Source organism: Allomesorhizobium aridi, assembly GCF_043769475.1.
In the GTDB taxonomy this organism is placed as follows: domain Bacteria; phylum Pseudomonadota; class Alphaproteobacteria; order Rhizobiales; family Rhizobiaceae; genus Allomesorhizobium.
On the sequence record NZ_CP171729.1, the window covers coordinates 2,613,443 to 2,723,010 of the forward strand.

Annotated in this window: 115 protein-coding genes, 1 tRNA gene, 1 other RNA gene, 4 pseudogenes and 1 riboswitch (2 of these 122 running past the window's edge); of the genes and pseudogenes, 50 read left to right on the forward strand and 71 right to left on the reverse strand. The window is 63.6% G+C overall.

From position 1 onward, the window contains the following. From proS to ACG873_RS14995, 22 genes are all read right to left on the reverse strand, one after another. On the reverse strand, positions 1-375 hold the beginning of the coding sequence (gene proS / locus ACG873_RS14890) for a proline--tRNA ligase (protein ID WP_394892693.1). 951 nt of this gene lie to the left of the window's left edge; 375 of the gene's 1,326 nt are visible here — the first part of the coding sequence; the start codon lies at positions 373-375; its stop codon lies off the left edge, out of view. A 533-nt stretch (positions 376-908) separates the two neighbouring features. Continuing rightward, the gene (locus tag ACG873_RS14895) at positions 909-1,178 is read right to left on the reverse strand and encodes a DUF1467 family protein (RefSeq protein WP_394892695.1); all 270 of its coding nucleotides are present in this window, start codon (positions 1,176-1,178) and stop codon (positions 909-911) included. After that, positions 1,175-1,579: a methylmalonyl-CoA epimerase gene (mce, locus tag ACG873_RS14900; RefSeq protein WP_394892697.1), complete on the reverse strand. Its 405-nt coding sequence runs from the start codon at positions 1,577-1,579 to the stop codon at positions 1,175-1,177. The genes ACG873_RS14895 and mce overlap by 4 nt, the downstream gene beginning before the upstream one ends. 134 nt (positions 1,580-1,713) lie before the next feature. Next, a complete protein-coding gene (locus ACG873_RS14905) occupies positions 1,714-3,384 on the reverse strand; it encodes a ribonuclease J (RefSeq protein WP_394892699.1) in 1,671 nt (556 codons plus the stop codon). 19 nt (positions 3,385-3,403) lie between these two features. After that, complete coding sequence (locus ACG873_RS14910) at positions 3,404-4,231, reverse strand: biotin--[acetyl-CoA-carboxylase] ligase (RefSeq protein WP_394892701.1); 828 nt, start codon at positions 4,229-4,231, stop codon at positions 3,404-3,406. Next, positions 4,232-5,668 (reverse strand): NADH-quinone oxidoreductase subunit NuoN, encoded by a 1,437-nt coding sequence (gene nuoN, locus ACG873_RS14915; RefSeq protein ID WP_394892703.1) that lies wholly within the window; start codon positions 5,666-5,668, stop codon positions 4,232-4,234. Between the two features lie 13 nt (positions 5,669-5,681). Next, complete coding sequence (locus tag ACG873_RS14920) at positions 5,682-7,226, reverse strand: NADH-quinone oxidoreductase subunit M (protein WP_394892705.1); 1,545 nt, start codon at positions 7,224-7,226, stop codon at positions 5,682-5,684. Next, positions 7,226-9,214, reverse strand: a complete 1,989-nt coding sequence (gene nuoL, locus ACG873_RS14925) for an NADH-quinone oxidoreductase subunit L (RefSeq protein ID WP_394892706.1) — start codon at positions 9,212-9,214, stop codon at positions 7,226-7,228. The genes ACG873_RS14920 and nuoL overlap by 1 nt, the downstream gene beginning before the upstream one ends. A 10-nt stretch (positions 9,215-9,224) precedes the next feature. Beyond that, entirely contained in the window at positions 9,225-9,533 is a 309-nt protein-coding gene (gene nuoK / locus ACG873_RS14930; protein WP_008836435.1) for an NADH-quinone oxidoreductase subunit NuoK, read from the reverse strand. Positions 9,534-9,535: 2 nt separating this feature from the next. Beyond that, a complete protein-coding gene (locus ACG873_RS14935; RefSeq protein ID WP_394892708.1) occupies positions 9,536-10,156 on the reverse strand; it encodes an NADH-quinone oxidoreductase subunit J in 621 nt (206 codons plus the stop codon). Positions 10,157-10,379: 223 nt separating this feature from the next. After that, a complete protein-coding gene (nuoI, locus tag ACG873_RS14940) occupies positions 10,380-10,871 on the reverse strand; it encodes an NADH-quinone oxidoreductase subunit NuoI (RefSeq protein ID WP_394892710.1) in 492 nt (163 codons plus the stop codon). Between the two features lie 2 nt (positions 10,872-10,873). Continuing rightward, complete coding sequence (locus ACG873_RS14945) at positions 10,874-11,065, reverse strand: hypothetical protein (protein ID WP_394892712.1); 192 nt, start codon at positions 11,063-11,065, stop codon at positions 10,874-10,876. After that, positions 11,065-12,108 (reverse strand): NADH-quinone oxidoreductase subunit NuoH, encoded by a 1,044-nt coding sequence (gene nuoH / locus ACG873_RS14950; protein ID WP_394892713.1) that lies wholly within the window; start codon positions 12,106-12,108, stop codon positions 11,065-11,067. Before nuoH ends, ACG873_RS14945 begins: the two co-directional genes overlap by 1 nt. Before the next feature lie 8 nt (positions 12,109-12,116). Continuing rightward, positions 12,117-14,198 carry an NADH-quinone oxidoreductase subunit NuoG gene (nuoG, locus tag ACG873_RS14955; RefSeq protein WP_394892715.1) on the reverse strand — a complete coding sequence of 694 codons (2,082 nt, stop codon included), beginning with the start codon at positions 14,196-14,198 and terminating at the stop codon, positions 12,117-12,119. Then, positions 14,199-14,510 carry a pentapeptide repeat-containing protein gene (locus ACG873_RS14960; protein WP_394892716.1) on the reverse strand — a complete coding sequence of 104 codons (312 nt, stop codon included), beginning with the start codon at positions 14,508-14,510 and terminating at the stop codon, positions 14,199-14,201. A 24-nt stretch (positions 14,511-14,534) separates the two neighbouring features. After that, on the reverse strand, positions 14,535-15,254 hold the full coding sequence (locus ACG873_RS14965; protein ID WP_394892717.1) for an NADH-ubiquinone dehydrogenase: 720 nt from the start codon (positions 15,252-15,254) through the stop codon (positions 14,535-14,537). A gap of 87 nt (positions 15,255-15,341) precedes the next feature. Further along, the gene (gene nuoF / locus ACG873_RS14970) at positions 15,342-16,646 is read right to left on the reverse strand and encodes an NADH-quinone oxidoreductase subunit NuoF (protein ID WP_394892719.1); all 1,305 of its coding nucleotides are present in this window, start codon (positions 16,644-16,646) and stop codon (positions 15,342-15,344) included. Positions 16,647-16,657: 11 nt separating this feature from the next. Next, positions 16,658-17,944 (reverse strand): NADH-quinone oxidoreductase subunit E, encoded by a 1,287-nt coding sequence (locus tag ACG873_RS14975; RefSeq protein ID WP_394892720.1) that lies wholly within the window; start codon positions 17,942-17,944, stop codon positions 16,658-16,660. After that, a complete protein-coding gene (locus ACG873_RS14980; protein ID WP_394892721.1) occupies positions 17,945-19,135 on the reverse strand; it encodes an NADH-quinone oxidoreductase subunit D in 1,191 nt (396 codons plus the stop codon). It lies immediately after the preceding gene. A gap of 6 nt (positions 19,136-19,141) precedes the next feature. After that, entirely contained in the window at positions 19,142-19,744 is a 603-nt protein-coding gene (locus ACG873_RS14985; protein ID WP_394892723.1) for an NADH-quinone oxidoreductase subunit C, read from the reverse strand. A 6-nt stretch (positions 19,745-19,750) separates the two neighbouring features. After that, on the reverse strand, positions 19,751-20,329 hold the full coding sequence (locus tag ACG873_RS14990) for a NuoB/complex I 20 kDa subunit family protein (RefSeq protein WP_394892725.1): 579 nt from the start codon (positions 20,327-20,329) through the stop codon (positions 19,751-19,753). After that, positions 20,320-20,685 carry an NADH-quinone oxidoreductase subunit A gene (locus ACG873_RS14995; protein WP_394892727.1) on the reverse strand — a complete coding sequence of 122 codons (366 nt, stop codon included), beginning with the start codon at positions 20,683-20,685 and terminating at the stop codon, positions 20,320-20,322. The genes ACG873_RS14990 and ACG873_RS14995 overlap by 10 nt, the downstream gene beginning before the upstream one ends. Positions 20,686-21,053: 368 nt before the next feature. Here ACG873_RS14995 and ACG873_RS15000 point away from each other — a divergent pair, with 368 nt between their 5' ends. Next, entirely contained in the window at positions 21,054-22,256 is a 1,203-nt protein-coding gene (locus tag ACG873_RS15000) for a winged helix-turn-helix domain-containing protein (protein WP_394892729.1), read from the forward strand. On the opposite strand, the gene ACG873_RS15005 is transcribed toward ACG873_RS15000, so the two are convergent. Further along, the gene (locus ACG873_RS15005) at positions 22,253-22,684 is read right to left on the reverse strand and encodes a hypothetical protein (RefSeq protein ID WP_394892730.1); all 432 of its coding nucleotides are present in this window, start codon (positions 22,682-22,684) and stop codon (positions 22,253-22,255) included. The two genes, ACG873_RS15000 and ACG873_RS15005, sit on opposite strands and share 4 nt — an antisense overlap. A gap of 186 nt (positions 22,685-22,870) precedes the next feature. Next, positions 22,871-23,074: riboswitch (cobalamin riboswitch) on the forward strand. 37 nt (positions 23,075-23,111) lie between these two features. Here ACG873_RS15005 and ACG873_RS15010 point away from each other — a divergent pair. The 8 genes and pseudogenes from ACG873_RS15010 to ACG873_RS15045 all read left to right on the forward strand — a co-directional run bounded on the left by ACG873_RS15010 (position 23,112) and on the right by ACG873_RS15045 (position 32,018). Then, a complete protein-coding gene (locus ACG873_RS15010; RefSeq protein ID WP_394892731.1) occupies positions 23,112-23,537 on the forward strand; it encodes a DUF1636 family protein in 426 nt (141 codons plus the stop codon). Further along, positions 23,534-24,571 (forward strand): cobalamin biosynthesis protein CobW, encoded by a 1,038-nt coding sequence (gene cobW / locus ACG873_RS15015; protein WP_394892732.1) that lies wholly within the window; start codon positions 23,534-23,536, stop codon positions 24,569-24,571. The genes ACG873_RS15010 and cobW overlap by 4 nt, the downstream gene beginning before the upstream one ends. A 10-nt stretch (positions 24,572-24,581) precedes the next feature. Beyond that, positions 24,582-25,142, forward strand: a pseudogene (locus tag ACG873_RS15020) (cobaltochelatase subunit CobN); the annotation flags it as partial. Between the two features lie 190 nt (positions 25,143-25,332). Beyond that, a complete protein-coding gene (locus ACG873_RS15025; protein WP_394892734.1) occupies positions 25,333-28,350 on the forward strand; it encodes a cobaltochelatase subunit CobN in 3,018 nt (1,005 codons plus the stop codon). Then, entirely contained in the window at positions 28,347-29,888 is a 1,542-nt protein-coding gene (gene cobG, locus ACG873_RS15030; RefSeq protein WP_394892736.1) for a precorrin-3B synthase, read from the forward strand. The genes ACG873_RS15025 and cobG overlap by 4 nt, the downstream gene beginning before the upstream one ends. Positions 29,889-29,890: 2 nt before the next feature. Then, complete coding sequence (locus ACG873_RS15035) at positions 29,891-30,523, forward strand: precorrin-8X methylmutase (RefSeq protein ID WP_394892738.1); 633 nt, start codon at positions 29,891-29,893, stop codon at positions 30,521-30,523. A 2-nt stretch (positions 30,524-30,525) separates the two neighbouring features. After that, on the forward strand, positions 30,526-31,257 hold the full coding sequence (locus ACG873_RS15040) for a precorrin-2 C(20)-methyltransferase (RefSeq protein WP_394892740.1): 732 nt from the start codon (positions 30,526-30,528) through the stop codon (positions 31,255-31,257). Continuing rightward, positions 31,254-32,018 carry a precorrin-3B C(17)-methyltransferase gene (locus ACG873_RS15045; RefSeq protein ID WP_394892742.1) on the forward strand — a complete coding sequence of 255 codons (765 nt, stop codon included), beginning with the start codon at positions 31,254-31,256 and terminating at the stop codon, positions 32,016-32,018. The genes ACG873_RS15040 and ACG873_RS15045 overlap by 4 nt, the downstream gene beginning before the upstream one ends. Here the strand turns inward: ACG873_RS15045 and ACG873_RS15050 are convergent. Next, on the reverse strand, positions 31,982-32,749 hold the full coding sequence (locus ACG873_RS15050) for a cobalt-precorrin-6A reductase (RefSeq protein ID WP_394892744.1): 768 nt from the start codon (positions 32,747-32,749) through the stop codon (positions 31,982-31,984). The two genes, ACG873_RS15045 and ACG873_RS15050, sit on opposite strands and share 37 nt — an antisense overlap. A gap of 166 nt (positions 32,750-32,915) precedes the next feature. On the opposite strand from ACG873_RS15050, the gene cbiE reads away from it, so the two are divergent. The 3 genes from cbiE to cobM are packed head-to-tail and all read left to right on the forward strand — an operon-like array spanning position 32,916 to position 35,514. Next, positions 32,916-34,142, forward strand: a complete 1,227-nt coding sequence (cbiE, locus tag ACG873_RS15055) for a precorrin-6y C5,15-methyltransferase (decarboxylating) subunit CbiE (RefSeq protein WP_394892746.1) — start codon at positions 32,916-32,918, stop codon at positions 34,140-34,142. Beyond that, positions 34,139-34,753, forward strand: coding sequence for a cobalamin biosynthesis protein (locus ACG873_RS32595; protein ID WP_417568624.1), 615 nt, complete (start codon positions 34,139-34,141; stop codon positions 34,751-34,753). The genes cbiE and ACG873_RS32595 overlap by 4 nt, the downstream gene beginning before the upstream one ends. After that, positions 34,750-35,514, forward strand: a complete 765-nt coding sequence (gene cobM, locus ACG873_RS15070) for a precorrin-4 C(11)-methyltransferase (protein ID WP_394892747.1) — start codon at positions 34,750-34,752, stop codon at positions 35,512-35,514. Before ACG873_RS32595 ends, cobM begins: the two co-directional genes overlap by 4 nt. Positions 35,515-35,999: 485 nt before the next feature. On the opposite strand, the pseudogene ACG873_RS15075 reads toward cobM, so the two are convergent. Further along, positions 36,000-37,102 (reverse strand): annotated as a pseudogene (locus ACG873_RS15075) (cobalt-precorrin-5B (C(1))-methyltransferase). A gap of 53 nt (positions 37,103-37,155) precedes the next feature. On the opposite strand from ACG873_RS15075, the gene cobA reads away from it, so the two are divergent. From cobA to ACG873_RS15100, 5 genes are all read left to right on the forward strand, one after another. Next, the gene (gene cobA, locus ACG873_RS15080) at positions 37,156-37,932 is read left to right on the forward strand and encodes a uroporphyrinogen-III C-methyltransferase (RefSeq protein ID WP_394892748.1); all 777 of its coding nucleotides are present in this window, start codon (positions 37,156-37,158) and stop codon (positions 37,930-37,932) included. Then, positions 37,929-39,242: a cobyrinate a,c-diamide synthase gene (locus ACG873_RS15085; protein WP_394892749.1), complete on the forward strand. Its 1,314-nt coding sequence runs from the start codon at positions 37,929-37,931 to the stop codon at positions 39,240-39,242. Before cobA ends, ACG873_RS15085 begins: the two co-directional genes overlap by 4 nt. 116 nt (positions 39,243-39,358) lie before the next feature. Continuing rightward, the gene (cobS, locus tag ACG873_RS15090) at positions 39,359-40,123 is read left to right on the forward strand and encodes an adenosylcobinamide-GDP ribazoletransferase (RefSeq protein ID WP_394892751.1); all 765 of its coding nucleotides are present in this window, start codon (positions 39,359-39,361) and stop codon (positions 40,121-40,123) included. 24 nt (positions 40,124-40,147) lie between these two features. Next, positions 40,148-41,158 (forward strand): nicotinate-nucleotide--dimethylbenzimidazole phosphoribosyltransferase, encoded by a 1,011-nt coding sequence (gene cobT, locus ACG873_RS15095; protein WP_394892752.1) that lies wholly within the window; start codon positions 40,148-40,150, stop codon positions 41,156-41,158. 130 nt (positions 41,159-41,288) lie between these two features. Continuing rightward, positions 41,289-41,600 (forward strand): hypothetical protein, encoded by a 312-nt coding sequence (locus ACG873_RS15100; protein WP_394892753.1) that lies wholly within the window; start codon positions 41,289-41,291, stop codon positions 41,598-41,600. Between the two features lie 50 nt (positions 41,601-41,650). Here the strand turns inward: ACG873_RS15100 and ACG873_RS15105 are convergent, their stop codons facing one another. Further along, positions 41,651-43,168 carry a DUF1254 domain-containing protein gene (locus tag ACG873_RS15105; protein ID WP_394892755.1) on the reverse strand — a complete coding sequence of 506 codons (1,518 nt, stop codon included), beginning with the start codon at positions 43,166-43,168 and terminating at the stop codon, positions 41,651-41,653. Between the two features lie 145 nt (positions 43,169-43,313). On the opposite strand from ACG873_RS15105, the gene ACG873_RS15110 reads away from it, so the two are divergent. Beyond that, a complete protein-coding gene (locus ACG873_RS15110; RefSeq protein ID WP_394892757.1) occupies positions 43,314-44,339 on the forward strand; it encodes an AraC family transcriptional regulator in 1,026 nt (341 codons plus the stop codon). Positions 44,340-44,636: 297 nt separating this feature from the next. Here the strand turns inward: ACG873_RS15110 and ACG873_RS15115 are convergent, their stop codons facing one another. The 4 genes from ACG873_RS15115 to ACG873_RS15130 all read right to left on the reverse strand — a co-directional run bounded on the left by ACG873_RS15115 (position 44,637) and on the right by ACG873_RS15130 (position 49,392). Further along, the gene (locus ACG873_RS15115; RefSeq protein WP_394892758.1) at positions 44,637-45,308 is read right to left on the reverse strand and encodes an SH3 domain-containing protein; all 672 of its coding nucleotides are present in this window, start codon (positions 45,306-45,308) and stop codon (positions 44,637-44,639) included. A 51-nt stretch (positions 45,309-45,359) separates the two neighbouring features. Further along, complete coding sequence (locus ACG873_RS15120; protein ID WP_394892759.1) at positions 45,360-46,646, reverse strand: MFS transporter; 1,287 nt, start codon at positions 46,644-46,646, stop codon at positions 45,360-45,362. Between the two features lie 131 nt (positions 46,647-46,777). Further along, a complete protein-coding gene (locus ACG873_RS15125) occupies positions 46,778-48,217 on the reverse strand; it encodes a DEAD/DEAH box helicase family protein (protein WP_394892761.1) in 1,440 nt (479 codons plus the stop codon). Then, the gene (locus tag ACG873_RS15130; RefSeq protein WP_394892762.1) at positions 48,214-49,392 is read right to left on the reverse strand and encodes an NAD(P)/FAD-dependent oxidoreductase; all 1,179 of its coding nucleotides are present in this window, start codon (positions 49,390-49,392) and stop codon (positions 48,214-48,216) included. The genes ACG873_RS15125 and ACG873_RS15130 overlap by 4 nt, the downstream gene beginning before the upstream one ends. A gap of 136 nt (positions 49,393-49,528) precedes the next feature. Here ACG873_RS15130 and ACG873_RS15135 point away from each other — a divergent pair, with 136 nt between their 5' ends. Then, on the forward strand, positions 49,529-50,398 hold the full coding sequence (locus tag ACG873_RS15135) for a DMT family transporter (protein ID WP_394892764.1): 870 nt from the start codon (positions 49,529-49,531) through the stop codon (positions 50,396-50,398). A gap of 27 nt (positions 50,399-50,425) precedes the next feature. Here ACG873_RS15135 and ACG873_RS15140 read toward each other — a convergent pair whose 3' ends face one another. Beyond that, entirely contained in the window at positions 50,426-50,974 is a 549-nt protein-coding gene (locus tag ACG873_RS15140; protein ID WP_394892765.1) for a DUF3299 domain-containing protein, read from the reverse strand. 627 nt (positions 50,975-51,601) lie between these two features. Here ACG873_RS15140 and ACG873_RS15145 point away from each other — a divergent pair. From ACG873_RS15145 to ACG873_RS15160, 4 genes are all read left to right on the forward strand, one after another. Then, entirely contained in the window at positions 51,602-53,827 is a 2,226-nt protein-coding gene (locus ACG873_RS15145) for a calcium-binding protein (protein WP_394892767.1), read from the forward strand. A gap of 637 nt (positions 53,828-54,464) precedes the next feature. Continuing rightward, on the forward strand, positions 54,465-54,857 hold the full coding sequence (locus ACG873_RS15150) for a hypothetical protein (protein WP_394892768.1): 393 nt from the start codon (positions 54,465-54,467) through the stop codon (positions 54,855-54,857). A 47-nt stretch (positions 54,858-54,904) separates the two neighbouring features. Next, positions 54,905-56,608 carry a calcium-binding protein gene (locus ACG873_RS15155; RefSeq protein ID WP_394892769.1) on the forward strand — a complete coding sequence of 568 codons (1,704 nt, stop codon included), beginning with the start codon at positions 54,905-54,907 and terminating at the stop codon, positions 56,606-56,608. Positions 56,609-57,005: 397 nt separating this feature from the next. Then, positions 57,006-57,410, forward strand: coding sequence for a hypothetical protein (locus ACG873_RS15160; RefSeq protein WP_394892770.1), 405 nt, complete (start codon positions 57,006-57,008; stop codon positions 57,408-57,410). Positions 57,411-57,452: 42 nt separating this feature from the next. Here ACG873_RS15160 and ACG873_RS15165 read toward each other — a convergent pair whose 3' ends face one another. The 3 genes from ACG873_RS15165 to ACG873_RS15175 form a co-directional block, all read right to left on the reverse strand. Then, a complete protein-coding gene (locus ACG873_RS15165) occupies positions 57,453-57,755 on the reverse strand; it encodes a hypothetical protein (RefSeq protein WP_394892771.1) in 303 nt (100 codons plus the stop codon). Between the two features lie 115 nt (positions 57,756-57,870). After that, positions 57,871-57,946: transfer RNA gene (locus ACG873_RS15170), tRNA-Lys, on the reverse strand. Positions 57,947-58,050: 104 nt separating this feature from the next. Further along, entirely contained in the window at positions 58,051-58,962 is a 912-nt protein-coding gene (locus ACG873_RS15175; RefSeq protein ID WP_394892773.1) for a PhzF family phenazine biosynthesis protein, read from the reverse strand. A gap of 98 nt (positions 58,963-59,060) precedes the next feature. Here ACG873_RS15175 and ACG873_RS15180 point away from each other — a divergent pair, with 98 nt between their 5' ends. From ACG873_RS15180 to ACG873_RS15200, 5 genes are read left to right on the forward strand one after another with little or no spacing between them, the layout of a single operon-like run. Next, positions 59,061-60,356, forward strand: a complete 1,296-nt coding sequence (locus ACG873_RS15180; protein ID WP_394892774.1) for an efflux RND transporter periplasmic adaptor subunit — start codon at positions 59,061-59,063, stop codon at positions 60,354-60,356. A gap of 5 nt (positions 60,357-60,361) precedes the next feature. Next, positions 60,362-61,066: an ABC transporter ATP-binding protein gene (locus ACG873_RS15185; protein ID WP_394892775.1), complete on the forward strand. Its 705-nt coding sequence runs from the start codon at positions 60,362-60,364 to the stop codon at positions 61,064-61,066. Continuing rightward, positions 61,066-62,274 (forward strand): ABC transporter permease, encoded by a 1,209-nt coding sequence (locus tag ACG873_RS15190; RefSeq protein ID WP_394892776.1) that lies wholly within the window; start codon positions 61,066-61,068, stop codon positions 62,272-62,274. Before ACG873_RS15185 ends, ACG873_RS15190 begins: the two co-directional genes overlap by 1 nt. Before the next feature lie 52 nt (positions 62,275-62,326). Then, positions 62,327-62,617 carry a type II toxin-antitoxin system RelE/ParE family toxin gene (locus ACG873_RS15195; protein WP_394892778.1) on the forward strand — a complete coding sequence of 97 codons (291 nt, stop codon included), beginning with the start codon at positions 62,327-62,329 and terminating at the stop codon, positions 62,615-62,617. Between the two features lie 2 nt (positions 62,618-62,619). Further along, positions 62,620-62,934: an addiction module antidote protein gene (locus ACG873_RS15200; RefSeq protein WP_394892780.1), complete on the forward strand. Its 315-nt coding sequence runs from the start codon at positions 62,620-62,622 to the stop codon at positions 62,932-62,934. On the opposite strand, the gene ACG873_RS15205 is transcribed toward ACG873_RS15200, so the two are convergent. Both ACG873_RS15205 and ACG873_RS15210 read right to left on the reverse strand, forming a co-directional pair. Next, positions 62,885-63,640, reverse strand: coding sequence for a hypothetical protein (locus ACG873_RS15205; protein ID WP_394892781.1), 756 nt, complete (start codon positions 63,638-63,640; stop codon positions 62,885-62,887). The two genes, ACG873_RS15200 and ACG873_RS15205, sit on opposite strands and share 50 nt — an antisense overlap. Before the next feature lie 10 nt (positions 63,641-63,650). After that, complete coding sequence (locus ACG873_RS15210) at positions 63,651-64,766, reverse strand: endonuclease/exonuclease/phosphatase family protein (RefSeq protein WP_394892782.1); 1,116 nt, start codon at positions 64,764-64,766, stop codon at positions 63,651-63,653. A 178-nt stretch (positions 64,767-64,944) separates the two neighbouring features. On the opposite strand from ACG873_RS15210, the gene ACG873_RS15215 reads away from it, so the two are divergent. Next, on the forward strand, positions 64,945-65,493 hold the full coding sequence (locus tag ACG873_RS15215) for a BA14K family protein (protein ID WP_394892784.1): 549 nt from the start codon (positions 64,945-64,947) through the stop codon (positions 65,491-65,493). Between the two features lie 64 nt (positions 65,494-65,557). Here the strand turns inward: ACG873_RS15215 and ACG873_RS15220 are convergent, their stop codons facing one another. The 6 genes and pseudogenes from ACG873_RS15220 to ACG873_RS15245 form a co-directional block, all read right to left on the reverse strand. Continuing rightward, positions 65,558-65,848 (reverse strand): PilZ domain-containing protein, encoded by a 291-nt coding sequence (locus ACG873_RS15220; RefSeq protein ID WP_394892785.1) that lies wholly within the window; start codon positions 65,846-65,848, stop codon positions 65,558-65,560. A 169-nt stretch (positions 65,849-66,017) separates the two neighbouring features. Further along, positions 66,018-67,037 (reverse strand): ketol-acid reductoisomerase, encoded by a 1,020-nt coding sequence (ilvC, locus tag ACG873_RS15225; protein ID WP_394892787.1) that lies wholly within the window; start codon positions 67,035-67,037, stop codon positions 66,018-66,020. Positions 67,038-67,111: 74 nt separating this feature from the next. Continuing rightward, positions 67,112-67,786 carry a TetR/AcrR family transcriptional regulator gene (locus tag ACG873_RS15230; protein WP_394892788.1) on the reverse strand — a complete coding sequence of 225 codons (675 nt, stop codon included), beginning with the start codon at positions 67,784-67,786 and terminating at the stop codon, positions 67,112-67,114. A 99-nt stretch (positions 67,787-67,885) separates the two neighbouring features. Next, the gene (locus tag ACG873_RS15235) at positions 67,886-68,263 is read right to left on the reverse strand and encodes a VOC family protein (protein WP_394892789.1); all 378 of its coding nucleotides are present in this window, start codon (positions 68,261-68,263) and stop codon (positions 67,886-67,888) included. A gap of 66 nt (positions 68,264-68,329) precedes the next feature. Continuing rightward, a pseudogene (locus ACG873_RS15240) lies at positions 68,330-70,247 on the reverse strand (potassium transporter Kup). 106 nt (positions 70,248-70,353) lie between these two features. Continuing rightward, positions 70,354-71,095, reverse strand: a pseudogene (locus ACG873_RS15245) (pyridoxine 5'-phosphate synthase). A 106-nt stretch (positions 71,096-71,201) separates the two neighbouring features. Between ACG873_RS15245 and ACG873_RS15250 the strand changes: the two are divergent. Next, positions 71,202-71,606, forward strand: coding sequence for an STAS/SEC14 domain-containing protein (locus ACG873_RS15250; protein WP_394892791.1), 405 nt, complete (start codon positions 71,202-71,204; stop codon positions 71,604-71,606). On the opposite strand, the gene ACG873_RS15255 is transcribed toward ACG873_RS15250, so the two are convergent. The 4 genes from ACG873_RS15255 to ACG873_RS15270 form a co-directional block, all read right to left on the reverse strand. Continuing rightward, the gene (locus ACG873_RS15255; RefSeq protein WP_394892792.1) at positions 71,607-72,734 is read right to left on the reverse strand and encodes an ATP-dependent DNA helicase; all 1,128 of its coding nucleotides are present in this window, start codon (positions 72,732-72,734) and stop codon (positions 71,607-71,609) included. Positions 72,735-72,859: 125 nt separating this feature from the next. Further along, entirely contained in the window at positions 72,860-73,567 is a 708-nt protein-coding gene (locus ACG873_RS15260) for an RNA polymerase sigma factor (protein ID WP_394892794.1), read from the reverse strand. Positions 73,568-73,588: 21 nt separating this feature from the next. Continuing rightward, on the reverse strand, positions 73,589-74,104 hold the full coding sequence (locus ACG873_RS15265; RefSeq protein ID WP_394892795.1) for a plastocyanin/azurin family copper-binding protein: 516 nt from the start codon (positions 74,102-74,104) through the stop codon (positions 73,589-73,591). After that, positions 74,101-74,523 (reverse strand): DUF5602 domain-containing protein, encoded by a 423-nt coding sequence (locus ACG873_RS15270; protein ID WP_394892796.1) that lies wholly within the window; start codon positions 74,521-74,523, stop codon positions 74,101-74,103. Before ACG873_RS15270 ends, ACG873_RS15265 begins: the two co-directional genes overlap by 4 nt. A gap of 317 nt (positions 74,524-74,840) precedes the next feature. Here ACG873_RS15270 and ACG873_RS15275 point away from each other — a divergent pair, with 317 nt between their 5' ends. The 5 genes from ACG873_RS15275 to ACG873_RS15295 all read left to right on the forward strand — a co-directional run bounded on the left by ACG873_RS15275 (position 74,841) and on the right by ACG873_RS15295 (position 76,366). Further along, a complete protein-coding gene (locus ACG873_RS15275) occupies positions 74,841-75,050 on the forward strand; it encodes a cold-shock protein (protein ID WP_394892797.1) in 210 nt (69 codons plus the stop codon). Positions 75,051-75,167: 117 nt separating this feature from the next. After that, complete coding sequence (locus tag ACG873_RS15280) at positions 75,168-75,383, forward strand: hypothetical protein (RefSeq protein ID WP_394892799.1); 216 nt, start codon at positions 75,168-75,170, stop codon at positions 75,381-75,383. Further along, positions 75,383-75,760 (forward strand): hypothetical protein, encoded by a 378-nt coding sequence (locus tag ACG873_RS15285; protein WP_394892801.1) that lies wholly within the window; start codon positions 75,383-75,385, stop codon positions 75,758-75,760. Before ACG873_RS15280 ends, ACG873_RS15285 begins: the two co-directional genes overlap by 1 nt. A 23-nt stretch (positions 75,761-75,783) precedes the next feature. Next, complete coding sequence (locus ACG873_RS15290) at positions 75,784-75,975, forward strand: hypothetical protein (RefSeq protein ID WP_394892803.1); 192 nt, start codon at positions 75,784-75,786, stop codon at positions 75,973-75,975. 76 nt (positions 75,976-76,051) lie between these two features. Then, the gene (locus ACG873_RS15295) at positions 76,052-76,366 is read left to right on the forward strand and encodes a YkgJ family cysteine cluster protein (protein WP_394892804.1); all 315 of its coding nucleotides are present in this window, start codon (positions 76,052-76,054) and stop codon (positions 76,364-76,366) included. Here ACG873_RS15295 and ACG873_RS15300 read toward each other — a convergent pair. The 12 genes from ACG873_RS15300 to ACG873_RS15355 all read right to left on the reverse strand — a co-directional run bounded on the left by ACG873_RS15300 (position 76,363) and on the right by ACG873_RS15355 (position 85,584). After that, positions 76,363-76,899, reverse strand: a complete 537-nt coding sequence (locus ACG873_RS15300; protein WP_394892806.1) for a hypothetical protein — start codon at positions 76,897-76,899, stop codon at positions 76,363-76,365. The two genes, ACG873_RS15295 and ACG873_RS15300, sit on opposite strands and share 4 nt — an antisense overlap. A 195-nt stretch (positions 76,900-77,094) precedes the next feature. After that, complete coding sequence (locus tag ACG873_RS15305) at positions 77,095-77,478, reverse strand: nitrile hydratase accessory protein (protein WP_394892807.1); 384 nt, start codon at positions 77,476-77,478, stop codon at positions 77,095-77,097. After that, positions 77,465-78,124: a nitrile hydratase subunit beta gene (gene nthB / locus ACG873_RS15310; protein ID WP_394892808.1), complete on the reverse strand. Its 660-nt coding sequence runs from the start codon at positions 78,122-78,124 to the stop codon at positions 77,465-77,467. The genes ACG873_RS15305 and nthB overlap by 14 nt, the downstream gene beginning before the upstream one ends. Continuing rightward, positions 78,121-78,738, reverse strand: a complete 618-nt coding sequence (gene nthA, locus ACG873_RS15315; RefSeq protein WP_394892809.1) for a nitrile hydratase subunit alpha — start codon at positions 78,736-78,738, stop codon at positions 78,121-78,123. The genes nthB and nthA overlap by 4 nt, the downstream gene beginning before the upstream one ends. A gap of 48 nt (positions 78,739-78,786) precedes the next feature. Then, positions 78,787-79,383 (reverse strand): LysE family translocator, encoded by a 597-nt coding sequence (locus tag ACG873_RS15320; protein WP_394892810.1) that lies wholly within the window; start codon positions 79,381-79,383, stop codon positions 78,787-78,789. A gap of 114 nt (positions 79,384-79,497) precedes the next feature. After that, positions 79,498-80,070: an acetolactate synthase small subunit gene (ilvN, locus tag ACG873_RS15325; protein ID WP_394892811.1), complete on the reverse strand. Its 573-nt coding sequence runs from the start codon at positions 80,068-80,070 to the stop codon at positions 79,498-79,500. A gap of 207 nt (positions 80,071-80,277) precedes the next feature. After that, a complete protein-coding gene (locus ACG873_RS15330; protein WP_394892812.1) occupies positions 80,278-82,065 on the reverse strand; it encodes an acetolactate synthase 3 large subunit in 1,788 nt (595 codons plus the stop codon). A gap of 231 nt (positions 82,066-82,296) precedes the next feature. Next, on the reverse strand, positions 82,297-83,220 hold the full coding sequence (locus ACG873_RS15335) for an arginase family protein (RefSeq protein ID WP_394893531.1): 924 nt from the start codon (positions 83,218-83,220) through the stop codon (positions 82,297-82,299). A gap of 47 nt (positions 83,221-83,267) precedes the next feature. Continuing rightward, positions 83,268-83,687 (reverse strand): VOC family protein, encoded by a 420-nt coding sequence (locus tag ACG873_RS15340; protein WP_394892814.1) that lies wholly within the window; start codon positions 83,685-83,687, stop codon positions 83,268-83,270. Between the two features lie 25 nt (positions 83,688-83,712). Further along, positions 83,713-84,612: an alpha/beta fold hydrolase gene (locus ACG873_RS15345; RefSeq protein ID WP_394892815.1), complete on the reverse strand. Its 900-nt coding sequence runs from the start codon at positions 84,610-84,612 to the stop codon at positions 83,713-83,715. A gap of 94 nt (positions 84,613-84,706) precedes the next feature. Then, positions 84,707-85,015, reverse strand: coding sequence for a hypothetical protein (locus ACG873_RS15350; RefSeq protein ID WP_394892816.1), 309 nt, complete (start codon positions 85,013-85,015; stop codon positions 84,707-84,709). Then, positions 85,012-85,584, reverse strand: coding sequence for a helix-turn-helix domain-containing protein (locus tag ACG873_RS15355; RefSeq protein WP_394892817.1), 573 nt, complete (start codon positions 85,582-85,584; stop codon positions 85,012-85,014). Before ACG873_RS15355 ends, ACG873_RS15350 begins: the two co-directional genes overlap by 4 nt. 160 nt (positions 85,585-85,744) lie before the next feature. Between ACG873_RS15355 and ACG873_RS15360 the strand changes: the two genes are divergently transcribed. Continuing rightward, positions 85,745-87,574: an ATP-binding protein gene (locus ACG873_RS15360; RefSeq protein WP_394892819.1), complete on the forward strand. Its 1,830-nt coding sequence runs from the start codon at positions 85,745-85,747 to the stop codon at positions 87,572-87,574. 204 nt (positions 87,575-87,778) lie between these two features. Here ACG873_RS15360 and ACG873_RS15365 read toward each other — a convergent pair whose 3' ends face one another. Next, the gene (locus tag ACG873_RS15365; protein ID WP_394892820.1) at positions 87,779-88,570 is read right to left on the reverse strand and encodes a GGDEF domain-containing protein; all 792 of its coding nucleotides are present in this window, start codon (positions 88,568-88,570) and stop codon (positions 87,779-87,781) included. Between the two features lie 146 nt (positions 88,571-88,716). Continuing rightward, positions 88,717-89,652 (reverse strand): tRNA (adenosine(37)-N6)-dimethylallyltransferase MiaA, encoded by a 936-nt coding sequence (gene miaA, locus ACG873_RS15370; RefSeq protein WP_394892821.1) that lies wholly within the window; start codon positions 89,650-89,652, stop codon positions 88,717-88,719. On the opposite strand from miaA, the gene serB reads away from it, so the two are divergent. The 3 genes from serB to ACG873_RS15385 are packed head-to-tail and all read left to right on the forward strand — an operon-like array spanning position 89,630 to position 91,304. Beyond that, the gene (gene serB, locus ACG873_RS15375; protein WP_394892822.1) at positions 89,630-90,520 is read left to right on the forward strand and encodes a phosphoserine phosphatase SerB; all 891 of its coding nucleotides are present in this window, start codon (positions 89,630-89,632) and stop codon (positions 90,518-90,520) included. The genes miaA and serB overlap by 23 nt on opposite strands. Next, positions 90,517-91,089 (forward strand): GNAT family N-acetyltransferase, encoded by a 573-nt coding sequence (locus ACG873_RS15380; protein WP_394892824.1) that lies wholly within the window; start codon positions 90,517-90,519, stop codon positions 91,087-91,089. The genes serB and ACG873_RS15380 overlap by 4 nt, the downstream gene beginning before the upstream one ends. Next, positions 91,059-91,304, forward strand: a complete 246-nt coding sequence (locus ACG873_RS15385; RefSeq protein ID WP_394892826.1) for a hypothetical protein — start codon at positions 91,059-91,061, stop codon at positions 91,302-91,304. The genes ACG873_RS15380 and ACG873_RS15385 overlap by 31 nt, the downstream gene beginning before the upstream one ends. Positions 91,305-91,389: 85 nt before the next feature. Here the strand turns inward: ACG873_RS15385 and ACG873_RS15390 are convergent, their stop codons facing one another. From ACG873_RS15390 to ACG873_RS15420, 7 genes are all read right to left on the reverse strand, one after another. Then, on the reverse strand, positions 91,390-91,815 hold the full coding sequence (locus ACG873_RS15390; RefSeq protein WP_394892827.1) for a putative toxin-antitoxin system toxin component, PIN family: 426 nt from the start codon (positions 91,813-91,815) through the stop codon (positions 91,390-91,392). Between the two features lie 51 nt (positions 91,816-91,866). Then, complete coding sequence (locus ACG873_RS15395; protein WP_394892828.1) at positions 91,867-93,465, reverse strand: DegQ family serine endoprotease; 1,599 nt, start codon at positions 93,463-93,465, stop codon at positions 91,867-91,869. Positions 93,466-93,583: 118 nt separating this feature from the next. Then, a complete protein-coding gene (locus tag ACG873_RS15400; RefSeq protein ID WP_394892829.1) occupies positions 93,584-93,769 on the reverse strand; it encodes a DUF2065 domain-containing protein in 186 nt (61 codons plus the stop codon). Positions 93,770-93,775: 6 nt separating this feature from the next. Continuing rightward, positions 93,776-94,765: a protease modulator HflC gene (gene hflC, locus ACG873_RS15405; RefSeq protein ID WP_394892830.1), complete on the reverse strand. Its 990-nt coding sequence runs from the start codon at positions 94,763-94,765 to the stop codon at positions 93,776-93,778. Further along, complete coding sequence (gene hflK / locus ACG873_RS15410) at positions 94,765-95,874, reverse strand: FtsH protease activity modulator HflK (protein WP_394892831.1); 1,110 nt, start codon at positions 95,872-95,874, stop codon at positions 94,765-94,767. The genes hflC and hflK overlap by 1 nt, the downstream gene beginning before the upstream one ends. A gap of 151 nt (positions 95,875-96,025) precedes the next feature. Then, positions 96,026-96,547: a dihydrofolate reductase gene (locus tag ACG873_RS15415; protein WP_394893533.1), complete on the reverse strand. Its 522-nt coding sequence runs from the start codon at positions 96,545-96,547 to the stop codon at positions 96,026-96,028. 2 nt (positions 96,548-96,549) lie between these two features. Further along, on the reverse strand, positions 96,550-97,344 hold the full coding sequence (locus tag ACG873_RS15420) for a thymidylate synthase (protein ID WP_394892832.1): 795 nt from the start codon (positions 97,342-97,344) through the stop codon (positions 96,550-96,552). An 85-nt stretch (positions 97,345-97,429) separates the two neighbouring features. Between ACG873_RS15420 and ssrA the strand changes: the two genes are divergently transcribed. Further along, positions 97,430-97,785: a transfer-messenger RNA gene (ssrA, locus tag ACG873_RS15425) on the forward strand. A gap of 111 nt (positions 97,786-97,896) precedes the next feature. Further along, positions 97,897-98,457 (forward strand): AAA family ATPase, encoded by a 561-nt coding sequence (locus ACG873_RS15430; protein ID WP_394892833.1) that lies wholly within the window; start codon positions 97,897-97,899, stop codon positions 98,455-98,457. A 48-nt stretch (positions 98,458-98,505) separates the two neighbouring features. Here ACG873_RS15430 and ACG873_RS15435 read toward each other — a convergent pair whose 3' ends face one another. After that, positions 98,506-99,711 carry a multidrug effflux MFS transporter gene (locus tag ACG873_RS15435; RefSeq protein ID WP_394892834.1) on the reverse strand — a complete coding sequence of 402 codons (1,206 nt, stop codon included), beginning with the start codon at positions 99,709-99,711 and terminating at the stop codon, positions 98,506-98,508. A 164-nt stretch (positions 99,712-99,875) separates the two neighbouring features. Here ACG873_RS15435 and ACG873_RS15440 point away from each other — a divergent pair, with 164 nt between their 5' ends. The 4 genes from ACG873_RS15440 (at position 99,876) to ACG873_RS15455 (ending at position 101,675) form a co-directional block, all read left to right on the forward strand. Beyond that, positions 99,876-100,559: a TetR/AcrR family transcriptional regulator gene (locus tag ACG873_RS15440; protein WP_394892835.1), complete on the forward strand. Its 684-nt coding sequence runs from the start codon at positions 99,876-99,878 to the stop codon at positions 100,557-100,559. Positions 100,560-100,708: 149 nt separating this feature from the next. Further along, on the forward strand, positions 100,709-101,251 hold the full coding sequence (locus tag ACG873_RS15445) for an SspB family protein (protein ID WP_394892836.1): 543 nt from the start codon (positions 100,709-100,711) through the stop codon (positions 101,249-101,251). A gap of 2 nt (positions 101,252-101,253) precedes the next feature. Further along, positions 101,254-101,451, forward strand: a complete 198-nt coding sequence (locus ACG873_RS15450) for a DUF4169 family protein (protein WP_394892837.1) — start codon at positions 101,254-101,256, stop codon at positions 101,449-101,451. Further along, positions 101,448-101,675, forward strand: coding sequence for a ribbon-helix-helix domain-containing protein (locus ACG873_RS15455; RefSeq protein WP_394892838.1), 228 nt, complete (start codon positions 101,448-101,450; stop codon positions 101,673-101,675). Before ACG873_RS15450 ends, ACG873_RS15455 begins: the two co-directional genes overlap by 4 nt. A 76-nt stretch (positions 101,676-101,751) precedes the next feature. Here ACG873_RS15455 and ACG873_RS15460 read toward each other — a convergent pair whose 3' ends face one another. The 3 genes from ACG873_RS15460 to ACG873_RS15470 all read right to left on the reverse strand — a co-directional run bounded on the left by ACG873_RS15460 (position 101,752) and on the right by ACG873_RS15470 (position 107,089). Next, complete coding sequence (locus ACG873_RS15460) at positions 101,752-102,240, reverse strand: Hsp20/alpha crystallin family protein (RefSeq protein WP_394892840.1); 489 nt, start codon at positions 102,238-102,240, stop codon at positions 101,752-101,754. Positions 102,241-102,386: 146 nt separating this feature from the next. Continuing rightward, on the reverse strand, positions 102,387-106,253 hold the full coding sequence (locus ACG873_RS15465) for an AsmA family protein (protein WP_394893535.1): 3,867 nt from the start codon (positions 106,251-106,253) through the stop codon (positions 102,387-102,389). 257 nt (positions 106,254-106,510) lie between these two features. Then, positions 106,511-107,089 carry a TetR/AcrR family transcriptional regulator gene (locus ACG873_RS15470; protein WP_394892841.1) on the reverse strand — a complete coding sequence of 193 codons (579 nt, stop codon included), beginning with the start codon at positions 107,087-107,089 and terminating at the stop codon, positions 106,511-106,513. A gap of 69 nt (positions 107,090-107,158) precedes the next feature. Between ACG873_RS15470 and ACG873_RS15475 the strand changes: the two genes are divergently transcribed. The 5 genes from ACG873_RS15475 to ACG873_RS15495 form a co-directional block, all read left to right on the forward strand. Further along, positions 107,159-107,536: a nuclear transport factor 2 family protein gene (locus ACG873_RS15475; RefSeq protein ID WP_394892843.1), complete on the forward strand. Its 378-nt coding sequence runs from the start codon at positions 107,159-107,161 to the stop codon at positions 107,534-107,536. A 129-nt stretch (positions 107,537-107,665) separates the two neighbouring features. Further along, complete coding sequence (locus tag ACG873_RS15480) at positions 107,666-108,031, forward strand: nuclear transport factor 2 family protein (protein ID WP_394892844.1); 366 nt, start codon at positions 107,666-107,668, stop codon at positions 108,029-108,031. A 99-nt stretch (positions 108,032-108,130) separates the two neighbouring features. Beyond that, complete coding sequence (locus ACG873_RS15485; RefSeq protein WP_394892845.1) at positions 108,131-108,412, forward strand: putative quinol monooxygenase; 282 nt, start codon at positions 108,131-108,133, stop codon at positions 108,410-108,412. 198 nt (positions 108,413-108,610) lie between these two features. Then, on the forward strand, positions 108,611-109,243 hold the full coding sequence (locus ACG873_RS15490) for a DUF1326 domain-containing protein (RefSeq protein ID WP_394892847.1): 633 nt from the start codon (positions 108,611-108,613) through the stop codon (positions 109,241-109,243). Between the two features lie 11 nt (positions 109,244-109,254). Continuing rightward, positions 109,255-109,568, forward strand: partial view of a DUF2182 domain-containing protein gene (locus tag ACG873_RS15495; RefSeq protein ID WP_394892848.1) — the start only. 469 nt of this gene lie beyond the right edge of the window; 314 of the gene's 783 nt are visible here — the first part of the coding sequence; the start codon lies at positions 109,255-109,257; its stop codon lies off the right edge, out of view.

Below are 109,568 nucleotides of genomic sequence, written 5' to 3' on the forward strand. Positions count from 1 at the left end.
GTAGGATTTGACGTAGGAGCGGAAGATCTCCGTTACCATTTCCTCGTTGGTCGGGCCGAACAGCATGTCGCGCTCGTGCCTGTCCTTGATGCGCAACATCTCCTTGCCGTAATCCTCGTAGCGTCCGCTTTCGCGCCACAGATCGGCCGACTGAATTGTCGGCATCAGGATTTCGAGCGCGCCGGCGCGATCCTGTTCCTCGCGGATGATGCGGCAGACCTTGTCCAGCACCTTCTTGCCAAGCGGCAGCCACGAAAAACTGCCTGCCCCCTGCTGCCGGATCATGCCGGCGCGCAGCATCAGCCTGTGCGAAACGATCTCCGCTTCGCGCGGGTTTTCTTTGAGGATGGGCAGGAAATAGCGCGACAGCCGCATGAGGGTTCCGTGAGGTGAAGAATGGCGCCGGAATCGGCGGCAAGGCCGGTGCTTGCACGCGCTTCATAGCCATTTCATGGCCGGATGGAAACCCGCGCGCGGAAGCCAGCCACGGCGCTGTGCGTTTTGCAAGCATGCCCTGCCGAACTATTGTGCAGTGCAGCACATCAAGCGCTGTTTCAGCGCAATATTTCTAGTGACATTTTGTTGCAGGTTGGTCTAATGTGCCTCGATAACCGAGAGGGCAGAGCAAAATCTGCCTTCCTACGCGGTCAAAGTCTTGGGAGGATGCGATCTAGGCGCGGTTACTCGCAGCCGCCGGAATACCGGAAAGCAGATCGGACGCGTTCAATTGCAAGGCCTTGTGCCTTGCATTTTTTTGAGCAATCAGAAAAACTTGTGAGCCTTTGCTGAGAAGCCGCGCGAGGCCGCCTCAGCGCATCACCCCGAAACCAGAATCGGTTTTCGGAAAGGAACATGCGCATTTCAAAGTCTTGGAGCGTCCCTGCGTGTTCAAGAGGACGTGCGGCGCTCTAATCGTATTCCGGCATGAAATGCGGAATGTCGTCTATGCCGAGGCCGACGACATTGGTCAAAATGTAAAGCGCTCCAAAGATCAGCAGCGAAACGATGGTAGTGCGGATCACGGCGCGTAGCATATGCGGGCCATGCGGGGCGCTCGACACAGTGCCAAGCACCGTCTCGCCTTCATCGTCCTGGGTCTTCAGGGTGAACGGAAGCGTGGCGAACAGCACCAGCCACCAGATGATGAAGTAAATGGCGGCTACGGAAATCCAGTTCATACTTCTTCCAGTTCCACCAGCGTACCGAGAAAATCCTTGGGGTGCAGGAACAGCACCGGCTTGCCATGCGCGCCAATCCTCGGATTGCCGTCGCCAAGCACCCGTGCGCCCGCCGCCATCAACCGGTCGCGGGCGGCAAGGATATCGTCGACCTCGTAGCAGAGGTGATGCATGCCGCCTGCCGGGTTCTTCTCCAGGAAGGCAGCAATCGGCGAGTTTTCGCCAAGCGGCTCAAGCAGTTCGACCTTCGTGTTGCCGGTATCGATGAACACCACGGTCACGCCGTGCTCGGGCAGCGCCTGCGGCGCGGTGAGCTTGGCGCCGAGAGTGTCACGGTAGACAGCGCTTGCCGCGGCCAGATCCGGCACTGCGATGGCGACATGGTTCAGGCGGCCGAGCATGGAGACTCCATGAAAATGCGTGGGGCAAGCTTTGACCAGGCAGTGGGCAATAGGCAGTTAGGTAAATCGATATCGACAACCGCTCGCCAATCTTCCGTTTCCCTACTGCCTATTGCCCGCTGCCTATTGCCCTATCATCTCGTGACAAACACCGTCACCAGCGGTTTCTTGCCCCAGGCTTCATTGGCGGCCGATCGGACGGCGCGCCGAACCGCTTCCTGCACCAGGTCGAGGTCTTTTCGCCGCTGGCGCGGTATCGAGTCCACCGCGCCGATCGCCGCATCCAGCATGATCTCCTCGAGATCCTCGCCGCCGCGGTCGGCAAGAGCGACGCCGATGGCCACCAGATCCGGGTCGCCGGCCAACTCGTATTTTTCGTCGAGAACGACATTGACCGCGACATGGCCGGCGAAGGAGAGCTTGCGCCGGTCTCGGATGCCCATCGCCTCGTCGTCGCCGATCAGCTTGCCGTCCTTGTAGACGCGGCCGAACGGCACCTGGTCGATGATCTCGGCAGCGCCCGGCGCCAGCCGCAGCATGTCGCCGTTGCGCGCCTGCGCGACTTCCGGAATGCCCGACTGCGTCATCAGCACTCCTTGCGCGACAAGGTGAGCGGCTTCGCCATGCACTGGGACACCGATGCGCGGCCGCGTCCATTCGTACATCTTGCGCAGTTCGTTGCGGCGCGGATGGCCGGACACGTGGACCAGCGCCTCGTTATCCTCGATGATCCGCACCCCCTGCTCGATCAGCTGGTTCTTGATCTCGATAATTGCCTTCTCATTGCCGGGGATGGTTCGCGACGAAAAGACGACGATGTCTCCCGGCGACAGCGCCACGGTTTTCATCTCGTCGCGCGCCAGCTTTGCGAGTGCAGCGCGCGCCTCACCCTGGCTGCCTGTGCAGATGATGACGAGGTTTTCGCGCGGAATGAAGCCGTAGTCCTCCTCCGCGATGAATTCCGGCAGGCCTTCCATGTAGCCGAGCTCGCTGGCGACATCGATCATGCGCTTCAGTGAACGGCCAAGCACCAGCACCTGCCGTCCGGTGTCGCGGGCGGCTTCGGCGATCGAGCGGACGCGGCCGACATTGGACGAGAAGGTGGTGACCGCGACGCGGCCCGGCGCCTTTTCGATGACGCCGCGCAGCCCCTGCCCCACCGCCTGCTCCGATGGCGATTCGCCCTCGCGCATGGCGTTGGTGGAATCGCAGATCAGCGCCAGCACGCCCTTGTCGCCGAGAGCGCGGAACCGCGCCTCGTCGGTCATCGGGCCGATCTCGGGCGCGGGATCGAGCTTCCAGTCGCCCGTATGGATCACCGTGCCGAGCGGCGAGGTGATGGCCAGCGACATCGGCTCGGGTATCGAATGACTGACCGGTATCGCCTCGATGGAGAAAGGCCCGACAGTGAATGTTTCGCCGGCGCGGTAGATCGTCACGGGCACCTTTGGCGCGCCGTTTTCTCCCTGGCGCTTGGCCTCCAGCAGGCCGGCCGCGAACGGCGTCATCCAGACCGGCGCCTTGAGGCGCGGCCACAGTTCCAGCAGCGCGCCGTAATGGTCCTCATGCGCATGAGTGATGACGATGCCGCGCAGGTTGCCGACCTCTGCCTCGATGAAACGCGTGTCGGGCAGGACCAGATCGACGCCGGGAAGGTCCGGGCCGGGAAAGGTCACCCCGACATCGACCACGATCCACTCGCGGTTCTGGGCGGGGCCGTAGCCGTAGAGCGCGAAGTTCATTCCGATTTCGCCGACGCCGCCGAGCGGCACAAAGACGAGTTCAGCGTTGCGGGTCGTCGCCATTCTTATCCCTCTCCTGCCCTCAGGCAGCGCCAGCGGAGGCGACCGCGCCGAAATGCACGTCGCCCGCGGCTATTTTCAACATATCACCGCGATCATCGCGGATCACAAACCGGCAATCTTCATCGATCGTCTCGAACACGCCGCGCACGACATTGCCGTCAACGCGCACCGCGACCTGACTACCTAGTCCCGCGGCGCGGGAAAGCCAGCGCCGGCGGATTTCCGCCAGCCCCCTGCCCTCATTCCAGACTCGCGCATTCTCGTTCCACGCGTCCGACAGCGCTAGAAACAGCGTCTCGGCATCGCAAGCCGTCCCAAGCGCCTTAAGCGACGTCGCCGGATATGGCACGTCGTCGGGATGGGCGACCACATTGACGCCGATGCCCACCGCGATGGCGCAGCGGTCGCTGCCGAGCGTCGCCGATTCAAGCAGGATGCCGGCGAGCTTGGCGCCTTCGGCGAGCACGTCGTTCGGCCATTTCAGCTCGAAGCGATTGCGGCCTGCGCCGCTGCCGCCGTCCGGCGCAATCGAAAAACGGCCATTCGGAACGACGGCGTTCAACGCATCGGCAAGCGCCAGGCCGGCGACGAAGCCGAGCGTGGCGGCAGTGCGAAGGTCGCCGCCGGTGATGAGCAGCAGCGTCGCCGCGAGATTGCCGGGCGGTGTCGCCCAAGCCCTGCCACGTCGGCCGCGGCCGCTTTCCTGCTGCTTCGAGACGATCCAGAGTCTGCCGGGATCGCCTTCGCGCGCGCGCTCCAGCGCCAAAGCATTCGTCGAGCCGACCTTGTCATGGGCTTCGAGCCGGAACCCCTCGGACACGCAGGTCGGCGCGAGCATGAATCCCATCTAGAAGAATGTCTTGGCGGCGGCCTGCGCCATGCGGCCGATAGGGCCGCCGATCAGCACGTAGAACAGCACGAACGCGCCGGAAGCGCCGAGCACGAGCCGCAACTCGCCGGCCATCGGCAGGAAGCCGCCGACCGGCTCGTCGAACCACATAATCTTGATGATGCGCAGATAATAGTATGCGCCAACGACAGACGCCAGCACGCCGATGATGGCGAGCGCGTAGAGTTCGGCGTTGATCGCCGCGAGGAAGACGTACCATTTTCCCCAGAAGCCGGCTAGCGGCGGAATGCCCGCCAGCGAGAACATCAGGATGGTCAATATCGTCGCCATCATCGGGTTGGTCGCCGACAGGCCTGCAAGGTCGCTGATCTGCTCGACATTGCCGTCCTTGCGCCGCATGGCGAGGATGAAGGCGAAGGTTCCGAGCGTCATCACTAGATAGATCAGCATGTAGATGACGACGCCGCGCGCGCCGGCCTGGCTGTTGGCGGCAAGGCCGACCAGCGCAAATCCCATGTGCCCGATCGACGAATAAGCCATCAGGCGCTTGATGTTCGACTGGCCGATCGCGGCGAAGGAGCCAAGCGCCATCGAGGCGATCGATACGAAGACGATGATCTGCTGCCAGTCCGGAGCAATCGGCTCGAATGCGCCCATGGTGACGCGCAGGATCAGCGCCATCGCCGCCATCTTGGGCGCCGCCGCAAAGAAGGCGGTGACCGGCGTCGGCGCGCCTTCATAGACGTCCGGCGTCCACATGTGGAACGGCACGGCCGAGATCTTGAACGCGAGGCCGGCCATGACGAAGACAAGGCCAAAAACCAGGCCGAGTTGACGCTCGCCGCCGGAAAGCGCTGCTGCAATGGCGTCGAAATCGGTGTTGCCGGTGTAGCCGTAAACCAGCGAAATTCCGTAGAGCATCATGCCCGACGAAAGCGCGCCGAGAACGAAATATTTGAGGCCGGCTTCCGTCGAGCGCAGGCTGTCGCGGTTGATGGCGGCCACGACATAGAGCGCGAGTGACTGCAGCTCGAAGCCGAGATAGAGCGCAATCATGTCGTTGGCGGAGATCATCAACATCATGCCGAGCGTCGCCAGCATGATCAGGACCGGATATTCAAACTTGTCGAATTTTTCCGCCTTGGCGAAACCGACCGACATGATCAGCGTCACTACCGATCCCGTCAGCGTTAGGAACTTCATGAAATGCGCGAACGGATCGCTGACGAAGGAGTTGCCGAACGCCTTGCCCTCGCCGCCGAACAGCACCATCCACGCCCCGGCGCCGATCAGTATCGCCACCGCCAGCCCGGTCACCGTCGAATTGGCGCGCGGCCCCGAATAGACCCCGACCATCAGCAGCGCCAAGGCTCCGATCGCGATGATCAGCTCCGGCGTCGCGAGCGTCAGGCTCGAATAAAGTTCCGGCGTCATGAGCCCGCCCCTGTCAATGCGCTGCGGCCGGCGCGGCCGCTGCCGGCTGCACGATGGCAGGCTGCGGCTGCGGTACCGCGTCGAGCGATACTGTGACGTTGTTCACGAGCGCCTGCACGGAAGCAGTCGTCGCATCGAGAATGGGCGCCGGGTAGACGCCGAAGAAGATGACCAGCACCACCAGCGGGTAGATCACCACTTTCTCGCGCGTCGAAAGGTCGAGCAGGCCCTTGAGGCTTTCCTTCGACAGGACGCCGAAGATCACTTTGCGGTAGAGCCACAGCGCATAGGCTGCCGACAGCACGACGCCCGTCGCGGCAAACAGCGCCACCCATGTGTTGACCCTGAACACGCCGAGCAGTGTCAGGAACTCGCCGACGAAGCCGCTAGTGCCCGGCAGCCCGACATTGGCCATGGTGAAGATCATGAACACCACGGCGTATTTCGGCATGTTGTTGACCAGCCCGCCATAGGCGGCGATCTCGCGGGTGTGCATGCGGTCGTAGATCACTCCGACGCACAGGAACAGCGCGCCCGAAACCAGCCCGTGCGACAGCATCTGGAAGAGCGAGCCCTGGATGCCTTCCTGGTTCATCGCGAAAATGCCCATGGTCACGAAGCCCATATGGGCGACCGACGAATAGGCGATCAGCTTCTTCATGTCCTCCTGCATCAGCGCCACCAGCGAGGTGTAGATGATCGCGACCACCGAAAGGGCGAAGATCAGCGGCTGGAAGTAGAGCGACGCGTCCGGAAACATCGGCAGCGAGAAGCGCAGGAAACCGTAGCCGCCCATCTTCAACAGGATGGCGGCCAGGATGACAGAGCCCGCAGTAGGCGCCTCGACATGCGCGTCGGGCAGCCAGGTGTGGACCGGCCACATCGGCATCTTCACGGCGAAGGAAGCGAAGAAGGCGAGCCACAGCCAGGTCTGCATGCCGGCCGGGAAGTCGTGCGTGAGCAGCGTCGGGATGTCCGTCGTGCCGGACTGGAAGAACATCGCCATGATGGCGAGCAGCATCAACACCGAGCCGAGCAGCGTGTAGAGGAAGAACTTGAAAGAGGCATAGACGCGCCGCTTGCCGCCCCACACGCCGATGATGATGAACATCGGGATCAGGCCGGCCTCGAAGAACACGTAGAACAGGACGATGTCGAGCGCCGTGAACACGCCGATCATCAGCGTTTCCAGGATCAGAAACGCGATCATGTATTCCTTGACGCGCTTCTCCACCGATTCCCAGCTGGCCAGGATGCAGAGCGGCATCAGGAAGGTGGTCAGGATCACGAACAGCATCGAAATGCCGTCGACGCCCATGTGATAGGAGATGCCCGAGTCCAGCCATTCGGCCTTTTCGACCATCTGGAACCCGGTGTCGGCATTGTCGAAGCCGGCCCAGATGAAGAGCGACAGCACGAAGGTGAACACCGTCGTCAGCAGCGCGACGTTGCGTATGTTGCGGCGTGCGCTATCGCCCTCGTCCCGAATCAGCAGGATCAGGAAGGCGCCCACCAGCGGCAGGAACGTGACCGTGGAAAGAATAGGCCAGTCGGTCATTAGAAGCTGCTCCCGAGCATCATCCAGGTGACGAGGGCGGCGACGCCGATCAGCATGGCGAATGCGTAGTGATAGAGATATCCGGTCTGCAGCCTGACGACACTGCGCGTCACATCGATGACGCGCGCCGACACGCCGTCCGGCCCGAAGCCGTCAATGACGAGCCCGTCGCCGGTCTTCCACAGGAAACGGCCGAGGCGTTTAGCCGGGTTCACGAACAGGAAGTCGAAAAGCTCGTCAAAATACCATTTGTTGAGCAGGAAAGCGTAGAGGCCGCGGTGCCGGGCGGCCAGTTCCCTCGGCATCTCCGGCGAGCGGATGTAGAACTGGTACGCCACCCCGAAGCCGATCAGCATGGCGGCGAACGGCGCGATCTTCACCCAGAACGGCACTTCGTGGAAATCGTGCAGGATGTGGTTTTCCGGCAGGACGAACAGCGCCGCCTTCCAGAATTCCTGATAACCTTCGCCGATGAAATATTCATGGAAGATGACGCCCGCAAACAGCGAGCCGGTGGCGAGCAGCAACAGAGGCACAAGCATCACCGGCGGCGATTCGTGGACATGGTGCATCACGTCGGCCGTTGCGCGCGGCCGGCCGTGGAAGGTCATGAAGATCAGCCGCCAGGAATAGAAGCTGGTCATCACCGCCGCCAGCGTCAGGGCGATGAACGCGAACCCCGCCATGGCGTTGTGGCCGACGAACGCGCCTTCGATTATGGCGTCCTTGGAGAAGAAGCCGGCCGTGCCGATGATCGTCGCCGGAATGCCGACGCCGGTGAGCGCCAGCGTGCCGATAACCATCATCCAGTAGGTGGTCGGGATCAGCGTGCGCAGTCCGCCCATCTTGCGCATGTCCTGCTCGTCCGAGACGGCATGGATGACCGAGCCGGAGCCCAGGAACAGCAGCGCCTTGAAGAAGGCATGCGTGAAGAGGTGGAAGATCGCCGCCGAATAGAAGCCGAGGCCGAGCGCCACGAACATGTAGCCGAGCTGCGAGCAGGTCGAATAGGCGATGACGCGCTTGATATCGTTCTGCACCAAGCCGACGGTCGCGGCGAAGAAGGCAGTGAAGGCGCCGACGAAGGTGACGACCGTCAGCGCCGTGTGCGACAGCTCGAAGATCGGCGACAGCCGCGCCAGCATGAACACGCCGGCGGTGACCATCGTCGCCGCATGGATGAGCGCGGACACCGGCGTCGGGCCTTCCATCGCGTCCGGCAGCCAGGTGTGCAGCGGCACCTGCGCCGACTTGCCCATCGCGCCCATGAAGAGCAGCAGGCAGATCGCCGTCAGCGCCGAGGCGCGATCGAGTTCATAGCCGAGGAAATTGAAAACCCCAGCCGTGTTTTCAGCCGCGCCCTCGACCGGTGCGTAGGAAGCGGCAGTCGCGAATATCGCGTCGAAATTGATCGAGCCGAACAGCACGAACACGCCGAATATGCCGAGGATGAAGCCGAAATCACCGACGCGGTTGACCACGAAGGCCTTGATCGCCGCAGCGTTGGCCGACGGCTTCTTGTACCAGAAGCCGATCAGCAGATAGGAGGCGAGGCCCACACCTTCCCAGCCGAAGAACATCTGCACGAGATTGTCCGCCGTCACCAGCATCAGCATGGCGAAGGTGAAAAGGGACAGATAGGCAAAGAAGCGCGGCCGGTGTGGATCGTGGTGCATGTAGCCGATCGAGTAGATGTGCACCAAGGCTGACACGGTGTTGACGACAACCAGCATGACCACCGTCAGCGTGTCGATACGGAGCGCCCAGTCAGCTTGCAGGCTGCCGGATTCGATGAAGCGCAGCACCGGGATCGTGAAGACTTCCGTGTCGCTGAAGCCTACACTGAAAAAAGCCCACCATGACAGCAGCGCGCAGATCACCAGGAAGCCGGAGGTGATGTATTCCGATGCTTTCGCGCCCAGCGACGTGCCGAACAGGCCGACGATCAGGAAGCCGAGCAGCGGCAGGAAGACGATGGCTTGATACATGGTCTTACCGTCAACCCTTCATCATGTTCACGTCTTCGACCGCGATCGAGCCGCGGTTGCGGAAGAACACCACCAGTATGGCAAGCCCGATCGCCGCTTCGGCGGCCGCGACCGTCAGCACGAACAGTGCGAAGACCTGGCCGACCAGATCGCCGAGAGCAGCGGAAAACGCCACGAAATTGATGTTCACCGCTAGCAGAATCAGCTCGATCGACATCAGGATGACGATGACGTTCTTGCGGTTCAGGAAGATGCCGAACACGCCGAGCGTGAACAGGATCGCCGAAACGGTGAGAAAATGCGCGATGCCGATTTCCATCGTCAGATGCCCTTGCCCGTCTCGACTTTTTTGATCTCGATCGCGGTTGCCGGGTTGCGGGCGACCTGGGCCGGAACGTTCTGGCGCTTGACCCCCTCCTTGTGCCGAAGCGTCAGCACGATCGCGCCGATCATGGCGACGAGCAGGATCAGGCCGGCTACCTGGAAGAAGTAGATGTAGTCGGTATAGAGAATGTCGCCGAGCGCCGCCGTATTGTGCCGCGTCGCGATATCGGGCGTCGGCATTGCGACGGTCGACGCCAGTTCAGGCGCGAATGTGTAGCCGCCGAGCACGATGACCAGTTCGGCAGCCAAGATCAGCCCGACCATGGCGCCAACTGGCGCATATTGCAGCGCGCCCGACTTCAGTTCGGCGAAATCGACGTCGAGCATCATCACGACGAACAGGAAAAGGACTGCCACCGCGCCGACGTAGACGACGAGCAGGATCATCGCCAGGAACTCGGCCCCGGTCAGCAGGAACAGGCCGGCCGCATTGAAGAAGGTCAGGATCAGGTAGAGGACCGAATGCACGGGATTGCGCGCGGAAATGACCATGAAGGCCGCCGCGACAGCGATGAAGGCGAAGAGGTAGAAAAATACCGCTTCAAGTCCAATCAGCATGGGTTCCCCCGGGGTTTCTATCTGATTCCGCCCCGTCCCCGGCTGCGAAATCGCGTGTTCCTTAGACGAGCGGCGCACCCTCGTCCACTACTCGACCGCCTCTCATCCGCCTGCCGGCACCTTCTCCCCGTAAGAACGGGAAGAAGGACGAACCTTCGGCGCTGACGACCCCCTCTCCCCGTTCTTCACGGGGAGAGGGTAAGGGTGAGGGGCAGCGCCAACGTTACCGATAAGGCGCATCCAGAGCGATGTTGCGCGCCAGTTCGCGCTCCCAGCGATCGCCATTGGCGAGCAGTTTTTCCTTGTCGTAGTAGAGTTCCTCGCGCGTCTCGGTGGAGAACTCGAAATTCGGCCCTTCCACGATCGCGTCGACCGGACAGGCTTCCTGGCAGAAGCCGCAATAGATGCACTTCACCATGTCGATATCGTAGCGCACCGTGCGGCGCGTGCCGTCATTGCGGCGCGGCCCGGCCTCGATGGTGATGGCCTGCGCCGGACAGATCGCCTCGCACAGCTTGCAGGCGATGCAGCGCTCTTCACCGTTCGGATAGCGCCGCAGCGCGTGCTCGCCGCGAAAACGCGGGCTGAGCGGCCCCTTTTCGAACGGATAATTCAGCGTCGGCTTCGGCCCGAAGAACATCTTCATCGACAGGAAGAAAGCGCCGACGAACTCCTTGAGAAGCAGCGATTTGGCGGCTTGTGCAAGTGCCGACATGATCAGTCTCCGGTAAACAGCGGGGCTACGAAGTAGCCTATGACCGGCAAGAGCACGAGCTGGCTCAGGCCGGTTACGTTGAGAACGCGCTTGGTTTCGGGCAGTTCGACGCGCGAGGCCAAAAGACGCAGCGCGAATAAATCCGCCACTGCGACCGCGAACCCGATCAGCGCCCCTATAAGCCCGGCCGACATCACGCCATTCCCGTCAGTTTCAGGAACGCAGCCACAATGACCACCATGGCCAGCGAGATCGGCAGGAACACTTTCCAGCCTAGTCGCATCAGCTGATCGTAGCGGTAGCGCGGCACGAAGGCCTTCACCATGGCGAACATGAAGAAGCAGAGGCAGACCTTCAGAACGAACCAGATTACGCCCGGCACCCAGGTGAACGGCGCGAAGTCGAAGGGAGGCAGCCACCCGCCGAGGAACAGGATGGTGGTGAGCGCGCACATCAGGACGATCGCCACGTATTCGCCGAGGAAGAACAACAGGAACGGCGTTGACGAGTATTCGATCATGTGGCCGGCGACGAGCTCCGATTCGGCCTCGACCAGGTCGAAGGGCGGCCGGTTCGTCTCGGCCAGCGCCGAGATGAAGAAGATGAAGAACATCGGGAACAGCGCCAGCCAGTGCCAGTCGAGAAACGTGTTGGGCAGGCCGAGCCGAGTGCCGATGCCGTCGCTCTGGGAGAGCACGATGTCGGAGAGGTTCAGCGAACCGACGACGAGCAGCACGGTGACAATCACGAAGCCGATCGAGACTTCATAGGAAACCATCTGCGCCGCCGAGCGCAGCGCGCCGAGGAACGGATATTTCGAGTTCGACGCCCAGCCGCCCATGATGACGCCGTAGACCTCCAGCGAGGAGATGGCGAAGACGTAGAGGATGCCGACATTGATGTTGGCGATCGCCCAACCTTCGCTCACCGGGATCACCGCCCAGGCGGCGAGCGCCAGAACCGCCGAAATAACCGGGGCCAGGAGAAACACGCCCTTGTTGGCGCCCGACGGTATCACCGGCTCCTTGAACACGAATTTCAGGAGATCCGCGAAGGACTGAAGCAGCCCCCATGGACCGACAACGTTCGGACCGCGCCGCATCTGCACCGCCGCCCAGATCTTGCGGTCGGCATAGAGGATGTAGGCGACGAATATCAAAAGGATGACGATCAGCGCGACCGACTGCAGAAGGATGATCAGGCCGGGCCAGACGTAGAACGAGAAAAAAGTGTCCATTACCGCCCCTACTCGGCTGCCTGTTTGAAGCCGCCCTTCGCCAGGGCCGAGCATTCGGCCATGACGGCGGAGGCCCGCGCGATCGGGTTCGTCAGATAGAAGTCTTTCACCGGCGATGCAAACGCGCCCTTGGCCAGCGGCCCGGCGATCTTCGCCGTGCGTGCGATGTCGGTCGGTTCGCCCGCCGCGATCTCGTCGATGGCCGCCAAATGTGGGTAGTCGGCGATGAGCTTCGCGCGCAACTGCGCCAGCAGATCGAAAGGCAGCCGATGGCCAAGTTGGTCCGAAAGCGCCCGAAAGATCGCCCAGTCTTCTCTGGCCTCGCCAGGCGCGAAGCCGGCACGGTTGGTCTGCTGCACCCGGCCTTCGGTGTTGACGTAGGTGCCGGATTTTTCGGTATAGGCCGCACCCGGCAGGATGACATTGGCGCGGTGCGCGCCGGCGTCGCCATGCGTGCCGATATAGACGACGAACGCGCCGCCGGTGGCGGTCATGTCGATTTCGTCGGCGCCGAGCAGGAACAGGATCTCCATTGCGGATGCCATCTCAGCGGCGCTCTTGCCGCCCTCGCCCGGCACAAAGCCGATGTCGAGACCGCCGACCCGTGCGGCCGCCGTATGGAGGACCGCAAAACCGTTCCATTCGGCGCTGACCGCATCGACCGCGAGCGCCAGCTTGGCTGCAAGCCCGAGCACGGCCGCCCCGTCGGCGCGGGCCAACGCGCCCTGCCCGACGATGATCAGCGGCCGCTTCGCGTTCTTTAGGGCGGAGAAGAACTTGCCCTTGCTGCCGGCAAGCTCCTTCAGTGATTCCGGCCCAGCGCCGAGCATCTCGTAGTCGTACCGGAGATCGCCGACCTCGCCGATCACGCCAACCGGCAGGTTGCCTATGCGCCAGCGCTTCCTGATCCGTGCATTGAGCACGGAAGCCTCGAAGCGCGGATTGGAGCCGATGATCAGCACCGCATCCGCCTGCTCGATGCCTTCGATCGTCGGGTTGAAGATGTAGCTGGCGCGCCCCAGCGCCGGATCGAGCGCGGCGCCGTCCTGGCGGCAATCCATGTTCGGCGACGCCAGCGACTGCATCAGGAGTTTCAGCGCATACATCTCCTCGACTGCGGCCAGATCGCCCGCAACAGCCCCGATCTTGTCGCCCGAGCTTTTCGCAACTGCCTCCTTGATCGCGGCGAAGGCTTCGCTCCAGGTCGCGGCAACCAGCTTGCCGTCACGGCGCACATAGGGCCGGTCGAGGCGCTGGGTCCTGAGGCCGTCCCAGACGAAGCGCGTCTTGTCCGAGATCCACTCCTCGTTCACCTGCTCGTTGATGCGCGGCAGGATGCGCATCACTTCGCGGCCGCGTGAATCGACCCGAATGGCGGACCCGACCGCATCCATGACGTCGATCGATTCGGTCTTGGTGAGTTCCCATGGCCGCGCCTGGAACGCGTAGGGCTTGGATGTCAGCGCGCCGACCGGGCAGAGGTCGATGACATTGCCCTGGAGCTCCGAGGTCATCGCCTCTTCGAGATAGGTGGTGATCTCGGCGTCCTCGCCTCGGCCGATCAAGCCGAGTTCGGAGATGCCGGCAACTTCGGTGGTGAAGCGGACGCACCGCGTGCAGTGGATGCAGCGATTCATGATCGTCTTGACCAGAGGGCCGATATATTTGTCTTCGACCGCGCGCTTATTTTCCTGATAGCGTGATGAATCGACGCCGAACGCCATCGCCTGGTCCTGCAGGTCGCACTCGCCGCCCTGGTCGCAAATCGGGCAGTCGAGCGGATGGTTGATGAGCAAAAACTCCATCACGCCTTCGCGGGCCTTCTTGACCATCGGCGTGTTGGTGAAGATTTCCGGCGTCTCACCATTGGGGCCGGGGCGCAGGTCGCGCACGCCCATGGCGCAGGAGGCAGCCGGCTTCGGCGGCCCGCCCTTCACCTCGATCAGGCACATGCGGCAATTGCCGGCGATCGACAGCCGCTCATGGAAGCAGAAGCGCGGCACTTCCGCGCCCGCCTCTTCCGCCGCCTGCAGCAGCGTGTAGTGATCGGGAACCTCGATCTCTTTGCCGTCGACTTTCAGCTTCGCCATTCACTTGCCCCCGGAGCGGCCTGCCGCTTCGTATGCCTGCAGCAGGTCGCGAACGCTGATGCCGTCGATCATCATCCCTTCGATCTGCGCGTTTTCTATCTTCACATTGCTCATGTTCACGTTGGTGAAAAACGTGTTGGACAGATTGACGTCTTCCACCTTCGAATTGCTCAAATTTGTCTTGTTGATGAGAGCTGCCGACAGATTGACGTTGTGAAACCGGGTATTCGACAGGTTGACATCGTCAAAGCGCGAATTCGCGACCGTGGCGTCGCGCACATCAAGAACATCGCGCGTGTCGTGGATTTCCATCACTTTGCTCCCACCTTGCCCAATTCAGTGCTTCGTCCCGCTCGCGGCGAGCTTCGTTGCCTGCCCGATCCAGTCGTCGCGGCCGATCCGGCCCTTGAACGACAGATAGTCGTCGACCCAGGCTATCTCTTCCCTGCTCCAGCTTGCGATCTGCGCGTAGGTCCAGACGCCAAGGCCGTTGAGCACCTGCTCGAGCTTCGGACCGATGCCCGAAATCGCCTTCAGGTCGTCCGGCTTTTGCGGCTTCTCCATCGCCTTGGGCTGCCGGAAATCCTCCGGCATCAGTTCAGCGATTGCTTCGGCAACCGCGCCCTGTCGAGCATCCGCCACCACATCGGCGGCCTTGACGTCTTCGACAGGCTGCTGGGCATCCTCCGTCATCTCTCTGGCCACGGATCGTGCCTGCGTGATCAGCACATTTGTCGCCGCCTTCGCGCGAACCGCCGGCGATTTCGGTTTTTCGACGAAATCGTCCTTGTTCGGCGCCAGGTCTTCCAGAACGGGCATCCATAGGCGCTGCGAGGCCTCGGCCGCGCCGGAAACGGCGCCTGCCCACAGCCCGAATACCTGGCTGGCCAGTCCGAAGCCGAGCGCCGAGAAAGCGGCCGCCCCGGCAAGCGGATGCGCCATCAGATTGACGGCGCCAGCAAAATCCTTCGGCATGATGACAGCCATGTATTCGTTCATCTTTTCGCTGAAGTCCGCGTCCGGACCGGCATGTTCGGGTATGGAAGATTTCGACATCGGGGGCTCCTTCGCCGTTCTTTCCGTTCGTCTTGCCCTTGGTGCTTCCTCAAATCGGACCATCGGTCCGCAGTTACTAAGGTCGTTCTATTCCGCCGCTACGAGCACGGGCTCGGCCCGGTGTGCGTTGCGCGTGAATTCGTCGATGCGCCGCTCGATTTCCGGGCGGAAATGCCGGATCAGGCCCTGGATCGGCCAAGCCGCCGCGTCGCCCAGCGCGCAGATGGTGTGGCCTTCCACCTGCTTCGTCACGTCGAGCAGCATGTCGATCTCGCGCTTCTGCGCTTCGCCCCGCACCAGCCGCTCCATCACCCGCCACATCCAGCCCGTGCCTTCGCGGCACGGCGTGCACTGGCCGCAGCTCTCATGCTTGTAGAAATAGCTGAGCCGCGCGATCGCCTTCACGATATCGGTCGATTTGTCCATGACGATGACAGCCGCCGTGCCGAGGCCGGATTTCAGGTCGCGCAGCGCGTCGAAATCCATCGGCGCATCCATGATCTGCTCGGCCGGAACCAGCGGCACCGAAGCGCCGCCCGGGATGACCGCCAGGAGATTGTCCCAGCCGCCGCGGACGCCGCCGCAATGGCGGTCGATGAGTTCCCGGAACGGGACCGACATCGCCTCTTCGACCGTGCACGGACTGTTGACGTGGCCGGAGATGCAGAAAAGCTTCGTGCCGACATTGTTGGGCCGGCCGAATGACGAGAACCATGACGCGCCGCGCCGCAGGATGGTCGGCGCGACTGCGATCGATTCGACATTGTTGACCGTCGTCGGGCAGCCATAGAGGCCGACATTGGCCGGGAATGGCGGCTTCAGCCGCGGCTGCCCCTTCTTGCCTTCCAGGCTTTCGAGCAGCGCCGTCTCCTCGCCGCAAATATAAGCGCCGGCGCCGTGATGAACGTAGATCTCGAAATCGTAGCCGTTCTTGTTGTCCTTGCCGATCAGGCCGGCGTCGTAGGCTTCATCTATCGCCCGCTGCAGCGCTTCGCGCTCGCGAATGAACTCGCCACGCACATAGATGTAGGCTGCCACCGCGCCCATGGCGAAACCGGCGATCAGGCAACCTTCGACCAGCGTGTGCGGATCATGACGCAGTATATCGCGGTCCTTGCAGGTGCCGGGTTCGGATTCATCGGCATTGACCACCAGATAGGAAGGCCGCCCGTCGCTCTGCTTTGGCATGAACGACCATTTCAGCCCGGTCGGGAAACCCGCGCCGCCGCGCCCGCGCAGGCCGGAAGCCTTCATCTCGTTGACGATCCAGTCGCGCCCCTTGGCGATGATGCCGGCCGTGCCGTCCCAATGCCCGCGCGCCATCGCGCCTTTAAGCGAGCGGTCGAACCGACCGTATATGTTGGTGAAGATGCGGTCCTTGTCCTGCAGCATTTTGCGACCCCTCAGACAGGCTTCTTGCCGAAGACCCGGATGTATTCGGCGACGCCGCCCTTGGCGAGCGCCTTGGCCTGCCTGACCCAGTCGTCGCGTTCGATGCGGCCCCTGAAATTCAGATAGCCGTCGACCCAGTCGCGCTCGGCCTTTTTCCAGGATGCGACCTGCGCGAACGTATAGATGCCGAGCGAATGCAAGGTGACTTCGATCTTGGGTCCAACGCCGGAAATCAGCTTGAGATCGTCGACCGCTGCCGGTTTTTCGATGCCCGCCGGCCGGTTCTTGTCGTCGAGCGACGGTTTTGACGCCTGCGCGCGAACCGGCGCTGCGCCTGGTTGTTTGCCCGCTGCCCCGATCGGCTCTCCATGCATCAGTTCAGGCGTCTTGAACGCCCCTGCAGGCCCGGCCTCGGTGATCGGACGTTTCCGCTGTTTTGTCGCCTTCTCAACCGACTCGGCAGCCTTGTTGGCGGCAACGGGATCATGCGCCGGAGCCTTCACACTGACTGCGACCTCGGTCTTCGGGCTGGTCTTGACCGGAGATGGCGATTTCACCGTATTGTTGGTTTCGGCAGCATAAGTCTTGGGCTTTGCCGCCTTCGACGGCGGAATCGATGCGCCGGCGGTCTTTGCTTCCTTCGCCGCGGCCTTGGCTTCCTGGTCTCGCGCCGCTTTCAGCACTGCGCTTTCGTCTTTCAGCGTCGTCAGCCCGGAAATCGGCGCTGAGTAAACCCGCCCGTTCTGTGGTCCAGGCGTGACCGAGGCGCCTTTGCCGGTCTCGAATGCGTCGATGATCTCGCTAAGCCGTTCAGGCGTCAGGTCCTCGAACGTGTCCTTGAAAACCATCACCATCGGCGCATTGACGCATGCGCCGAGGCACTCGACCTCTTCCCAGGACAAGGTGCCGCTGGCATTGGTGTGGAACTGCTCTGGATGGATCTTCGAGCGGCAGACTTCCATCAGCCCTTCCGAACCCCGCAGCATGCAAGGCGTCGTGCCGCAGACCTGTACATGGGCGCGCGTGCCGACCGGCTTCAACTGAAACTGCGTGTAGAAGGTCGCGACTTCGAGCGCGCGGATATAGGGCATGTCGAGCATGTCGGCGATGTGCTCGATCGCAGGCTTGGTGACCCAGCCTTCCTGCTCTTGGGCGATCATGAGCAGTGGGATGACCGCAGATTGCTCCCGGCCCTTCGGATACTTCTTGAGCCACTGTTTCGCCGCCTCCGCGTTCGCCTTGTTGAAGGCGAAGGCGGCTGGCTGGACGGCTGGCTCTGCGAGACGACGGACGGACATTTAACGATCGACCTCACCAAACACGATATCGATGGAGCCGAGAACGGCGGAGATGTCGGCCAGCATGTGGCCACGGCACAAAAAATCCATCGCCTGCAGATGCGCGAAACCGGGGGCGCGCAGCTTGCAGCGGTAGGGCTTGTTCGAGCCGTCGGAGACGAGATAGACGCCGAACTCGCCTTTCGGCGCCTCGACCGCGGCATAAACCTCGCCGGCCGGCACGCGATACCCTTCGGTGTAGAGCTTGAAGTGGTGGATCAGCGCTTCCATCGACCGCTTCATGGCGTCGCGCTTGGGCGGAACCACCTTGCCGTCGAGGTTGGACACCGGTCCAGCGCCATCCTTGCCAAGCAGAAGATTGACGCATTGGCGCATGATTTTGGCCGACTGGCGCATCTCTTCCATGCGGATGAGGTAGCGGTCGTAGCAATCGCCGTTCTTGCCTACCGGAATGTCGAATTCCATCTCCGGATAGCACTCGTAGGGCTGCGACTTGCGCAGATCCCATGCGGCGCCTGATCCGCGCACCATCACGCCCGAAAAACCCCAGGCCCAGGCGTCGTCCAGCGACACCACGCCTATGTCGACGTTGCGCTGTTTGAAGATGCGGTTCTCGGTGAGCAATTCATCGAGGTTCGCCACCGTCTGCAGGAAAGGATCGATCCACTTGCCGATGTCTTCGACGAGCTTCTGCGGCAGGTCCTGGTGCACGCCGCCCGGCCGGAAATAGGCCGCATGCATGCGTGCGCCGGAGGCCCGCTCGTAAAACACCATCAGCTTTTCGCGTTCCTCGAAGCCCCAGAGCGGCGGCGTCAGCGCGCCGACGTCCATTGCCTGCGTGGTGACGTTCAGCAGATGCGACAGGATGCGGCCAATCTCGGAATAGAGCACCCGGATGATCAGCCCGCGCCGCGGCACGTCGATGCCGAGCAGCCGCTCGACAGCCAGCGAAAACGCATGCTCCTGGTTCATCGGCGCGACATAGTCGAGCCGGTCGAAATACGGGATTGCCTGCAGATAGGTCTTTGCTTCGATCAGCTTTTCGGTGCCGCGATGCAGCAGGCCGATATGCGGATCGACGCGTTCGACGACCTCACCGTCCAACTCCAGCACGAGGCGCAGAACGCCATGCGCGGCCGGATGTTGCGGGCCGAAGTTGATGTTGAAGTTGCGGACGGAGGTTTCAACCATGGGCGTTCACTGCTTTGCCTTCTCATCGCCCGGCAGCACGTAATCCGTGCCTTCCCATGGCGACAAAAAATCGAAATTGCGGAATTCCTGCCGCAGTTCGACAGGCTCGTACACCACGCGCTTGACCTCGTCGTCGTAGCGAACCTGGACAAAACCGGTCAGTGGGAAATCCTTGCGCAACGGATGACCCTCGAAGCCGTAGTCGGTGAGGATGCGACGCAGATCCGGATGTCCGGAGAACAGAATGCCATAGAGATCGTAGGCTTCGCGCTCGAACCAGTCAGCGCCCGGAAACACTTCCGTCACCGACGGCACCAGCGTGTCCTCGTCGGCCATGACCTTGATGCGGATGCGCTGATTCTGGCGCGGCGAGAGCAGATGATAAACCACGTCGAAGCGCTTAGGCCGCGACGGGTAGTCAACACCGCAAATGTCGATGATCGATATGAACTGGCACTGCACGTCTCGGCGCAGGAAATTCATCACGCCGACGATATCGGCCGGCTCGACCGAGAGTGTGAGTTCGCCATAGGCGACGACGGCGTCGCCGATCTTGCCTTCCAGCTTTTCGCCGATATAGGCCGCCAGATCGTTGAGGGCTTCATTCATGTCGGCTCACCGCTCGATCGTGCCGGTGCGGCGGATCTTCTTCTGGAGGAGAAGGATTCCGTAAAGCAGCGCCTCCGCCGTGGGCGGGCAGCCGGGAACGTAGATGTCGACCGGCACCACCCGGTCGCAGCCGCGCACCACCGAATAGGAATAGTGATAATAGCCGCCGCCATTCGCGCAGGAGCCCATCGAGATCACGTAACGCGGCTCGGGCATCTGGTCGTAGACCTTGCGCAGCGCCGGCGCCATCTTGTTGGTCAGCGTGCCGGCGACGATCATAACGTCCGACTGGCGCGGCGATGCGCGCGGCGCGATGCCGAAGCGCTCGGCGTCGTAGCGCGGCATGGAGATATGCATCATCTCGACCGCGCAACAGGCAAGCCCGAACGTCATCCACATCAGCGAGCCGGTGCGCGCCCAGGTGATCAGCGCCTCGGACGAGGTGACGAGAAATCCCTTGTCGGACAGCTCGCTGTTGACCTCGCCGAAAAACGCGTCGTCGGACCCGACCGGCTTTCCGGTGTTCGGGTCGATGATGCCTTTCGGCTTGGGTGCTACCAGCGTGGAAGTATCGTTCAATTCCATTCCAGCGCTCCCTTCTTCCACTCATAGACAAAACCGATGGTCAGCACGGCCAGGAACACCATCATCGACCAGAAGCCCAGCATGCCGATCTCGCCGAACGAGACCGCCCACGGAAACAGAAACGCGACTTCGAGATCGAAAATGATGAACAGGATGGAAACCAGGTAGAAGCGAACGTCGAATTTCATGCGCGCATCGTCGAACGAGTTGAAGCCGCATTCATAGGCCGACAGCTTTTCCGGATCGGGGTTGCGGTAAGCCACCAGGAACGGCGCGGCAACCAGCGCCAACGCGACAACCAAGGCCACGCCAATGAAGATGACGATGGGAAGGTATGAACCGAGAAGCGTATTCATGCTCCGACTTTCCGTTGGCGGCCGTTCGCTTTCCGCTCGCGGCCGTTCGACCTGATTATAGCACTTAGTCCTATCGTGAAACCGCGACAGCTTGACCGGGTGAAGCCGCGCCTGAAACCATGCTGCATTGCGGCGAGGGTTAGCGCACGCACACATGTGAAGCAAGTCAAACGTTGGCCGAATCGGGGCAGCGTCGATCGCTTTTCGGCGATTCTAAGTGCATGAGCGCCGGTTTGATTTCCTTCCTATTATACTCCACTTTTTCTCCTGACACCAATCTTGCTGAAACGCTGTTAGGCTGGACCGGATCGACCGATTCCCGTTGATGCTGGACAGCCCTGTTCGATGTTTTTCCGGACCGCCGAAGAATGAAGGAAACGATATCCGTTGCGATGGCGCGGCGCATCGCGCTTGCTGCGCAAGGTTTCGCCGAGTCCCGGCCGGCAGCCGCCATCGCTCGGCGGCATCTCGCCAAGGTTCTCGCCCGCATCGGCCTGTTGCAGATCGATTCCGTCAGTGTCGTGGTCAGGGCGCATTACATGCCGCTGTTTTCGCGGCTCGGTCCCTATGATCGTGACCTTCTGGACAAGGCCGCTTCGGGAAAGAAGCGGATGCTGTTCGAATATTGGGCGCACGAGGCATCCCTGTTGCCGGTCGAAACTTGGCCGCTGATGCGCTGGCGCATGGACCGCGCGGCTCAGAGCGAGGGCATTTACGGCCGCCTCGCCCAATTCGGCCGTGAGCGCGCCGATCTGATCCAGGCAACTTATCGGAAAGTGGCCGCCGACGGCCCGGTCGCCGCTTCCGACATCGATGGCGCCAAGGGTTCCGGCGGCTGGTGGGGCTGGAGCGACGAAAAGCACGCCTTCGAATGGCTGTTCTGGGCCGGCCGCATCACCACGGCCTCGCGCCGCGGATTCGAGCGGCTCTACGACCTGCCGGAGCGCGTGATCCCGGCGGCCGTATTCGAGAGCCCTGCCCCGGAACCCGCCGAAGCCCACCGCGAATTGCTGCGCATTTCGGCCAAGGCGCTTGGCGTCGCCACCATAGGCGACCTGCGCGATTATTTCAGGCTCTCGCCGGCAGACGTGAAGGACCGCATCCCGGAACTGGTCGAATCGGGCGAGTTGCTGCCGGTCAGCGTCAAGGGCTGGAAGCAGCGGGCTTTTCTCCATGCCGAAGCCCGTATCCCGCGCAAAATAGCTGCGCGCGCCCTGCTTGCGCCGTTCGACCCGCTGGTGTTCGAGCGTTCGCGCACCGAACGGCTGTTCGATTTCCATTATCGCATCGAGATCTACACCCCCGCCGAAAAGCGCCGGTTCGGCTACTACGTCCTGCCGTTCCTGCTCGGCGACACCATCGTCGCCCGCGTCGACCTGAAGGCGGACCGGCCCGCCGGCATCTTGCGCGTGCTTGCCGCCTATGCCGAGCCCGGCGCCCCGCCGCACACCGCCGCCGAATTGCTGGAAGAGTTGAAGACTATGCAGGGCTGGCTGGGGCTCGACAGGATAGAGGTGACCTCGGCGGGCGATCTTGGACCGGCGCTGGCGGACATAGCCGCCGAAGGTTAGATCGCCGATGGGTCCGGCTGCTCGGCCGGCGACGATCGCTCGAAGATGGCCTTCACGCGCATGTTGCTGCCGTCGCTGTCCACGATATGCATCATCAGAATCAGACGCCCCCGACGCATCTTGAAACCTGTGGCCACCTCGCGCGCTACAGCCTGTCCGGACTTTGATCGCGTCCATTTTCCAGAACCGACAAGGGTGTCATCTCCGCCGGTGGGTATTTGGGTGAGAGGTGCAGACCAGCCGTTGCTGGCGTCGACCCAGAACCCCTGTTCCTTGCGGCTTATGGAAACTGTGCAATCGCCGCAATGTCCGCCGGTCGAGAAGACTTGCCGCCAAACGCCAAGGAACTCGTTTTCCGATGCAACGGCTTGGCCTTTGACCGAAATCGTCATCCACATCGCAAGAAGGATGGTTGCAAAAATTTTCAACGTCGAACTCCCTAGAATGCTCCAACGAACATGCAGGAAACAGCCTAAGGTTGCATTGACCGGGCCGTTAAAATTGTCGACTGATCGCGTCCTCTCTGACCATGCATTCGGCTTGCCCGCCTGGCCCCTGCAACAACCACGGCACGATCCGCCGTAACCGCGCGTTGACAGCACAGCACGCGGAAGCCTAAATTCGCCGCCGACGGTCCTCCTCCCGCAAAGGGGGAGGCTAAGAGGGAATACGGTGCGGCTTTTCCAGCCAACTCCGTAGCTGTCCCCGCAACTGTAAGCGAAGAGCCGAAGGCCGAAAACCACTGGGAGTTTCCCGGGAAGGCGGCCCAAGGCGACGACACGCGAGCCAGGAGACCTGCCGTCTGACGAAATATCCGACCGCCTGGCGGGTGTCCCGGGCAAGGAGCATAATGACTTGAAAGTCGACGGCATTTTTCCGCAACAGGTCGGGGACACAGGCAATGACGGCCATGCCGGCATCACGGTGGTCGTCTGCTCGTCCTGCCGCGACGAGACCGGATCCGACGCACGCCCCCGCGCCGGCGAAGTTTTGGGCGACGCGACGCGGCTCGCCGCCCAGGACAGCAATATCAACGTCAGGCAGATAGAATGCCTCGGCAACTGCAAGCGGCGTCTCTCCGCCGCCATTCTGCGCGACGGTTCCTGGAGCTACGTCTTCGGCGACCTGACGCCGGAAAGCGGCCCGGATTTGATAACCGGCGCAAAGCTCTTCGCCACCTCGACCGACGGCATCCTGCCCTGGCGCGGCCGTCCCGACAGCCTCAAGCGCGGCCTCGTCGCGCGTATCCCTCCCCTCGACCTCCTGAAGGACAATTCATGACCGCTTCCGCAGCCCGCGTCCCCTGCACCGTCGTCACCGGCTTCCTCGGCGCCGGCAAGACCACGCTGATCCGCCACATCCTCGAAAACGCCAACGGAAGGCGGCTGGCCATCATCGTCAACGAGTTCGGCGATATCGGCATCGACGGCGAAATCCTCAAAGGCTGCGGCATCGATGCCTGCCCGGAGGAAAACATCGTCGAACTGGCCAATGGCTGCCTCTGCTGCACGGTCGCGGACGATTTCGTGCCGGCGCTCGACCAGATCCTGGCGCTGGAGCCGAAAGTCGACCACATCATCATCGAGACCTCCGGCCTCGCTCTGCCGAAGCCGCTGGTCCAGGCATTCCAGTGGCCGTCGGTGAAAAGCCGCGTCACCGTCGACGGCGTCGTAGCCGTGGTCGACGGCCCGGCGCTTGCCGCCGGCAAGGTCGCCTCCGACCTCGACGCGTTGCAGGCACAGCGCGTAAGCGACGATTCCCTCGACCACGACGATCCGGTCGAGGAGGTGTTCGAGGATCAGATCGCCTGCGCCGATCTCGTCATCCTCTCCAAGAGCGACCTGCTCGATGACGCTGGCAGCGCCCGCGCTCACGCCGTGATCGGCGAACATCTCGCGCGCTCGGTCAAGATCGTCCCGACCTCGCAGGGCAAGGTCGATCCATCAGTGCTGCTCGGCATGGGGCTCGCCGTCGAAGACGACATCGAGAACCGCAAGACCAATCACGACGGCGAACTCGACCATGAGCATGACGATTTCGACAGTTTTATCGTCGAGCTTCCGGCGGTCTCCAACCCCGACGACCTTGCAAAGCGCGTCGCTGCCGCTGCCGACGAGGAGAATGTGCTTCGGGTAAAAGGCTTCGTCGATGTCGGCGGCAAGCCGATGCGGCTCCTGGTCCAGGCCGTCGGCGCCCGTGTGAACCATTATTACGATCGCGCCTGGACCGCCGACGACGACCGCCGCTCACGGCTGGTTGTGATTGGGTTGAAGGGGCTAAACCGCGGCGCCATCGAGCAGATTCTGGCGGGATAGAAGCTCGGCCATGCACATACTGACCACGACATCCGCCTCGCTAGACGATCTCGTGGAGCCTGTCGATCTGCGGCAGACGCCCGCGGATATCGTGGCGTTGTCCTTTACGGACAGCGATCTGGCAGGGCTGGCGGCAGCGTGGAAAGCCGACGCTGCAAACTTGCCCTCGATGCGGCTGGCGGCACTGCGCGACCTGCGCCATCCCATGTCCGTCGATCTCTGGATCGACAGCGTCGCCGCCCACGCGAAAATCATCCTGGTGCGCATTCTCGGCGGCTACGACTGGTGGCGCTACGGCTGCGACCGGCTTGCTGCCATCGCCCGGGAGAAAGGCGTCAAGCTGGCGCTGCTGCCCGGCGAATGCCGCGACGAGGATCTCCGCCTCATCGAATGCTCGACCCTGCCGCGCGTCGAACTCGACGCCCTGCTCGGCTATTTCCGCGAGGGCGGCCCCGAAAACATGCGCGGCCTTGTGCAACGGCTATCGGCGCTCGCCGGCGGCGATGCCGTAGCGAGTGCGCCGGTTTCGGTGCCGAAAGCCGGGTTTTATGATCCGGGAAAAGGGGTTATGAATAACGCGGATGCCTTTTTCACTGAAGGCGCCCCTTTGCACCCCCCCTCTGTCCTGCCGGACATCTCCCCCTCAAGGGGGCAGATCAGCCGGCCGGAATGTCGGCTCTCCTTCTCCATTGAAAGCGCAGCATGCATTGAAGATTGGCGAAAACGCCAATGAAGGCCCAATCTCCCCCCTTGAGGGGGAGATGTCCGGCAGGACAGAGGGGGGTCGGTACAGAACCGAGCGCAGCGGTGGAGATAACCTTTCACTTGATCCCACGCCCGTCATCCCCATCCTCTTCTACCGCTCGATGCTGCTCGCCGCCGACGTCGCCCCCATCGACGCGCTGGTCGAAGCCTTGCGCGAACGAGGCATGGCCCCCGTTCCGATCTTCGTCTCCAGCCTGAAAGACCCGGCCTCCCTCGCCTTCGTCGAAACCGCCCTCGCCGACCTCGCGCCCTCCGCAATCGTCACCGCAACCGCCTTCGCGACCGGCGCCGAACCCGGCGTCGAGACGCTGTTCGACCGCGCCGGCGTTCCCGTCTTCCAAGTCATCGTCGCGACGACCCGGCGCGAGGCGTGGGCGGAAAGCCAGCGCGGCCTCGCCCCGGCCGACCTGGCAATGCATGTCGTGATGCCCGAACTCGACGGCCGCATCCTCGCCGGCGCCATCGCCTTTAAGGCCGAGACCGAAGCGGACGCCGCCCTCACCTTCAAGGCCTTCGCAAACCGTCCCGAGCCGGACCGGGTGGCCCAAGTCGCCGACCGGATCGCAGCCTTCAGCCGCCTGCAGCGCACACCGCGCGCCGAGCGGAAGATCGCGGTGCTAATCCCGGACTACCCCAGCGCGCCCGGCCGCACCGGCTATGCCGTCGGCCTCGACGTGCCGGCAAGCGTGCTCGCCATGCTGCACGACCTGAGGAAACAGGGTTATTGCGTTGAAGGAATTCCGGAAAATTCTCGCGCGCTGCTGGACCGTTTGAACGTCGGCGGCCACGGATTAAGTCTCGAAGATTACACTTTGCTGTCCGCCGATTTACCCGCCGAAGCGCGCAAGTCCGTGGAAGGCGCATGGGGCAAGGCGGAGGTTGGGATAATTGATGACCCTGATGTGTCGCGCCGCCCCTCATCCCCCTGCCGGGACCTTCTCCCCGTAAACGGGGAGAAGGAGGCTGGCCGCGACGCCCCCGCTTCCCCTTCTCCCCGTCACTATACGGGGAGAAGGTCCCGGCAGGGGGATGAGGGGCAGCGTGGCGATCTCAGCAGCGAGGCTCAAGACCGTTGCAGCGAAGACATCCGGTTTCCCTTCCGCGCCGCCACGTTCGGCAACATCATCGTCGCCCTCGCCCCGGATCGCGGGCGTTCGGCCGACCGCCGCGCCGACTATCACGACCCGACCCTGCCGCCGAGCCACGCGCTGCTCGCCTTCGGCCTATGGCTGCGCAAATCGCTCGGCATCCACGCCATCGTCCATGTCGGAGCGCACGGCACGCTGGAATGGCTGCCGGGCAAGACGGTCGCCCTGAGCAGCGCCTGCTTCCCCGAAATTGTCACCGGCCTCCTGCCCGTCATCTATCCTTTCATCGTATCGAACCCGGGCGAAGCAGCGCAGGCCAAGCGGCGAATCGCGGCCGTCACCCTCGGTCATCTGCCGCCGCCGCTGGCGGATGCCGGTCTTGACGAAAACCAGCAGAAGCTGGAGCGGTTGGTCGACGAATACGCGCAGGCCGACGGCCTCGATCGTCGCCGCCGCGACCGCCTCGCAAAACTGATCGTCGAAACTGCCGCCAAGACCGGCCTCGCCGCCGAAGCCGGCGTGGCGAAAACCGACGCGCCGGACGAGGCGCTGCGCCGCATCGATGCCTGGCTCTGCGATCTCAAGGATTTCGCCATCAAGGATGGCCTGCATGTCTATGGCCGCGCCGCCGATGACGAGCCGGACGCAATTCGCCGCCAAAGCGCCGCTGCCGAGCGCGGCGCGCTGATCGCAGCGCTCGACGGCCGCCACATCACTGCTGGTCCGGCCGGCGCGCCGGCGCGTGGCCGCACCGACGTGCTGCCGACCGGCCGCAATCTGTTCACCGCCGACCCGCGCACGATGCCGACGCCGACCGCCTTCGACCTCGGCCGCGCCGCCGCCGGGGAGATGCTGCGCCGCTACCTGCAGGATCACGGCGACTGGCCGCGCTCGCTGGTCATCGACCTATGGGGCAGCGCGTCGCTGCGCACCGGCGGTGAGGAAATCGCCCAGGGCCTGTTCCTCATGGGCTGCCGCCCGCAATGGGATTCTGCGACCGGCCGCGTCACCGGCATCGAGGTGCTGCCGCCGGCGACGGTCGGCCGGCCTCGCGTCGACGTCACCTGGCGCATTTCCGGCCTGTTCCGCGACATGTTCCCGACCCAGATCGCGCTGATCGACGCGGCCGCCGCCGCCGTTGCCACGCGCGACGAGGAGGCTTCCGAAAACCCGCTCGCCGCCGAAGCCCGCGTCACCGGAAAGGCGCCTTCGCGCATTTTCGGCTCCTCCCCCGGCACATATGGCGCCGGCACCGAGGATATGCTGGCGCGCGGCGACTGGCAGACGCGCGAGGAAATCGGCCGCGCCTATCTGGAAGCCACTTCGCACGCCTACGGCGGCGCCGGCGGCGAAGGCATCGCCGCGCCCGGCGCATTCGCCGCCCGAATCGCCGAGGCCGACCTCCTGGTGCACACGGGCGACGACCCCGGCCGCGATATTCTCGAAGGCTCGGCAGATGTCGCCTTCATCGGCGGCTTTTCGGCCGCACTCGCGGCGTTGGGCAAGAACGCCGACGTCATCGTGCTCGACACCACCGATCCGGCGCGCCCGCGCCCCCGCTCGATCACCGAAGCCGTGGCCCGCGTCGTCCGCGCCCGCGCCACCAACCCGCGCTTCATCGACGGCCAGATGCGGCACGGCCCGCGCGGCGCATCCGAATTCGCCGAGACCGTCGACCGGCTGGTCGGCTTTGCCGAAACCACCAACGCCATTCCCGGCGCCCTTATCGAGGCGGTCCACGACGCCTATCTCGGCAACGAAAAAGTCCGCGCCTTCATCCTGCGCGAGAACCCGGCCGCGGCGAAGGTGATCGCCGAACGCTTCGCCTCGGCGCGCCGCCGCGGCCTGTGGCACCCGCTGCGCAATTCCATCGACGACGACCTCGCGGCCCTGATCGCCGAGGCCCAAGCGCTGGAGGCGGCATGACCTTCTCCCGCCGCGGCGCCTGCCCAGCACTGTCCGCGCCGATGCAGACCGGCGACGGCCTGCTCGTTCGCCTCAACCCGGTCGCTGGAGGCGTTTCCCCGAACGCGCTGATCGGCTTGTGCGAATCGGCTGCGCGCCAGGGCAACGGCGTCGTGGAAGTCACCGCGCGCGGCAGCCTGCAGATACGCGGCCTGACCGCCGAATCCGCCCCGCTTCTGGCCGCCGAAGTCGATGCGCTCGGCATTGCCGTACACACCGCAGTTCCCGTCGAGACCGGGCCGCTGGCCGGGCTCGACCCGGACGAAATAGCCGACCCGCGCCCGCTGGCCGAGCGCATCCGCGCGGGCATCGAGGCTGCCGGCCTGGGAAACCGGCTCGGCCCGAAGGTTTCTATCGTGGTCGATGGTCGCGGGCGGCTGGCGATGGACACCGTGCTGGCGGATGTCAGGCTGGTCGCCGAAGGGCGCGACACGCGGACCAAGCGACAAGGTGCTCGTCCTCTCTGGCGTCTTTCCGTTGCAGGCGACGGCCGCACGGCGAGCCCGCTTGTACTATTGCCGGAGACTACCGCCGCAGATGCTACGCTTGCGATCCTCGCCGCCATCGCAGCGCTTGGACGGGAGGGGCGTGCGAGAGATATCGAGTCTAAGCGTTTGGCCAGCTTGACGCTGGCGTCAAAAGGTTCGCGCTCGACGTTGCCCCCTCTGTCCTGCCGGATATCTCCCCCGCAAAGGGGGAGACTAGCAGCGTCGACGTCCCTGCTACTCTCGTGGCTGAGCCCAATCTTGCTGATGCGTTCAACGTTGGCGAAAGCGGAAGCGACAGCGCGATCTCCCCCGCGTGGGGGAGATGGCCGGCAGGCCAGAGGGGGCAATGTCGGGCGCGAGCATCTGCAAGGTTTCTCCGCCGTTCCTCTCGGCATCTTCCCCCTTACCGAAAACCAATACGCTATCGCCATCGCCCTGCCCTTCGGCAGCGTGCCGGCCGACAAACTGATCGCATTGGCAAACACCGCCGCCTCGCTCGGCGCCTCCGAAATCCGTTTCGCACCGCAACGCACTTTGCTCGTCCTCGGCCTTTCCGAACCCGCCTGCGCCGAACTCCGGAGCGCCGCCGCATCGCTCGGCTTCGTCACCGATCCCGCCGACCCGCGCACCAAAATCGCCGCCTGCCCTGGCGCGCCGGCCTGCGCGTCCGGCCACATCGCCACGCGAAAGATCGCCGAAGAGATCGCCAAAGAGGCCGGCGACATTTTTGACCCAACCTTCTCCCTCCACGTTTCGGGCTGCGCCAAGGGCTGCGCCCATCCGGCCGAAGCATCGCTGACGCTGGTCGGCGGTGAAAAAGGAGCCGGACTTGTCGTTTCGGGAACGGCCAAAGGGCTTCCGGCTGCCTACACGCTGGGCTATGAAGCCGCGCGCGGCTTCGGCCGGGTCGCCGCACTTCTCCGCAATCAGCGCCAGCCGGGAGAAACCACCGCGTCCTGTGTAGCGCGGCTGGGTGAAACCCGGGTCGCGGCAGTGTTTCAGCAAGGATAAAGATGGCCGAGTACGAATACATTCACGACGGCACGGCGATCTATGAGCGCTCGTTTGCGATCATCCGCGACGAGGCCGATCTTAGCCGGTTTTCCGAGGTCGAAGCCGACGTGGCCGTGCGCATGGTGCATGCCTGCGGGCTCGTCGAAGCGGCGCAACACTTTGTTTTCTCTGAAGGATTTGTGGACGTGGCGCGAAATGCCCTGCTGGCCGGCGCGCCGATCTTCTGCGATGCCGAGATGGTCGTGCGCGGCATAACCCGTACGCGCCTGCCGGCTGACAACGAGGTTATCTGCACACTTCGCGACCCGCAAACCGCTGAAATCGCAAGGGAAATCGGCAACACCCGCTCGGCTGCCGCGATGCGGCTCTGGGGCGAGCGCATGGCGGGCTCGGTGGTTGCCATCGGCAATGCTCCGACGGCCCTGTTTTACCTGCTGGAAATGCTGCGCGACGGCGCGCCGAAGCCGGCGGCGATCATCGGCATGCCCGTTGGCTTCGTCGGCGCGGCCGAATCCAAGGATGCGCTGGCCGAAAATTCCTACGGCGTGCCCTATGCCATCGTGCGCGGCCGTCTTGGCGGCAGCGCCATCACGGCTGCGGCCGTCAATGCACTAGCGAGGCCAGGCCTTTGAATATGCAAGCAAAAGGCCGGCTGGTCGGCGTCGGCACCGGGCCCGGCGACCCCGAACTTTTGACCGTGAAAGCGGTGCGCGCGCTGGCCGAGGCTGACGTGGTCGCGCATTTTTCGAAGCGCGGCAGCAACGGCAATGCGCGCGCCATCGTCGGCGCGCACCTGCGTCCGGAGTGCATAGAATTGCCGCTCGTCTATCCCGTCACAACGGAAATAGACAAGGATCACAACGACTACCGCTCCGCGATAGCCGATTTCTACGAGGAATCTGCCGGCAAAGTCGCGGAACACCTCGAAGCCGGCAGAATGGTCGCGGTTCTGTCGGAAGGCGACCCGCTTTTCTATGGGTCGTACATGCACCTTCACGTGCGCCTCGCCGATCGCTTCCCGACCGAGGTCATTCCGGGCGTCACCGCCATGTCGGGCTGCTGGTCGCAGGCCGGCTTGCCGATCGTGCAGGGCGACGACGTGCTCTCCGTTCTGCCGGGCACGATGAGCGAATTCGAGCTGACTCGACGTCTTGCCGATACGGACGCTGCTGTCTTCATGAAGGTCGGGCGCAACCTGCCGAAAATCCGGCGGGCGCTCAACGCGACCGGCAAGCTCGCCCGCGCGATCTATGTCGAGCGCGGCACGATGGCCAACACCGCTTCGATGCCGCTGGCCGACAAAGCGGACGACGATGCGCCCTATTTCTCGATCGTGCTGGTTGCCGGCTGGGCGGGGCGGCAATGAGCGGAAAGATCTTCGTCATCGGGCTCGGCCCCGGCAATGCCGACCAGATCACGCCGCAGGCGAGCCGGGCGGCGGCGGAGGCCGAATTCTTCTTCGGCTACGGACCCTATGTCGACCGGCTTGAACTTCGCCCGGACCAGACCCGCATAGCATCCGACAATCGCGAGGAGCTTTCACGGGCCAAGGCCGCGCTGGAGAAAGCGGCCGAGGGGGTGAAGGTCGCCGTCGTCTCGGGCGGCGATCCCGGCGTCTTCGCCATGGCCGCAGCCGTTTGCGAGGCGATCGAGGCCGGGCCAAAAGAATGGCGCGACATCGACCTGACCGTGGTACCGGGCGTGACCGCGATGCTCGCGGTCGCTGCCCGCATCGGTGCCCCGCTCGGCCATGATTTCTGCGCGATTTCGCTGTCGGACAATCTGAAGCCGTGGGACCTGATCGAGAAGCGCCTGCAGGCTGCCGCCGGCGCTGGTTTCGTGATCGCGCTCTACAACCCGATCAGCAAGGCGCGCCCCTGGCAGCTTGGCCGCGCCTTCGAAACTTTGCGCGGCATCCTGCCTACAACAACACCCGTCATCTTCGGCCGCGCCGCCGGCCGCCCCGACGAGCGGATCGAAGTGTTTCCACTGTCGAAGGCCGATCCGGAAAAAGCCGATATGGCGACCTGCGTCATCATCGGCTCGCCAGAGACAAAAATCATCGAACGCGGCGAGCGGCCCGCTTTGGTCTATACGCCACGTTTTTCGGCTGGATCCAGCCAATGATCGACTTTTCCCAGAAGCTCCTCGACGCTCGCCGCGGCCGGTACGTCCGGCAGCACCGGCCTGCGGAACAGGATCACCTCGATGCCAAGCTTTCGCGCCGCGGCGATCTTGCCGTACGTGGCGCTGCCGCCGCTGTTTTTTGCGACGATGGCGTCGATGCGGTGGGTTTTCAGCAATTCAAGCTCATCCGCCTCGGCGAACGGCCCGCGTGCCAGAATGTAGGTCGCGTCGGGCACGTCGAGCGGCGGCTCGACCGGATCGACGCTGCGTATGACATAGGCGTGCTGCGGCGCCGCCGCGAATTCGGCGATCTCCTGCCGGCCGAGCGCCAGAAAGACTTTTCGCGGCGCGGTCCCGAGCGCTTGCACCGCCTCCGCCGCATCGGCGACCAGCGTCCAGCGGTCGCCTGCGGCCGGCTCCCATGCGGGACGCCGGAGCGCCAGTATCGGAACATTCGCCAGCAGCGCCGCCTCGGCGGCGTTGCGCGAAATGTTCGCGGCATATGGATGCGTGGCGTCGATCAGCAGATTTATTTGCTCCTGGCGCAGATATGCGGCCAGACCTTCCATCCCGCCAAAGCCGCCGCTGCGGGTCGGGACGCCTTGCGGGACAGGACTTTCGGTGCGTCCGGCCAGCGACAGGGTGACAGCGAGATCGCCGCGCTGCGCGAGCTTTCCGGCCAGTTGCCGCGCTTCGGTGGTTCCGCCGAGGATGAGGATTTTTTGGAGCATGCGCAGATGCGTTCGTTGAATTTCGTCGCCCTGCCTTACCCGCTTCAGGACGCCACGTCAGCGAAAACAGTTAAGGCCGAACGTTTAGCACCCCCTCACCGTCCGCTTCGCGGCGAAGCGGACGGAGTGGGGGCTCTTAAAGCTGCACGACCGGTTGCGGCCTGAGATGACAAACTCAACAGCCACACCCATATGGCTAAGCATCGTCGGCATCGGCGAGGACGGCGTGGCGGGTCTCGGCGACGAGGCCAAGCGCTGCATTGCCGAGGCGGAAGTCGTCTTTGGCGGTAGGCGGCATCTGGCGCTGGTCGAAAAAATCGTCACCGGCCAAGCGCGCCCGTGGCCGACGCCGTTCGATTCGGAAATGCGCGATGTGCTGGCGCGGCGCGGTCAAAAAATCTGCGTTCTCGCTTCCGGGGATCCTTTCTTTTATGGCGTCGGCGCGACCCTGGCGCGAAAAATTCCTGCGGCGGAGATGCGGGTGGTCCCAGCGCCATCAGCCCTTTCGATAGCCGCAAGCCGGCTCGGCTGGGCGCTTCAGGATGTCGAGGCCGTTTCGTTGCATGGACGATCTATCGATCTGATACGCCCGCTCCTCCATCCGAAAACGCGTATCCTTGCTTTGACCTCCGATGCCGATGGTCCGGCGGCGATTGCAAAGCTGCTCACGGAACTCGGTTTCGGCGCGACGCGGCTTACCGTCCTTGAAGCGCTTGGCGGTCCGCACCAGCGGCTGCGCAGTGTGCGAGCCGATGGGTTCGACCTGAAAGACATAAATCCGCTCAATGTGTTGGCGCTTGAAATTGATTCGGTGCGCGATGCGAGAATCCTTCCTTTGACCCCCGGCATGTCCGATGATCTGTTCGAGCATGATGGCCAGATCACCAAGAGCGAAATCCGAGCGGTGACGCTGGCGGCGCTGGCCCCTCGACGCGGCGAGCTTCTTTGGGACATCGGCGCGGGTTCTGGATCGATCTCGATCGAATGGATGCTGGCTCACCCATCGATGCGCGCCATCGCCATCGAAGCCGAGCAGGATCGCGCCGCCCGCATCCGCCGCAATGCGAGCGCCTGCGGCGTTCCCGGCCTGAGCATCGTCGAAGGTTCCGCGCCAGAGACGCTGGCCGATTTGGAAACGCCGGACGCAATCTTCATCGGCGGCGGCGGCTCGGCGCCGGGCGTCATGGACGCCGCGATAGCCGCCCTGCCCTCTGCCGGCCGGCTGGTGGCCAACGCGGTCACGCTCGAAATGGAAACGCTGCTTCTGGCATCGCATGCCCGGCTTGGCGGCGAGCTTGCGCGCATATCCGTCTCCCGCGCGGCTCCCGTCGGCTCCATGCAAGGCTGGCGGCCGGCCATGCCGGTCACCCAATGGTCGTGGGTGAAGCCATGATCGTCGCGGGGATCGGATGCCGCAAGGGCGTGAGCATGGCGGAAGTGATCGCAGCCGTGGAAGCAGCACTGGAAGCGCATCGGCTCGACGCAGGCACGCTGTCTGCGCTGGCGACCACTGCGTTCAAGCGGGACGAGGAGGCGATTTTCGCGGCGGGGCGGGAGCTTGGGCTGCCGGTGATTATCGTGGAGGATGAAGCGCAAGCATCGATGACCCCGACCAAGGACGCTCCGCTACGCCAAGCGCCCTTACTTGAAAGCGCAGCGCCGCCCCTCACCTGCCTGCCGGCATCCTCTCCCCGTAAACGGGGAGAGGGACACCTTCATCCAGGATTTCGCCAATCGTCTAGCTTGCAGGTTGATCGCGCAGGCCAACACCAGCCCCCTTCTCCCCGTTCACGGGGAGAAGGTCCCGGCAGGGGGATGAGGGGCGGCTCGGCGGCAGCGAATACGCTCACCCACTCCGCACGTTCCCAGGCCGTGGCCGGCACGCCCTCTGTCGCCGAGGCGGCGGCACTCGCGGCTGCAGGCGAAGGCGCACGGCTGCTTGGCCCGCGCATCGTCGTCGGCCCGGTCACCTGCGCGCTAGCGACATCCGGAGACGCGGCATGACGGTTCACTTCATCGGCGCAGGCCCCGGCGCGGCCGACCTCATCACCGTTCGCGGCAGCAGGCTCCTGGCGCAGTGCCCCGTCTGCCTGTATGCCGGCTCGATAGTCTCACGGGAACTGCTGGACTATTGCCCGGCCGGGACAAAACTCGTCGACACTGCGCCGATGTCGCTCGACGAGATCGAAGCCGAATATGTCGCCGCACATCAGGCCGGCCACGACGTGGCGCGCCTGCATTCGGGCGATCTGTCCGTGTGGAGCGCGGTGGCCGAACAGATCCGCCGGCTGGAAAAACACGGCATCCCCTATACGATGACGCCGGGCGTTCCTGCCTTCGCCGCCGCGGCGGCAGCGCTCGGCCGCGAGCTGACGATTCCGGAAGTGGCGCAAAGCCTCGTGCTGACGCGCGTATCCGGCCGCGCTTCGCCCATGCCTTCGGGCGAGACGCTGGCCGCCTTCGGCGCGACAGGCGCGACGCTCGCCATCCATCTGGCGATCCACGTCATCGACCGCGTGGTCGCGGAACTGTCGCCGCTCTATGGCGAAGACTGCCCGGTGGCGGTCGTGTTCCACGCATCATGGCCGGACGAGCGGGTTGTGCGCGGGACGCTTGCCACGATTGCTGGAGAGCTGGTGAAAAATCCGATCGAGCGCACGGCGATCATTTTCGTCGGCAAGTCGCTGGCAGCAGAGGGTTTTCGCGAAAGCTCGCTTTATGACGCCTATTATCAGCGCCGTTTTCGGGGGCGCGACGGGTTATGAGGGCGGTGACTGGAACGCCTGATCGGATGAGCACCAATCCTCGTCATCCTGATGAAACAAGGGTAGAGCCGGGACTTGTTTCCGACTCTGCCGTATTCTCTGTCGAGGCATGGATTCCCGACACTCTCCACTCGCTGCGCTCGCTCACGAGGTCGGGAATGACGGACGTCATTTTGCGTTTTCGGCAATCATCTCCGGTCTGGAAGCGTGTTCCTGACGTATGTCGTTGGCGTTTCCGGCAATCAATACCGTCACCGATTTGCGACAACATTTCCCGCAGTCGTCATTCCCGACCTCGTGAGCGAGCCAAGCGCAGCGGAGCGGCGTATCCGGGACCCATTGGTCCGGTCATCGGCCCGGCCCGGGCCTTCGCGCGCTTCGCACAGGTCGAGTTTTTAACGCCACCCGGCCGCGCCTCTCAATGGGTCCCGGCTCTGCCCTCGCTCCGCTCGGTTGGCCGGGATGACGAGGTTTGTGAGCACCGGTCAATCTTTGGGACCGCTACCAAAGGTAGGCGCAAAGGGCGTCTGCCCCATCAGCGCGCCGTCGCGGTCAAAAATCAGGATTTCGAGTTCGATGTCCGGGTCCTTCAGGACCGCCGCCGCCGTGCGCCAGGCGCCGTCGGCGATGGCCTTGCCGATCGGAATGCCGTCGGCGGTCGCCTCGGCGAATGCTTCGGCAACGGTGTTGGCGCCGCGGATTTTTTCCGCCAGTTCGACGGACGCGCCGGCCTCCAGCGCGACTGCCGCCAGCGCGTCGAGGTCGGCGGCGCCTCGCTTGGAATGAAGGTCGAGCATGCCTTGCGCGAGTTTGGTCATTTTCGCGACGCCACCGGCGATGGTGACGCGCGGCACCGGATGGTCGCGCAAATATTTCAGCATGCCGCCGGCGAAATCGCCCATGTCGATGAGCTGCACCTCGTGCAGGTCGTGGAACTTTTGCGCCGCGATCTCGGACGCATTGCCGGTGGCGCCGGAGACGTGGGTGAAACCCATGGCGCGGGCGACGTCGATGCCGCGATGGATGGAATGGATCCACGACGAGCAGGAATAGGGAATGACGATGCCGGTCGTTCCGAGGATCGAGATGCCGCCGAGAATGCCAAGGCGCGGGTTCAGCGTCCGCTCGGCCATCTTTTCGCCGTCGGGCACGGAGATCTCGACCTCGAAGGCGTGTTCGCCCGCCACTTCGGCGATGGCGGCGGCAATCATGCGGCGCGGCACGGGGTTGATCGCGGGCTCGCCAGGGGGATCGGCAGGCCCGGCCGCGTCACCAGGCCAACGCCCTCGCCTCGCTTGAAGATAATGCCGGCGCCTTTCGCGCCCGGCCGCACCGTGCTCTTGACCAGCGCGCCGTGGGTGACGTCCGGGTCGTCGCCGGCGTCCTTGACGATGCCGGCCATCGCCTGGCCTTCGCCCATCCGCGAGACCGCCAGAGCGAACGCGACGCGCTTGCCGCCAGGCAGCGTGATCTCGACCGGGTCGGGAAATTTGCCGGTGAGAAGCGCCGTACAGGCGGCTTTTGTCGCGGCGGTGGCGCAGGCGCCGGTGGTCCAGCCGCGCTTCAGGGGGCGATCTTCACTGTTCATGGCGCGATCTATAGGCTTGCTAGAGCCGCCCGTCATCGTCGAAAGCGGCATCCATGAGTCTCGAAAAAGCCATTGCCCGCCTGAACCACGCGCAACCGGTGCTCGAGCCCGGCCATGTCTGGCTGGCCGGCGCCGGCCCCGGCGATCCCGGCTGCCTGACGCTCGACGTGCTGTCGGCGCTGGATCAGGCCGACGCGCTGGTGCATGACGCGCTGGTGTCGGAGGAGATCATCGCGGTGGCGAGCCAAGCGGAGAAATTCTATGTCGGCAAGCGCGGCGGCAGGCTGTCGATCCCGCAGGACGAGATCAACGGCATTCTCGTACGATTGGCCAAGGAAGGTCGAAAAGTTGTCCGGCTGAAGGGCGGCCATCCGCTGGTGTTTGCGCGCGGCGGCGAGGAGGCGCTGGCGCTGGCGGCGCAAAACATTCCGTTCCGCGTTCTCTCCGGCGTGACATCGGCTTTTGGTGGGCTGGCCTCGGCGGGCATTCCGGCGACGATGCGCGGCGTCAATGGCGCGATCATCCTGGCCACCGGATTTGCCGCGGTGAGCGACGACCGCCCGGATTGGGCCGCACTCGCCCGCACCGGTCAGCCGATCGTCATCTACATGGGCATGGCCCATATGGCCGACACGGTCGAGGCCCTGTGCGCCGGCGGATTGTCCGACGATACGCCGGCAGCGTTCGTGGAGAACGCAACCCTGTCCAACGAGCGCACGGTTGTCGCGACGCTGGGCACGCTGGTCGAGACGGCGGCGCGGGAAAAGGTGGTATCCCCGGCGCTGATCGTCATCGGCCGCATCGTCTCGTTGCGCGAGAAGCTGCGATGACCGCGCGCGGCATCATCATCGGCGCGCCGCGCTCCGGCTCCGGCAAAACCAGCGTCACCATCGGCATTCTGCGCGCGCTGTCGCGGCGCGGCATCGCCGTACGCGGCGCCAAATCCGGACCGGATTACATCGACCCCGGCTTTCATGCCGCCGCCACCGGCCTGCCCGGCGTCAATCTCGACAGCTGGGCGATGGCGCCGGCGCTGCTCAATTCGCTGGCCTCGGACGCCGCGCGCGAGGCCGAACTGGTGTTCGTCGAAAGCGCGATGGGCTTGTTCGACGGCATCCCCGGCGAGCCGGGCCGTTCCGGCTCGGCCGCCGACCTCGCCCGGCTCTATGGCCTGCCGGTGCTTTTGGTGCTCGACGTTTCCGGCCAGTCGCAGACGGCGGCGGCGGTGGCAAAGGGCTTCGCGGCCTATGATCCTGAGGTGCGCATCGCCGGCGTGGTGCTGAACCGGCTGGGCAGCGAGCGCCATCGCCGCCTTGCCGGCGACGCGATCGAGGCGCTCGGCCTGCCGGTGGTCGGCGCGATCCTGCGCGACCCGACGCTCAACCTGCCCGAACGCCATCTCGGCCTGGTGCAGGCCGAAGAGCATGCCGATCTGATGGCGCATCTCGACCGCCTCGCCGACATGGTGGAGCGCTCGCTCGACCTGGACAGGATCATGGCGCTGGCAGCGCCGATGCCCTCGGCGGCGGCGGATTTTTCCGGCGCACTGCCGCCGCCCGGCCAGCGCATCGCGCTGGCGCAGGACGCCGCTTTTACTTTCCTCTACCCGCATCTGGCGGCGCACTGGCGCAACGCGGGCGCGGAGATCGTGCCGTTCTCGCCGCTTGCCGACGAAGCGCCACGCGAGGATTGCGATGTCTGCTGGCTGCCCGGCGGCTATCCCGAACTGCATGCGGCGAAACTCGCAGCCGCAGGGAACTTCCGCGCCGGGCTGAAGAAATTCGCCGAGACAAAGCCCGTCCATGGCGAGTGCGGCGGCTTCATGGTGCTGGGCGAGGCGCTGGAGGATGCCGATGGCGAAACACGCGAAATGCTGGGCCTGCTTGGCCATTCGACCAGCTTCGCCAGGCGGAAGATGAATCTCGGCTATCGCCGGGCGAAATTGTTGGCGGACTGTCCGCTCGGGCCGGCGGGCACGGTCGTCCGCGGCCACGAGTTCCACTATGCGCAGATGACCGCGCCCGGCAATGACGAGAAGCTGGCGGAACTGGCCGACGGCCAAGGCAACGCGCTCGGCGCGTTCGGCGGGCGGCGCGGCCATGTCACCGGCACGTTCTTCCATGCGATAGCGAAAGGCTGAGGCGCGATGCTTCGCGGGAGACAGTTTACTTTCTTTCTGCAGACAGGCTGCGGCCGGGCAGACTTTGCGCGAGCGGAAAAAAGTAAACTGTCCCCGGTCGCGCCGAGGGGTCACGCATGACAGTGCCGCCCGCGCAAAGGCTTCTCAGCGACCTTGCCCTCTGTCTAGTCTTTTTCACCCGCCTGCCGCTGCCGCGTTTCGAGGTGGAACACTCTACATTCGCGCGGGCGATCTGGGCCGCGCCGGTCGTCGGCCTTGTCGTCGCGCTGATCGGCGGGATTGTTTTTGCCTTCGCCGCCTTGCTCGGTCTATCCGCAGGCCTCGCAGCTGCCTTGGCGCTTGCTGCTACGATGCTCGCCACCGGCTGCCTGCATGAAGACGGGCTGTCCGACACCGCCGACGGTTTCGGCGGCGGTAAGACGCGGGACAAAAAACTGGAAATCATGCGCGACAGCCGCATCGGTACCTATGGCGCATGCGCGCTGGTCTTCTCGATCCTGCTGCGCTGGAGTGCGATTTCCGAACTTGGCGGCCCCGCCGCCGTCCTTTGCGGGCTGATCGCCGCGCATGCCGCGTCGCGGGCGCTGCTGCCTGCTTTCATGCACATGCTGCCGCCCGCGCGGGCCGATGGGCTTTCGGCCAATGCCGGCGCGATTTCATCGGACGCTGCTTTTACTGGCGCGGCGATCGGTGCGGTCGCGCTGCTTGTCCTCGGACTGTCCGGCGCGATTGCCGCCGCGCTCTGGCTCGGCCTTGTCTTCCTCCTGTTCCGCGCTCTCTGCCTCAGTCAGGTCGGCGGCCAGACCGGCGACACGATCGGCGCGCTGCAGCAGGCCGGCGAAATCGCCGTGCTTCTCGTCGCATCCGCCGTCTTCATTTGACTCTTTTCCGGAGATTTTTCCTCTATGCCTTTCAAATCCTTCGATGAACTGCGCACCGCCTGCCAGGACCTGCCGGCCGGCGACGACCGCGCGGCAGCCGCAGTCGCCGCCCGCCAGGATACGCTGACCAAACCGCAGGGCAGCCTCGGCCGGCTCGAAACCATCGTCGCCTGGCTGGCGCGCTGGCAGGGCCGCGACACGCCCAGGCTCGACAAGGTCAAGGTCATCGTCTTTGCCGGCTCGCACGGCGTGACTGCGCAAGGCGTGTCGGCATTCCCGTCGGAAGTCACCGCGCAGATGGTGTCGAATTTCGCCGGCGGCGGCGCCGCCATCAACCAGCTCGCCCGCGCCGCCGGCGCCGAACTCGACGTGATCCCGCTCGAAATCGACCGCCCAACCGGCGATTTTACGCAGGTTCCGGCGATGAGCGAGGAGGAATTCCTCGACGCCGTGTCGATCGGCCACGCCTCCGTCGCGGGAGATCTCGACCTCGTCTGCTTCGGCGAAATGGGCATCGGCAACACCACGACCGCCGCGGCAATTGCAGCGGCGCTGTTCGGTGGCAAGGCCGAGAGATGGACGGGCCGTGGCACCGGCGTCGACGACGCCGGCCTGCAGCGCAAGATCGCGGCAATCGAAAAGGCGCTCAAGCTGCATGCCGAAATCCTCGGCGACCCGCTGAAGGCCGCCGCCGCCGTCGGCGGGCGCGAGCTTGCCGCGATCCTCGGCGCTACCCTTGCGGCCCGCCAGCTCGGCATTCCGGTCCTGCTCGACGGCTTTGTCTCCACCGCCGCCGCGGCGCCCTTGGCAAAACTGCACCCGGCAGGTCTCGCCCACGCGCTCGCCGGCCATGTCTCGGCCGAGGCCGGTCATCGCGGCCTGCTCGCGGCGCTGGAGCTGCCGCCGCTGCTTGAATTGGGCATGCGGCTCGGCGAAGGCTCGGGCGCATGCCTCGCCGTCAACATCGTGCGCTCGGCGCTCGCCTGCCACACCGGCATGGCGAGTTTCGCCGAGGCCGGCGTGTCCGAGAAATAGCCGGCATGATGGCCAGCGGCCGGCAACGCCAGCCCTTTTGTCCGCGATGCCTGCCGCCCCCGATCGAGCGGGAACCAATGATGACGGCAGCCGTTTTTGCTTCAACTATTCGAGGCGAAGGGATTTCACCATGGTTGCCAATTTGTGGAGACATCACAGCGATGTCGGCGATGATCTGGAGGCGCAGATCGCCAGGTTGAGCCGTGAAGTGGCTTCGCTGAAGAAGACGCTGAGCAAGCGCGGCACGGCCGCCTATGAGGACACCAGCGAACGCGCCGCCGATCTCTACGAGGACGTTCTCTCCCGCATCAGCGACGCCATGCCGGACATCAAACGGCAGTCGCGTGCCGTCCAGAAAGCCGCGCATGACAATCCGGTCGCGACTGCGGTTGTCGGAGTCGCCGTGATCGGCCTGTTGCTCGGCCTGCTCGCCCGGCGGTGATTCAGGACGCTCCCGGATTAAGTCCGACAAAAGTTGCCGTTAGTTGTCCCCTACTTCACGAGTTCGAACTCGCCCGGCTTCCAGGTCTTGTCGAACCATGACTCCAGCGGGCCATAGAGGCGAAGAAGAACGTTCCAGCCCTTGCCGGGAACTGTCTGGACCCAGTTGGCCTCATGGCCTTCCGGCGCTGTCGGACCGAACCAGACATCGACCGAGGAGTCGGCGTTGATCACAATGTCTTTCTTGTCGCTCCCGATGCTGGGGAATTGTTGGTCCGTCTGCAGCATCGAACGCGTCTGGTTGTCATACGCAACGAACGACCAGAATTCCTTTGCCGGAATGTTTGGCGGCAGGTGGATCTTATAGGTCTTGCCGCCATCGAACGGCTTGCCGTCCTTGTCGGTCGTGGCCCCGGCGTATTGCGAACCGATGCCGACGCGCTTTATCGCCATGGCCGGCGTGATGCCCGTTGCATAGTAATGGAACAGGACGCGGGCATCCAGATAGCGAACGCCGGGCTGCATAAGAAACTCGTAGCTGCCGCCGACAAAGCCGGTGAACCAGGCACTGTCCGGATAATAATAGGCATCCTCCATGCGGGTCTTGAAGGTGATGGTGCGCGCCGTCGCATTGCCGACGGCCACGGCTTCTGTGAGTATCTTCCTCATCCGCTCGTCGGGTGCGAACGGTTTGCCTTTTACAATGCCGATGGCGGCGAGTTGTCCCAGCACTTCCGGGTGATAGGACTCCTCCGGTTCGTATTGGACGATGTCGTTCACTTCCTCGTAGAAATGGAAATCATTGGCATGGATGGTGTTGAACTCCTTGCCCGAGGAATTGATGATCTTCATCGGCGGCGGGTTGTCGGCTTCCGAAAGAGGATAAACCCTGGCGAATTTCCTGGTGTTTTCGACAGCAGTCGCGGTGCTGCCGTTTTCGAGGAAGCCGCGCCAGAAGAACAGGTTTCCGTAGGTTGACGTCTTAAACACGAAATAGCCTTCGGGTATCTCTCCTTGGTAACCCGGCGGCAAAAGCAGGTATTTCCCGCCCTTGCCTTTGTCCGGTCCGGCATTGCCGACATCGCCGACATATTGGAACCAGTGGTTGTCGATCATGCCTAGGATATTCGGCGGCGTCTCGATGACCAGCGGACCGGCCTTGGTGTCCAGCCACATCAGATTGTAGATGCTTTCGGTGTTGCCGGTCAGGAACAGCGAACGCGAGTCCGCCAGATTTTCGAAGATCAGGATGGTCTGGTTGTTGTCGGCCCCCTGGCTGGCAAATCCAACCCGCATGGCTTCGACCGATGCGCCGGGCATGGCATTGAGAAAAGCATCGACGCCGCGCATGAAGTCGAGATTGTCGTAGATCTTCTCCGATGTGGCGTCGTCCGGGAAGCCATCGAAAAAATTGAGTTTGCCAATCCTGGTGTCCACACTCTCCGGCGTGACGATCGAATCCGGTATCGGCGTCGTCATCTTCATCTTCGGCGCTTCGGCGGAAGCGGCGCCCAAGCCCATCAGCACCATCGCGGCGGTGGCGCAAAGCAGTCTCGTCATGCGTATCATTGCCTTTTCCTCGCTAGTAACCACTGCAACCGTCGGTCGTTCCAGGCGGTTGTCAATCGCGACAGATGCACCATTGAGCCGCAACGGCGTTGCGGCACCACTCATTTTGCGCCAAGGCTGAAGAATGCTTCGAGGATAGTTAAGAATGTCCACGACCCCGGTCATTTCGAACCTGACACTGCATGGTCTGCCGCAGCTGATCCGCCGCGAGCTTGGCGAGCGGACCTTGGCTCGGGCTGTCCGCGCCGCCGGCGTTGACCTCGAAGTGATCGAAGGCGAAAGCTGCTTCATTCCCCAGGCAGCGGCTTTGAGGCTGATCGACACGGCGGCGCGAGCTGCCGGCGAGGCCAATTTCGGACTGCTGATGGCCCCGCAGATGGATGTCGCCAATTACGGAGCATATGGGCAATACATCTACGCCGCCGATACGCTCGGCGTCGCGATCGGCCGGGCTATCGAAGCCCTCGCCTACCACTCCACAGGCGATACGATGACCCTTGCCACCCGCGGTGACGAGGCTCGCTACAGCTATGGCCTCGCCCTCGCTGGCCACCCCGGTTACGACCATGCCGCGAACGTCGCGGCGGGCGCGCTGTCAAGCGTTTGCCGGCATTTCCTGTCCGGCAGTTGGCGGCCGCTCAGGATCGAGCTCGATATCCCCCGGCCGCGCCACGCTGCCCCCTTCGAAGACATGTTCCACTGTCCCGTGGTCTTCAATGCACCTACGATGACCGTTGTGTTCGACCGCGGCTACCTGGACGCATGCGGTCCGGCGCCGGCCGCGGCGCCTATCGTCACCATCACCGACGTGGCGCGGGATCGGCGAGGCGTCGCCCCGCGCGATACGCTGGGCGTCATCTCGGAACATATCCGCCTCCAGGTCCGCGGCGGATCGATCTCGCTCGACAGGACCGCCCGCGCCATGGGCATCAGCATCCGAACTCTGCAGCGCGAGTTGAATCGCGAGGGAACGGATTTCCGCTCCTTGGCGAATACTGCTCGAGCCGGGCGGGCCACTGAGCTGCTCCGCCACACGGATGTCTCGATCACCCGCGTTGCCGCGGAGCTTGGTTATTCCACTCCGGCCAATTTCAGCCGCGCCTTTCGCAGCGCCACCGGCCTGAACCCCAGCGCGCTTCGTGCGGCCGAGCGAACGCTGCCGATGCAGTAGCAGTTGCAATCGCCCAAGAGCGTGTAGTGTCGATCACCGCGATGCGAAAGCGTTTTCTCGTGGTGGTCCCACCTTCAGGGGTGGCGGGCTGAATGGAATGCCCGCTTGCGGCGCGACCAAGCCGCTCCGCCCGCCCAAGCCAGGGGGCAAATTTCACCCACAGCCGAAATTCAAACCGAGGTGCTACCCCTTGCCTGACACGCAATCGCATCGGGAAAGCGTGGATCGCTAACCTTCCTCATCCTGACGTGCGAGCACAGCGACCTCCAAGGACGCACCACTACGCTGATGGTAGTCCTACAAATAGCACTCGACGCCGCGTTCGCCCTGGCGAGTGTATGCGCTGTGTTCGCCGCATTGCTTGCCGTTCAGCATCAGGTCGAAGGGGCACTGGCAATTGCCGCCCTGTGGCGCACGCGCCGGATGGCGGCCGCCGAGCAGCGAGCCCCAGGGCCTGGAACCCGCCGGACGGCTTTGCACCGGCAGCGCAGGCCTCGGCCCTTCCGCGACCGCTGCCTTCGGCGCTGTCGATTGCGCGCCGAGATAGTCGCCATGGATCCAGCCCTTTTGCCCTGCGACCGAGACCAGCCGCCATTTGCCGTCGCGCGCCAGCACCCCAACCTTCTGGCTGGGTTTCAGCGTCGAGACGATCGCCGCGGACGTGCTCGCCTTGGCGCGGAGGTGAACGCGCGAGGTGGTGAACAGCGAAGTTGCCTTGGCCGGGATCTTGCCGACCGGCTTTTCCGGGCGCGGGATCGAACCGGTGGCCATTTGCGACGGGCGCGCCCGAGGGGCGACCGCTTTCCTGGGCGTCGCCGGCAAAGCCGCCTGGCGCTCGACCGACTTCGCCGGCCGGTGCGCGACGTCGGCGCCGCGCCGGCTGGGCGGCTCCTGGGTCATCGCCCAAAATCCGGCCGCCGCAGCGCCGACAAGCAGCCATCTGAGTTTCGGGAGCGTGAATCCAGCCATGCCGGCGATAATGCCGGCAAGGCCTTAAAACGCGGTTGACGGGATCAGGCTCTATCTTCCTGCGCGGCCGTGATCTGTTTCCAAAACCGACTCCCAGTTTTGGGGATCATGCCTGACGAACCCGCGCGAGCGCCACAGCAGGAACACCATCACCGAAACGTTCAGCAGGTTCCAGGCGATGCCGTTGAGGAATGCGGCCGCATAGGAGCCGGTCAGGTCGTAGATCCAGCCCGACATCCAGCCGCCGAGCGCCATGCCGACGACCGTGGCCATGACGACCACGCCGACGCGCCGCCCGGCTTCCGCCGCCGGCATGTATTCGCGAACGATGATGGCGTAGCACGGCACGATGCCGCCCTGCGACAGGCCGAAGATAAAGGAAACGACATAGAGCGAGGCAAGCCCGTCGAAGGGGATGTAGAAAAGCAGCGCGAGGCCTTGCAGCACCGAGCCGATGAGCAGCGTCTTGATGCCGCCGATCCGGTCGGCGAGAAAGCCGGAGCCTAGCCGGCTGACGATGCCCGCCGCCAGCATCAGCGACAGCATCTCGGCGCCGCGCGCCACGCCGTAGCCCAGGTCCATGCAGTAGGCGACGATATGCACCTGCGGCATCGACATCGCCACGCAGCAGGCGACGCCGGCAACGACCAGCAGCGCCTGCAGCACCGGCGGCGATATTGTGATCGGCTGAACGCGCGCCCGGGACGGCGCACCCTGCGCATGCCCGTGGCCATCGGCGGGCTGCCTGCGCCGAAGCAGGAGCAGCAGCGGGATCATCGCCGCAATGCAGATGATGCCGATGCCGACATAGGTGGCGCGCCAGCCATCGGAGACGAGAAAGCCCTGCATGCCTATCGGCCATATCGCGCCAGCGATATAGTTGCCGCTCGCCGCCACGCCGACGGCGACGCCGCGGCGGCGGTCGAACCAGTGCGAGATGTCGGCGATCAGCGGCCCGAACGTCGCCGACGAGCCGGCGCCGATCAGGACGCCCTGCACGAGCGCAAATTGGGTGACGGAGGTGGTCAGCGCCGCGAGGATGAAGCCTACGCCCATCACCAGCGCGGCAATGATGCCGGGCCCCATGAAGCCGAAACGGTCGATGAAGCGGCCGATGACGAGATTGCCGAGCGCAAAGCCGATCATCGTCAGCGTGTAGGGCAGCGAGGCGTCGCCGCGATCGACCCCGAATTCGGCCTGCACCGCCGGCAGCACCACCACGACCGCCCACATGCCGACACCGCCGAGCGTCGACAGCAGCGTAGAGATCGCCAGCCGCCGCCAGGCGTAGGCGCCATCGATGTCGGAGGCGGCATGCGCGCCCGTTGATCTCGTCATTGTCTGCCGCATTCCAATTTTGCCCACATATGGGGCGTGTCCTTGGGCAGTCTTGGCCGGATTGCACTGGCTTGGCAGCGCCACAGGCGCATTTTCGAGGCGCCAACGCTCCCTTACCGACTCCGTGCCGCCTACAGAGCCTCCGCGCCCATCACCTCGGCGATCTCCTCAAGCAGCCGCGTGTCGTCGCCCGCCATGCCGTCCATCGACATCATCCGCGAAACCACCGTCGCGCCGATCCTTTCCTCCACCGTGCCCTCGGCATAGGCGTAGTAGATAATCGCGCGGCGGCCGTCCCGATGGGCGCGGCCCTCGATCTGCTGCAGCTGAATGGCGCTGTGGCGAAGGTCGTGCACCACAAGCGAGCGCTCGCGTTCTCCGCCCGGCATCTCGCCCTGATGCAGCGAGATCGATTCGGTGACGGTGAAGACCACGGCATCAAGCTGGCCGGTCTGGAAGGCCACCCGCGTCGCTTCGTTGGCTTCGCCTGAACGCTCGCCATTGATTTCGCCGACCGACCAGCTGCGCGCGCGCAGCTTTTCCGTCAGCATGGCGCTGGTTTCGAGGAAAGCGACGGAGATCGCCACCTGCTGGCCGTTGGCCAGCAGATCCTCGACGAATTCGACCGTACCCGAAGTGCGGATCAGGCTCGCCTTCTGGCGGAACCGCAGATCGGCGGCCCAACCCGCCGGCTTGCGGGTGCTGCCGCCGGCCAAGCCCAGCTCGCGCCTAAACTCGCGCCACGTCGCATCGTAGAGTTTCTTGCCGGCCGGCTCGAGAGCTACCGGCGCAAGCTCGCGCTGCACCTCCGGCCAACCGGCAATGTTTTCGGGGCGGCGGCGCATGCCGATGGCGTTGCGGCCCCTGTAGAGCAGGTCCGACATCAGCTTGCGGTCGCGCTCGTTGGGCTCCCACGACCAGTTCTTCCAGCGGCCTTTGGCGCGGCCGATGCCGAGCCGCTTCATCAGCTTGCGGAACTCGTCGATCTCGCCGCTTGAGCCGCCGGTGGCGTAGGCGAGCAGCTTGCCAAGATAGGAGAGTTCGTGCGGCGACTGCCCCGCCGTCGCGCTCATGTAGATGGTGAACTCCGCGGCCGCAGCCATCTGCCGGCAGACTAGGCCCTGCTGCGCATTGGGATTGCGGATGCGGTGGCTCTCGTCGATGACGACGATCGGCCACACGCGCTTCGGCGTGCCGAGCCGGGCAAGCTCGTTGTTCTTCGCCCGCGTCGAGCGCTTGGTGCTGACCGCCGGTGGCGCCATCAGCGATTTGGTCCGCTCGAAATTCATGATGGTGACGCGTTTGCCGGCATCAGGCGAATGCGCGATGGTGCGCCGCCATTGCGGGATGGCGCCCTTCGGGCAGATCACCAGCACGTCCTTTTCCGGCATCGCCGAGATCGCCAGCCAGGCAGACAACGTCTTGCCGAGCCCGGTCAGGTCCCCGAGCAGGAAGCCCGGCCGACCCTCCTTGCGCGACGCGAGGATCGCCTGGCTCGCCTCGACCTGGTGCGGTCGCGGGATGAAATCGTGGTCGCGGTCCGGCCCGGCCATCGTGATCGAAGGGTTCATGCCGCCTGCCCCGCGCACCAGCCGGACGACCATGCCCACTGGAAATTGTAGCCGCCGAGCCAACCGGTCACGTCGACCACCTCGCCGATGAAATAGAGCCCCGGAATCGATTTCGCCTCCATGGTTTTCGAATCGAGGTCGCGCGTGTCGACGCCGCCCAACGTCACTTCCGCCGTGCGGTAGCCTTCCGACCCGGCCGGCTTGACCCGCCAGCCATTGACAGCCGCCTCGAGCTTGCGCAACGCCTTGTCGGAGAAATCGGCGAGGTTGCCCGTGGCGTTCGCATGTTCGGCGATCGTCTGCGCCAGCTTCTTCGGCAGGAACGACGCGAGTGCTGTCTGCGCCGCCTGCTTTCCATTCTCGGCGCGGGCCCTGCGCAGCTCTGCAAAAACGTCGGTTTCGGGCAGCATCGAGATGCCGATCTCCTCGCCCTCGCGCCAGTAGGACGAGATCTGCAGGATTGCCGGGCCGCTGAGGCCGCGATGCGTGAACAGCATGGCTTCCGAAAATTTCGTCTTGCCGCAGTACACGACCGCGTCGACGGCGACGCCGGAAAGCGGCGCGAGCCGCCCCAGCGTATTCTGGTCGAAGGTCAGCGGCACCAGCGCCGGGCGGGTCTCGACGATCCGCAAGCCGAATTGGGCGGCGACATCGTAGCCGAAGCCGCTGGCGCCCATTTTCGGGATCGACTTGCCGCCGCTCGCCACCACCAGAGATTTCGTGCGGACCGTCCCATCGTTCAGCACCAGCACAAACCCGTGATCGGATTTCTCAATGGTTTCGACCCGCGTCGAAAGGCGCAGTTCCACCCCAAAACGCTTCATCTCGCCGACCATCATGTCGATGATCTGCCTGGCCGAGCCGTCGCAGAAGAGCTGGCCCAGCGTCTTTTCGTGCCAGGCGATGCCGTGCCGCTCGACCATGGCGATGAAGTCGCGCTGCGTGTAGCGGGCGAGCGCCGAAATGCAGAAATGCGGGTTCTGCGAGATAAAGTTCTTCGGGCTGGAATGGAGGTTGGTAAAATTGCAGCGGCCGCCGCCGGAGATGCGGATCTTTTCGCCGGGCGACGCGGCATGTTCGACGACCAGCGCCGAGCGGCCGCGCTTGCCCGCCTCCACGGCGCACATCATGCCCGCCGCCCCCGCCCCGATCACCACCACGTCGAAAGATTCCAAGCCGTATCTCCTGCCGAAACGGCTCACCTATAGCACCCAGGCGGAAGATGGGAGTCGCAGGCGAAAAGCCGTTGGACCATTCGATTGACGCAGCCTAGCCGTTGCAACTCGATCGCTCGCTTGCGAAACCGCCGCCATGAACCGGCAATCGAACCTTCTCGCGGCATTCTGGATGGCCTGCTCGCTGGCCTGCATGCTCCTGATGACCATTGCCGGCCGGGAGACCACGCGCGAGCTCGACGTGTTCCAGGTAATGGAGATGCGCTCCGTCGTCGGGCTGTTCATGCTCTATCCGCTGATCCGGATCGCCGGCGGCTTTGGCGCGATGCGGACGCAGCGTCCCTGGCAGCATGTCGGCCGCAACATCGCCCACTATGCCGGCCAGTTCGCCTGGCTGCTGGCGCTCACCATGATCCCGCTGGCGCAACTCATCGCCATCGAGTTCACGGCCCCGATCTGGACCGCCCTGCTCGCGGTCAGCTTCCTCGGCGAGCGCATGAACATCTGGAAGATCACCGCGATCGTGCTCGGGCTGATCGGCGTGACGATCATCGTGCGCCCCGGCGTCGACGCCTTCGATCCCGGCCAGCTTGTCGTGCTTTCTGCCGCCTTCGCCTTCGCGATCTCATTTGCGATGGTGAAATCGCTAACCCGCACCGAAACCGTAGTTGCGATCATCTTCTGGATGCTGATCATCCAGTCGATCATCGGCCTCGTTCCCGCGATCTACGTCTGGCAGCAGCCCTCGGCTGAAGTCTGGCCGTGGATCCTGGTCATCGCGTTTGCCGGATCCTTCGCGCATTACTGCATGGCCCGCGCCATGGTGCATGCCGACGCGACGGTGGTGATGCCGATGGATTTCCTGCGCGTGCCGGCGACGGCGGCCGTTGGCTGGCTGCTTTATTCCGAGCAGATCGACGCGCTTACCGCGCTCGGCGCAGCACTCATCCTGACCGGCAATCTGCTCAATCTGGCGGGCAGGACGACGCGCCCGCAGCCCGCCTGACGCGCCCGATGCGCTCCTGAAGTCCCGTCACTTCTTCAGGAAATTCCAGGGCGTCGCCTTGCGCGGCGTTGCGGCGTCGCCGGCGGTCCCGGCCTTGGCGACCTTTGCGCGGCCGATGCTGTAGCCCGACTGGATAACCGTCACGCCGTCCAGCACGAACAGTTGCGTCGTTTCGAGACCCGGCTTCAGCACGCCCGATATCGACACGGGCTCATATATCTCGGTCAGCTTGTAGGGCCGCTCGGAAGTGACGTGGACCGTCTGGTTGGGCGGAGGCGGCGGCACGTGGGCGCAAAGGCCGCCCCATGGCAGGAGCATGAACTCGTAGACAAGATCGCCTTCGCGATCGACAGGCAGCAGGTACCCGGTCAGTTCGATCGTCTTGCCCTGAAGATCCCACGCCAGCGTTTCGCCGCCCTGGCCGCCGCTCGCAGCAGTCGTTGCCGGAGGTTTGCCGCTCTCCGGCCGCAGTTCGCTCCAGCGGATTTTCAGGGTGTCGACAGAGGCGCTTGCCGCGCCGAAGAACAGAAGGCAGGCGGCCGCCGCGCATCCAGTGAATTTGAAACGGTTGCCCACCGGCAGCTCTCCACTTGTCATCGACGTGAGTAAAGGGCGTTGGCCGGCGTACGTCAATTGTACGAGTGTGCACGCTATCGAAGGCCGATAAATGGCCCCGTACGCGGCCCGAACAGGCGCCAGTTGGTCGGCTGCTCGCAGAAACCGGCGTCATAGGGCCGGTCCGTGCACGCCCAGCGGTATGTCTGGGTGGAGTCCGGACCGAGGCAGCCGGAAGCCAAAGCTGCCGCCGCCAGCATCGCCAAGACCAGGTATAGCCGCATCGTCAGACCTCCGTTTGCGCCAACCCGGCGCGGACCGCCCGTCACACTACCGCCGACGGAATGAATACGCCGGGAGCCACGTCAAACGCAAACAACTCCTCGGCGGCAGATTCATGTTGTTCGCGCTTTTGCCCTCGCGAACCAGCAGCAACGCTTCAACCGCTCTGCTCGTCAACGGCGACATCGAATGAAACAGCTTGCAACCAAACCGCGTATCGGGCGACATCTTCCGGTTACAGTAGGCGTCGAAATAGCGGCGTTCCACGCAACCGACTGAGCCGGTCAACCTCCACTTTTGTCGACAGTTTTTCGCCGAAGGCACTCGCCCCGGAGCAATCCCGCTGTCTCTTAGGAAAGTACCAAGATGTCTCTCACCAGCACCTATTCCCACCTCGCAACCAAGACCGAGTTCCAGGCCAGCAGCTTCGAACCCGGCGACCAGCTTTTGCCGGAGGTGACCGGCCTGTCGAATGGCGGCTTCGCCGTCGCCTACAACAATAACAACATTGCCGACGGCTTTGTCCTGGTCGACTTCTACGATGCCGCCCACAACCCGGTCGGCACGTTCAAGATACCTTTTGACGCGACCACCAAGGCCATGGGCCAGCCGCAGCTGATCGAACTCGATAACGGGAATGTATTGGTGACCTGGGAGAATGATGTGCCCGGCGCTGCCGGCGTCAAGGGTCATTTGTACACGACCGCCGGGGAACCGATCGGCGGTGAGATCTATCTCATGTTGGGCATAGCTGACGGCGTGGATAGAGACGTTCAGGTCGCAGCCCTGGAATTCGGCGGATTCGTGGTTACGCAAACATCAGGGGGCAACGTCTCCCAAACTCGCTACACCAACGAGGGCGTAAAAATCGATACCGGCCAGCAGGTCAATACGCTCTCAGGCCACCAGGCAGACGGCGCCGTCGCGGCTTTGAGCACCGGCGGCTATGTCGTCACCTATACCGACACCGATCTGGCCGACCAGACGACGATACGCGCCCGTATCTACAATGCCGACGGCTCGACGCATGTGAACGACTTCAACGTCGCCACTGGCGCCGACAACACCCAGTCGAAGGTGGTCGGCCTGGCAGACGGCAAATGGGCGGTGGTCTATACCGACACCGGCTGGGACGGCGCCGACAGCGGCAATTCGGGCATCGCGCTGCAGATTTTCAACGGCGGCGCCAACATCACGCCTGGCAGCTTCATCCGCGTCAACAATCCTTCCACGCAGGCCGATATCGAACCCGACATCGCGGTCCTGGAGAACGGCTTCATCGTGGTCAGCTGGACCAGGCAGTATACCGTGACCGATTCCGATGTCATAGCGCGCGTGTACACCGCTGAGGGTGTCGCGGTGATGGGTGAATTCCGCATCACCGTTTCCGCCGATATGGATGTGAAGTCGGCTGTCGCCGGGCTGCTTGCCGGTCAATTCGTCACCGCATGGCAGGACAACACCACCGACGGCAGTGGCGGACAGATCGGCGCCCAAATAACGGAGATCGTGCGCACCACGACCGGGGATGGTACGGGCGACTTTTTCATAGGCGATGAATTGCGCGACATCGTTCACGGCCTCGGCGGTCAGGACTACTTTGTCGGCGGCGGCGGCAACGACGAACTGAACGGCGGCAGCGAAGACGATCTGCTCTCCGGCGGCGACGGGAACGACCTGCTCAACGGCGGCACGGGCATCGACATGATGTACGGCACCGATGGCAACGACACGCTTGACGGCGGCGTCGGCGCCGACACCATGTACGGCGGCACCGGCAACGACACGTTCATCGTCGACAACATCGGCGACAAGGTTTTCGAAGCGAATGGGGCCGGCACGGGCATTGATACCGTCCGAACCTCCGTCAACTATTCGGTGGTCGCGCAGTTCGTCGAGAAGATGGTGTTGCTTGGCACCGGCTCGATCAACGCCGTCGGCAACAATCTGAACAACACCATCACTGGCAACGATGGCAACAACGCCATCGACGGGCGCGGCGGTGCCGACACCATGACGGGTGGATTGGGCAACGACACCTATTACGTCGACAATGCGGCCGACAAGGTGGTCGAGGCGAACGGAGCCGGCACCGGCACCGATACGGTGAACTCGTCCGTGACCTATTCGGCCGCCGCGCAATTCGTGGAGAACATCACGCTGACCGGAACCGCAGTGATCAATGCCACGGGCAACAATCTCGCCAACACGATCGCCGGCAATGCCGCAAACAATGTTCTTACCGGGGCGCTCGGCGCAGATGCCTTCTTGTTCCGGACCGGGCTGAACGGCACGACCAACGTCGACACCATCACTGACTTCAACGTTGTGGATGACATTATCCAGCTTGAAGATTTTATCTTCACGCAAGCCGGTGGTGGCGGCGGTGGCGGCCTCGGCACCTTGTTGGCCGGCCAGTTCAGGACCAATAACACAGGCGCCGCACAGGACGCCGACGACCGTATCATCTACGAAAGCGACTCTGGCAAGCTTTGGTACGACAGCAACGGCAACGCCGCTGGCGGCAACTACCTGTTCGCCGACCTCGCTTCCGGACTGGCGCTTACCAACGCCGATTTCTTCATCGTTTGAGGCGGATCGCCGCCGGCTGCAGGCCGGGGAAAACACTCGTTTCGGATTTTCGACATCCGGCGAGCCCGTTGATCGGCCCGAAAACAACAGGGATGCGCGCCGGAGCGAACTTCCGGCGCGCATCCCTGTTTCGTGCACGACCCATACGCCTGTCCGCTAAACCCATGCCGCCGGGATCAACCAGGCCCCCCGCAAGTCCACCCACTTGCGCGTGCAGGTTGAATGGAGCAATCTGGGTACTCCCAGATCTACGGGGGCCTCGAGAAGCGGCCAGTCTGGGCTCCGCGTGGAAATATCATCGCGGGGCGGAGATTTTAGCACACGCGACGGCACTTGCCGGTCTTCAGTATTCTGCCTGCAGGCGGACCGGATGCATGCGATCCACGAATATGGATTGCGGTAGTGTGGGGGATACTGTGGCCGCATTCACATCTCCAGGAAACGAGAACGCGCTCTGCCGCGCTGGCCTGATGGCCGACGCCAATGGCGCCGCCGCCGGGCGCCGCGCTATCTTCGCCACGCCCGGCACCGGGCTGGCAATGATTGCGCGGATCGCACCGCGCGGCCGGTCCCTCCGCAGCAAACACAAGGCTTAGCGAAACGAACCATCCTTCATCATCCGCAAACGGAGATTACCATGCCTATGGGACGCATCGGACAGGAACTCATCGTCAATTCGACGGTAACGGGTTCACAATTCGATCCATCGATCACGGCACTGGCCGACAGTCGCTTCGTCGTGACGCGGACGCACAGTGATGGCGTTGACCAAAACATCCTCGGCCGGATCTTTAATTCCGACGGCAGCGTCGCCGGTAACGACTTCCCCATAAACACAACGACAGCGAACGTCCAATCAATGTCTTCGGTGACGGCGCTGACTGACGGCCGCTTTGTCGTGACGTGGCGCTCTCTCGGTGTTGGCATCAACGCCGACATCCGCGCCCCGCGTCTACAATGCCGACGGCAGCCCCGACCTTACAGTCAACATGGGCGACGACTTCATCGTCAACTCTACATCGACGAGTGATCGACTTTATTCACTGACCACGGCGCTGGCCGATTTCACAGGAGGAAATGATGGGCGTTCAATCGACAGACATCTATATCGAACAGACCGACGGCCCCTCGGCCATCATCTACGTAGCCGCTGACGAGACATGGACGATCCTTTCGGGCGTCCTCGTCGGTTCGCAGGACAATCACGGCATCGTTAGCATCCATGCGCGCAGCACGCTCATCAATAATGGCTACATCTTTTCCGGTGACCTGCAAGGCTACGGTGTTCGATTTTTTGACGTCGACGGTGCGATCACAAACAACGCCGGAGCCAGCATTGTCGGAATGAGCGGTTTGTCCATCGCCAGCGGAACCGTCAACAATCACGGCTCAGTGAATGGTTATCGGGTTAGTGGCGTAAGCATGAGCAGCAGCGTCCTGAACAACGACGGTGAGATCTTCGGCAGGACTGAGGGAGTCTTCGCGGCCGGCGGCAATGGCGGCGTCATCAACAACTCGGGCGTGATCTCATCGGACGGTAATGGAATCTGGGTCAACATCGAAAGTCCGTCGGCAATATGGACCATCGACAATGCCGCCGGCGGGATCATCAGGGGAACGCAGGCTGCGATTTTCACCTCCACTCCCTTCTTCGGGGGTCCGGGAATCTCGCTCAACAACCGTGGCCTGATCGACGGCGACATCAACTGTACGGCAGGCGGCAGCAACGACAGCATCGTCAACCGCGGCACGATCGACGGCGACGTGTTCCTCGGCAGCGGCAATGACATCTACAACGGCGTGGCGGGCCTCGTCACGGGGGCCATCCTGGGTGACGCGGGCAACGACACGCTGCGCAGCGGCGCCGGCAAAAATACGCTCGACGGCGGCGACGACAACGACACGCTTGACGGCGGCGTCGGCGCGGACACCATGATCGGCGGCAATGGCAACGATACCTACTTTGTCGACAGCATAGGCGACAAGGTGTTCGAGGCGAACGGTGAGGGCACCGGCACGGACACCGTGCAGACCAGCGTCAGCTTCTCGGTGGTGTCGCAGTTCGTCGAGAACATGGTGCTTTTGGGCACCGGCTCGATCAGCGCCATCGGCAACAACCTTGACAACACCATCACCGGCAATAGCGGCAACAACGCCATCGACGGGCGCGGCGGCATTGATGTCATGCAAGGTGGCTTGGGCAACGACACCTATTATGTCGACAATGTGCTCGACCGCACGATCGAGGCCAATGGCGCCGGCACCGACACCGTCGACACCACCGTGTCCAAGGCTTTTGTCGACCAGTTCGTCGAGGTGATCCGGCTCTCCGGCTCGGGCAACATCAACACCACAGGCAACAGCCTCGCCAACACCATCGTCGGCAACGGCGCCAACAACGGGATAAATGGCCGCGAAGGCAGCGACACCCTGACGGGCGGCTACGGCAACGACAGCTTCGTGTTCAACACGGTTTTGGGCGCAGGCAATATCGACACCATCACTGACTTCAACGTTGTGAATGACATTATCCAGCTTGAAAATTCTATCTTCACACAAGCCAGTGGTAGCGGCGCGGGTGGTGTCGGCACCTTGTTGGCCGGCGGGTTTAGAACCAACCTGACCGGCACCGCACAGGACGCCGACGACCGTATCATCTACGAAAGCGACTCTGGCAGGCTTTGGTACGACAGCAACGGCAACGCCGCCGGCGGCAACTACCTGTTCGCCGACCTCGCTTCCGGGTTGGCGCTTACCAACGCCGATTTCTTCATCGTGTGAAGTTCGCGGATCGGTCGTTGTGCAGCGGCAATACAATCTAAGACAGCGGCGGCGGGTTAAAGACGGCGCGGGTTTTGCGAAACTGGTAGGAGCGTGGCTTGCGGGGGGCAGCGGAATGAGCGTGTTTTTTCTCGGAACTTGCCGGCTGTACGATGCGGCCCGTCTTCTGCGAACTCAGGGCACAGAGACCGCAATTCCGCCATCACCTGGCACGCAGCCGCCGCATCGGTTCATGTCGCCGCGCCAGATGCTACAGTTCGTTCAGCATATGCGCGGACGGCCTTACCACTACACAGACGCCAACCTTCATCTGATCTCGACCGAGGCTTACGATGCTATCGCTGCGGGACTGGATCGGTCAGAGGTGCTTGCGAATGTTAACGCCATGAGGCCAACGTTGCACGAACACGCCGCCTTCGTGATCGAGGTGTCGACTTCTGCGGAGCACATGGTAGGGCCGCTGGCGATCGGCACGTTCCTCGGCAACAGGCTGGGAGAGAATGCGGGACGCAGCATCCATTCACTGACGCGCGCGGAGATAGTCGCGACATTGGCGGAAGCCCGCCGCCACCTCGGCGGTCGGCCGGTAGTGTGGGTTTCTTATGCCGCTCCGTTGCGCCCTGATCTAATCGCCAAGCAGAAGAAGGTAGCGGACGCCCTGCGGATCATCGCCGAGCGCCTTGGCGACGCCCTTGTCGACGCCTATTCGGAAATGCGTTCTTTCGGACAGGAGCGCATTTTCAAGGATTGGCGAAAACGATACCGATCACTACTCGGCCTTGGCCATTGGCCGCCTGGCTAGGCTGATTTCAGACAAGCTGCCGGCTGCGCAATCAGCCGCGGCCTAGCGGTTCATCATGATGTCGGAATAGGTACCCTCGTCCACAACGCGCAAATGCTCGATCGCAGCGACATGGTAAGCGGAGCCGGCACGGAACTGCGCCTTGATGTGCCGCCGCAGGCCACGGTTGGTGTCGATCGGCCTTCCTGCTTCGTCGAGGCCGGTGTAGCGCTCGTCGAAGCGATAGAGGAGCCGGAAATGCCACGCATGCGGCAGTGCGCGGCGGGCTTGCTCGACCTCATGAAAGACCGGGGCCTGCTCGCCAATCGCGAGTTGGCAATGTTCGACCGGATGTCGGCCGAACATTCCGGGCGGAACGGTTGAAGAACAGAAAAGTCTCGTTAAGACGTGAGACGCGTCTTACACGGTCTTACGTTCTTCTCTTGTTCCGTGTCACAAGCGGCTAAGTCGTTGAATTATATGGTGGGTGCGACAGGGATCGAACCTGTGACCCGCTGATTAAGAGTCAGCTGCTCTACCAACTGAGCTACGCACCCACACCATCGGACGACCGATGCAGGCGCGATATAGCCACAGCTTCGGGGCCTGTCCAGCCCCCGCCGCCTTCATTCGCGCCAAATCGTCGGCCTGTGCCATTCGGTCACGCGTAGAGCACGCCTTCCGCTACCTTCACCGCGTTGCCGCCGATCCGGGCGGCCGCCATGGCGGAGTTTTCGACGTCGATCTCCAGCCTGATGCGCGACGGGCGTCCCATTTCGACGCCCTGCTCGATCCAGAAGCGCGACGGCCCCTCCGGCGGCGCATCGAACTGCATGATCACGCCGGCGAAAGCCGCCGCCGCCGAGCCCGTCGCCGGATCCTCGTAGGAGGGCGAGCCGGGCACGAACATGCGCGCATGGAACGAGTTGTCGCGGCTGGCCGTCTCGCGGCAATAGACATAGGCGCTGGCGGTCTTGCCGTCGCCGCGCTGTGGTGAAAGCTCCCGCCATGCCTGGTTGTCGAGCCGCGCCCGGCGCGCCGCGTCGAGGCCGGAAACCGGGATGGCGATGTAAGGCACGCCGGCCGACCAAAGGCCGACGCGGTGGTTCTCGAAGCCGATCTCGTGCGGCGCGAGACCCACCGCCGCGCCGATTGCGGCGGCATCTGCCGAAAGCGCCAGCTTTTCGGGAACTTGCGGCAGGTCGAATTCGGCGAATGTCGCCGCCTTGCCGCCGGTGACGGCGCAGCGCACCGGGCCGATATTCTCCTCGAACACGAAGATGGCAGCCGCGCCCTCGCCCTCCTGCGCTTCGTAGAGCGCGATCGCCGTGCCGACCGTTGGGTGGCCGGCAAACGGCATCTCGTAGACCGGCGTGAAGATGCGCACCCGGGCCCTGTGCGAAGCGTCGCGCGGCGCGGTGACGAAACTGGTTTCGGAGAGGTTGAACTCGCCGGCTATGCGCTGCATGGCGCCTGTGTCGAGCCCCTCGGCGTCGAGCACGACGGCGAGCGGATTGCCGGAGAGCCGCTGTCCGGTGAACACGTCGTAGATCACATATTTGCGTCCCTGCATCGGACTGCCCCTGAACATGAGCGAAATTTAACTTGTAATCCGCCCCGAACGGCATGACCTGTCGCTGAGAGGGATTTCCGAACGCATTGGGGTCCGGCATGGACCAGATTGTCAACCGGCCAGAGGCCGAAACCCGACGCTCCATCGAGTCGGAGCTCGGGCTTGACGGCCGCACGCCTGGCAGCAGGCGTCGCCCGGGCTTGCGTTACGCGGCCGCCGGCCTCGTCCTGGTGGCAGCCGTGGCGGTAGGCTCCTATTTCTGGCTCGGCCGGTCCGGAGCGGAACCGGCCTATGCAACCGTCGCAGCCGAGATCGGCGATCTCGTCGTCGAGGTGTCGGCCACGGGCACGCTGCAGCCGCTGATCCAGGTCGACATTTCCAGCGAGCTTTCCGGCGTCGTGCGCGAAGTCGCCGTGAACGAGAACCAGGAGGTCAAGAAGGGTGATGTGCTCGCCGTCCTGGATACCGCGCGGCTTTCGGCACAGGTCGAGCGGGCGGAAGCCTCGGCCAAGGCCGCGGAGGCGAAGGTGGAAGACACCCGCACGACGCTCTCCGAAACCGAAAGGGCGCTTTCCCGCGCCGAGCAGCTTTCGAGCCGCGGCATGGTCGCCGACCAGGCGCTGGAAACGGCGCGCGCCGCCCGTGACCGCGCCGACAGCGCCGTCGCCATGGCCGAAGCCAATCTGGCGATTGCGGTCGCCGAACTGAAGCTGCAGCAGGCAGACCTGCAGAAAAGCACCATTTATGCGCCGATCGACGGCATCGTGCTCACCCGTTCGGTCGATCCCGGCCAGACCGTCGCCTCCTCGCTGCAGGCGCCGGTTCTTTTCGTCATCGCCGCCGACCTGAAGAAGATGGAACTGAAAGCGGCGATCGACGAGGCCGACATCGGCGGGGTGCGCCCCGGCCAGACGGCGCGCTTCACCGTCGATGCGTTTCCCAACCGCCGCTTCGACGCCGAGATTCGCGACATTGCCTTCGCCTCGGTCACCACCGAAGGGGTCGTCACCTATGACGCGCGCCTCGACGTCGACAATGCCGAACTGCTCCTGCGCCCGGGCATGACCGCCACGGTTTCCGTGACGACGCGCGAGGCAGGCGGGGTGCTGACGGTGCCGAGCGCCGCCTTCCGCTACCGGCCGCCGGTTGAGAACGCCTCGCGCGGCTGGAGCCTCGAAAACCTGTTCATGCCGCGCATGCGGCGGGGCGGCGATCGGCAGCGCCAGCAAAGCGCCGCGCCCGACGGCGAACGCACGCTCTATGTGCTCACGGGCGGCGCGCCGGAGCCGGTCAAGGTCAGGACCGGAGCGACCGACGGGGAGCGGACGGAAATCCTGTCCGGCCTCTCGGCCGGCGATTTGGTGGTCACCGGCACGGCGCGGGAACGGAACTGAGCGGCATGTTCGGCAAGACCCTGATCAGCTTCGACAAGGTCTGGAAAACCTACGGCAAGGGTGAAGCCAAGGTGCATGCGCTGGCGGGAGTCGATCTCGCCATCGCGCGCGGCGAGTTCGTCGCGATCATGGGCCCGTCCGGCTCCGGCAAGTCGACCGCCATGAACATCATCGGCTGCCTCGATACGCCGACCTCCGGCCGCTACGGCTTCCTCGGCGTCGATGCCGGGCGGCTCGACCGCAATCGCCGCGCCCTCCTGCGCAACCTTCATGTCGGCTTCGTCTTCCAGGGCTACAATCTGCTGGCGCGGACCACGGCGGCCGAAAACGTCGAACTGCCGCTGATTTATCGCGGCGTTGCCGCCGCCGAGCGCCGCTCGCTCGCGATGCGGGCGCTGGCGGAGGTCGGCCTTAGCGGCCGCGAAAGCCATACGCCGGCCGAGCTTTCCGGCGGCCAGCAGCAGCGCGTGGCGATCGCCCGCGCCATCGTCACCCGGCCGACGCTGCTCGTCGCCGACGAGCCGACCGGCAATCTCGATACGGCGCGCAGCCACGAGATCATGAGCCTGGTGACCCGTCTCAATCGCGATCTCGGCCTTACCATCGTCATGGTGACGCACGAGGCCGAAATCGCCGCCTATGCGGAGCGCACCATCCGCTTCCTTGACGGCCACGTCGCCTCCGACACAAGCAACCGCGAGGCGGCGTGATGTTCCTCGAAACCGTTCGCCTGGCGCTTATCTCGGTCCGCCGCAACGTGCTGCGCTCCTTCCTGACGCTGCTCGGCATCGTCATCGGCGTGGCCGCCGTCATCGCCATGATCACGATCGGCTCGGGCACCACCGAGAAGGTCAAGGGCGACATTTCCAAGCTCGGCAGCAATCTTCTCGTCGTGCGGGCCGCGCGGCCGGACAGGTCCGGCTCGACCTCGTTCACGCCGCCCGCGCTCGACGACAAGGACGTGGCCGGGCTGCGGAGCGGCCTGACCGACGTCAGGGCCGTATCCGCCACGGCGCAGCGCCAGGTCCGGGTCGTGTATGGCGCGGAAAACGTCGCCGCAGACGTGAACGGCGCCGATACGGATTATCTCATCGCGCGCGACTGGAACGCCGCTTCCGGCCGCGTCTTCACCGAGTCCGAGGTGCGCGGCGGAACCAATGTCTGCGTTGTGGGCGAAACCGTGCGCTCGGAATTCTTCGGAGCAGGCGATCCCGCCGGGCAGTCTATCCGCGTCGGCCGGATGAGCTGCCGGATCATCGGCGTCCTGGAGCGCAAGGGCACTTCCGGCTTCGGCCAGGATCAGGACAATGTGGTAGTGATGCCGCTGATCGCTTTCCAGCGCCGCATCGCCGGCGATCGCGATATCGACAGCATCTATGTGTCGGCCGCAGATGGCGTGGCGACTTCGACGGTCCAGGCCGACATCGAGACCATCCTGCGCGAGACGCGCCGTATCCCACCCGACGGCGACGACAATTTCCAGGTCCGCGACATGACGCAGATCGCCGACGCCATGGCAAGCGCCACCACGACAATGACCGGCATGCTGGGCGCGGTCGCCGCCGTCAGCCTGCTTGTTGGCGGCATCGGCATCATGAACATCATGCTGGTCTCGGTGACCGAGCGGACGCGCGAGATCGGCATCCGGCTGGCGATCGGCGCGCACGAGAAGCACATACTGATCCAGTTCCTGGTCGAGGCGACGGTGCTGTCGCTGCTCGGCGGCCTGATTGGCATTGCGCTGGGACTGGCCTTGGCGGGCGCAGCGTCGCTGACGCTGTCGATCCCGTTTGCGCCGAGCCTCGCCGTCATTCTTCTGGCGGTGGGATTTTCCGCGCTGATCGGCATGGTGTTCGGCTTTTTCCCGGCGCTCCGCGGCGCACGGCTGGATCCGATCGACGCGCTGAGGCATGAGTGAGGGCAAGCCGCCGGAACTTGAATAGCGATGCGATGTAAACTATAGTTCACATGTGATCGAAGTCCGGCAGACGACCACATTCTCAGTTTGGGTGAATGGTCTCCGGGACTCCGAGGCCAGGGCGCGCATAGCGTCCCGTATCGACCGTCTGACCCTTGGCAATTTCGGCGATTCGAAATCGATCGGCGAAGGCGTAAGCGAACTTCGGATCAACTACGGACCGGGATATCGACTTTACTTTACCAAACGCGGCTCCGTGATCGTCATTCTTCTCTGCGGTGGCGACAAGTCCAGTCAGAGTCGCGATATCGCAAGAGCCAAAGGGCACGCGAAGGAGATTTGAGGATGGCTCTCGAAACGACCAAATGGGATGCGGCTGACTATCTCGACAGCCCCGAAACGATCGCAGCTTATATCGAGGCCGCGCTCGAGGATGGTGATCCGGCGCTCATCACCATAACACTCGGCAGCGTCGCCCGCGCCAAAGGCATGTCCGAGATCGCCAAGAAGACGGGCGTGACGCGCGAGGGTCTCTACAAGGCGCTGAGCGCGGACGGCGACCCCAAGCTCACGACGTTCCTTAGCGTGATCAAGAGCCTCGGCCTGCGGCTCAGCGTGAAGCCCGCAAATGAAGCTGACGCGAAAAGCGACGCGGCTTAATTCGCGAGAAGTGCCAGTCGATCATCGGCGGCATGTGCGGCATGAGGCCGTCCGGCAAGTCGCGGGCGTTGCGGATGACGACCGGTTCTTCTATCTCGGGCTCACTCTCGCCGACGACGAAATCGCGGATGCGTGAAGCGATTGCGTCAGCCGCCTCGTCGAGAAAATAGCGTCGGAAGATGACGGTGCCGCGCTCGGTCGCAAGGACGTAGTGACGCGCGCCGCGGCGCGCGCCGGAGATGTCGAGGCCGGTTTCCTCCCTCACCTCGCGCACCATGTTGCCGTGTGCATCGACCGCGCCGTCCGGAAAATCCTCCGGCTCGAATGACCCCGCCGCGAAATAGACGCGGCCGGCATTGACCGTGTGCGCCGCCATGCGGATCGCCACCAGGGCATTGTCCTTCGTCACCAGCATCGGATGCGCGAAGGCGTGCGCGGCGGTAGCGACGCGGTCCTTGCGCCAATAGAGGAAGGTCGAATAGCCGACCGCATGGCAACGACCGTAGAGCCGTCCGCCGTCGTAGCCGAACTCCGACAACAGCACGACGGTGCCGTCGAAGAGTGCCGGCTTGGCGGCGATCTCGCGCTGCCAGTTTTCGGCAATCGCATCCTCCCTGCCCACCTCAAAGGGGTGCTGCGCTGGATCAAGCCGAACATCGATTTCGTCGACCGGCAGGATGACGCCGAGTGGCAGGGTGAAACTCAACGGGCGCCCCTCAGGCGACGTCGAGCGTCACGACCACCGGACAGTGGTCGGACGCCTTCGGCCGGTCCCAGCCGGTGCGCGGGTAGCGTCCGGTCTCCTGCCCGGGCGGGAAGATCGTGCGGTAGGGCTGGCCGCCGCGGATGATATCGGGCAGCACGTGGGCGTTGTGCCGCGCCAGCGCCGGCGACAGGAGAATGTAGTCGAGCTGGCACAGATGCCGCTCCTCCGGCCCGCGTGTATGATAGAGCGTCCAGCGATCGAGTTCGGGCCGCCTTTCGACGATGTTCTCCGCGAAGCCGTCGGCCACGAGCACGTCCACGCTGGTCTCCACGGTCTCGTCGACGACTTCGAACTCGTATCCGCCATGGTCGTTGCCGCCGATCACCACGCGCTGGCGGTAATCGTTCATGTCGCCGCAGATGGCCCAGTGGCGTTTGCCTGAGTGATCCTTGCCGAAGCGGTTTTCGATGATGCGGCGCACCGCCGAAGCTTCGGCCACCCTTATCGGCATTGAGGAATCCCGGCCGGGAACGCCGTTGCGCGGCGAGCCCATCGACTTGAAGTGCACGGAGTAGACCGTCAGCGGCTTGCCGCCAACCTTGACGTCGATCTCCAGGCAGTCGCGCCGGAAGATTCTTTCGTGCGCCTCGTTGCCGAGTTCCGAAAGCAGCGGGTTGTGCAGCCCGAAATCCTCGAACGTGACATGGGCGTGGCTGGTCATGCGCACGAATTCGATCGGCTGGCCGTCCTCCGTTTCCTCCCGCATCATCACCGCCACGTCGATGCCGCGCGTGTCGTTGCCGGTGCTGGCGTATTTGTTGCGGTAGCCATGCCCGACCATCTTGAACAGATAGCCGTATTCGAAGGCCTTGAGCGCCTCCATGTTATCGATCTCCTGCAGGCACAGGATGTCGGCGCGGGTCTCGGCTATGGCCAGCGCGGTGAGTTGGCGCATGTCGTCTGCATGCGCAATGGCGCGGCCCTGTTCAAGCAGCCGGTATTCGGCCTCGTCCTTGATCTGGAACAGCGCCAGCGTCCGGTCCTGGTGAAGATGGTTGCGAAAACCCGAATAATCGAACCTGTTCATCAGGTTCTCGACATTGAAGGTGGCGAGGCGCAGCGACATGCGGCGAGCTTTGCCTGCTCGGCGGGACAATGACAAGGGGCCGTGGCGGCGGACACGGCCGCTGCCGGTTCGGGAACCAAATCTGTTCATCCCCCGTTCATCCATCGAACGGCAATCTGCCCTTACTCCGTCGAAAAATGGGGCGTGGGGCCGACCGTTTCGTTTCTGGAGACAGACAATGACACCGAAACTTTCGTCCTTGCTTCGCTCGGGCCTGATCGCGCTCGGCGTCGCGGCAGGCGTTTCAGCTCCCGCCTTTGCGGTTCCGATCACCGCGGGCCTGAACCCGGCAGCTGTGCCCGCGGCCCAAGACCGCGGCACCGGCATTATTCTCGTACAGAGGGAATTCCGCGGGGACGGCCGCTACTCTCGCCGAGGGGATGGGCGACGCTATTGGCGCCGTCACGGGAGAGATGGTGATCGCTGGCGCGACCGGCGTCATTGGCGGGACGACGATCGCTGGCGCGACCGTCGCCCATGGCGGCGGAACTGGCGCCGCGATCGAGGTCCGAGCATCTACCTCGACTTCTCCTTCCCGGCCTACCGCTACTATGAACCGCGTTATTACGCGCCGCGCTACTATGCGCCGCGACGGGTATATCGCGGCGGCCTGTCGAGCGCCCATGTACAATGGTGCTACGACCGCTACCGGTCCTACAGAGCCTACGACAACACCTTCCAGCCCTATAATGGTCCGCGCCAGCAGTGCTGGTCGCCCTATAGCTGACAGGGTTCGACATTCGATCCAGATGCAAAACGGCGCCTCCGCAAGAGGCGCCGTTCTTGATTTCCTATTCGAATTCCACTCCAAGCGCGGCCATCGACCGCCAGCGCACGTGCGCCCTGCGAAACGTGTCGTTGCCGGAGATCAGCACGTCGAACTGTGTTGGAAGCGAAAACGTCTCGGCAAGCGACAGCAGCGCCCCGTCCGTAGACTGATTGCGAACGACACATTCAAAGGCGCTAAACCCCCTGTTGAACGTCAGCGTAGCGCCCTTCAGCACACGACGGCGCAGCGTCGCCCGCCGTTCGGAGAATACTTGCCCGTCGATGCCAATGGATTTCTCGGTGATCGGGTTCATGGCACACCTCCTCGGTTAGCAAGGTGGGCGATGCGAATTGCGTGCCACGCAGGCTGTGCCACGTCGGCACAGGCGGTCCGAGGGGGACAGTTTACTTTTTGCCGCCCGCGCAGATGCGCAACCGCCCCGCCCGTCTGCGGCAAGAAAGTAAGCTGTCCCCGCAGTTCCCTTAGTTCTTCGCCTTGTCGACCAGCTTGTTCTTCGAGATCCACGGCATCATGGCGCGCAGCTTCTCGCCGACTTCCTCGATCTGGTGCGAGTCGTTCATGCGGCGGATGCCCTTGAAGCGGGCGGCGCCAGAACGGTATTCCTGCATCCATTCCGACGTGAACTTGCCGGTCTGGATGTCCTTCAGCACGCGCTTCATCTCGGCCTTGGTTTCGGCGGTGATGATGCGCGGGCCCGAGACGTATTCACCCCACTCGGCCGTGTTGGAGATCGAGTAGTTCATGTTGGCGATGCCGCCTTCATAGATCAGGTCGACGATCAGCTTGACCTCGTGCAGGCACTCGAAATAGGCCATTTCCGGCGCGTAGCCGGCTTCCACCAGCGTCTCGAAGCCGGCGCGGATGAGCTCGACCAGGCCGCCGCACAGCACGACCTGCTCGCCGAACAGGTCGGTTTCGCACTCTTCCTTGAAGTTGGTCTCGATGATACCGGAACGTCCGCCGCCGACGCCGCAGGCATAGCTGAGGCCGAGTTCAAGCGCGTTGCCCGAAGCGTCCTGGTGAACGGCGACCAGGCACGGCACGCCGCCGCCTTTCTGATATTCGCCGCGCACTGTGTGGCCGGGGCCTTTCGGCGCGACCATCAGCACGTCGACCGTCTTCTTCGGCTCGATCAGGCCGAAATGCACGTTGAGGCCATGCGCGAACGCAATCGCCGCGCCGTCGCGGATGTTGGGGGCGATCTCGTCGCGATAGATGTCGGCCTGAAGCTCGTCGGGCGTTGCCATCATCATCAGGTCGGCCCACTTCGCGGCTTCCGCCACGCTCATCACCTTGAGGCCGTCGGCCTCGACCTTCTTGGCGGTCGCCGAGCCTGCCTTCAGGCCGACCGCGAGTTCCTTGGCGCCGGAATCCTTGAGGTTGAGCGCATGCGCCCTGCCCTGGCTGCCATAGCCGATGATGGCGACCTTCTTGCCCTTGATCAGATTGAGATCGGCGTCACGATCGTAATAAACGCGCATGTTGTTTCCTTCCTTTGAGTTTGGTTTAAGTCGAATTTTGTGGTGCGTCCTTCGAAGCTCGCTGCGCTCGCACCTCAGGATGAGGGATGCTTGTGCTTGCGTCCCTCATCGCGACTGTCGTTTGCTCCATAAAGCGCCAGAAACTGCCGCGTCGCCAAGGCCGCGTCGCGGCCGATCTCCGCCTCGGTCAGTTTCAGCCGGTCGCCGAGCAGCAGCCTGATCTGTACGTCGCGGGCAACCAGCCCGAAAAAGCTCCGGAAAGCGGTCTCGGCGTCGTCGAATGCGAGCAGGCCCTTGTCGCGCGCCGCTTCCAGCACCGGTTTCAGCCGCCGCGCCAAGGCTATGCGGCCATTTTCGAGCACGATTGCGCCGAGCCCGTGGCCATCCGACCCGGCGCGGGCGATCGCCACGCGGTTGAGCGCGATCGAGGTCTCAGAAGAAATCACGCTCAACCAGTCGGAGGCAAAACCGTCCAGGCTCGCCGTCAGCGACGGCAGGTCAATGCGGGCGCGATCGACCGGCGCGACGCGCACCTTCGACGCCTGCCACTGAACTGTCGCGGTGAGCAGCCCGTCGCGGTCGCCGAACCATTTGTAGAGCGTTTCCTTGGAGCAGCTGGCGCGCCGCGCGACGGCCGTCATGGTCAGCCGGTCGCCTTCCTCGACGAGCAGGCGCAGAGCCGCGTTCAGGACGTCCTTTTGACGATCCGTCAGCCCGCCGCCGCCATCGATTTCAAGGCTTGCCTGCATATCCTGCCCACGTTCGGCAGATCGTAAACTGCCGTACCGTACGTTACGGTTCGGCTCTATGCCGCATATTTTGCCGCAACGCAAGCGCCGTCCGGACAGTCAGCGCCGTGCCGGCTCGAAAAGCTCGATGGCGTTGCCGGAGGGATCGTCGAGCAGGATCTGCTTGCCGCCGTTGCCCACAATGATGTCGCTGCGGAACCGGCATCCCTTCGCCTTCAAATCCGCAACCATCGCTTCCAGATCGTTGCATTCGACCTGAAAGCGGTTCCAGCCGCCTGGCGCGGGCGTTGCGCCCTCCGGCATCGCCTGGCCTGCCCCGCCGGCTCCCGGACGGTTCAGAAGCAGCCTGAGGTCGCCGCGCGAAAGCGCGGCAAAACCGGGCGCGGGATGAAAATCGACGCTGAAGCCGAGCATGTCACGATAAAAACCCATCGCCTGCTCGACATCGTTCACGATATAGCGGATCGCAACAGCCATGGCCTCCTCCGTAGTTGTCGCCGTAGACATAGCGCGGCGTTCCGGCTTTGTCAGGTTGGCCAGGTGCTAAACGGTAACCTGCGTGCCCACTTCGACCACGCGCCCGGTCGGTATCTGGAAATATTCGGTGGCGTCCGAGGCCATGCCGGCAAGGCCGATGAACAGCTTGTCCTGCCATGTTGGCATGCCGGAGTTCGGCGAGGCCTTCAAGGCGCGTCGCGACAGGAAGAACGACGTCGTCATGATGTCGAATTTCCAGCCCTGCTTGCGGCAGATGGCCAGCGCCTTCGGAATGTTGGGCTGTTCCATATAGCCGAAATTCAGCGTCACCCGCATGAACAGGTCGTTGATCGGTTCAATCCTGGCGCGCTCGCTGTCCGGCACCGTCGGTTGCTGCGCCGTCACCACCGACAGGATGACGTTCTGCTCGTGCAGAACCTTGTAGTGCTTCAGGCTGTGCATCATCGCGGTCGGCGCGCTTTGCGGATCGCTGGTCAGGAAGACCGCCGTGCCCGGAACCCGATGCGGCGGCTTCTTCGCCAGGTTTTCGGCCAGGAAATCGAGCGGGACCTCGTTCTTGCGCGTCTTTTTCGAACAGATAGCGCGTGCCCTTGATCCACGTGCTCATGATCAGCGCCATCCCGGCCGCCACGAGGATGGAAACCCAGCCGCCATCGGCGATCTTGACCGCGTTTGCCAGGAAGAAGCCCGTATCGACGACGCCGAACACCAGCGCCAGCGCCAGTGCGTACGACAACCGCCATTTCCACAAGCGCCGCATGACGACGAACAGCAGGATCGTCGTCATCAGCATCTCGCCGGTTACCGAAATGCCGTATGCCGATGCCAGCGCGCTGGATTCGCCGAATCCGACGACCAGCAGCATGACGCCGAGGGCCAGCAGCAGATTGACGCGCGGCATGTAGATCTGCCCGGACTGGGTTTCGGACGTATGCAGAATGGAAATGCGAGGAAGAATGTTGAGCTGGACCGCCTGCCGCGTCAGCGAAAATGCACCCGAAATGACCGCTTGGCTGGCAATGACGGTCGCCGCCGTAGCGAGCACCACCATCGGCACCAGTCCCCAGGCCGGCAGCATCTGGAAGAACGGGTTCTGCGGCGTGCCGCCATGCGCAAGCACGAACGCGCCCTGCCCGAAATAGCTGAGCAGCAGGCTTGGAAAGACGATGGCGATCCAGGCGAGCACGATCGGCCGCCGTCCGAAATGGCCGAGGTCGACATAGAGCGCTTCGGCGCCGGTGACTGCGAGGAACACCGCGCCGATCGTGACGAACGCCACTTCCGGCTGGCTGATGAGATAAACGACCGCATAATAGGGATTGACCGCGAACAACACCGTCGGATCGTCGGCGATATGGGCCAGGCCGAAACCGCCGATCGCCAGAAACCACAGCCCGGTAACCGGACCAAATACAGTGGCCACCCTCCCCGTCCCGAAGCGCTGGACCGAGAACAGCGCCGCCAGGATGACCAGGGTTATCGGCACGACGAAGGGGTCGAATGCCGGCGTCGCCACCTTGAGGCCTTCGACTGCAGACAGAACGGAAATCGCCGGCGTGATGATGGCGTCGCCGAAGAACAGCGCCGCGCCAATGACCCCGATACCGAGGATTGCCTTCGACCAGTTGGGATTGCTGGCGCGCGCAAGCGCCATCAGCGACAGAGTGCCGCCCTCGCCCTTGTTGTCTGCTCGGAGCACGAAGACGACGTATTTGATCGTGACGATCAGGGTCAAAGCCCAGACGATCAGGGACAAAACGCCGAGCACGTCAGTCCGCGTGACCATTGCTCCACCGGACGAAGCATGCAATGCCTCGCGGAACGCATAAATCGGGCTGGTGCCGATATCGCCATAGACGACGCCGAGAGCGCCCAGGATCAGAATCCTGGTGTTCTCCGAATGACCACTCGACGGGGGCGATTCCGAAACTTCTGCCTCACCGCCAATTTTGGCATGGGCCATTGTCAACACTCCGGTGAAGCGGGCGGTCCTCTACGATTGCTGCAGCGCAATAGCAAATGCTGCTTTGGGATGGCTGCTCGGGACGGCCATGCACGTGTTGCATAGCTTACCAGCCGCAGGCCTTCAGGAATCTCCGAACGGTTTCCGCCATGCCGTGTTCCAACGCGTCCGCCGTCAAACCATGCCCGATCGACACCTCGGCGAGTTGCGGAATGCGCCTGGCGAGCGCCGGCAAATTGCTCACCACGAGATCGTGCCCGGCATTCACCCCCAGCCCGGCGACGATTGCGGCATCGGCGGTTTTGCCCAATCTTTTCCAGCTCTTTGGCAGCTTTGTTTGAATCGGAATGGAAGCTGCCATAGGGGCCTGTATAGAGCTCGATGCGATCCGCACCGATGTCGCGAGCGACCGCAACGCCGTCCGGATCCGGATCGGAAAACAGCGACACGCGTATCCCGCTTTTCTTCAACCGCTTGACTATCGGGGTCAGGAACGCTGCGTTCGCGGCAAAGTTCCAGCCATGATCCGAGGTTGCCTGAGCGGGATCGTCCGGCACTAATGTCACCTGCTCCGGCTGGTTTTTTTCCACAAGTTCGAGGAACTCCTCGGCCGGATAGCCCTCGATGTTGAACTCGGCCTGCGGGAACTCGTCATCGATCAGCGCGCGCAGTTCCGGCAGGTCGGAGTAGCGCGTATGGCGCTGGTCTGGCCGCGGATGCACCGTCAGACCATGCGCGCCGGCGGCGAGTGCAATGCGCCCCAGGCCGGCCACGCTCGGCCACGGCAGGTCGCGCCGGTTGCGCAGCATGGCGACGGCATTCAGATTTACGGAAAGCTTGGCGGGCATGGGCGTCTCGACCTCGTTGCAGCGCTTCTATAGCCGCTCCGGCGGGAACTGACACGGCCATTTATGTGTTCCAGTGCAAGACCGACTTCCCTCGAAAGGACGCCGCATGCATCCGCTCGACCCCGTGCCGGCCATCCGCCGCATCGACACCGACCGTGATGATCTGTGCGCGCTGGAGATCGTCGGCCATTTCACCGCGGCCGATCTCGAAAATGCATACGGCCTGCTCGAGGGCGCATACGCCGGGCACGACAAGATCGATCTTCTAGTCCGCGTCTCCCGCTATGAGGGCTTCGACTGGAGCTCCGCGTTCACCGATACCACGATCCGCGGCAAGACTCGCGCACTGCGCCATATCCGCAAATATGCCGTGGTGGGAGGGCCAGGATGGTTGCGCACCGTGATCGGCATATTCGGGCCGCTCACCTCCATCGAAACCCGCTATTTCGATGCCGATGAGGAAGCGGCGGCATGGGAATGGATCGACGCTAGGCCCGTCGTCACAGCATGATCAGCGAACGATCGTCAGCGTCTGCGCCGCCCGTGTGATCGCGGTATAGAGCCAACGCTGACGGGTGTCCTTGAACGCGTAGCTTTCGTCGAACAGCACGATGTCGTTCCATTGCGAGCCCTGCGCCTTGTGCACGGTCAGCGCATAGCCATAGTCGAAATCGTCGAAGCGCTTCTTCTGGGTCCACGGAATGTCCGCGTCCGGATCCTCGAATGCCGCCTTGAGCAGCTTGATCTTGGCGACGCCGCGATCGGGATCGTCCTCCTCCGGCGAGACCAGCAGGTTGATGCCCGGCTTCACCGTCTCGCGCGACGAGGTCATCACCTTCCACAGCGAACCGTTGAGCAGCCCCTTCGCCGGGTCATTGCGCAAGCAGACCAGCTTGTCGCCGGCCTGCGGGTAGCTCGCCGTGAATCCTTTCAGCTCGCGAAGCCGGTGGTTGTAGCGCTTGCGCGTGCGGTTGGTGCCGACAAGTACCTGGTCGGCGGCGAGCACCAGTTCCTGCGTCACCTCCTCCTTGCCGATCACTTTTGCCGTGCCGTAGTCGCCGCGCATGAATTCGCGACCCTCGCGCACGTCGAGCGCCAGTCGGATGATCGGGTTGTCGCGGGCCTGCCGGTGGATTTCGGTCAGGAGGATGTCGGGTTCATGCTCGGTGAAGAAGCCGCCGCCCGAAATAGGCGGCAGCTGCGCGGGATCGCCGAGCACCAGAACCGGCGTGCCGAACGACAGGAGGTCGCGGCCAAGCTGCTCGTCGACCATCGAGCATTCGTCGATGATGACCAGCGCCGCCTTCGAAATCGGGCTCTGCCGGTTGAGCGCGAATGTCGGCGACATCGAGGTCTTGCCGGTCGTCTCGTCGGCCACCGCCTCTTCGCCGCGCGGCCGGTAGATCAGCGAATGGATCGTCCGGGCGTTGACCGCGCCCTTGGAGCGCAGCACCTGCGCCGCCTTGCCGGTGAAGGCGGCGAATTGCACCTGGCCGTCGACATGTTCGGCGAAATAGCGCGCCAGCGTCGTCTTGCCGGTGCCGGCATAGCCGAACAGCCGGAAGACCTGCGGCCTGCCCGACTTCAGCCACCGCGCCACCGCCTTCAGCGCGTCATCCTGCTGGGGAGAAAATTCCATCCGGTTGACTGACAGGATTCGGCAATGAAGGGCAAGGGATTTGGGTTTCGGCGTCCATTTTCAGGCCGCGAAAAGTCTTGGTTCCCTTTGCCAGCTCCCTCGGCTGCGGCGCTCCAGCACCGCGGCTAAGACTTGTCTACGCTCCGCAATCTGTCGATCACCCGGTCGGCCATCCGTTCGCACCGCGCCCCGTCGAAGGGGAAAAGTTCAGAAAACGTCGCCGAGACCTGCTTTTCGACCGCCAGTCGCATCAGGCGGCGCGCCCGGTGGAGCCGCGTCTTCACCGTTTCCGGTTTCAGCGACAACTGGCTCGCAGTGTCTTCCGTGCTCCTTTCTTCGATGTCGCGAAGGATGAAGACGAGCCTGAAGGGATCGGGTAGCTCGTCGACGGCCTTTTCGAGGAGATCACGCACCTGCTTGCGGGCGAGCTCGGCGTCCGCACCCGGCGGCTTCAGCGAAATCGGAAACATGATCACCGAGCCTCCATTGGCGCTGTCGGAAATATCCAGTTCCGCCAGTTCGGCGGCAGGCCGCCGTTTTCGCGCCCGTCCGAGCGCCTCGTTGAGGGCGATGCGGGTGAGCCAGGTCGAGAACCGCGAATTTCCCCGGAAAGAATCGAGCTTGGTGAAAGCGCTGACATAGGTCTCCTGCACGATGTCTTCGGCCTCGGCGTCGTCGCGCACCACGGCGCGGGCAACCCGGAACAGGCGCCGGTTGTTGCGCTTGACGAGCAGGCGGATGGCATTTTCGCCGCCTTGCCGGGCGATTTCGACAAGCTCCTCGTCGCTCAGCCTCTCGAGATCAATTTTGGGGTGGGCAACCGCCAAACTCATGTCGAGACCTCCATTTCCCTGTCACCCACGCCGCACGATGCCTTTGGCGACGATCTCCTCGATCTGCGGAAAGCCATTCAGCGCGACCGCAGGCAAGGGCGTCAAGCCTGCCGCTTCCGCGGCGGCTTCGACCGCCGGCGGGTCTCCGACGACGATGCGGCCTACCATCCCGGCGTGCTCGTGCGGCACACAATAATAATCGTAGACGCCTTCTTCGTCGAAGCGCAGGGAAAACGTCTCGTCCGGCAGCAGATAGTCCGAATTCCAAGGCTTGGCTTTAGCCGGAATGCGCCGGGGACGCTCGAATATCTCCGGATGGTAGGACGTGACCGTATGCGAATTGCCTCGGTCTTCGTTGACCCACCGCACGATCTGGCCCGGCTCTATGTGCAAACCGATGGGGTCGAACCAGACATGCGAGCCGTCAGCCTTCCCCTGCATGACAATTTCGATCGGGGCCGCGACCGCCGGCCTGGCCAGGAAGGCGGCGAGGATACCCCCGCCGGCCTCCAGCACGCGCCTGCGCGTCAGGATCATTGCGCGACCTTCGCCTCGTCGGCCGCCGGGACATGCCACAGCACGACATGGACATGCGGCTCCTCGACGCCCGGATGGCCGGCATTGTAGTAGACGTCGACATGGTCGACATTGCCGCCGGGCGCGGCCAGGTCCTCGAAGCGTTTGTCCGGATTGAGATCCTTGACCGGCAGCATGTAGATGCTGCTGACCAGCGCGCCATCATGGTCGTAGGCCAGGAACGGCCCGGCAGGCAGGCTCGCCGGATCGACGAAGAGCTGGCCCATTCCCGGCAGGAAATCCGGCAGCTTGACCAGGCTGCTGACGGCCTTGAACGCGCCGGCCGGCGGCGACTTGGCGACCTCGGCGGGAACATCATGCGCGAGCGCGGTGAGCGAGCCGGCGAGCAGTATGGCGAGCGCGGCGGGAATGAGTTTCATCTGACGATCTCCTGGACGAATGCCGCCGCTTCATGCGGCGACCTCAACCATTGGATGGAGGTTTTCCAGAAAAGTTCCCGGAAATCGCGATCGACGGATCGCCCGCTTCGCGTTAGCCGGAACGCCACGCAAAACCAAAAGTTGACATCTGCGATTAAGAAGACTACATACGCTCAATCGATATTTGCTTGTCTGAATTTTGTTTATCTGCGCGCCTAACGCGCCCTTGACGAACCTCTCCCTTCAAAAATCGAGACTAACGCCCGTTGTGCATTCGTGCGGCGGTAAACTAATATATCTATGGAAAGGGGTTCATCATGAGCACCGGCACAGTTAAATGGTTCAACGCCACAAAAGGCTTCGGCTTTATTCAACCTGACGATGGCGGCCAGGACGTATTCGTCCACATCTCGGCTGTCGAGCGCGCTGGAATGCGCGATATCGTCGAGGGCCAGAAGCTCGGCTACGAGATGGTGCGCGACGCGAAGTCGGGCAAAATGTCGGCCGATCAGCTTAAAGCTGCTTAAATCGGCATTCAGCCTCTCCGATGACCACGGATGTACTGGCATCGTCGAGAGGTGAATGTCACAGGGAGGCCGGGCTTTTTTGCCTGGCCTTTTTCTTTTGATCGATGGATATAGGATGTGACCGAGAACTCGAAGAAATCCCGCGATCAGGCTGAATCGTTTTTCAGCAAAACGCAGACGCAGTCCATGGCGCTCAATCGCATCATTTCGGAACACGACGCCGTCAGCCAGGCGCGCGAAGAAAAGACCGCACGCCTGAGAGAACTGCGCCTGGAGAAGGAAGCCGAAGAGCTTGCCGCCGCGCCTGCTCCAAAACGCAAGGGCAAACGCTGATGGCGAGGCGCGCGGTTCTGGTGTCGATGGCCACGGATTCGACCATCGCCGATGTCGTGCAAACGCTCGACAATCCGGTGGAATATGTCCGGCGCATCCTCGAGAAGCTGGAACGCTGCCGGCGCGCCCATGGCGACGCCCAGGTGCGGATCGGCGTGCGCGGCCGGGTCGAATGCCCGAACTACCTGATCGAATATGCGGTTCACGATCCCAAGACCAACCAGACCTCGGTCCATCCTGATGCCGCCTACAGCGGCAGCACGCATCGGGAGCTCGCTCCCAGGCATATCGAGGAGACCAGAAACTGGTCGCCCGAGGAAATGAATATTACGGCCGTTTCAGCGCTGATCGGCCGCCTTCGCAACCCGCGCGACTGATATCTGTCAGTTGAGGATCGACCATGGCCATAAAATTCACCGTCAAGGACGAACCCAAAGCGGCTGCGCCGGTCAAGGCCGCCAGGAAAAGCTCGGCGGAGGCTGACGGGAACGGCCCGGATGGCACAACGCACGAGGTGCCGCCTGCCGCGGCCGTGGGAACCGATCTCTTCAACGCCGAGCCAGTAGCGCCGCGCAAACGCCGCAAGAAATAACACCTTGCAGGAAACGCACCCGAACCGGGCTTCTTTGCCGGCGGTCGGCCCGCGTACGCGCTTGACCGAGCCTCCGTTGAGCGACGGCTTCGACTGCAACGCCTGCGGTGCGTGCTGCTCCTACTCGTCCGCATGGCCGAGATTTTCCACCGAACCCGATTCCCGGCTCGACCAAATCCCCGCCGAACATGTATCCCGCGACGAAAGCGGCATGCGCTGCGACGGCGCGCGGTGCTCGGCGCTTGTCGGCAAGGTCGGCAAATCGACGTCGTGTTCGATCTATGAGATCCGTCCCGACGTCTGCCGCGCCTGCGTGCCGGGTGGCGGCGACTGCCTCATCGCGCGCCGGGCGCTGGGCCTGCCGGACAGACAGACGGCGCTGGGGATCTAAAACTTCTTCTTTACCGAGAGTATGGCGCCGAACTCCTTCGTTCCGGTGACCTCCGACTGGCCGCGCAGCACCGTCACGTCGAAATGCTTCAGCGGCCCCAATTCGGGCCGCAGGTCGCGGTCCCAATGCTCTACGATCTTGCTGAAATCGTACAGATTGTTGGCCTTGTTGTCGCGCGCGGGCGCTATACCGATGGTGTCAATATGGGCATTGCAGAGGCTGTCGCCGATCTGGATGTGCATACTCGCGCCGAGTCCGATCTCGCGGAAACTCGACTTGAATCCGCTGCGCCGCGCGACACAGCCAGCCAGGAACCCGAACAGCGTATCGGGAGCGTCATAGCCGAACCTGGCGCTGTCGATGATGCTGAGCAGGAGCTCCTTGGTTCCGCCCCTTTCGCAAATGAAATCGAAGCCGACGGGATTGTTGGCGGTTATCTTGCGCGTTTCCTTGACATGTTTGCGCAACGGCACCCCTAGGCGTTCGGCGTGGGCATATACCTGCTCGACGGCTTTCGCTTCCTTGTCGTCCATCTGCATGCTCCAAATCTCGTTTAGCGGGTTTGAGCTTGCCGATCTCGAGAGGGAGCTTGCGGCAAGGAAGGCTGCAATGCATGCTGATCTTGCCCGGCCGATTGGCAAGGCAATAAAATTCAAATATAGCATACTATTTATCTGTGTAAAACGGGTTTGCGACGGCGTCTAAACTGCCGCGTCAAGCAATATTGCTTACGCCCTGGAGTTGCGCTCCGGATCGTTCTCCAGCAGGATCGGCTTGCCGTGCGGCGTTGCATGCGCGGCACGATGCCAGGCGGCGGCGAGCGCGTCGATTTCGCTCCCGCCGGCAATACCCTTTGCGGCAAGCAGCTTTTCTAATGCCTGCAGCCATCGTCCGTAGTAGTCGCTGCCGTCCGGCGCGGCGTCGGAACTTTTTACTTCCGCCGACAGCGCGTCCGCCCATTCGCTCCACGAAAACAGCCCGCGCTCGTTGAGCGCCACAACCATGGCGAAGGCTTCGGCTTGCCAGGGTTCAGCGAAAACCGGAGCATCCGCAGGATCAGCTGCCGCGCCGGGTTCCGCGAAGCGGAGCGGTCCGGCCTCACGCCGGCTCAAGATAGCTCTCCCAGGCATCGATCGAGACCGTCAGCGTCGGATCGGCTCCCTCGCCCCAGATTTCCGCGGCTGAGAAGACAACCGTGTAAACCCGCTGCGGGTTTTCGCCGTCCCCATGCGCATTGCTGTCGGGAAAGACAAAACCGTCGCGCACCGTCTCGACCACGCCCAACTTGCCGCGCGCATAGCGCGGCAGCCTCGTGTGTCCGGTCGGGTGAAAATTCTTCGTCCGCACCCGGTCGCCCGCCTTGAACCGCGGCGGCGCATCGACCGGCCGGTCGCATGGCCCGCCCTTGGCCAGAACCGCCGCGACATTTTCGGCCGTCAGCACGCGTTTCGGCGTCGTTCCCGCGCCCTGCGCCTTGCCCGCGGCCAGTTCTTCGTCCGTGACGAAACCGTGGCGCTTGAGCAGCGTTTCCAGCGCCTTGATCCAGATTTCATAGTAGCTTGAGGAATAGTAATCGGCCGGATGCAGCGATTCCCGTGCGTGACGGCTCTCGTCGATGGTCCAGTGGCCCATCGCGCCCGCTGTCAGCGTGACGCCAAGCGCCTGCTTCTCCCATTCGGCGTGGAAATACGGCTCGTCCTTTTCCGGCGCGACCGGCCCGAACCCCATCTGCCCACCGAGATCATGCGGCCCGTTCATGGCGCGTTTGGCTCCAGCGCCAATCCTGTGCCGATCATGGAATCGCGTGTCACCAACCCGGCGAGCCGCTCCTCGCTCCAGCCTTCCGTGCCCTCTGGCCGCAGGGGAACCACGAGATAGCGAAGCTCGGCGGTCGAATCCCAGACGCGGATTTTTGTCTCCGCCGGCAGCGACACGCCGAATTCGGCGAGCACGCCGCGCGGATCGATCACCGCTTTGGAGCGATAGGGCGGCGACTTGTACCAGACCGGCGGCAGGCCGAGCACCGACCATGGATAGCAGGAGCACAGGGTGCAGACGACGAGATTGTGCGTGTCGGGAGTGTTGAACACCGCCTGCATGTGCTCGCCCTGCCGGCCGGTGAAGCCGAGCGAGGCGATCGCCGCCGTCGCTTCCTTCTTCAGCCACTCGGCGTAAGCGGGATCGCTCCACGCCTTCGCGACAACCTTCGCGCCGTTGCGCGGGCCGATCTTCGTCTCGTAGGCCTCCACGATCGCATCGATCGCCGCCGGGTCGATCAGCCCCTTCTGGGTCAGGATCGTCTCCAGCGCCTTGACCCGCGCGGCCATCGGATCGAGTTCGTTGTCGTGATGGTGATCGTGATCATGGGACATACGCAGAAAACTAAGCCCCGCGGGCCAGGCGCGCAAGCAGGCCAGGCCTCATCGAAGCATCGGCCACAGCGTTGCGGCGAGGAGCACGCCCATGACGATGTTGAACCATTTCAGCCTGACCGGATCGGAAAGAAACCCGCGCAGCGCCATGCCGAAGCCGGCCCAAACCGACACCGACGGCAGATTGACCAGGGCGAACGCGACGGTAACCAGCAGCATCGACAGGAACGGCGCCTGCGGATTGGTATAGACGGCCATCGCCGTCACCGCCATCACCCAGGCCTTGGGATTGACCCATTGGAAAGCAGCGGCTTGCAGGAAGGTCATCGGCACGGCCTTCGCCTCGCCCTTCGCCGCCATCGATCGCGACATCGCGATCTTCCAGGCGAGATAGAGCAGATAGGCCCCGCCGGCGATCTTCAGCGCCAGGTCGAGCGCCGGATAGGCCTTCAGCACCGCGCCCAAGCCCAAACCGACCCCGAAGAGCAGCGTGGCAAAACCGGCGGCAATGCCGAACATGTGCGGCACCGTGCGCCAGAACCCGAAATTCACGCCCGAAGCCAGCAGCATGAAGTTGTTAGGCCCCGGCGTCACCGAGGTGACGAACGCGAAGATCAGAAGGGCGAAAAAGACTTCGGGGGACATGGATCGCGTCGTCCGTATTTCAGCGGTGTTGACCTATAATGATGGATTTTCTACCCAGCCAAAGCAGCCATGGCCATCAGGCGCTTGTGCCAAAGTTCGGCAGCGCTTCTGCCATCACATCCCCTGCGGGCCGCGGTTCATCGCGGCCACGCCGGTGCGGCAGACCTCGACCAGGCCGAGTGGCTGCATGATTGCGATGAACTGCTCGATCTTCGACACTTTTCCTGTGATCTCGAAGATGAAATGCTCGGTGTTGGCGTCAATGACATTGGCGCGGAACGCTTCGGCGAGCCGCAGCGCCTCGACCCGGGCATCACCTGTGCCCGATACCTTGACCAGCGCCAGTTCGCGCGCCAGCGGCTTGTCCTGGCCGAGTTCCAGCGCGCGGACGGAAAGATCGACGACGCGGTGCACCGGCACGATGCGCTCGAGCTGGTGCTTGATCTGCTCCAGCACATGCGGCGTGCCGCGCGTCACGATGGTAATGCGCGACAGGTGCTTTTCGTGCTCGGTTTCGGAAACCGTCAGGCTCTCGATATTGTACCCTCGGCCGGAAAACAGCCCGATAACCCGGGCAAGTACGCCCGGCTCGTTGTCGACCAGAACCGACAATGTGTGGATTTCTGGCTTTTCCGTCTCCTTGGCGATGAAGTAGGCGGAGCCGGTCGGTTGAAGGTGGGCGCTCATGATTTCTGTTGCCTGTTGCTAGCGAGCGTTTTCTGTCCGGCTGCCTTGCTGCTCGCTTCCGACGCTTGCAGCGCTATCGAACCGTCTGGATTCGACCGGAATTCGATCAACGTGCCTGCCACCCCTCCGTGTTTCTCGCGCAACGGTTTAGGGACGATCAGGCGATTTCCTTTTCGTATGGTCACGCGCATTTCGCTCTCTTTCCCCTCACACCAGCTCCCGCCCCTTCGCGTCGATCGCGTTCGCCACCGCCTCGTCGGTCGCCTCGTCGGGCAAGAGCATTTCGTTATGCGCCTTGCCCGAGGGGATCATCGGGAAGCAGTTTGCCAACGCGACCACCCGGCAGTCGAAGATGACCGGCTTCTTCACCGAGATCATTTCTTTGATTGCATCGTCGAGGTCGCCCGGCTTTTCGCAACGTATGCCGTGGCCGCCATAGGCTTCGGCGAGTTTGACGAAATCCGGCATCGCCTCGGTGTAGGAATGCGACAGCCGGTTGCCGTGCAGGAGCTGCTGCCACTGCCGCACCATGCCCATATACTGGTTGTTCAGGATGAAGATTTTTATCGGCGCGTCATGTTGCACCGCCGCGCTCATCTCCTGGATCGTCATCTGCACCGAGGCGTCGCCGGCGATGTCGATGACGAGCGCATCGGGATGGGCGATCTGCACGCCGAGCGCCGCCGGCAGGCCGTAGCCCATCGTGCCCAGTCCGCCGGAAGTCATCCAGCGGTTCGGCTTCTCGAAGTGAAAGTGCTGGGCCGCCCACATCTGGTGCTGGCCGACTTCGGTGGTGATGTAGGTGTCGAGATGCTTGGTCAACTCGTAGAGCCGCTGCACCGCGTATTGCGGCATGATCACCTCGTCATTGGGCGTGTAGGCCAATGAATCGCGGGCGCGCCAGCGGGCGATCTGTTCCCACCAGGGGTAGAGCGGCTTCTTGTCGGCCCTTGCCGTAGCGCGCCACAGCCGCACCATGTCCTCGAGCACGCGGCCGACATCGCCGATGATCGGCACGTCGGCGCGGACGTTCTTGTTGATCGACGATGGATCGATGTCGATATGGATCTTTTTCGAGTTCGGCGAAAAGGCGTTGAGCCGTCCGGTGATGCGGTCGTCGAAGCGCGCGCCGATGCAGATCATCACGTCGCAATCGTGCATCGCCATATTGGCTTCGTAGGTGCCGTGCATGCCGAGCATGCCGAGCCAGTTCTTGCCGCTCGCCGGATAAGCGCCCAGCCCCATCAGCGTCGAGGTGATGGGAAAGCCGGTCAGATCGACCAGTTCGCGCAGCAGGTGGCTCGCTTCAGCGCCGGAATTGATGACGCCGCCGCCGGAATAGATGACCGGGCTCTTGGCTTCCATCATCAGCGCCACCGCGGCCTTGATCTTGTCGAGGTCGCCCTGGACCTTGGGTTGGTAGCTGGTGCGCGGCGCCGTCTGCGGCGGCGTGTACATGCCCCTGGCGAACTGAACGTCTTTCGGCACGTCGACGACCACCGGCCCGGGCCGGCCGGTCGTGGCGACATGAAACGCCTCGTGCAGGATGCCCGCCAGTTCGTTGACGTCCTTCACCAGCCAGTTGTGCTTGGTGCAAGGCCGCGTGATGCCGATCGTGTCGCATTCCTGGAACGCGTCCGAGCCGATCAGCGAGGTCGGAACCTGACCGGTGATGCAGACCAGCGGGATCGAATCCATCAGCGCGTCCTGCAGCGGCGTCACCGCATTGGTCGCCCCAGGGCCGGACGTCACCAGCATCACGCCGGCCTTGCCCGTGGAGCGTGCATAGCCCTCGGCCGCATGGCCGGCGCCCTGCTCGTGGCGCACCAGAATGTGCTGGACGTCGTCCTGCTGAAAGAGCTCGTCGTAGATCGGCAGGACCGCGCCGCCGGGATAGCCGAAGAGATGCTTGACGCCGTTGTCCTTCAGCGCCTGCACGACCATTTCGGCGCCGGTCATTTCACGCCGTCCGGTTTCGTCCTGTCGGTTGCTCATCGGTCTGTCCCGTTCTTGTCGCCTTGGGCGATTGATGGTCGTGTAGTCTTGTTTCGGCCAATAAAAAAGGCCCCCGAGGGAGCCTGTGTCTTGCGCATGGGAGGTTTCCGCCCGGCGGTTACACCGCCTTGCCCACGCGCTTTCCTACTACGAGAATGAGTGTCGTCTTCATGGGCGCGGAGACTAATTGCGCGAAAGGCATGGTGTCAATGGGAAAGTGCGGCATGTTGTTCACTCTCCCAGGCGGGCGGTGGCGTCTCGCAGCAGCGAAACAATCAGTTGGGCGTAAGCGCCGTCCGGGTCGAGGTCAGGATCGAAGATCGTCATGTCGAGGCCGAGGCAGCGCGGGCTGCTTAAGAGGCCTCGGAGCAGGATCGACAGATCGTTCGGATCGATGCCCGGGCTTCCGGGCGAGTCCACGGCGGGCATGAGGGCCTGATCTAGGACATCGACGTCGAAGTGGACCCAATACGGCAGATCGAGGCGTTTCAGGGCTTCTTTGATATCGGCAAGCACAGCCTCCCCGCCGCTGTCGCGGGCGGTAAACACGTCGATACGCGTGATGGCGGTGTCGTTGACATCGGGCCAGGCAAAATCCGGCTCGCGGGCTTCCCGCTCGCCAATCTGGATGACGCATTCGTCCGGCACCAGCGGCGCCGGCACGTTCGGCCACTCGGTGAGGAGTTTTTCACCTCGTCCCGTTGCGAGCGCAAGGTCCATTCCCGCAACCGATCCCAGGATAGCGGACGGATCGTAGTTTCCGGGATGCCGGAAGTCGCTGTGGCCATCGATGTGAACGAGCGAAACGGGCGTCATTCTCCGTACACCCGCCAGCGCGCCCAAAAGGATGGAGCAGTCGCCGCCGACGACAATCGGGAATTCCTCCTTCCTCAACGCCGAGAAGACCGCATCAGCGAGGATGAGATTGAATGTTCGGATGGCATGGCCGTTGCGCAGCCGTGTGCCGGCCTGCTCTCCGCTTTCATACCTCGGGCGGGGAAGATCGACGACACGCGCAGGCGACAGGGCATCGAGGAGGCCTGCCTTAGTGAGGGCCTCAGGGGCCCGCCAAGTGCCCGGTTCGTGGCCGGGCCGCAGCGGCCGCAAGCCGAGGTTCGAGGGTGCTCGTATGAGAACGGAGTTTCTGGGCAGCATATTGCTCAATTCTTCACCGCATTGGGTTGCGAGGACCCCAAACCAGGTTAAGCCTCATGTATCCATGGCGCATACGAAATGCCGACGATCGCTCCTTCCGTCGTTTGGAGCCGGGCGACGGTCTGGCCCCACGGTTCGGTCCGCGCGCCATGCAGCAGCGCGTACCCTTTTTCCTGAAGCTCCTGCGCGGCGGCAGCGACGCTGTCCAGGTCTTCGACTTCGAACTCGATACACGCTTGCGGTATCGGTCGATGCACCGGCCATTCGCGGGTGCCGAAGCATGCTTCGGCAGCCTGCGAAAGCGGCCATACGCCAAAGTGTTTGCTGCCGCCAATGTTCTCACTGAAGTAATAGTCGTCGCCCTCGTGGCGCTTGAGTGGCAATCCCAGCGCATCCATGAAGAGTTTGCGGCTCTGCGCTGGATCAGGCGCGATGATGGCCATGCTTGAAATGAACAGGATCTTCATGTGACACTCCTTTCTGCAGGCGGTGCTATTGTCCTGGTTTTATTGTGAGGAAGCGGCCGAGAGCGTCCGCAGTCTCTTCGGGCATCGCTTCCGGAAAAAAGTGGCCGCCTTCGAGCTTCCTCCCTTGAACGTCATTGGCCCATGCCTGCCAAAGCGCGATCGGCCCGGACTCTGCCGCATACCAGGTATCGATTGGCCCTCCGGCGCTCCAAAGGGCGAGCAGCGGGCAGACGATCCGGCGCCCGTTGCTCAGATCGGCTCTGTCATGCTCGCGGTCGATGGCCGCTGCTGCCCGATATTCCTCGCAGATAGCGTGGACGTGCGCGGGATCGCGAAGAGCGTCGACATAGGCTGCGCGGACCGCCGCGGGAAATGTGTTCGGGGAGGAGCCCCATTCTGCGAGCGCATTGTCGATAATGGCTTCCGGGACGGCCGTCAGAATACGCTCGGGCAACGGCTCGGACTGGGCGAGCAGCGACCACGGCCAGAAGGCCAGTGCAAGCCGTGCGTCGGCCCGTTCCCACGTCGTCTCCGTCGGCAGGATGTCGAGAACGGCAAGGCGGTCGACGCGATCGGGATGGTCGAGCGCCATGCGATAGGCGACGCGGCCGCCGCGATCGTGTCCGGCGACCGAGAAGCGCTTAAATCCAAGCCGCTCCATGACGGTCACCATGTCCCGCGCCATGGCGCGCGTGGCATACGGCGCATGATCCGGCGCGGAAGCCGGGCAGCCGCTCCGTCCGTAGCCGCGAAGATCGGCGCAGACGACCGCAAAATTCCGGGCCAGCAGCGGCGCGACCCCGCGCCACATCAAATGCGTCTGCGGAAAGCCGTGCAGCAAGAGGACCGGCGGCCCTGACCCGCCTGAGCGCAGGAAGATCGTTGTCTCGCCGGTTTCAATCTCGACGGTTGCAAAGTCGTCCATCGGTCTGGCTCGTTCCTTGGGACGAGGCCGGAGCAGCGCGGCCTGCCCGCACAACTAGCGGATGGACGAGCCCTTTCCACGCGGTTGTCGAAATTCATACCGGGGCACTGCGCCTTCGCCGCCTCCGCGCCGCCTTGATTTCCGCGATGCGGCTCGCATCTTCCGGCTGGAGATGCCGCCCACGCTCCAGTATCTCCAGCGTGTATTCCTCGTAGGTGAGCCCGATCCGCTCGGCGCGTTCGAGCCGCATCAGCATCACCTGCTGGCTTGGTGCTTTCCAGGCCTTCTTGTGAGCCGCCTCCCAGCACAGGAAGACGAACGCATCGCCCTTGCCCCAGCGCGGGCCGGTGTAATCGTCGAGCGGCGGCCCTCCATTGTGATTGCGCCGAAGACGCCGAGTCATTGGTTGCCCCGCATCAGCGCGACGAGATAGATCGCGGCAGCAGGTCCCGGCGCATGAAAAGTGCAGTTGGCGGGTGGGCCGAGCGCCAGGCAGTCGCCCGCCTCCATGACATGGACGATGTCGCCTTCGGCAAATTCCAGGCGGCCTTCCATCAACCAGATCTGCTGGCGGATGAAGGCGTAGGACGCCGCAGGCAGGCTGACCTTTGCGCCGGCGGGCAGTTCGATTCTGATCAGTTCGAGCGGCATGTCGGATGCCGGCGAGAGGTGACGGCGGACATAGCCTGTCTCGGGATCCCGCCAAACCGGCTGGTCCTTCGCGCGAAGCAGGCCGCCGCCGCGCAGTTCGGCCTGGGCAATGAGTGACGACAAGGTCATTCCGAACGCCGAAGCGATGCGCACCAGAAGGGCCGCGGTTGGGCTGGTCCCCTTGCGCTCGATGGCGCTCAGCATGGCCTTCGAGACCCCGGAGCGCTTAGAGAGATCGGCAAGCGACCACCCTCGTTGCGTCCGCTCCGCGCGTATCCGGTTGGCAATGCCGTCACCAATGTCGTCTGATATACCGTCCATTTGGGCAATATAGAGGAACATCCGTTTGCGTAAAGTCGCGTTCGATCGAATTGCGGCGGCTCCCTTAACCGCGCCTATACCATCCCGCATCACGCGACCTTAACCCGACGCGCGTACGGTTCGACGGCAGAGGGATTGTCGGGGGCGAGGGTCCATCCAGATGTTTGCAGAGCGGGAAAAATCCGCCGGTGAAGCCACGTCGCAGGAGCGCCGCGACGCAGCGCAGAACGATGCTCGAATTCTAGGTCACGTCGTGCAGTGCGATGGCGCGCGCGCGACGATCAGCGCGTTCGCCGATACGGGCGACGGCGCCGTCACCGGGCTCTGGACCGTCGGCAAGATGATCTCCATCAATCTTGGGTCGTCCCGTACGGTTGGCCTCGTCTACGGCATTGGCAAGGCCGATGGCACTTGGCACAGCCAGGAGCAGAACGCCATCGAGGTCAGCGTGGAGCTGATCGGCGAGGTCCGCGACAGCGTCGCGCCGGCAAAGCCCGTCTTCGACCGCGGCATCACCGCCTATCCTCATATCGGTGCGGTCGCGCACCGCATCCGCAACCGGGATCTCCAGGCGGTCTACGATCTGGCGGGGCGCCATTCGGTAACGATCGGAACCTTGTCTCAGGACGAGACGATCGACGCCTGCATCGCGATCGACGACACGCTTGCCCGCCATTTCGCCGTAGTTGGCACCACCGGCGTCGGCAAATCGACCGCGGTCTCGCTGCTGTTGCGCAAGTCGATCGAGGCGAGGCCTGATCTCAGGGTGCTGATCCTCGATCCGCACAACGAATTCGCCGCCGCCCTGCCCGACAACAGCGTCAAGGTCGACACCTCGACGCTCGACCTTCCCTTCTGGCTTTTCCGCCTCGAAGAATTCGCCGAGGTGCTGTTCCGGGGCCGAGAGATCGTGCCCGAGGAACTGGACGTGCTGCGCGACCTGATCCCCGCCGCCAAGAACCTCTACCGCAACCCGGGCGCCGGAACCTTCATCCGCCGCGGCGGCGATTCGCTGACGGCCGACACGCCGGTGCCCTACAGGATCGCCGACCTCATCAAGCAGATCGACGAGCGCATGGGATTGCTCGAGAGCAAGGACTACCGTCCGACCTACCGCTCGCTGAAGACGCGCATCGAATCGGCCATCAACGATCCGCGCTACCGCTTCATGTTCGCCTCGCGGCTGATCGAGGACACGCTTCACCAGACCATCGGCAACATCTTTCGCATTCCCCATGGCGGCCGGCCCATCACCTGCTTCGAAATGGCAGGCATGCCGTCCGAAGTGGTCAACTCGGTCTGCTCGGTGCTGGCGCGGCTGGCCTTCGACCTTGCGCTGTGGAGCGAAGGCAAGCTCAAGCTTCTGGTGCTGTGCGAGGAGGCGCATCGCTACATGCCTTCCGACCCGCGCCTCGGCTTCGCACCGACCCGGCACGCGCTGTCGCGCATCGCCAAGGAAGGCCGCAAATATGGCTGCTATCTCGGCGTCGTCACCCAGCGGCCGGGCGAACTCGATCCGACCATCCTGTCGCAATGCTCCACTGTGTTCGCAATGCGCCTCGCCAACGAGCAGGACCAGGCGATCATCCGTTCGGCAATTGCGGACTCCTCCGCCTCGACCCTCTCGTTCCTGTCATCGATGGGCCAGCGGGAAGCGATCGCGTTCGGCGAGGGCGTGGCGACGACCATGCGGCTGAAATTCGAGCGGCTCCCAGCCAACCTCATTCCCGGCAAGCGCCAGGATCTGGGTGTAGCTGCCGGCGATGGCGGAGATGTCGACCTGGTCATGATCGTCGAACGTCTCAGGAACGTGCCCAAGCCACAGCAGAATCTCGGATTCGCCGAACCGGTGGATGCGCAACGCCAGGCCGGCGATTCAGGCTACCGCAAGCCCCCTGCCGAGACTGCCGCGCCACCTTCCGACGAGGATCTCGATGTCAGCTTCGGCCTAAAGCCGAGCACATTCGGGCTGCGCCCCAAGACTGGCTGAGGTGAAGCCATTCGGAGCGGAAAAGACCAATAGGTTCAGTAGCTTGCCTTCAGGTATTGCTGTCTGAACAGACCCTGATGCCCTCTCCGTCGCGGCATGAAGTCAGAGCCTGTCCCGACATGTCAGGCATGTACAGAGACGCAGCAGAACAACGGAGAAATGCGGCCAACCTTCAAGGCTGCGGCTGCCGGCGAAATCCAGCTCTCAGGCGCTGACGCGGTTCCGGCCTTGCCGCTTCGCCTGGTAGAGCTGCTTGTCGGCGCGCCGGAAGAATTCCTCGGCGCTTTCCTTGCGGTCCCACACAGCCAGGCCCACGCTGGCGGTGATCTTGAGCCGCACATTGCCGGATAGGATCGGCATGACGGCGATGCCCTTGCGGATGCGCTCGGCCAGCCTGACGAGCATGTCGTGGTCCATGTTGGGCGCCACGACGGCGAATTCCTCGCCGCCCAGCCGCGCCACCACGTCATGGTAGCGCGTCATATCCTTCAGGCAGCCGGCAACCGCCCGCAGCACCTCGTCGCCGACATCATGGCCATGCGTGTCGTTGACCTGCTTGAAATGGTCGAGATCGAAGATCATCAGCCCGACCGGCTTGTCGATACGGCGGAACTCGTCGAGATATTCCTTCAGTGCATCGTCGAAATAGCGCCGGTTCTGCATCCCGGTCAGCCCGTCGGTAAGGGCCGCATGTTCCAGCGTCTCCGAACGCGCGCTCAGCGAAACCGTCATGGCGCGGAGCTTGCCCTCTTCCTTGACCTGGGTGCGGATCAACGGGAAGATGAAGAAGATGCCGAAAAACAGCGCGGTGGCCAGGAGCACACCGGTGGCGAACAGCAATTTCGATAGATAGGCGACGCTTTCTCTGCCTTCCGGCTGGTATATCGCCTCGGCGCCGTCACGAAGAACGTCGTAAGCGTGCAGAATCACGAGTCCGGCCGCGAGAATGACGGCGATGAACACGAAAAACGCCGATTCGGACTTGTGGAACCGCATTTGCTCCCCGTTAGGCGGCCTTGACTTTCCGTTATGGCATGGGCCGCCTTACGGACGGTTAACAGAAACAACTTCAGCGCGAAACTAACGTTAACGTCAAGTTGCGGCGTAGCTAATAAATGGTGTGTGCATAATCCGTTTTCGTCTCAGCGGCCGGCCATCCGCCGCCACTCGGGACCCAATTGATTGCGGAACCAGGTCGCCTGCCGCTTGGCATACTGCCGGGTCGCAATCTTGGCGCGTGCGATCGCCTCGGGAAAAGTCATTTCGCCGGCGTCCGCCGCGGCGAGTTCGCGAACGCCGATCGCCTTCATGGCCGGCAGCGACGGATCGAGATTCAGCGCCATAAGCGCGCGTACTTCCTCCAGCGCGCCGGCCTCCAGCATTCGGTCGAAGCGGCTGTCGATCCGCGCGACCAGCGCCGCCCGCTCCGGCTCGATCACCAGGAATTCGGCGCTGTCGCGGTCGATCAGCGGCTTTCCCTTTTCAGCCTGCCATTGAAGAATCGAACGGCCGGAGGCTTCGAGCACTTCCAGCGCACGCGCAATGCGCTGCCCGTCGCTCGGCCGCAGAAGTTGCGCTGCCTCCGGGTCTTCGCGCCAGAGAATCCGGTGCAGCCGCTCCGGCCCGTCCTCGTTGAGATGATAGCGCCAGCGGTCGCGCACGGATTTCGGAATGTCCGGCATCTCCGAAATTCCTTCCACCAGCGCTCGGAAATAGAGCCCGGTCCCGCCGACGAACACAGGGATCCTGTCTCTGAAAGCATCCTCGGCCATCAACCGCATCACGTCGCGCAGCCAGGCGCCGGTCGAATAGGCCGTTCCCGGATGGATGTGGCCGTAGAGATGGTGCGGCGCCCGCGCCATATCCTCCGCAGTCGGCCGCGCCGTCAGCACGTTGAGTATCGAATATCCCTGCATGGAATCGGTGTTGACGATCGCGCCGCCCCGGCGCTCGGCTATATCCAGCGCCAGAGCCGACTTGCCGCTGGCCGTCGGCCCGGCTATCAGGACGGCATTCTTCAGTCGGCCCTCGCCGCTGCCGTCACCGGATTTTTCCATGCCGCTCGTCGCCACGCTCATATCCCATCCGGCCAGGCGCTCTATCTCGCAGCCACTGGCGACGCTGGCTTCGCAAGCTGTGGCTGCGACCGCGGCCGACTGGCTGGCCGACGATGTCGCCTGCGACCTTGCTCTACCCGCCGGCCTCGGCGCCGCGGAAGCCCTCGCCACCCTGCGCGACGCGGTCTCGCCGGAGCCGGTCGATGTCGTTGTGCAGCAGCGCGAGGGACGCGCCAAGAAAATTCTGATCGCCGACATGGATTCAACCATGATCGACCAGGAATGCATCGACGAACTTGCCGACGAGGTCGGCATCAAGGAGCATGTCGCAGCCATAACCGCCCGTTCGATGAACGGCGAGATTGCCTTTGAGCCGGCTCTGCGCGAACGCGTCGCGCTGTTGAAGGGGCTGGACGCGGCAGTGATCGACCGCATCATATCGGGCCGGCTGACGCTGGCATCGGGCGGACGCGAATTGGTGGCGACGATGCGGGCGAAGGGCGCCTGGACTGCGCTCGTTTCGGGCGGCTTCGATGTCTTCACGTCGCGCATCGGCGACATGCTCGGCTTCCATGAGAACCGCGCCAACCGCCTCATCGTGGAAGCCGGCGGGCTGCTTGCCGGAACCGTCGTCGAGCCCATTCTGGGCCGCGCAGCCAAGGCCCAGGCCCTGCTGGAGATCTCCGCCCGGCTGGGTCTGACGCCAGCCGACGCCATCGCTGTCGGCGACGGCGCCAACGACCTTGATATGATTAGGCTCGCCGGCACGGGTGTCGCCTTGCATGCTAAACCTGCAGTTGCAGCCGAAGCCGATTGCCGCATCGATCACGGCGATTTGACCGCGCTGCTCTACATTCAGGGATACCGGCGGGAGAATTTTACCGCATGAATCCGATCCGCACCGAACGCCTGATCCTGCGCCAGTGGCAGGACCGCGACCGCAGCCTCTTTCACCGGATCAACTCCGATGATCGCGTGATGGAGTTTTTCCCGGTCAAGAGAACCCGCGAGCAGTCGGACGAACTGCTCGACGTATTGCGCGAGGAGATCGACCGCAAGGGCTTCGGCTTTGCGGCCATTGAACTCGCGGCGACCGGAGAGTGCATCGGCTTCGCTGGACTGCACGAGGACAGCGTCATGTCTTCGTGGCCGGCCGGCACGATCGAGATCGGCTGGCGGCTTGCGCCCGAATACTGGGGCAAGGGCTACGTGACCGAAGCCGCTGAAGCCTGGCTCGCCTTCGGCTTCGAGACGCTTTCGCTGGACGAGATCGTCTCGTTCGCCGTCTGGAACAATTTTCGCTCGACCGCGGTGATGGAACGTCTCGGCATGGAGCGCGACACGGCACGCGATTTCGATCACCCTCGCGTGCCCGATACGCAACCGCATCTCAAGCGGCACGTGTTCTACCGATTATCGCGGGAGGATTGGCTGACGCGGAAAAATGCGGTCGGCTGACCAACAAGCCGGCCGGGCCGGATTTGCGGATCGCGGCGGTTCAAGGCCTCTTTGTCGAAGGAAGTTCGTCGCCGGGCGCCGGCGGTGCCGATGGCACGCGGTCCAAAAAAGCGGTTAAACCGTCTCCGGTCGCCGAACCTGCCCGGCGCTTCAGAAAATCGGCGGCTGTTTCCATTACGCCGACCTTTTGGGCGACCGCCGACGCGATCCACTGATTGAGCGAGACGCCGTCCGCCTTCGCAAGCCGTGCTGCGGCATCCTTGATCGAGGCCGGTAATTTTAGCGGATATGTGGCTTTGCTCATTTCCGTAGCCTTTCCAGAAGCTCCTTCGGTCGCAGAATTTGCAGATCGAAGCGACGCGACGCATCCGAAAAATCTCGGATGTTGTGCGTTACAAGCGCATCGGCGCGACCGTTTATGGCTGCCTCAAGCACCATCTCGTCCTTCGGATCTGCCAATTGAGGTCGCCAGAGAAAATGCACCTCCACTGCCTCGGCCAACGCTGCAAACTCCGCCAACATCTGCCCGATCTCAGCAATCGAAAAGCCGTGCCTGCTAAGCTGTTCCGAGCGGATCAGAACAGCTTCATATTCCAGAAACAGCGCTGTCGTTACGAGTGGAACCAAACGCCGCCCGGCGATTAGCCTCAGAACGGCGAAAGAGGCGCCGCCCCGGCTTCGCAGTCCAGCGACCAACACATTGGTATCCAGCACAACGCGTTGCATGTGCTGAGTTAGTACATCCTATAGGATGTTACAAGTGGGCGATGCTCCTGCTCAATCCATCCGGATCGTCACGAAACGCAACTCGCCGGTCTTGGAGGCCAGCATCAACAGCGCGTTCTTGCGGCCCTGCTCCTTCAGCGTGGCGATGCGGTCCATCACGTCCTTCGGCGACGACACTGATTCCTGCGCGATCTCGGTAATGACCTCGCCGGCAAGAATGCCTCGCTCGGCAGCGGCGGAATCAGGCGTCACTTCGGTGATGACGACACCTGAGACGTCGGCTCCGACGCCAAATTTGGTTCGCGCTTCGTCGTTCAGTTCGCCGATGGTCATGCCGAGCACGGTCGCCGAGGCGACGGCCTCGCCTTCTTCTTCGGGCTGGCCTTCCGCGCTCTCGGCGAGCTTCTCGCCGTCCTCGAGCCGGCCAAGCGTGACTTTCACAGTCTGCTCCACGCCCTTGCGCACGACCACCACGTCGACCGCCTTGCCGACCGGGCTTTCGGCCACCACGCGCGGCAGGTCGCGCATTTCGTCGACGTCCTTGCCGTCGAACTTGATGATCACGTCGCCGGGCAGGATCGTGCCGTTGTCGACCGGTCCGCCCTTGATAACGCCGGCCACCAGCGCGCCCTTGGCGACCTTCATGTCGAGGGTTTCCGCGATCTCGTCGGTGACGGGCTGGATGCGCACGCCGAGCCAGCCGCGGCGCGTCTCGCCGAATTCCGCCAACTGGCTGACCACACCGATGGCCAGTTCCGACGGGATCGAAAAGCCGATGCCGATCGAGCCGCCCGAGGGTGAAATGATGGCGGTGTTGATGCCGACCACCTCGCCTTGCATGTTGAACAGCGGTCCACCGGAATTGCCGCGATTGATGGCGGCGTCTGTCTGGATGAAGTCGTCGTACGGTCCGGACTGGATGTCGCGGTTACGGGCCGAAATGATGCCCACCGTCACCGTACCGCCGAGTCCGAACGGGTTCCCGACCGCCATGACCCAGTCGCCGATCCGCATCCTGTTGGAATCGCCGAACTTGACCGCCGTCAGCTTCTTCAGCGTCGGGTCGACCTTGAGCACCGCGATGTCGGTCTTGGTGTCGGTGCCTACGAGTTCAGCCTTGAGCTTCGAGCCGTCGGAGAAGTTGACTTCGATCTCGTCGGCGTCCGCGATCACATGGTTGTTGGTGATGACAATGCCCTTCTCGGCATCGATGACGAAGCCCGAACCGAGCGACTGCACCCTCTGCGAGCCGGGGCCTCCGCCATTGCCGCCGCGATCCTTGAAGAACTCGTCGAAGAAATCCTGGAACGGCGAGCCTTCCGGCAGTTCCGGCATCGGCACCGCGTCGGGGCTTTCCGCGCCCTTGATGTTCTGAGAGGTCGAGATATTCACGACGGCGCCAAGCAGGCCTTCGGCCAGGTCGGCGACCGAGGCCGGTCCCTGCCCCTGCGGCTGCGCAGGCAATTGCTGCGGCGGCATCTGCGGCGCTGGCGCCGGCTGGGCTGGCGCAGGCTGGGTTGGCGCCTGCATTTGCGTCTGCGCCAGCGCTGGCGCGACGAAGGATGAAGCCACGGCCGCGCCTGCGAAAGCAGCTACAACGGCTGAGAGCAGGGTTCTTCGCACCGCGGGCAGGATAATCTTGGTCGCCATTGAAAAATGCCTCCGGTGTTTCGAAAATTCCGCGCCGCCCTTGGGCAGGCACACGCCATGTTCTGAAGAAATAAGGCGTGTTTGCGGCCTTGCCTACGGGCCAGGCCACAAACTTGCGTTACCCCCGCACCATCCAAACCACGCCGACCCCGATGGCGATGGCCGCGAGACCGGCGACCCGAAGTGCGCTTTCGGGTGTTGCCAGAACCTCCGACGCGAGCCGCTTGGCAAGCGCCGGAAAACCGCCGTAGACCAAGCCTTCCACGACCAGGACCAGACCCAGCGCGGCGAGGAAATCGGCCATTGGCGGCTACTGGCCCGTGCCTGCCGCGCCGTTCGGTTGCGTTGCGCCTGTCGCGGCGCCGTTCGTTTCCGGCGCCGGCGCGCCGTTACCGCCACCTGCTGGAGCCGAGCCCGGCGCTGCGCCCGCCGGGTTGCGGAAGAATCGGAAGAACTCCGAATCGGGCGACAGCACCATCGTCGTGCCTGCCGGATCGAGCGCTGCCGCGTAGGCGATCATCGAGCGGTAGAACTCGAAGAAATCCGGATCGCGCTGGAAGGCGTTGGCGAATATGGCGTTGCGCGCCGCTTCGCCCTCGCCTCGCAGGATTTCGGATTCCTTGCGCGCTTCAGCGACCGTCTCGATCACCTCGCGGTCGGCCCGCGCCCGGATTCGCGCCGCGGCTTCGCGGCCGCGCGCCCGCAGCCTTTCAGCCTCGGCAAGGCGTTCGGCCTTCATCCGGTCGTAGGTCTGCTGCGACACCTCGGCCGTCAGGTCGGTCCGGCGGATGCGGACATCCTCGATCTCCAGCCCGAGCGAAGTCGCATCGGGGCGAAGCTGGTCGCGCACCTCGGTCATCATGGAGGCGCGCTCTTCCGACAGAGCCGCCTCGAAGCCGCGTACGCCGTAGACGCGGCGCAACGCCGCGTCGAGGCGGGTCCTGAGCCGCTGCTCGGCCAGTTGTATGCTGCCCGACACGGTCTGGCGGAATGTACGCGGATCGGCAATGCGGTAGGCGACGAAGGCGTCCACTTCGTAGAACTTGCCGCCCGAGACCTGGACGCGGATGTCGTCGAGGTCGAAGCGAAGCACGCGGTCCTCGATGATCTGGACGTTGTCGGCTTCGAACATGCCGAACGGCGCCTTGAAATAGATGCCCGGTTCGGTTTTCACGTCGACGATCTCGCCGAAGCGGAGAACGATGGCCTGCTCGCGCTCGTTGACCACGAAGATCGACGAATAGATCAGGAGCAGGATTACGGCGACAATGACGCCGATGATGGGAAGACGGTTGGCCATCAGTTAATTCCTTCCGCGGCCGCAGCGGGGGCCGGCGCGCGTTTCTGCAGTTCCGGCAGCGGCAGATAGGGAATGACGCCCTGCCCGTTTTCGCCCTGCTGGATGATGACCTTGTTGGAATCCTTCAGGACTTTCTCCATCGTTTCGATGAACAGCCGCTGACGCGTCACGTCGGGCGCCTTGGCGTATTCGTCGTAGACCGAGATGAAGCGCTGCGCCTCGCCTTCGGCTTCCTGCACCACGCGGTTCTTGTAGGCTGCCGCTTCTTCGCGCACACGCGCCGCTTCACCGCGCGCCTGGCCGAGCTTCTGGTTGGAATACTGGTTGGATTCCTCGACGAAGCGGTCCTCGTCCTGCTCGGCGCGCTGCACCTCGTCGAAGGCGTCAGCCACTTCGCGCGGCGGCGCCGCATCCTCGATCGAGATGGCGTTGATATTCAGTCCGGCGCCATAGGCGTCGAGCGTGCCCTGGATAATCCCGCGCACTGCGTCAGCTATGCCTTGGCGGTCATCGCGGAAAATGTCCTGGGCCGGCCTGCGTCCGACTGCCTCGCGCATGGCGCTTTCGCCGATCTGGCGCACCATCTCATCCGCGTCGGCGACATTGAACAGATAGGCCTTGGGATCAGAAACCTGATACGCGACGGAAAACTTCACGTCGACGATGTTCTGGTCGCCCGACAGCATCAGCCCAGACGAGGTGCTGCCACGGACTTCGCCGAGGTCGACCAGCTTTTCGGCAGTGTTGGCGATCTCGACGGTTTCAATCGGCCACCAATGGAAATGCAGGCCCGGACCGGACAGTTCTTCCTTCGGCTTGCCGAAGCGCAGTTCGACCGCCATTTCGTCCGGCTGCACCGTATAGACGGATTGGAACACCCAGAAAGCGAGCAGGGCAAGCGCGATAAGGCCGAACAGGGCCGGGCTTGCCGCGCCGCCGCCAGGCAGCGCGTTCTTCAGCCGATCCTGGCCGCGGCGGATGATGTCCTCGAGATCGGGCGGCGATCCCTGCGGGCCGCTCGGGCGCGGACCCTGGCCCCACGGCCCCCCGCCATTGCCGCCGCCGCCCCACGGGCCGCCGCCGCCACCGCTCTGATTATTCCAGGGCATGAAAGTCCTTTCAGTTCCGAAGTCTCGGCGCGGCTGTGTTTGCCGGCGCGCGTGTTGCCTGACCTCTTCTATAAGGATGCAAGAGCGTGCTTTCAACGCGACCGCTATACAGAGAGGCCGATTTCGAGGAGGAAGCGGCCCTAACCCGTCCTCAATGCACGTCGCGGCGCCTCTCGTAAACAGTATAGCGCGTCGGATGGCTGTCCTTCTCGCCCGCCGGCACGTCGATGGAGCGAACAGATCGCCAGACGTGCGGATCGATTGCGGGAAACAGCGTATCGCCGTCGATCTTGGCCAGAACATGCGTCACATGGAGGCGATCGGCCAGCGGCATCGCCTGGCGGTAGATCTCGCCGCCTCCGATCACGCAGATTTCATCGGCTCCGGGCATGCAGCGGCCGCGCGCCCTTGCGAGCGCAATCGCGTCGTCGAATGAAGGCACGGTCTCGGCGCCTTCGGCCCGATATGCCGGATCGCGCGTTACTACGATGTTCAGGCGGCCGGGCAATGGGCGCCGCGGAAAACTCTCCCAGGTTTTGCGGCCCATGACGATCGGCTTGCCCATCGTGTCGGCCTTGAAGCGCTTCAGATCGCTGGACAGCCTCCACGGCAATCCGCCCTCGCGGCCGATCACACCGGTTTCGGCGATGGCGACATAGATCGCGATCTCCATCATCATACCGCGATCGGCGCGCGGATGGTCGCGTCGGCGACGTAGTTCTCGAGCCGGAAATCCTCGTAACGGAAGGCGAACAGGTCCTTCACCTCGGGATTGATCCACATGGTAGGCAATGGTTTCGGCGTGCGCCGAAGTTGCTCGCGCGCCTGCTCGAAATGGTTCGAGTAGAGATGCGCGTCGCCCAGCGTGTGGACGAAGTCGCCGGGTTTCAATCCGACCACCTGCGCCACCATCAGCGTCAAAAGTGCATAGGAGGCGATGTTGAAGGGCACGCCGAGAAAGATGTCGCCCGAACGTTGGTAGAGTTGGCACGAGAGCTTTCCGTCGGAGACGTAGAACTGGAACAGGCAGTGGCAGGGCGGCAGCGCCATCGCGTCCACCTCGGCCGGGTTCCACGCCGAAACGATCAGCCGCCGCGAATGAGGATTTGTCCGCAACTGGTTCAGAAGATTAGCAATCTGGTCGATCTCGCCGCCGTCCCGCGCCGGCCACGACCGCCATTGCTTGCCGTAAACCGGTCCGAGATCGCCGTTTTCGTCGGCCCATTCGTCCCAGATCGTCACGCCATTATCGGTGAGATATTTTACGTTGGTGTCGCCGGCCAAAAACCACAGAAGTTCGTGGATGATCGACTTCAGGTGCAGTTTCTTGGTCGTGGTGACGGGAAAGCCCTGCGCGAGATCGAAGCGCATCTGGTAGCCGAAGACCGAGCGCGTGCCGGTGCCGGTGCGATCGCTGCGGTCGGAGCCGTTTTCAAGGACGTGACTTAAGAGGTCGAGATATTGGCGCATCGCTGCCGCTTCGATTCGAGGTTTTGGCGATCATAGCCGACGCCAAATCCGGCGCATACCGCATATCGCCGATTGCCGCCATTGCGGTCTTCCATTTTCACCCGGGGCTTCCTATATTCATCGAGCCGGCTCGACCGGCTATGGCGATAAACAGACGATGTAATAAGCCGTTCGGACCCGGGGGCGGTACCCGGCGCCTCCACCAAAAACCGCTTTCTGGAGCGGTTTCTGATGGGGGCGAAATAGGATCGACGAAGGTGTAAAGATCGTACTTTTGCCCGGCATTGTACCACCGTTATCGGGCTAACTCAGTAGTTGCAAACGACAACTATGCGGAAGCACGTCTCGCCGCTTAATGCGGTGCGATAGCTTCAAATCAAGTCCTAGGGGTTCGCACTTCTAGGCGGGGTTCGGAGGTACCTGGCAACAGAAACCTCCATTTCTCCCTCCCCTTTTTCTCCCTCCCCAGTTCACACCCTTGCCGCGCGCTCGCGTCTCGCATGCTGTGAACGTGCGCTCGGCACCTTTCATTCGTCAAAGGAGGCGATAGAAATGTCTGAGGATTCCGAACGCTTTTTCATCCTCACCGGCGGTCCCGGCGCCGGCAAGAGCACATTGATCGATGCTTTGCGGGAAAGAGGCTTCGTCGGTTCGGTCGAGGCGGGCCGCGGTATCATCCAGCAGCAAGTTGCGGTCTCCGGTCCGGCGCTGCCGTGGAGCGATCCGGCTCTCTTCGCCAACCTGATGCTCTCCTGGGAGATGCGCTCCTACGACATGGCCCGGCGGGAGACTGGCACGATATTTTTCGATCGCGGCATTCCGGAGCTTCCCGGCTACTTCCGGCTGATGGGTCTTCCCGTGCCGCCTCACGTGAGCGCAGCCGCCAAGACCTTTCGCTACAACCGGCGCGTTTTCGCTCTTCCGCCCTGGGTGGAGATCTTCTCCCAGGATGCCGAGCGCAAGCAGGATTTCGACGAGGCCATCCGTACCTTCGAGGCGGTTACTTCAGCCTACCGCGAATCGGGCTACGAATTGGTCGAAGTCCCCCGTGCGCCTATCGAAGAGCGGGTCGAATTCGTCATCGACGAAATCCGGCGTTCCGAAAGACAATAAAAAGGGCCGGTTACCCGGCCTTTTTATTCAGAGTCGATGGAGAACCATTTACTCCGCCGGCGCTTCCGCCACCTCGCGGCCACGGCCCAGCGTGAGTTGCGTCAGCCCGAAGGCGATCACCGCGCAGGTGGCGATGCCGATGACCATGGGCAGCGGCGTGCCGTCGAAGAATACGCCCGCCACCGCCATCGCGACCGCGCCGGTGGCGAAATGCAAGGTTCCCATGAGCGCCGAGGCCGTGCCCGCGATCTCGCCATGGTCTTCCATCGCCAGCACAGAGGTGGTTGGAATGACGAGGCCGAGGAACCCGTAACCGACGAAGAGCAGCGCCGCCATCACGGCGAGTTGGTCCATGCCCGACGCCATCGTGGCCAGAAGGACGACCATGACCGTGGCGTAGCCGGAAACGGCGACGCGCACCACCCGCCTCAGTCCATAGCGCTCCGAGAGCATGCCCGTCATCTGCGACATCGCGAAGAAGGCGACCGCGTTGATGGAGAAGAACACGCTGTAGACGGCCGGCGACACGCCGTAATGGTCGATCAGCACGAAGGACGAACTCGCCAGGTAGACGAAAAAGCTCGATATGCCGAAGCCGCCGATGAAGGTCAGGCCGAGGAAATTGCGGTCGCCCATCAGGAATTTGTAGCCGGCAAGCGCGCTGCCGAACGAACTGCCGACCCGGTGGCCGGCCGGACGCGTTTCCTTCAGACCGAAGGCCAGAAGCACGACCGCTATCAGCGCGGCGATGGTCACCGCCCAGAACACGGCGCGCCAGCCGAACCCCTCGATGATGAAGCTGCCGGTCAGCGGCGCCAGGATCGGCGAGATCGAGAACACCAGCATCAGGAGCGACATCAACCGCGCGGCTTCGGTTCCGGTGTGCAGGTCGCGCACCACGGCGCGCGGCACCACCATGCCGGCGCAGGCGCCAAAGCCCTGGATGAACCGGAATGCGATCAGCCAGCCAATATCGGGCGCCAGCGCGGAGCCGATGCTGCCTGCGACGAACAGCGCCAGGCCGAAATAGAGCGGCGCCTTACGCCCGACCATGTCGGAAATCGGCCCGACCACGATCTGGCCGAAACCCATCGAGAGGAAGAACACCAGGAGGCTCATCTGCACAGCCACTGTGCCGGCGCCGAGATCCTGCCCGATCGTCGGCAGCGCGGGCAGATACATGTCGATGGCGAAAGGACCGATGGCTGACAACAGGCCGAGAATGACCGCTGTGCGGAGGAAGTTGGATGTCATGACTTGATTCTTTCGGATCGCGTGACCAATTGCCCGCAAGCGTTCGCGCTTGGGTAGAGCTTCCATGCTCCCGCAACCGACTCCTCCAGCGATTACAGCAGCGAATAATGTCCAGAAAATTAGACAGTCTTGTCTAATTTGTCAATCACGACTATCTTATTTTCATGACAGCAGCTGACATCATGGGCCTCGATCCAACCGCCCAGCGCGGACATCTGGCCAAGCGCATCTCGATTTTGGACGCAGCGGCCAACGTGTTCTGCAGGGAGGGATTCAGCGGCGCCAATATCGACATGATCGCGGCGGAGGCTGGCGTATCGCGCCAGACGGTCTACAATCATCATGGTGACAAGGCAAACCTCTTCGTCGCCGTCGTTCGCGAAATCACCGAGCGCGCCAATGCCGGCGTGTTCGCCACGCTCGCCACCTTCCCGGACCAGCCGCGCGATCTTGAGGCCGACCTTGTCCAGTTCGCGATGCGGCTGAACCGGAATTGCATGTGCAACCGCGACGGCAAGTTCCTGCGCAAGCTGATCCAGACCGAAGGCGAGCGCTATCCGGAACTCTTCGAAGCTTGGCGCTCCGACGGTCCCGGCAAGACGTGGGCAGCACTCGCGGCACGTTTCGCCCGCCTCGCCCATGCGGGGTACCTGGAAATGGACGATCCCGACGTGGCGGCGCGCCAGTTTCTGGCGCTGGTCAACGCCGACCTGCATATGTCCCTGATGCTGGGCGTCACACCCACCGATGAGGAAGTTGCGAGCGCCGCGACCAATGCGGTGCGGACTTTCCTGCGCGCCTACGGCCGCCGGCCTCAGGCCACAGCCGCCTCTTCCCCTGCCCCGTGAGAGCGGGATTCGGCCTGAAAACCGCAACTCGTGGGCGCCCGACGCCGCTTGCGCGTTGGCGCGTCCACGCCACCGACCTATATCCAGTTTACGGCAGCGCGAAGCTTCATTAGAGGTAGGGCTGACGATTCACCGGAACCGCTTCCAATATGGCCGAGGACCACATCCGCTACGACATTCTTGCCCAGGAGGCGTTGCGCGGAGTCATGCGCAAGGTCCTGGCGGAAGTCGCGCGCACCGGCCTTCCCGGCAGCCACCATTTCTTCATCACCTTCCTGACCGGCGCGCCGGGCGTGCGCATTTCCAGCCGCCTGCGGGAGCGCTACCCCGAGCAGATGACTATCGTCGTGCAGTTCCAGTATTGGGACCTGAAAGTCTCGGAAACCGGCTTCGAGATCGGCCTGTCTTTCTCCGACGTGCCCGAGAAGCTCGAAATCCCCTTCTCGGCCGTGCGCGGCTTTTATGACCCATCGGTCAATTTCGAGCTTGAATTCGATGTGAAGTCTGACGACGCGGCGCCGGCAGTCGAACAGGCCCCGCCGCCGAAGCTCGAAGCAGCGCCGGGCGCCGGAGCGAAGAAGACCGAACCGAAGAAAAAGGCGGCCGAGGCGGCGAAGGACGCAGCAGCGGCGGAAGCTGGTCCGGCAAAGGGCGCCGACGTCGTTTCGCTCGATTCCTTCCGCAAGAAATAGCGATGGCCGAGATCGTCAGCCTTCGGCAAGCGCGAAAGCAGAAGGCGCGCGCCGACAAAGAGCGCATAGCCGAGCAGAATCGCGCCCTCCATGGACGCAGCAAGGCCGAAAAGGCCCGCGATGTCGAAGCTGCACGGAAATCCCAAGACTTTGTCGAAGGTCACCGCCGCGAACGCCCGGCCGGAGACGGCGACGCGTGAGCCTGGTGCGCAAGCGTTCGGTTTCGATCCGCGGCCACCGCACCAGCTACTCGCTCGAACAGCCCTTTTACGACGAACTCCTGATCATCGCGGCCGAGCGGCAAATCCCACTCGCGGCACTGATCGCCGAGATCGATGCCCAGCGTCCACGTGAGGCGAACTTGTCCTCAGCGCTTCGGCTGTTCGTGCTGGAGGAGGCAAAACGCAAATCGGCTAAGGAATAACAGGGCAGCCAGCCAGCCGCCGCGACGGATTCGCGGCGGCTGCGGGTATGACTGCTCGGCTAAGCGCGAGCGTCTGCTAGGCTTTCACCTCGATGCGGCGCGTCTTGTCCTTGGCGGCAGGGTTCTTCGGCAATTCGACGGCCAAAATGCCGTTCTTGAACTTCGCCTGAACCTTGTCGGCATCGACCTCCGTGTCCAGCGGGATGGAACGCATGAACCGGCCGAAGCTGCGTTCGGCATAGGTCCGGCCGCCATTCTCTTCCTTGTGCTCCCGCCGCTTTTCGCCACTGATGATCAGGGCGTTGTCACGCAGGGTGACTTCGACATCCTTCTGCTCCATCCCAGGCAGTTCGGCGGTCACCTTGTAGGCCTTGTCGGTCTCGTCGACATCGACGCTCGGCCATACGCCGCCCTCCTGGCCGGCCGCGAGGGCGGGAGCCTCGATCGGCGCCAGGAAATCGTCGAATAGCCGCTCCATCTGCTGTCGGAACGAGGTGAATGGATCGCGCGCGAATGGAGCGATTCCGCGGAACCGCGTCCAAGGCGCCAAGTCGCGATTGGGCATGGCTCTTCTCCTTGTTTTCCGGTTCGATAGGTCGCCGCGCTGTTGGTCCGGCGACCCCTAATTTGGAACGTTTTCATATGGCGGATGTTCCGCAAAATCCGGCCAGAAAGCCGGCGCCCGGCGGTCCAAAAATTCTGCGAAAAAAGCTACTCCGAGCTCTCCAGCGACTTGAAAAACTCCTCGATCGCAAAGGGCTCGAGCTTCCTGGCCGGAGCCGCTGGAGGCGTCTCGTTGGCCTGCGGTTCAGGAGGCGGCGTCCGCCAGATCTCGCGTGCGCGATTTGCCTGCCGTTCGGCGTCAAGGCGAGCCTTTTCCTCCGCAGCGCGCCTGGCCGCTTCCAGCGCCTCCCGGGCAGCCTGCTCGGCCCTCAGCCGGGCCTCGGTTTCCATCTTGGCCTTGGCTTCGGCTTCGAGCCTCGCCTTTTCTTCAGCTTCGGCCTTCAGCCGCGCCTCTTCCTCCGCCCTTGCCGCCTCAGTCAAAGCCTTCACGCGCGCTTCCTCCGCCACCCGCGCCCGTTCGGCCGCGCGCTCGCGTTCTGTTTGGAGCGCCGCATAGTAGCGCACCTCGCGCCGCAGCCGCTGTTTCTCCAGAAGTGCCGCCTGCATAGCCTCGACACGCGCCTGCTCGCGCTCCAGCGCCCGCTGCGTCAGGAACTGCGCCAGCGGGCCGCTATCGAATACGGGCTTTGCCTCGCCGGGGCGACCTTCCAGGCTGAACCGCAGCGACGGCTCCGACCCCGCCAGCCCCTCGTCACCCGGCCGGTAGGCGATCTCGCCGTCCGCCGCGACGGTTTGCGTGTTGAGGTCGGCGCGAAGATCGGCCGTCACGGTCGCGTCTGGGTTTGCGAGACTTATCGGCGGCGCCCTGACGACGCCGCCGGCCACGGTGAAGGCAATCTCGGTTCCCGCCGCCGTGAAGCTGCCGCCCGCCGCGATCTCAGGGGCAAATGTCGCTGTCCGGTCAGCATCGATGTCGCGGCCGATGGCATCGGCCCGGGCAATGAAAGCCGGGAAAGCCCGGCTGTTGAGGCCGGCGATCGTGAGTTCCTTCAGCGCCGCCGTGCCCGATCCTGACAGGGCCGCGATCATGCCGCCGACGGATTTGCCGCTTGCCGACAAGGCGGCCGAGAAATCGCCCGCTCCCGACAGCCCGGCGCCCGGCAGTGCGAGCTCGAGATCAGCCCCGCCGAGCGACAATTGCCCCGAAAACAGGCCGGTGCCGGCGTCGTTCTTGAGTTCGAGCAGGCCTGTGAGATCGCCGCCGGCCAGCTTGGCTTTGAGGTCCGATATCCGCAAGCCTCGCTCGTCGAGGCGCAGCGCCAGGCTGGCCTCATAGGCGCTGGCCGCCGCGCCCGCCGAAAGCGTCGCCGCCGAAATATCCATTTCGGCAGTGAAGGGCGCCGAGGTTTCCGGCCGGAAAGGCACCGACGACCAGAGTTCATGCTCGGCCACGATGGAGCCTTCGCCGAGCACCATGGCGGCCGCCGGCTCGAGGTCCAGCGCATCGAGCGCCACCGCGCCCGTCAGATGCGGCAGCTCGTTGCCGACCTTGGCGTTCACGTCGCCCGAAACGGAATTCTCGTTGAGCGTCCCGCTGAGGCCGGCAAGCACCAGCAATTCGCCGGCATAGTCGGCATCCGCCGCCAGCGAAACCGGCATGCCCATGCCCATGCCAGGCAAAGCAACTCCGCTGGTCATCAGCCACGGCTCCAGATCCGCGCTTTCGAGTTCGGCCCTGCCCTTTGCCGCAAAACCCTCGCTGCCGAAGCTGGACGTGCCTTCGAAACGCGCCTGAAAATCATCGGCCGAGAGGCTGAACGTCGTTTCCATGCCGGCGGCCGGTTTACCCTTGGCCGAAAGCGTCATATCGCCGGGCCCGATCACACCAAGCGGCAGCGCAGGCAGGCCGGCGAGCGCCATCAGCGGTGTGGAATCCTGGTTTCGCGCCGAAAACGACAGCGAAACCTCGCCCTCGCCGATCGCGTCGACCCTTCCCGAGCCCGATACGGTGCCCGAAATCGCCGATCCGCCGGTGTCCCCCTGAACGCTCAGCGCCAGCCCCGTCGTCCCATCGTCTTTGCCGAGAGCGCTGGCGATCAGGTCGATGCGCGTATCGGCGAGCAGGCCCGGATAGGCTGCGGCGCGCCTGTCGAGCCCGGCGAGCAGCGGATTGCCGGGGTAGCGGGCGGCGGCCAGCGACACCAAAGGCGCCAGGTCGACCGCCACTATGGAGGCGTCGAGATTGCCGGACGGGTTTTCTGGAAAACCCTTTACCGTGCCGGTCGCGCTCACCGAGGCGCCGGCCAGCCCGCCGATCGCCAGCCGGTCGACTTCGAGCACGCCGCTGCGCAGGCGAAGCGCGGTGTCTATGGTCTCCGCCGTCAGGCCGCCGGCGCTCACCGGCCCGGCCTTGATCTGGAAGTCGAGGTCGCGGTTTGCGAAACGGTTGGCACCCTCGTCGCTGACGAACAGCGAAGCAAAGGCGGTCAGCCCGTCGACATCGAGCGCCTCGCCGTCGAGCTTGAGGAACATCGAGGGCCGAAGGTCCGGGGGCTGGCGGCTGTCGATCGCGCCGTGGAAGACGGCGTTGCCGAGCACCAGTTCGAGATCGTCGAAAAGCTGGCGCTGCCTGGTTATCTCGACATCGGCCTTGAATCCCGCTGCCGGAAGTCGCCGGATCGCGTCGTCGACGTCCTTGGCCAGCCAGGCGGCAAAGCCGGAGGGCTGGTTGACCGCCAGGAGCAGCGATCCGTCGAAGCCGAATTCGCCTTCCGTACGCAGGAGGCCGTCCGCTTCCAGCGTCGTCCGCCCAGGCAAGGTCGCGCCCAGGGATTTCAGGGCCCAGCCGCCCTCTGCCGGCTCGGCCGCCAGCCGCACGTCGCGGATCGTCGTATCGCCGACCACCACGGCCGGCAGGTCGACCTTGACCGCTCCTGGGATCGCCGGCCTCGGCAGGCCGGTCAGCGCCGCCTCCAGCGCCGCGATGCGCTGCGCCAGCGACAGCTTCGCGCCCTCCTCCGCCCCGACCGCCTCGTCGAAGCGCACCTGCGCGCCGCTGGTCTCGATCAGGAAGCGCGGCTCGGCGCCTATCTCCACGAAGGCCGTCCCATCGGCCGTGTAAGGATTGTCGAGAGGCCCGGTCTCGAAGCGAAATTCGTCTATGCCGAGCCGCTTGTGGTCGAAGGTGAATTGGCCGTTGATGCGGTATCCGGGGTCGCCTTCGAGCGCGCCGACCTTCACCGGCTGGCCGTCGCCGCCGCGCAGGCTCTCGGCCTTGCCCGCGCCACCCGCGATCCTGAACGCGCCGGAATAGACCGCCGCGCCCTGCTTGAGACTGACGTTTCCGTCGGTTTCTATCGCAATCCCATAGGGTTGCGGCTCGGCCTTGAGGCGAAGCCGCATCTGGCCGGTTTCGTCGGCCGCGCCGGTCGACACGGCCAGGGTTGTGCGCATGCCGTCGATCCTGAGCGTTCCATCGGCGCGCCAGGGCCCGGCGAAGGACCGCGCCGAAATCTCGGCGTCGATATCCGACAGGAGATGCGTGCGCCCTCCCGCGGCGTGCCGGACGGCGATCTGGCCTTCCGTGACCGTCAGCTTCTCCAGCGATATCTGGCTTGCCCGGAACGGCGCGGAAGGCCGCACGGTCCAGTCGACCGTACCGTCCTCGGCGACCTCCACCGTCGCCTTCGGCCGCACCATGCGCATGTCGAAGATCAGGAACTCGCCGCGCAGGAACGGCGCGAGTTCGGCGTCCATCGAGAATGTCTCGATCGTCATCGCCGGCGCATCGGCGGAACCGCCGACCGAAACGTCCGAGAACGTCACCGACGGAAACGGCAGCAGACGCGCGCTGGCGTCCCCTTTCACCGTCACTTTGCGGCCGAGTATTGCGCTCGCCTCACGCTCGAAATCAGCGCGGTAGGATGTCCAGTCGACGAAATACGGCCCCACCAGCGCCGCCGTCAGCGCCAGCACGATCAACCCGCCGATAATGACAAAAAGCCGCGCCAGAATCAGTTCCTCGCGATGGATTGGAAACGAGTTTGCACTCTACCGTCATCATTCCATGCATAAAGTGGCAAATTTGCCGAGGTGTTCCCGGCAATGTCTCAAGTTGGACTTCGGCTCACGGACCCGTTGCTGCCGCTCAACGATAGCTCTGGGCATGTCCTGTGCTGACCCAAAGCGAGGCGCCTTCAAGCCGCGCGGCGGGCTCGTGCGGCAGTTGTGCCATCGATATGAAGCTCTTTGGCCGTTCGTAGAACCGCGAATCAACGGCGGTCGAGCAGTCTTGCCACGGCTTCCCGAACAAGGGCGGGAACCTTTTCGGGATTATCCAGGTAGGCACTTTCCAGCAGGCCGTCTGATACGGCGACGAGGAGGGAAGCGGTGACGGAAGGAGATGGATCGCCATCCGCTGCAAGAAGGTCTCGAAGGCTGTCGTGATACCACACGCGGCGCGCATCAATGGCCCGCCGCACTAGGCTGGTCGGGTCGGGATACTCGGCCGCTGCGTTGAGGAAGGGACAGCCCCGCCAACCTCCGGCGATCACGGCCTCGCTGATACGCCCCATGATACCTGCGATCATTTTGCGAGGAGACTGTTTCGGCAGCGCTGCCACTGCCGCCCGCCCGAGTCGGTCCTGCTCTTCGATATAGGCGACGACGAGCTCATCCTTCGACGGAAAGTGATTGTAGAACGTCGCCTTAGCGACGCCGGCTTCCGCAATAATGCGGTCGATGCCGACGGCGTGGATGCCTCCGTCGTAGAAGAGCCGGGTCGCGGTATCGAGCAAACGACGACGCGCGGGACTTGCTTCGGGATGGCTATGAGAAATTTTTGCCTTCATCCCTTGACTATAACAGACAGGTCTGTATATTGCAAATGATAGACAGACCTGTCTGGATAGGAGAGCGTCATGGAAACGAGAGAAACACCTGAAGTCATCCGCCGGTTCAACCAAGCGTTCCAGGAACATGACCCCGCGATCCTCGAAGACCTGATCGCGCCGGATTGCGTCATGGAATCGATCCAGCCGGCCCCAAACGGCACGCGCTACGAAGGCTACGACGTGAATCTAGCGTTCTGGCAGGCCATGGCGGCCGACCGCGTCAATCACTTCGAGGTCGAAGACATCTTTGTGATGGGCGACCGCGCCAACATCCGCTGGCGCTTCCATTTCGGCGACGGCGGCTCGGTCCGCGGCGTCCGCCTGATCCGTGTCCGTGACGGTCGGATCGTCGAAGCCCTGGCTTATGCCAAAACACCTGGCCAGTCGGCGCCCCTTCCTGAGTAATCCGCGGCAAGGACGACAAGACAGGTGAGAATCGCAAGCATCGTCGTTTTTTGTTCAACCGGAGCCTAGTTCATCATCGGCCACGCGCTCGGGATCGACGGCGGCTCCATGGCTCAATGAGGTGAGACAATGACCACCGAAAGCAACGTTACCCGCGAAATTATGGAACGCTTCCATAACGCATTTGCGAAGCATCGCCCCGCAGACCTCGATGATCTCATCGGCGAGGGCTGTGTTCTCGAAAATACGGCGCCGGCCCCGGATGGAGCTCGCTACGAAGGGCGTGAGGCTTGCCTCACTTTCTGGAAGGGCGTCGCGTCGTCCGCCAACCTTGTCTTCAAAGCTGAGGAAATCTCGGCGATGGGCGACCGCGGGATCATCCGCTGGCAGCTTCGCTGGAGCGAGCGTGAGGCGGATCGGGTTCGAGGCGTCAACATCATGCGTGTCCGGGACGGAAAGATCGTCGAGGGCCTGGGGTACGTGAAGGGGGGCTGACGTTCCGATCGCGAACCGGCGATCCTCGCGGGTCGCTATCCCAGACCATGCACGGCGGCGTGTCGCCGGAATAGGGCACCAGCCCGAAGGAGCAGACCCATGATCATCATAGCCGGCTACACCCGCACCGACGCTGAGAAGCGGGACGGCGCCGTGGAAGCCTTCAGGGGCATGGTCGAACGCGCGAGGGCGTACGACGGCTGTCTCGACTTCTCCATAAGCGCGGATGCGGTCGATCCGGAGCGCGTCAATCTCTTTGAATGCTGGCGCGACCAGACCACGCTGGACGCCTGGCGCAGGGTCGCGAAGGGGCCGCGCGGGAAACCTCGAGAGGTCGCCGTAAGCCTCTACCGCACCGATAAGGCCGAGAAGCCATTCTGAATCGCTCGGCGCGGCGTTCCAATGTCCACAACTGGCGCACAGGCTCCGGCAGAGACGTGGTGAGTTAAGGTCTCCTTCCCGCCACCCTTCGCTGGAATTCAAACCGATACACTGTCAGAGCTCCCGGTCGATATTCATCAATGCTCTTTCGTGGTATCGTTCGCGGTCCGGCTTTCGGCCGGTTTCAGGGAGGAAATCATGGCATCCGCGGACTGGAGACTGGAAGGCGAGTGGCTCAAGAATTGCAATTGTGCGTTCGGCTGCCCCTGCGATTTCAACGCGAGGCCGACAAACGGCGAATGCGAAGGCCTCGTGGCCATGCGCATCACAAAGGGCCATTTCAACGATGTAAGCCTGGACGGGCTGCATTTCGCCGTCACCGTCCATTTTCCCGGCCCGCTTCATGAAGGCAATGGCGACGCCCAGCCGATCCTGGACGAGCGCGCCAGCCCCGAGCAGCGCGAGGCGCTTGGCGCGATCCTTTCGGGCGAGAATTCGGCCGAAGGGACGTTGTTTCATATTTTCAGCCTCATCGTGACCAGAATGCATGATCCGGTGCTCGCACCATTCGAATTCAGCTTCGACAAGGAAGGCCGAACTGCGCGCATGATCGCGCGAGGCGTTCTCGAAACCGAGGTCGAGCCGATCAAGAACCCGGTGACCGGAGAGCCGCACCGCGCCCAGATCGTCATGCCCGAGGGCTTCGAGCACCGGATGGCCGAGATCGCCTCGTCCAATATCCGCAGCATGGGCGCGATCAAGTTCGAGACCAATGGACGGCACAGTTCGCTGGCGCACGTTGTCCAGACGCCGCAAGGCGTCGCCGCCTGAAGGGGCCAAAGATGCCGTTCCTGACGGCGCTGCACCGGCACGACCGGGCGCTTGTCGTCGCCATCGTCGCTGGCGTCGTGCTCGCCTCGTGGGCCTTTCTGCTCCTGGGCGTCGATATGCCCATGCCGGAAATGACTGGCATGGATATGCCCATGGCGGAGCCGGTCTGGACCGCCGGCTACGCTGCGCTGATGCTTCTCATGTGGATGGCGATGATGACGGCGATGATGCTGCCCAGCGCCGTGCCGATGCTTCTCTTCTACGATTCCATCGCGCGCAAGCGCAGCGCCGGGGCAAGCATGATTGGCCCGACCAGCCTGTTCGG

What these genes read in the sequence shown, in the direction of transcription:
- ACG873_RS15210 (WP_394892782.1), bottom strand. Translation starts at nt 64,766, where the DNA reads ATGTCGCTGCGCCTCGCCACCTTCAATGTCGAGAACCTGATGAACAGG.
- ACG873_RS15120 (WP_394892759.1), bottom strand. Translation starts at nt 46,646, where the DNA reads ATGACGAGATCAACGGGCGCGCATGCCGCCTCCGACATCGATGGCGCC.
- nthB (WP_394892808.1), bottom strand. Translation starts at nt 78,124, where the DNA reads ATGAACGGGCCGCATGATCTCGGTGGGCAGATGGGGTTCGGGCCGGTC.
- ACG873_RS15250 (WP_394892791.1), top strand. Translation starts at nt 71,202, where the DNA reads ATGCATCCGCTCGACCCCGTGCCGGCCATCCGCCGCATCGACACCGAC.
- ACG873_RS15135 (WP_394892764.1), top strand. Translation starts at nt 49,529, where the DNA reads ATGAACCGGCAATCGAACCTTCTCGCGGCATTCTGGATGGCCTGCTCG.
- ACG873_RS15340 (WP_394892814.1), bottom strand. Translation starts at nt 83,687, where the DNA reads ATGAAGATCCTGTTCATTTCAAGCATGGCCATCATCGCGCCTGATCCA.
- ilvN (WP_394892811.1), bottom strand. Translation starts at nt 80,070, where the DNA reads ATGAGCGCCCACCTTCAACCGACCGGCTCCGCCTACTTCATCGCCAAG.
- nuoL (WP_394892706.1), bottom strand. Translation starts at nt 9,214, where the DNA reads ATGTATCAAGCCATCGTCTTCCTGCCGCTGCTCGGCTTCCTGATCGTC.
- ACG873_RS15490 (WP_394892847.1), top strand. Translation starts at nt 108,611, where the DNA reads ATGGCATCCGCGGACTGGAGACTGGAAGGCGAGTGGCTCAAGAATTGC.
- nuoF (WP_394892719.1), bottom strand. Translation starts at nt 16,646, where the DNA reads ATGCTGCAGGACAAGGACCGCATCTTCACCAACATATACGGTCGGTTC.
- nuoN (WP_394892703.1), bottom strand. Translation starts at nt 5,668, where the DNA reads ATGACGCCGGAACTTTATTCGAGCCTGACGCTCGCGACGCCGGAGCTG.
- ACG873_RS15335 (WP_394893531.1), bottom strand. Translation starts at nt 83,220, where the DNA reads ATGCTGCCCAGAAACTCCGTTCTCATACGAGCACCCTCGAACCTCGGC.
- cobT (WP_394892752.1), top strand. Translation starts at nt 40,148, where the DNA reads ATGCCTTTCAAATCCTTCGATGAACTGCGCACCGCCTGCCAGGACCTG.
- ACG873_RS15215 (WP_394892784.1), top strand. Translation starts at nt 64,945, where the DNA reads ATGACACCGAAACTTTCGTCCTTGCTTCGCTCGGGCCTGATCGCGCTC.
- ACG873_RS14980 (WP_394892721.1), bottom strand. Translation starts at nt 19,135, where the DNA reads ATGGTTGAAACCTCCGTCCGCAACTTCAACATCAACTTCGGCCCGCAA.
- mce (WP_394892697.1), bottom strand. Translation starts at nt 1,579, where the DNA reads ATGCTCGGCCGCCTGAACCATGTCGCCATCGCAGTGCCGGATCTGGCC.
- ACG873_RS15255 (WP_394892792.1), bottom strand. Translation starts at nt 72,734, where the DNA reads ATGGAATTTTCTCCCCAGCAGGATGACGCGCTGAAGGCGGTGGCGCGG.
- ACG873_RS15000 (WP_394892729.1), top strand. Translation starts at nt 21,054, where the DNA reads ATGAAGGAAACGATATCCGTTGCGATGGCGCGGCGCATCGCGCTTGCT.
- ACG873_RS15260 (WP_394892794.1), bottom strand. Translation starts at nt 73,567, where the DNA reads ATGAGTTTGGCGGTTGCCCACCCCAAAATTGATCTCGAGAGGCTGAGC.
- ACG873_RS15165 (WP_394892771.1), bottom strand. Translation starts at nt 57,755, where the DNA reads ATGTTCGGCCGACATCCGGTCGAACATTGCCAACTCGCGATTGGCGAG.
- nuoG (WP_394892715.1), bottom strand. Translation starts at nt 14,198, where the DNA reads ATGGCGAAGCTGAAAGTCGACGGCAAAGAGATCGAGGTTCCCGATCAC.
- ACG873_RS15275 (WP_394892797.1), top strand. Translation starts at nt 74,841, where the DNA reads ATGAGCACCGGCACAGTTAAATGGTTCAACGCCACAAAAGGCTTCGGC.
- ACG873_RS15395 (WP_394892828.1), bottom strand. Translation starts at nt 93,465, where the DNA reads ATGGCGACCAAGATTATCCTGCCCGCGGTGCGAAGAACCCTGCTCTCA.
- ACG873_RS15200 (WP_394892780.1), top strand. Translation starts at nt 62,620, where the DNA reads ATGGCTCTCGAAACGACCAAATGGGATGCGGCTGACTATCTCGACAGC.
- ACG873_RS15175 (WP_394892773.1), bottom strand. Translation starts at nt 58,962, where the DNA reads ATGCAGGGACGCAAATATGTGATCTACGACGTGTTCACCGGACAGCGG.
- ACG873_RS14895 (WP_394892695.1), bottom strand. Translation starts at nt 1,178, where the DNA reads ATGAACTGGATTTCCGTAGCCGCCATTTACTTCATCATCTGGTGGCTG.
- ACG873_RS15420 (WP_394892832.1), bottom strand. Translation starts at nt 97,344, where the DNA reads ATGCGCCAATATCTCGACCTCTTAAGTCACGTCCTTGAAAACGGCTCC.
- ACG873_RS15430 (WP_394892833.1), top strand. Translation starts at nt 97,897, where the DNA reads ATGTCTGAGGATTCCGAACGCTTTTTCATCCTCACCGGCGGTCCCGGC.
- cobG (WP_394892736.1), top strand. Translation starts at nt 28,347, where the DNA reads ATGACCTTCTCCCGCCGCGGCGCCTGCCCAGCACTGTCCGCGCCGATG.
- ACG873_RS14985 (WP_394892723.1), bottom strand. Translation starts at nt 19,744, where the DNA reads ATGAATGAAGCCCTCAACGATCTGGCGGCCTATATCGGCGAAAAGCTG.
- ACG873_RS32595 (WP_417568624.1), top strand. Translation starts at nt 34,139, where the DNA reads ATGATCGTCGCGGGGATCGGATGCCGCAAGGGCGTGAGCATGGCGGAA.
- ACG873_RS14965 (WP_394892717.1), bottom strand. Translation starts at nt 15,254, where the DNA reads ATGTCGAAATCTTCCATACCCGAACATGCCGGTCCGGACGCGGACTTC.
- cobW (WP_394892732.1), top strand. Translation starts at nt 23,534, where the DNA reads ATGACCGCTTCCGCAGCCCGCGTCCCCTGCACCGTCGTCACCGGCTTC.
- ACG873_RS15345 (WP_394892815.1), bottom strand. Translation starts at nt 84,612, where the DNA reads ATGGACGACTTTGCAACCGTCGAGATTGAAACCGGCGAGACAACGATC.
- cobA (WP_394892748.1), top strand. Translation starts at nt 37,156, where the DNA reads ATGAGTCTCGAAAAAGCCATTGCCCGCCTGAACCACGCGCAACCGGTG.
- ACG873_RS15445 (WP_394892836.1), top strand. Translation starts at nt 100,709, where the DNA reads ATGGCCGAGGACCACATCCGCTACGACATTCTTGCCCAGGAGGCGTTG.
- ACG873_RS15220 (WP_394892785.1), bottom strand. Translation starts at nt 65,848, where the DNA reads ATGAACCCGATCACCGAGAAATCCATTGGCATCGACGGGCAAGTATTC.
- ACG873_RS15125 (WP_394892761.1), bottom strand. Translation starts at nt 48,217, where the DNA reads ATGAACCCTTCGATCACGATGGCCGGGCCGGACCGCGACCACGATTTC.
- ACG873_RS15045 (WP_394892742.1), top strand. Translation starts at nt 31,254, where the DNA reads ATGAGCGGAAAGATCTTCGTCATCGGGCTCGGCCCCGGCAATGCCGAC.
- ACG873_RS15480 (WP_394892844.1), top strand. Translation starts at nt 107,666, where the DNA reads ATGACCACCGAAAGCAACGTTACCCGCGAAATTATGGAACGCTTCCAT.
- ACG873_RS15360 (WP_394892819.1), top strand. Translation starts at nt 85,745, where the DNA reads ATGTTTGCAGAGCGGGAAAAATCCGCCGGTGAAGCCACGTCGCAGGAG.
- hflC (WP_394892830.1), bottom strand. Translation starts at nt 94,765, where the DNA reads ATGGCCAACCGTCTTCCCATCATCGGCGTCATTGTCGCCGTAATCCTG.
- ACG873_RS15235 (WP_394892789.1), bottom strand. Translation starts at nt 68,263, where the DNA reads ATGGCTGTTGCGATCCGCTATATCGTGAACGATGTCGAGCAGGCGATG.
- ACG873_RS15300 (WP_394892806.1), bottom strand. Translation starts at nt 76,899, where the DNA reads ATGGACGACAAGGAAGCGAAAGCCGTCGAGCAGGTATATGCCCACGCC.
- ACG873_RS15270 (WP_394892796.1), bottom strand. Translation starts at nt 74,523, where the DNA reads ATGAAACTCATTCCCGCCGCGCTCGCCATACTGCTCGCCGGCTCGCTC.
- ACG873_RS14910 (WP_394892701.1), bottom strand. Translation starts at nt 4,231, where the DNA reads ATGGGATTCATGCTCGCGCCGACCTGCGTGTCCGAGGGGTTCCGGCTC.
- ACG873_RS15150 (WP_394892768.1), top strand. Translation starts at nt 54,465, where the DNA reads ATGCCTATGGGACGCATCGGACAGGAACTCATCGTCAATTCGACGGTA.
- ACG873_RS15185 (WP_394892775.1), top strand. Translation starts at nt 60,362, where the DNA reads ATGTTCGGCAAGACCCTGATCAGCTTCGACAAGGTCTGGAAAACCTAC.
- ACG873_RS15110 (WP_394892757.1), top strand. Translation starts at nt 43,314, where the DNA reads ATGTCCACGACCCCGGTCATTTCGAACCTGACACTGCATGGTCTGCCG.
- nuoI (WP_394892710.1), bottom strand. Translation starts at nt 10,871, where the DNA reads ATGTCGGCACTTGCACAAGCCGCCAAATCGCTGCTTCTCAAGGAGTTC.
- ACG873_RS15285 (WP_394892801.1), top strand. Translation starts at nt 75,383, where the DNA reads ATGGCGAGGCGCGCGGTTCTGGTGTCGATGGCCACGGATTCGACCATC.
- ACG873_RS14905 (WP_394892699.1), bottom strand. Translation starts at nt 3,384, where the DNA reads ATGGCGACGACCCGCAACGCTGAACTCGTCTTTGTGCCGCTCGGCGGC.
- ACG873_RS15435 (WP_394892834.1), bottom strand. Translation starts at nt 99,711, where the DNA reads ATGACATCCAACTTCCTCCGCACAGCGGTCATTCTCGGCCTGTTGTCA.
- ACG873_RS15100 (WP_394892753.1), top strand. Translation starts at nt 41,289, where the DNA reads ATGGTTGCCAATTTGTGGAGACATCACAGCGATGTCGGCGATGATCTG.
- ilvC (WP_394892787.1), bottom strand. Translation starts at nt 67,037, where the DNA reads ATGCGCGTTTATTACGATCGTGACGCCGATCTCAATCTGATCAAGGGC.
- ACG873_RS14995 (WP_394892727.1), bottom strand. Translation starts at nt 20,685, where the DNA reads ATGAATACGCTTCTCGGTTCATACCTTCCCATCGTCATCTTCATTGGC.
- cbiE (WP_394892746.1), top strand. Translation starts at nt 32,916, where the DNA reads ATGACAAACTCAACAGCCACACCCATATGGCTAAGCATCGTCGGCATC.
- ACG873_RS15400 (WP_394892829.1), bottom strand. Translation starts at nt 93,769, where the DNA reads ATGGCCGATTTCCTCGCCGCGCTGGGTCTGGTCCTGGTCGTGGAAGGC.
- ACG873_RS14990 (WP_394892725.1), bottom strand. Translation starts at nt 20,329, where the DNA reads ATGGAATTGAACGATACTTCCACGCTGGTAGCACCCAAGCCGAAAGGC.
- ACG873_RS15350 (WP_394892816.1), bottom strand. Translation starts at nt 85,015, where the DNA reads ATGACTCGGCGTCTTCGGCGCAATCACAATGGAGGGCCGCCGCTCGAC.
- hflK (WP_394892831.1), bottom strand. Translation starts at nt 95,874, where the DNA reads ATGCCCTGGAATAATCAGAGCGGTGGCGGCGGCGGCCCGTGGGGCGGC.
- ACG873_RS14935 (WP_394892708.1), bottom strand. Translation starts at nt 10,156, where the DNA reads ATGCTGATTGGACTTGAAGCGGTATTTTTCTACCTCTTCGCCTTCATC.
- ACG873_RS15440 (WP_394892835.1), top strand. Translation starts at nt 99,876, where the DNA reads ATGACAGCAGCTGACATCATGGGCCTCGATCCAACCGCCCAGCGCGGA.
- ACG873_RS15265 (WP_394892795.1), bottom strand. Translation starts at nt 74,104, where the DNA reads ATGATCCTGACGCGCAGGCGCGTGCTGGAGGCCGGCGGGGGTATCCTC.
- ACG873_RS15380 (WP_394892824.1), top strand. Translation starts at nt 90,517, where the DNA reads ATGAATCCGATCCGCACCGAACGCCTGATCCTGCGCCAGTGGCAGGAC.
- cobS (WP_394892751.1), top strand. Translation starts at nt 39,359, where the DNA reads ATGACAGTGCCGCCCGCGCAAAGGCTTCTCAGCGACCTTGCCCTCTGT.
- ACG873_RS15320 (WP_394892810.1), bottom strand. Translation starts at nt 79,383, where the DNA reads ATGTCCCCCGAAGTCTTTTTCGCCCTTCTGATCTTCGCGTTCGTCACC.
- ACG873_RS15040 (WP_394892740.1), top strand. Translation starts at nt 30,526, where the DNA reads ATGCAAGCAAAAGGCCGGCTGGTCGGCGTCGGCACCGGGCCCGGCGAC.
- ACG873_RS14945 (WP_394892712.1), bottom strand. Translation starts at nt 11,065, where the DNA reads ATGTCGGCCGGGCTTATAGGGGCGCTGATCGGGTTCGCGGTCGCAGTG.
- ACG873_RS15115 (WP_394892758.1), bottom strand. Translation starts at nt 45,308, where the DNA reads ATGGCTGGATTCACGCTCCCGAAACTCAGATGGCTGCTTGTCGGCGCT.
- ACG873_RS15025 (WP_394892734.1), top strand. Translation starts at nt 25,333, where the DNA reads ATGTCCGGCAGGACAGAGGGGGGTCGGTACAGAACCGAGCGCAGCGGT.
- ACG873_RS14960 (WP_394892716.1), bottom strand. Translation starts at nt 14,510, where the DNA reads ATGGAAATCCACGACACGCGCGATGTTCTTGATGTGCGCGACGCCACG.
- serB (WP_394892822.1), top strand. Translation starts at nt 89,630, where the DNA reads ATGCCGCTCGTCGCCACGCTCATATCCCATCCGGCCAGGCGCTCTATC.
- ACG873_RS15145 (WP_394892767.1), top strand. Translation starts at nt 51,602, where the DNA reads ATGTCTCTCACCAGCACCTATTCCCACCTCGCAACCAAGACCGAGTTC.
- ACG873_RS15390 (WP_394892827.1), bottom strand. Translation starts at nt 91,815, where the DNA reads ATGCAACGCGTTGTGCTGGATACCAATGTGTTGGTCGCTGGACTGCGA.
- miaA (WP_394892821.1), bottom strand. Translation starts at nt 89,652, where the DNA reads ATGAGCGTGGCGACGAGCGGCATGGAAAAATCCGGTGACGGCAGCGGC.
- nuoK (WP_008836435.1), bottom strand. Translation starts at nt 9,533, where the DNA reads ATGGAAATCGGCATCGCGCATTTTCTCACCGTTTCGGCGATCCTGTTC.
- ACG873_RS15190 (WP_394892776.1), top strand. Translation starts at nt 61,066, where the DNA reads ATGTTCCTCGAAACCGTTCGCCTGGCGCTTATCTCGGTCCGCCGCAAC.
- ACG873_RS15230 (WP_394892788.1), bottom strand. Translation starts at nt 67,786, where the DNA reads ATGCAGGCAAGCCTTGAAATCGATGGCGGCGGCGGGCTGACGGATCGT.
- ACG873_RS15035 (WP_394892738.1), top strand. Translation starts at nt 29,891, where the DNA reads ATGGCCGAGTACGAATACATTCACGACGGCACGGCGATCTATGAGCGC.
- ACG873_RS15485 (WP_394892845.1), top strand. Translation starts at nt 108,131, where the DNA reads ATGATCATCATAGCCGGCTACACCCGCACCGACGCTGAGAAGCGGGAC.
- ACG873_RS15460 (WP_394892840.1), bottom strand. Translation starts at nt 102,240, where the DNA reads ATGCCCAATCGCGACTTGGCGCCTTGGACGCGGTTCCGCGGAATCGCT.
- nuoH (WP_394892713.1), bottom strand. Translation starts at nt 12,108, where the DNA reads ATGGACACTTTTTTCTCGTTCTACGTCTGGCCCGGCCTGATCATCCTT.
- ACG873_RS15050 (WP_394892744.1), bottom strand. Translation starts at nt 32,749, where the DNA reads ATGCTCCAAAAAATCCTCATCCTCGGCGGAACCACCGAAGCGCGGCAA.
- ACG873_RS15180 (WP_394892774.1), top strand. Translation starts at nt 59,061, where the DNA reads ATGGACCAGATTGTCAACCGGCCAGAGGCCGAAACCCGACGCTCCATC.
- ACG873_RS15475 (WP_394892843.1), top strand. Translation starts at nt 107,159, where the DNA reads ATGGAAACGAGAGAAACACCTGAAGTCATCCGCCGGTTCAACCAAGCG.
- ACG873_RS15365 (WP_394892820.1), bottom strand. Translation starts at nt 88,570, where the DNA reads ATGCGGTTCCACAAGTCCGAATCGGCGTTTTTCGTGTTCATCGCCGTC.
- ACG873_RS15085 (WP_394892749.1), top strand. Translation starts at nt 37,929, where the DNA reads ATGACCGCGCGCGGCATCATCATCGGCGCGCCGCGCTCCGGCTCCGGC.
- ACG873_RS15155 (WP_394892769.1), top strand. Translation starts at nt 54,905, where the DNA reads ATGATGGGCGTTCAATCGACAGACATCTATATCGAACAGACCGACGGC.
- ACG873_RS15450 (WP_394892837.1), top strand. Translation starts at nt 101,254, where the DNA reads ATGGCCGAGATCGTCAGCCTTCGGCAAGCGCGAAAGCAGAAGGCGCGC.
- ACG873_RS15470 (WP_394892841.1), bottom strand. Translation starts at nt 107,089, where the DNA reads ATGAAGGCAAAAATTTCTCATAGCCATCCCGAAGCAAGTCCCGCGCGT.
- nthA (WP_394892809.1), bottom strand. Translation starts at nt 78,738, where the DNA reads ATGTCCCATGATCACGATCACCATCACGACAACGAACTCGATCCGATG.
- ACG873_RS15330 (WP_394892812.1), bottom strand. Translation starts at nt 82,065, where the DNA reads ATGAGCAACCGACAGGACGAAACCGGACGGCGTGAAATGACCGGCGCC.
- ACG873_RS14975 (WP_394892720.1), bottom strand. Translation starts at nt 17,944, where the DNA reads ATGTCCGTCCGTCGTCTCGCAGAGCCAGCCGTCCAGCCAGCCGCCTTC.
- cobM (WP_394892747.1), top strand. Translation starts at nt 34,750, where the DNA reads ATGACGGTTCACTTCATCGGCGCAGGCCCCGGCGCGGCCGACCTCATC.
- ACG873_RS15415 (WP_394893533.1), bottom strand. Translation starts at nt 96,547, where the DNA reads ATGGAGATCGCGATCTATGTCGCCATCGCCGAAACCGGTGTGATCGGC.
- ACG873_RS14920 (WP_394892705.1), bottom strand. Translation starts at nt 7,226, where the DNA reads ATGACCGACTGGCCTATTCTTTCCACGGTCACGTTCCTGCCGCTGGTG.
- ACG873_RS15105 (WP_394892755.1), bottom strand. Translation starts at nt 43,168, where the DNA reads ATGATACGCATGACGAGACTGCTTTGCGCCACCGCCGCGATGGTGCTG.
- ACG873_RS15290 (WP_394892803.1), top strand. Translation starts at nt 75,784, where the DNA reads ATGGCCATAAAATTCACCGTCAAGGACGAACCCAAAGCGGCTGCGCCG.
- ACG873_RS15355 (WP_394892817.1), bottom strand. Translation starts at nt 85,584, where the DNA reads ATGGACGGTATATCAGACGACATTGGTGACGGCATTGCCAACCGGATA.